This window comes from Massilia putida (genome assembly GCF_001941825.1).
Taxonomy (GTDB): domain Bacteria; phylum Pseudomonadota; class Gammaproteobacteria; order Burkholderiales; family Burkholderiaceae_D; genus Telluria; species Telluria putida.
The window spans coordinates 4064145-4178050 of record NZ_CP019038.1; the positions used below are offsets into that span (position 1 = coordinate 4064145).

The following is a 113906-nucleotide window of genomic DNA, read 5'->3' on the forward strand; positions in this document are numbered from 1 at the left end:
TCTTCGGCAGCATGCCGCCGGAAATCGTGCCGTCCGCGAACATCTCGTCGATCTCGCGTGCCGACAGGTCCGTCACCAGGTTGCCCTGCTTGTCCTGCACGCCGGCGATATTGGTCATCATGATCAGCTTTTCGGCTTTCAGGATTTCCGCGATCTTGCCGGCGACGACGTCGGCATTGATGTTGTAGGCCTGGCCGTCCTGGCCGAACCCGATCGGCGAGATGATCGGGATGAAGGCATCGTCCTGCAGCGCTTTCACGACGGCCGGATTGATCGCCTCGATTTCGCCGACGAAGCCGATGTCGAGGAATTCGCCCGGTTTGTCCTTGTCCGGCATCGACATCTTGCGTGCACGGATCAGGCCGCCGTCCTTGCCGGTCAGGCCCACGGCCTGGCCACCGTAGTGGTTGATCAGCATGACGATGTCCTGCTGGACTTCGCCGCCCAGCACCCACTCCACCACTTCCATGGTTTCTTCGTCGGTGATGCGCATGCCTTGCACGAACGTGCCTTGCTTGCCGATTTTTTTCAGGGCGTTGTCGATCTGCGGACCGCCGCCATGCACCACGACCGGGTTCATGCCGACCAGTTTCAGCAGGATGACGTCGCGCGCAAAACCGTGTTTCAGGCGCTCGTCGGTCATTGCATTGCCGCCGTATTTGATGACGATGGTCTTGCCGTGGAAATTGCGGATGTAGGGGAGTGCTTCGGCCAGGATCTGCGCCTTGATCTGCGGCGAGACCGCAGTCAGGTCATTATTCTGGTCGTCGCCCGTCAGATTGGTCAGCGTTGCGTTCATTGGGGGTCCGGAAAAGAATTTGCGAGATTTTACAGGCATTAGCCTGCCGCAGTGATCATTTTAGAAGCTCCATGTTGTATTTTCCGGCGCCCGCCGTTAAGGTGGATTACATCTGGATACACGACAGTCATCTTTCACATGAGTACCTGTACCCGCTGCGGCGCCGAATTCGGTTGCGCGATGGTCGACGGCACCGACGACGGTGCACCGTGCTGGTGCACGAAGCTGCCGCCCGTGGCTGCGCTGCCGCTCGCGGGCAAAGCGGCCGGGTGTTGGTGCCCGGCTTGCCTGGAACAGCATATCGCGCAACGGACGGCCGGGGCGCCGGATACGCCGCCCGGCACGTAAACAGCCTCAGCGCGCCGTGCGGAAGAACCGCATCATTTCCCGGCTCGCGTTCGGGCCGCGGCCATCCGTATAGCTGCCGCGCGTATCGCCACCCGACCACGCGTGCCCGGACCCATGGATCACCCAGTGTTCGGCATGGATGCTGCCATCCGGCTTGCGGTGCACCGTGCGCGTATAGGCGTGGCCGTCCGGTACGGTGCCGGGCTCCACCACGACGTCTTCGGCCGGATGGCGGCGCCTTCGCTTGATCAACTCGTCGCCATTGGCCGGGTGCACGGTCGTGTCGCGGTCGCCATGGAATACGATGATCGGCAACGATTTGCCGGGCTTGTGGTGCGTGCGGAAATCGCCCTTCATCGCGGCCATGGCCGAGGGCAGGTCGTGGGCGGCCGCGAACGGCAGGCCCGAGTGGACGCCGACGGCCGCGTACACGTCCGGATACAACGTGCCCATGATGGCCGCCATCGCGCCGCCCGCGGACAGGCCCGCGACGAAGATCTGGTCCGGATCGATCACGTAACGCGCCACGATATCCGCGGTGATCCCGGCGATGATCGACGGTTCGCCCTGGCCGCGCTGCTGGTCCGCCGCGCTGAACCAGTTCCAGCAGCGCGATGCATTGGCCTGCTGCGACTGGGCGGGATACGCGACGAGGCAGGCGTGTTCCTCGGCCAGCGCATTCATGCCGGTGCCGAGCGCGAAGTCGTCCGGATTCTGCGTGCAGCCGTGCAGCATCACGAGCAGCGGCGACGGTTGGCCCGAATACGTGCTGGGAATATAGAGCTTGTAGTCGCGGGTGCCCGCGTCGCTCGTATAGCTGGCGTCGATGAAATGGCCGGGCAGGCCGATCGCGGCCGCGCCGCTCGACAGCGGCGGCACATTGAACGGGTTGGCATTCTGGCCCAGGCGGGACAGGTCGGCCAGCATGTCGGAAAAGGCGTCGTAGGTCGGATGGTTCGAGGCCGGGGGCGTCGTGGTTTCCACGCTTTTGACGGCCGCGGTCTGCACGGCGGCGGCGTTTTTGACAGATTCCCGGATGACGGTGCGGGCAACTGCGGGGCCGCGGCGCATCAGGGATCGGGTCGCGGCGCGCATTTGCGCCAGGAACTTGTGATTCAGGGTCATCGGCACTCCTTGTGGGGTGTGTCGGCAATGCACCGGCGCGTGGCTGAGGCATCGAGCGAGAGTTCAGTCTTGATGGCGAAGCTTGCGCGAACCTTACAGATGGGGTACGTGCAACGTGCGCAACGGACGAGTCAAAGTTTACGCGGGTGAGCTTGTCGGTCAAGCGGGATTCGTCCGGATACGTTAATCTGCGTACCATGTGTCCTATATCCCAGACCGCTTTGCGCTTCGAGTCGCGCAACACAATACTTGAACGTACGACAATGTTGCAGCTTGCGCAGGCTGTGGCATGAACGACGCACGTCTTCCGCCGGAACAACAAACACCGGTCCCGTCTCCCTGCATCAACGTGTGCAAGATGTCGTCCGTGACGGGCTTGTGCGAAGGCTGTCTGCGCACCATCGACGAGATCGTCGCCTGGAGCTGCGCCGACGACGACTATAAACGCGCCGTGTGGGCGGAAATCCGCCGGCGCGAAGAACAGATCCCATTCGACTGATGCCGACCCTGCCGCCGGCGATCCACGTCTTCGAGCGCGGCTGGCTGTCGTCCAACAACATCCTCATCACGGGACACGATGGAGTTACACTCGTCGACACGGGCTATGCGACGCATGCCGCACAGACGCTGTCGCTCGTGCGCCACGCATTGCAGGCGCGCCCGCTGGACCGCGTCGTCAACACCCATCTGCACGCCGACCATTGCGGCGGCAACGCGGCCTTGCGCGATGTGTACGCGTGCCGCATCGCAATCCCCAAGGCGGAATGCGCGAAGGTCGACGCCTGGGACGAGGACGCGCTGAGTTTCCGCGCCACGGCCCAGCAATGTCCGCGTTTCACGTATGACGAGACCCTTGAATCCGGCCAGCGGCTGCGCATGGGCGACCTGGACTGGCAGGCACTGGCGGCGCCCGGCCACGATCCGCACGCGCTGCTGCTGTGGTGCGCAGAAGAGGGCATCCTGATCTCCGGCGACGCCCTGTGGCAGAACGGCTTCGGCGTCGTGTTCCCGGAACTGGTCGGCGAGCCCGGTTTTCATGACGTGCGCGCCACCTTGGACTTGATTGCGACGCTGGGCGCCCGCGTCGTCATTCCCGGCCATGGCGGCGCGTTCGACGACGTGCAGGCCGCGCTGGACCGCGCATACTCCCGTCTGGATTATCTGGCGGCCGACCCGGTGCGCAACGCGGAGAATGCCGTCCGCGTGCTAATAAAATTTCTACTGCTGGAACGGCGGCGCATCCCGCTGGCCGAGGTCGCATCGCTGTGCGCGACGGTGCCGCTGCTCGTGCTGGCGCGCGAACGGTTTTTTCACGGCAGCAGCGGAGAAATGGCGGACCGGCTCGTGCGTGCGCTCGTGAAAGCGGGCGCGGCGCGCGTCGACGGCGATACCCTCGTCGATGTCTGAGGAAAAATTAGAGCGCGGAATCTAGTACGGTCGTGCTTTTTTCATCCATAATCGACAGGTCCGATCAACTATCGCGAGAAATCCATGGCGCTGCCTCCCGTCCTGCAAAACCTGTCCCTCCCCGTCATCGCGTCGCCGATGTTCATCGCCAGCGGCCCCGCGCTGGTGGCCGCGCAGTGCAAGGCGGGCATCGTCGGTTCGTTTCCGGCGCTGAACGCGCGCCCGGCCGCGCTGCTCGACACGTGGCTGACGGAGCTTCAGCAGGAGCTGGGAGCGTACCAGGAAGCGCATCCCGATAAACAGGTCGGGCCGATCGCCGTCAACCAGATCGTGCACCAGTCGAACGACCGCCTGGAACACGACGTGGCCGTGTGCGTGAAGCACCAGGTGCCCATCATCATCTCGTCGCTGCGCGCGCCGCCGAAGGACATGCTGGATGCCGTGCACGCGTACGGCGGCATCGTGCTGCACGACGTCGTGTCGATCCGCCACGCCGAAAAAGCGCTGGAAGCGGGCGTGGACGGCCTGATTCTCGTCGCGGCCGGCGCCGGCGGCCATGCGGGCGCGCTGTCTCCGTTCGCGCTGGTGGGCGAAGTGCGTAAATTCTTCGACGGACCCGTAGCGCTGTCGGGTTCCATCGCCACGGGCGACGCCATCCTCGCCGCGCAGGCGATGGGCGCCGATTTCGCCTACATCGGCTCGCGCTGGCTGGCCACGCGCGAATCGAACGTCACGGACGCCTACCGCAATGCGATCGTGGAATCGTCGGCGGCGGACGTCGTCTATACGAACCTGTTCACGGGCGTGCACGGCAACTACCTCAAGAAATCGATCGTGGCGGCGGGGCTCGATCCGGACAACCTGCCCGTGTCGGACAAGAGCAAGATGAGTTTCGGTTCCGGCAGCGCGAAGGCGTGGCGCGATATCTGGGGGGCCGGCCAGGGTGTCGGGTTGATGGATGACGTACCGACCGTGGCGGAGATGGTGGAGCGGTTGACGCAGCAGTACCAAGCGGCGCGCGAGCGCCTGGGCCTGAAGGCCTGACCACACCGTCATCCCCGCGAAGGCGGGGAGTCATGCTGACTTTCCGAAGCCGATAATGACGCGAACTTCGGTACTTCAGCATGGGTTCCCGCTTTCGCGGGAACGACGTTGGGGTTACGCCACCGCCTGCATCACCTTGTCCGCATCCCGGATCACCCACAGCCCCGGCAGATTGCGCCAATACCCGTGCGCATCCATGCCGAAGCCGACGACGAACTGGTTCGGCACCGTCAGGCCGACGATGTCCGCCTGCACCGGTTTTACTTTGCCGAGATCCTTGTCGGCAAACACGGCCAGGATCACTTCGGCCGCGCCCATGTCGAGCAGGCGCTGTTTCACATGAGCCAGCGTTTCGCCTTCGTCGAGGATGTCGTCGACGATGATGATCGTGCGGCCCGTGACGTCCTGGCGCGGGATCACTTTCCACACGACTTCGCCGCCGCGGTCGAGGTCGCCGTAGCGGGTCACGTGGATGTAGTCGAATTCGAGGGGGAACGTCAGCTGGGGCAGCAGGTTGCCGGTGAACACCACCGCACCGCCCATGACGCCCAGCACGAGGGGGAAATCGCTCGTCTCGTCATTGTCGAAACGCTGGTTCAGCACCTCGGCGACGTTGCGTACGGCCGCCTGGACCTGGTCCGCGCTGACGATTTCTTCGGCATTGGCCAGCAGTGCGCGGGCGCGGTTGTAGTGAAAGTCTTGCATGATATTTCAGAGTCGGTTGTAGGATCCGGATAATCCTTGGGTGTGGGATTATCCGCCAGATTGTGTCCGCGCGCGATTCCAGTCAGTTACGGGCGGCGGCCGCGTTCGCTGCACCGGTGCGGAGGGCGTATCATACCGATTTGATAAACCGAACATCGATTTCGAGCCATGCCAGCACCTGACACTACCCACGTGCGCGCCGAGCGCCTTGCCCGGCTGCGCGCCGCGATGGCGCGCCACCACGTCGACGCCTTCATCGTGCCGTCCGCCGATCCGCACCTGTCCGAATACCTGCCCGGCCGTTGGAAAGGCCGCGAGTGGCTGTCCGGCTTCACGGGCTCCGTCGGCACGTTCATCGCCACGAACGACTTCGCCGGCGTCTGGACGGATGGCCGCTATTACACGCAGGCGGAGCAGGAATTGGCCGGCACGGCAATCCAGCTGATGAAGATCCCGTCCGGCGCGAGCCTGCTGCATATCGACTGGCTGGCGGAGAACATGGACGAAGGCCGGACCGTCGCCGTCGACGCGCGCGTGCTGGGCTTGTCCGTCGCGCGTCTGCTCGGTGATGCGCTCGCCGCGCGCGGTGTGAAGCTGCGCACCGACCTCGACCTGCTCGACGAGATCTGGACCGACCGCCCGGGTCTCCCGCCCGAGCCGGTCTACGAACACGTGGCGCCGTACGCCGTGCTCGCTCGCGCCGATAAACTGCACGCGACGCGCAATGCGATGGCGAAGCTGGGCGGCGAACGTCATTTCATCTCGACCCTCGACGACATCGCCTACCTGTTCAACCTGCGCGGCGCGGACGTCAGCTTCAATCCCGTGTTCCTCGCGCACGCGCTCGTGGAATCGACCGGCGCCACGCTGTTCGTCGCCGACGGCAAGATCGATGCAAGCCTGCGCGCGCGCCTCGAGCAGGATGGGGTGCGTGTCGCGCCGTACGACCAGGCGCAGCAAGCGCTGGCCGCGCTGCCGGCCGACAGCAGCCTGCTGATCGACCCGCGCCGCGTCACGGCCGGCATGCGCGCCGCCGTGCCGGCGCACGTGCGCGTCGTCGAAGCCATCAATCCGACGACGTTTGCGAAATCGCGCAAGCTCGAAGCCGAGATGGACCACGTGCGCGACACGATGGAACAGGACGGCGCCGCCCTGTGCGAATTTTTCGCGGAGCTCGAAGCGACGCTGGCGGATGCCGACCGCGCGCCGCTGAACGAGGTCCACATCGACGAACGGATCACGGCGGCACGCGCGCGCCGTCCCGGCTTCATCAGCCCCAGCTTCGGCACCATCGCCGGCTTCAATGCCAACGGCGCGATCATGCATTATCGGGCCGCGCCGGAGCACTGCGCCGTGATCGAAGGCGACGGCCTGCTTCTGATCGACTCCGGCGGCCAGTACCTGGGCGGCACGACGGACATCACGCGCGTCGTCCCCGTCGGCACGCCGTCCAGTGCCCAAAAGCGCGATTTCACGCTGGTGCTGAAAGGGATGATCGCCCTGTCCGTCGCGCGCTTCCCGCGCGGGACGAAAGGCCCGATGCTCGATGCGCTGGCGCGCGCCCCGATCTGGGCCGCCGGCATCGACTACGGCCACGGCACCGGCCACGGCGTCGGCTACTTCCTTAACGTGCACGAGGGCCCGCAAGTGATCTCGCCGTCCGCACCGCCGGAGCCGCATACGGCGCTGGAACCGGGCATGATCACGTCGAACGAGCCGGGCATCTATCGTCCGGGCCAGTGGGGCATCCGCATCGAGAACCTCGTGCTGACGCGCGTCGTGGGCGACGAAGGCTTCGGCGAATTCCTCGGCTTCGAAACGTTGACCCTGTGTCCGATCGACACCCGCTGCATCGACCTGTCGCTGATGCGCGGCGACGAGGTCGCGTGGCTCAACGATTACCACCGCAGCGTGCGCGCGCGCCTGCTGCCGCACGTGAGCGGCGCCGCGCGCGACTGGCTCGAACTGCGTACCAAGGAGATCTGATATGGCGGGAGCACGTTCCACCCGCGCCAGCGCCGCCGTCGAGCGTCTGAAACGGCGCACCGGCGTGACGTCGTACTCGATGGCGCGTACCGGCGATGGCCACTTCTTCCTGTCCGAGAAACCGGGCGCGCCGCCGCTGTGCGCGCCGCTCGAACTGGACGACTTCGTGGCGTTCGTCAACGGCCTCGGTCCGCAAGAGGTCAAACGCATCAGCAAGCACGACGTCGAATTCGAAAAACAGCTCGTCAGGAAAAAACCTTGACGGCTCCCGTATCGAACGACCTGGTCCTGACGCTGCCCGACCTGATCGGCGCGTACTGGTCGCAGGCGGAACTGGCCACGAATGCGCTGATCCTGTTGAACCTGGCGGGCGCGTTGGCGCTGGGTCTGATGGTCGGCTACGAGCGTTCCTACCACGGCCGCGCGGCGGGCATGCGCACGTATGGCCTCGTGTGCATGGCGTCGTGCGCGCTGACCATCGTCGCCGGCTATCCGAGCCACTGGTTCGGCGGGCACGGGTCGTCCGTGGCGCTCGTCGATCCGACGCGCGTGATCCAGGGCGTCGTGACGGGCATCGGCTTCCTCGGCGCCGGCGTGATCATGCGCTCGGGTTTCAACATCAGCGGCCTGACGACGGCGGCGTCGATCTGGTCGTCGTCCGTGATCGGCATCCTCGTCGGCCTCGGTTTCTACATGGCCGCGATGGGGCTCGCGTTCTTCTCCGCGATGATCATGATCTACCTGAACAAGGCGGTCGGGATGCTGCCGTCGCGCCACGCGGTGGCCGTCACGCTGCACTTCAAACCCGGCGTCTATCCGCAGGAAGAGACGTTGCGCCGCGCGGCGCTGGAACGCGGCTACGAAATCGCCGGCGGCTCGCTTACCATCTCCAGCGAGAAGGGCTGCCAGGAATGGCATTTCGTCGCGCTGGAACTGGCCGGCAAGCCGGGCGCGCCGCTGTCGCTGCTCGCCAGCGAACTGTCGACGTTCGAGGGCGTGGACGGCTTCCAGCTTTCGCACGCACGCAACTGACAAGGACAACAGAGGAACACATGACACCCCAGGACGTTCTCGATTTCTGGTTCGGCGCACCGGGCAGCGCGGAGGCGGGTAAGCCGCGCCGCGAATGGTTCGTCAAGAAGGATACATTCGACGATATCATCCGCGACCGCTTCGGCGCGACGATCGATCAGGCGCTGGCCGGCGGCCTGCGCGAGTGGGATGGGCAAGGACCGCAAGGCCTGCTGGCCCGCATCCTCGTGCTCGACCAGTTCACCCGCAACGCCTACCGCAACACGCCGCAGTCGTTCGCCGGCGATGCTCTCGCGCTGGCCGCCGCGCGCACCCTCGTCGACAGCGGCGCCGACCGGGAGCTTCCACCGCTGCAGCGCGCCTTCGCCTACATGCCGTTCGAGCACGCCGAGGACGCGTACATGCAGGAGCGCGCCGTCGAACTGTTCGGCGTGCTGGCGGCCGGACACCCGGGCTTCGACGAGATGCTCGATTACGCGCACCGCCACCGCGGCGTGATCGCGCGCTTCGGCCGCTTCCCACACCGTAACGCCATCCTCGGGCGCGCGTCGACGCCGGAAGAAGAGGAATTCCTGCGCCAGCCGGGTTCCCGTTTCTGATGCCGACCCTGAACATCGTCGGCGCGGGCCATGTGGGGCGCGTCCTCGGCAGGTTGTTCGCGGCGCGCGGCGTATTCACTGTCCAAGATGTGCAAACGCGCGGCATCGACAGCGCGCGCGACGCCGTCGCCTTCATCGGTGCCGGCGCACCCGTCGACGGCGCCGTGCGGCCGGCCGACGTGTGGATGCTGGCCGTGGCGGACGATGCCATCGGACCGGTCGCCGCCGCGCTGGCGCAATCGGCACCGGTGGACGGCGCCGTCGTATTCCACTGCAGCGGCGCGAAGGCGTCGAGCGAACTGGATGCGCTGCGCCGCGCGGGCGCCCTGGTCGCGAGCGTGCATCCGGTGCGCAGCTTCGCCGACCCGGCGGCGGTCGCGGCGGCGTTCGACGGCACGTTCTGCGGCGTGGAGGGCGATGCCGCCGCGCTGGCGGTTCTGCTGCCTGCGTTCGAGGCGATCGGCGCGCGGCCCGTGCAAATCGACCCGGCCGCCAAGACCGTGTATCACGCGGCCGCCGTGTTCGCGTCGAACTACCTGGTCACCGTCATGGACGCGGCGCTGCGCGCCTACCAGGCCGCCGGCATCCCGGCCGACGTGGCGCGCGAACTGGCGCGGCCGCTCGCGACCGAAACGTTATCGAATGTGCTGCGACTGGGGCCGGAAGCGGCGCTGTCCGGGCCGATCGCACGCGGCGACGCGGCGACGGTGGCGCGCCAGCACGCGGCCGTCGCGGCCTGGGATGGCCCGACGGGAACCTTGTACGACGCGCTCGCCACGGCGACGTGGGACCTGGCCCGGCGCAAGTGGACTTTCGATTCCCCGGGTTTTACATCACTGAACATCGGACTTACCTGATCGAGTTCTCATTCGACGGATTGTCGAACCAGAATTTCATGTATAACAATCGAAACGGGCCTTGGGATCAAGGCGTCTACCGTGGACTGGAAGGCATGCAAGGGCAAGCTTTCAGCAACAATTACGGCGTACCGGCTATTCGCGTGCATGGCGCTGGCTCGGCGAATGATGTGCCGGAACCCGCCTCGCTCGCGTTGATCGGTGCCGGTGTGCTGGCGCTGGGTTTGCGCCGCCGCGCTGACAAGTAGATCGGCTTTATTGCGCCATCCGATGTCATGTTGTAAAAAGCCTGTCTGTAGAAACAGATGGGCTTTTTGTTGTGATGGAGAACACGATGGTTTTGACCGCATGGGCGACCTTGGCCGCACTCGGCGTCTATTTCTGGACGGGCGTGATGGCCGGCTGGGCGAGAAACAAATACAAGGTGCCGGCGCCCTCGATGGAGGGGCCGCTGCCGTTCCAGAGCTTTCAACGCGTGCAGGCGAACACGTTGGAACAATTGCCGCTCGTGCTGGCCCCGCTGTGGCTGTGCGGCCACTACCTGGGCGACCGCTGGGCGGCCGCGGGCGGGCTGCTGTGGTGCGCCGGGCGGATCCTGTATGCGTTGGGCTATTACCGCGATCCGAGCAAGCGCGAGCTGGGCTTCATCGTCGGCATGGTGGCGTGCGGCGCGCTCGTGGCCGGCAGTGCGATCGGGCTGTTGTCACAATGAGTTCACAGTGAGCTGTTGCAGTAGAGCAAAATCTCGAAAACCATTCGTCGACAAAGTTCCCATACTGCAATAAGCTGTGTCTGATTTCAATTTATTGAATGGCGGCCCCGATGCCGCCATGCGTGGAGGAAGACAGCATGCTGTTCCTGAAAAGCACCAGTGTCACGAAGGCACCCGGCATTTACGAAGTCGACGTGGCAGCAAAACCGCCCGGCAAGACGTTTGGCGTGTTCATGGCTACCGATCCCGACAATCCGCCGCAGGCCGTGCTGACCGCTCTGGCCGAGCTCGGGTTCGAGAACATCTACCAGCAGACCTATACCCACAAGGACAAGGGCAAGGTGCTCGACCTGCATTTCCAGAAGAACGGCACCGATCTGTTCAACGGCTGGAAATCGGACGAGTGCGCCGCCAACCTGGCCGCGATCGACACCCTGTTCGGCAACGTCGGCATCAAGATCACGCCGCGCGTGATGAGCCTGGCCGAAGCCTACGCCTGATCCGGGTCACCCCTTCACCTCGACGTGATACAACGCCCACGGGCAGGCGGCGAAGCGCTGCGGCAACGGCAGCGCCGCCATCTCCGGTACCCGGTCGGCGTCGTACACGGCCCATAGCGGTCCCAGACCTCCCAGCGGCATCGGATTGCCGTCGACGTGCGTCGCGACGATGAAACGTCGCGCGCGCGCCTGGGCGACCGGCAATTCGACGTTGTAACCGTCCACGGCGCGCAGCACCAGCACCCCCTTGTCGTGCAGCGTGGCGCCGGCGCGCGCCAGCACGTCCGTCAGCAGCGGACCGCGCAGCGTGTGCGGCTTGCGGTCGTATTCCAGCGTCGGACGGATTGTCTGTTGCGGCAGGGTCATTAAGCTGGGGTAATCGAAGGCCCAGGCTGTCGTGAACGTGACCTGGTGCTTGTGCATCATCTGGTCCAGCGCCGGGTCGAGCGGCCCGCGATTGCTGTGCGCGATGGCGCCGGTGACCGTCAGCAGCGCCGGGCCGCGCTCGGCCGGCTGGGCAGCATGCGCGGCGATGGGAAAGGCACCCGCGACCGCCGCGGTACCGAGGAACTGGCGTTTGTTCATGAGAAAATGTCTGGTCGATCAGATTCCGCCATCATAGCAATATTGTCGAATGGACTTGTTTTCCACAGCCATGGATTTGGTAAGCATCCCTATCGAGGATGGCGAGCTGTCCATGCTGGCCCAGCTTCCCATGACGATCAGCAATGCCGAGATCCTCGCGCGTTTGGTGGATGAGACGCCGTGGCGCGCCGACACCGTCGTTGTGTACGGCAAGCGCTATCTGCAGCCCCGCCTGACGGCCTGGTATGGCGAGGCCAGCTATACATATTCCGGCCTGACGCTGCAACCGCTGCCGCTGACCCCGCTGCTGGAAGCGCTGCGCGCGGCGGTCGAGCAGGCGACGGGCCGGCGCTACAACAGCGTGCTGCTGAATTACTACCGCGACGGCGCCGACAGCATGGGCATGCACAGCGACGACGAACCGGAGCTGGGCCCGCAGCCCGCCATCGCCTCGCTCAGCTATGGCGCCACCCGCACCTTCATCCTGCGCCACAAGACGAATAAGCGCACCGTCAAGCTCGACCTGACAGATGGCAGCCTGCTGTTGATGGCCGGCACCCTGCAGGCACACTGGCGGCACGGCATCAACAAGACGGCCAAACTGGTTGGACCACGGCTCAACTTAACTTTTCGTTTCGTGAGCTAAACCTAAGTTATCTGACCTCAATTTTCGTTAAAACATTACTGAATTTAAGGTCATTAAGTTACATTCGATTACAAGTCTTACGAGTTCAGCAAGGACTTCACCATTTTGCGGTGCTATCTTGACCACATCGCGATTCACTGGAATTGCGAACCAGTCAAACAAAGCAAAGGAATCCGCATATGAAAAAGCTTATCGTTGCACTGATCGCAGGTACTGCCGCCATGGGCGCGGCCCAAGCCCAAACCACCCAGACCCAACCGCGCGCCTATGTGGGCGTCGGCATCGCCACGGCGGACCACGAGAATTCGTCGGTCGGTGGTCTGAGCAATTTCAGCAGCGACGGCTACAAGGCCTCGGGCAAGATTTTCGGTGGTTATGAATTCGACCAGAATTGGGGTGCTGAAGCGGGCTACACCGATTTCCGCAATTCCAATTTCAACTACAGTAACAACGGCACGAACGCGAGCGGCCGCACGAAGGGCTCCAGCTACTATATCGCCGGCAAGTACAACATGCCGGTGAACGACCAGTTCGCCGTGTACGGCAAGCTGGGCCTGCAGCACAGCGAGCGCAAGCTGGAAAGTGCCGCCCTGAACCTCAAGAACACCGACACCGGCGCCTATGGCGCCGTCGGCGTGCAGTACAACCTCAACCAGCAGGTTGCGCTGACCGCCGAGTATGAGCGCTACGGCAAGAGCAAGGATTTCGGCGCCAAGGCCGACGTCTGGACCGTGGGTGCACGCTATAGCTTCTAAGCGTCTCCGGTTTCACTTCAAAAAAAGGGCCTGCGGGCCCTTTTTTAATTGCTCGGCAATTCGGGGTCAGAGCCCTTATTTGGGCAATTTTTCAATGACAACGCTTCCCCGATGGGTACCCACGATATCGATATGGACAAGCGGAACGGTACCGGCCAGCTGAACGAGCTTACTGCAAAGATCGTGCACTAAAAAGGGCTCTGACCCCGGATTTTTGCCGGCTGGCCCGCCGGCCACATCCATGGCGGCGGCGCGAGCGGCAGGGCGGGCGGCGTGAAGCCCGCGGCGAGGAACCGGTGCAGCGACGACCACGGCCATTCCGCCGGATGCTGGCAAAAGCCGTGGCGCATCGGATTGCTGTGCACGTAGTCGATCAGGCTCGCATATTCCTCGTCGTCGCCCACGCGATAGTCGCGGTAATGGCGTTCCCAGATGGTGCCGTCGCCCGTGCCGGCATCGCCCTTGGTCCTCGCGCCGCCCGGCAGGCAGGCTTTATGCAAAGCCTTGGAAAAGGCGATCTTGACGGCGCGCCAGCGCGACGCGCAGTCGTGGTCGCCCGGCGGCAGGGTCCAGATCGCGTGCGCGTGGTTCGGCAGCACGACCCAGGCATCGACGTGGAACGGCTTGCGGATGCGCGCCTGGCGCATTGCCTCGCCGAATGCCGAGAAATGGTCCGTGAGTAAGGTGCTGTCCCGATCCAGCAGACGCACCGTGAAGAAAAAAGTCCCGCCCGGGACCCGGTTGTCGCGGTAGTTTGTCATGAACGTAATCTGCCAAGCGGCGCAGCCATGCCGTGTCGATCTGGCGCAAACGCGCACGAGTTGAAGAACCTCAACCACACCGATTCTACCCACGATGCCAGTTTGACGACGATCCATTTCCGTGCATTACGCGGTATGGTCGATGTGGCAAATCTAATGTTTTGACACCGTTTGGCGCCGTTCGTGCGCTGTCCATAATTTTTTTTCAATTCGCCTGAACTTTTCCGCCATGGCCGGTATTAACCGGACGATTTCCGTAGTAGCAACTGCTACCGGTAGCCGTTCGGGTGCCCTGTGCCGTTCATGCCATCCATTGTCCTGATGTCCCAGCACCTGGTCTGTACGGGCCAGGTCGTCGCGCCCGATGCCGTCGCGCTGGCGCGCCTGCTGTTGCTGGCGCCCGTGCTGGAGGAGTGGGTGGTGCGGGGCGGATTGCAGGAGTGGCTGATCCGGCGTGCTGCCCCGCTGCCGGCGGCCCTGTCGGCGGCCGCGTTCGCGCTGCTGCATCTCGGTTCCGGCTGGCGCGCGGCAGGGCTGGTGCTGGCGCCGGGACTGGTGCTGGCGCTGCTCTACCAGCGCAGCCGCGACTGGCGCCTGTGCGCACTGGCGCACTGCGGGATGAATGCACTGGCCCTCGGTGGCTGTGTCCTTTGAACGAATTGGGAGTCCCTATGATCGGGCTGCATCGAAGTCTTCATTCTGTCCTCGCCGTCGCCGCCGTGCTCGCGATCGTCCCGGCCGTCCATGCCGCCGATGCATTGAACGGCAAGAACCTGTACCTGAACGGGCCGACCGGCGGCGGCACCGCCTGCGCGTCGTGCCACGGTCCTTCGCCGGCCAACAACGTCAACGGCATCCTCGCCGCGGCGAATAACCCGAGCGTGATCACCAATGCGTTCGCCGCCAACAAGGGCGGCATGGGCACGCTGTTCAACGGCCGCTTCACGGCCGCGGAGATCGCGGATCTCGCCGCCTTCATCGGCAACCCGACCGTGACCGCCGCGCCGGCGGCCGCGGTCAATCCGGCCTCGCTGAGTTTCGCGGCCACCACCATCGGCCAGTCGGCGTCGCCGCTCGCCACCACCTTGTCCAACACGGGCAACGCGGCGCTGACCGTCGGCACGTTGAGCCTGTCCGGCGCGGCCGCGGGCGATTACGCCATCAACGGCGGCACCTGCGCCAACGGCACATCGCTGGCGGCCGGCGCCAGTTGCACCGTGCAGGTCGGCTTCACGCCGTCCGCCGCCGGCGCGCGCAGTGCCTCGCTCGTCATCGCGCACAATGCGACGGGCGGTTCCAGCACCGTGGCCTTGAGCGGCACCGGCAACGCCGTCGCGCAGCCGACCATCGCGCTGTCGGCCAATGCCATCGACTTCGGTGCATTGGTCGCCGGTACCGCATCGCCCGCGCAGAGCGTCACGGTCAGCAACACGGGCCAGGCGACGCTGACTTTCTCCAGCATCGCCGTCGGCGGCGCCAACGCGAACGTGTTCACGTTGGGCGGCACCTGCGCCACGGCGACGCCGGTGCCGGCGGGCGGCAGCTGCACCGTGACCGTGACCGCGAACTCTTCCGGCAACGGCGCGTTCAGCGGCAATCTCGCCCTGGCGTCGAACGCGTCCAACGGCGCCGTGTCGGTGCCGTTGTCCGGCACCGTCGCCGCGGCCGCGCCGGCCGTCGCGGCCAGCCCGTCGGCCGTGGCGTTCGGCACGCAGGCGATCGGCGCGCAGGCCGCCACGCAGTCGGTCACGCTGGCGAACAAGGGCAATGTGGCGCTCGCGCTGAACGGCATCGCCGTGTCGGGCGCATCCACCGTCGCCATCGCCAACAACACGTGCGGCACGACCCTGGCCGTGGGCGCCAGCTGCACCGTGACCCTGGCCTTCGCGCCGACGACATCCGGCACGGCCACGGCCACGCTTACCGTGACGTCGAACGCGGCACCGCTGCAGGTGACGATCAGCGGCACGGGTACGACGGCGCCGGCGGCCAAGCCGACGTTGTCCGAAGCGGGCCCGGTCGCCTTCGCGGACACGCAAGTCGGCAAGAGTGCCGCGGCGCATACCGTCACGCTGTCGAACGGCGGCACGGCCGCGCTGAAAATCGCCTCGCTCGTGCTGGACGGCGCGCAGGCATCCGACTTCGAGTTGAAAGGGACCTGCGCGGCCAATGCATCGGTCGCCGCATCGGCCAGCTGCACCATCGACATCGGCTTCAAACCGACGGCCGCCGGCCAGCGCGCCGGAACCCTCGTGCTGATGACGGACGCCGGCAACCAGTTCACCGTCGCCCTGAGCGGGACCGGCGTCGCCGTGCCCGTGCCGATGCTGACGGTGAATCCGCAATCGTTCGACTTCGGCGCCGCCGACGTCAACGGCACGGCGCCCACGCACCGCATCACGCTGACCAACACGGGCGCCAATGCGGCAACGGTGACGGCGGCCACGTTCTCCGGTCCGTTCGCGCTGCAGGCCGATGCTTCCGGTTGCGCGGCCGTTCCGTTCACCTTGCAGCCGGGGACGAGCTGCGACCTGGTCGTGCGCTTCACCCCGGTCGGTGCGGGAGACACGTCCGGCAGCCTGGCGCTCGCGGCCGACGGTGGCGGTGCGTGGACCGTCGCGCTGAGCGGCAAGGGCAATGTGCAGACCGTGCAATCGCCGCAGAACGCCGGCGGTGGCGGCTGCTCCTCCATCAAGAACGGCAACGATCCGGTGCTGGCCTTGCTGGTGGTGCTGTCGTTCGGCGTGCTGGGATGGCGTCGCACGGTGAGCAAACTGAGTCGTAAAGAGGTGGACCAATGAGCGCCCGTACGACGCGCGTGCTGCGCATGGCAATGGTGCTGGCCGCGGCGCTGGAGGCATCGACCGCCAGTGCGCTCGACAAAGGCGTGCCGGCGCCGCAGTTCGACTTGCCGGGCAAGGACGGCACGGTGCAGCTGGCGAAGTTCCAGGGCCGGCTCGTGTACGTGGATTTCTGGGCCTCGTGGTGCGGCCCGTGCCGCCAGTCCTTCCCATGGATGAACGAGATGCAGGCGCGCTACGGCGCGCGCGGGCTGCAGGTCGTCGGCGTGAATCTCGACGCGAAAAGCGACGATGCGCGCCGCTTCCTCGCCGAGACGCCGGCACGCTTCACGATCGCGTTCGACCCGGCCGGCGCGACGCCGCGCGCCTACGGCATCAAGGGCATGCCGAGCAGCGTGTTGATCGGCCCGGACGGCAAGGTTCTGTACGAGCACGCGGGTTTTAAAGAGGCCGACCGCGCGGAGCTCGAACAGGTGATCCAGAAGGCGTTGGGAGGTGCGAAATGAGGAACCTGATCCTGCTCGTGCCGGCGCTGCTCGCGCTGGCGGGTTGCGCCACCGTGCAGCCGTGGGAAAAAGGCAAGCTGGCCAAGCCGGAGATGACCTTCGGCGGCGACAAGCTCGAGACCCGTTATGCCGACCATATCTATACGAGCCGCGAAGCCGCATCCGGCGGCGCGGGCGTAGGCGGCGGTGGATGTGGCTGCAACTGAGGGGGAATACATGACGACATCCAAGCAACCTCCCCAGGACCTGGGGGCGTCTCTGCTCGCCGCGGCGCTGCTGCTGCCCGGCGTGCAGGCCATGGCCGACGAGCCGCCGCAGAACGGCAGCATCAGCCTGCGCTATCTCGATTACGCCGACCGCCAGTCCGGCCTGGACCGCATTCACTCGCATTCGCCGTCGATCGCGGTGACGGCGCCGGTCGCAAGCGACTGGTCCATCGAAGGCACGCTGACGGCCGACGACGTGTCGGGCGCCTCGCCGCGCTACCACACGGCGATCTCCGGCGCCTCGCATATGCAGGACGAGAGAAAGGCGGGAGATGTCGCCGTCACGCGCTACTTCCGGCGCGGCACGCTGACGGCCGGCGCCGCGTATTCGACGGAGCACGATTACGTGTCGCGCGCGCTGTCGCTGAACGGCACCTTGTCCAGCGAGGACAACAACACGACGTGGGCGTTCGGGCTCGCGGGCAGCCGCGATCGCATCGATCCGGTCAACCACGTCGTCGTCGATGAGCACAGGCGCACGGTGAGCGTGCTGGCCGGCGTGACGCAGGTGCTGACGCCGAACGACATCGGCCAATTGACGTTCACGCGTACGAACGGCGACGGCTATTTCAGCGATCCGTATAAATTGTTTGACAACCGTCCCCGCTCGCGCCGCCAGAACACGGTGCTGCTGCGCTGGAATCACTACGTCGACAGCACGGGCGGCACGACGCGCCTGAGCTACCGCTACTACAGCGACTCGTACCGCATCCGCGCGCACACGCTGTCCGGAGAATATGTGCAGCCGCTCGGCGGGGGCTGGAGCGTGGTGCCGGAACTGCGCCTGTATTCGCAGAGCGCGGCGTATTTCTATTACGACCCCGTGTACGACGGCACGCTCGGCCCGCCGTTCCCGCCCGGCTTTGCCGCTGCGGGGCCAAGCCGGCTGTCGTCGCCGGACCAGCGCCTGTCCGGCTTCGGCGCCGTCACGGTGGGGCTGAAGGTCGTGCGCGACATCGGCAAGCTGTGGACCGTCGACGTCAAGGTCGAGGGCTACGAACAGCGCGGCAGCTGGCGCCTGTTCCACGGCGGCAGTCCGGGCCTCGCGCCGCTGCGCGCCCGCATGTTCCAGGTCGGATTGACGCGGCGATGGTAGACCAGGTCTTCCGCTTTCCGTTCGACGCGATGGCCAGCCGGTGCGAGATCCGGCTGGCCGCGCCGAACGGACACGTGGCGGAAGAACTGGCGGAGGCGGCCTTCGCCGAGGTGCGGCGCATCGAGCGGACATATTCGCGCTACCGCGCCGACAGCATCGTCAGCCGCATCAACGCCGCGGCGGGACGCTATCGGGTGGAGTGCGACGACGAGACGTCGCAGCTGCTCGCCTACGCCGACCACCTCTACCGCGCCAGCGACGGCCTGTTCGACATCACCTCGGGCGTGCTGCGCCGCGCCTGGGATTTTCGTCATCCGCGCGTGCCGACGCAGGACGAACTGGCGCCGCTGCTGGCGCTGGTCGACTGGCCGGCCGTGCGCCGCGAGGACGGCAGCATCTTCCTGCCGCGCGCCGGCATGGAGATCGACTTCGGCGGCTTCGGCAAGGAATACGCGGCCGACCGCGCCGGTGCGCTGCTGCTGCAAAAAGGCGTGCGGCACGGCTATGTGAACCTCGGCGGCGACATGCGCTTCATCGGGCCGCAGCCGGACGAGCGGCCCTGGGCCATCGGGATCCAGGACCCGCGCAAGCCGGATGGCATCGTCGCCAGCATCAACGTCAGCCAGGGCGCACTGACGACGAGCGGCGATTACGAACGTTTTTTCGACATCGACGGCAAGCGCTATTGCCACATATTGAATCCGCGCACGGGCATGCCGGCGTGTTACTTCCGCTCCGTGAGCGTGCTGGCGCCGTTGGCCGTGCTGGGCGGCAGCGTGTCGACCATCGCGATGCTGAAGGAAGCGGACGGCCTGGCGTTCCTGGCCGCCAGCGGGCTCGCCTACTTCGCCATCGACAATGCGGGACAACAGCACCACCACAGCATTTCAGGAGATTACGCATCATGAAGCACCTCTTTCGATGGACGGCCGCGCTCGTCCTGCTGGCCTGCGCGGCCGGGCAGACGGCGCTGGCGGCCGACGATTTTTTACCGCCCGAACAGGCGTTCAAGCTGAGCGCTCAGTTGCGTTCGGATCTGCGCGCCGTGCACCTGATCTGGACCATCGCGCCCGGCTACCACCTGTACCGCGACCGCCTCGTCTTCACCGCGCCGCAGGTCGGCCAGCCGGCGCTGCCGGACGGCGTGCGCAAGTTCGACAGCAATTTCAACAAGGAGATGGAAACCTATGCCGGCCAGCTGGCGGCCGACCTGCCGCTGAAAACGGATGCGAAGAACCCGTTCGTGCTGCGCGTGGGCTACCAGGGCTGCGCGGATGCAGGGTTGTGCTATCCGCCCGCCGAAGTGGCGTTCACCGTGGACCCGGCGGCGCCGGGCGCATTGAAGCCTGCCGCACCCGATGCCGCGCCGGTACCGCAAGCGGCGCCGGCGCCCGCGCAGGAAGACGACAGCTCGCTGGCCCGCCGCACGCTGCAATCGGGCAGCGCCTGGCGCATCGGCCTCGCGTTCCTCGCGTTCGGCCTGCTGCTGTCGTTCACGCCGTGCGTGCTGCCGATGGTGCCGATCCTGTCGTCCATCATCGTCGGCGAAGGCAACGTCTCGCGCGGCAAAGGATTTACGCTGGCGCTGGCCTACAGCCTGGGTATGGCGCTCGTCTACACGGCGCTCGGCGTCGCGGCGGGCTTGGCGGGCGAGGGCCTCGCCGGCGCGCTGCAAAAGCCGTGGGTGCTGCTGACGTTCGGCGCGCTGCTCGTGGTGCTGGCGCTGTCGATGTTCGACGTCTACCAGTTGCAGCTGCCGAGCAGCCTGCAGAGCCGTTTGAGCACGACCAGCGGCCGCATGAGCGGCGGCCGTTTCGCCGGCGTGTTCGTGATGGGCGCATTGTCCGCGTTGATCGTGGGGCCCTGCGTGGCCGGTCCGCTGGCGGGCGCGCTGTTGTACATCAGCCAGACGCGCAATGTGTGGACGGGCGGCTGGGCGCTGTTCTCGATGGCGACCGGCATGAGCGTGCCGCTGCTGCTGACGGGCGTCTCCGCGGGCAGCCTGCTGCCGCGCGCCGGCGCTTGGATGAACCACGTCAAGCGCGTGTTCGGCCTGCTGCTGCTCGCGGTGGCCATCTGGATGGTGACGCCCGTGTTCCCGGTCACGGTGGCGATGCTGCTGTGGGGCGCGTTCGCCGTGCTGTGCGCCGTGTTCCTGCGCGTGTTCGAACCCATCGCCCCCGGAGCGGGATTGGGCCGCTATGCGGGCAAGACGCTGGGCCTCGTGCTGCTGACGGGCGGTCTGTTCGAACTGGTGGGCGCCGCCAGCGCCGGGCATGACGTGCTGCAGCCGCTGGCGCACCTGCGCGTCACTTCAGTTGCCGCCGCGGCGCAGGACGGCAAGCACGGTAAGGAAATGCGCTTCGAGCGCATCCGCACGCTGGCCGAACTGGATCGCGTGCTCGCGTCGTCCGCCACGCCCGTGATGCTGGATTTTTATGCCGACTGGTGCGTGTCGTGCAAGGAGATGGAGCGTTTTACGTTTTCCGAGCCGAAGGTGGAAGCGCAGATGAAGCAGGTGCGCCTGCTGCAGGTCGACGTCACCGCCAACAACGATGACGACCGCGCGCTGATGAAGAAATTCGGCCTGTTCGGGCCACCCGGCATCATCCTGTTCAAGCAGGGTAAGGAAGTGCCGGAGAGCCGCGTCATCGGCTTCATGGCGCCCGAGCAGTTCGCGCAGCACCTGTCCCGTCACTTCGCCTCCTGACATCATGAAACGACATGCCAAGGTCCTGATCCTGGGTTCCGGCCCCGCAGGCTATTCCGCCGCCGTGTATGCGGCGCGCGCCAATTTGCGTCCCCTGCTCGTGACCGGCGTCGCGCAGGGCGGCCAGTTGATGACCACCACCGACGTCGAGAACTGGCCCGCCGATCCGGACGGCGTGCAGGGACCGGATCTGATGCGCCGCTTCGAGCTGCACGCGCGGCGCTTCGAGACGCAGATCGTCTTCGACCACATCCACACGGCGTACCTGAACGAGCGGCCGTTGCGCCTGTCCGGCGATCTCGGCGACTACACGTGCGATGCGCTGATCATCGCGACCGGCGCGTCCGCGCGCTATCTCGGGCTGCCGTCGGAGCAGGCGTTCCTGGGCTGCGGCGTGTCGGCCTGCGCCACGTGCGACGGCTTCTTTTATCGCGGCAAGGAGGTCGCGGTGATCGGCGGCGGCAACACGGCCGTGGAAGAGGCGCTGTACCTGTCGAACATCGCGTCACGCGTGACGCTGGTGCACCGCCGCGACCAGCTGCGCGCCGAGGCGATCCTGGTCGAACGCCTGCTGGCGCGCGTGGAAGAGGGCAAGGTGGACGTCCTGTGGAACCACACGCTGGACGAAGTGCTGGGCGACGCGGCCGGCGTGCACACGCTGCGCCTGCGCGGCGTGCGCGGCGGCATCCGCGTGCTGCCCGTGCATGGTGTATTCGTGGCGATCGGACATCAGCCCAACACGGCGCTCTTCGCGGGTCAGCTGGAGATGGAAAACGGGTACATCGTGACGCGCGCGGGACGCAACGGCCTGGCGACCGCCACGAGCGTGCCCGGGGTGTTCGCCGCCGGCGACGTGCAGGACCACGTCTACCGGCAGGCGGTCACCAGCGCCGCCAGCGGCTGCATGGCGGCGCTGGATGCCCAGCGCTATCTGGAGGAATAACGCGGGCGCAGCGCCGATCAGCTGGTGAGCGGCTTGTAGCGGATCCGCTTCGGCTTGGCGCCTTCTTCGCCGAGACGCTTCTTCTTGTCGGCTTCGTACTCCTGGTAGTTACCGTTGAAGAAGGTCACCTGCGAGTCGCCTTCGAAGGCGAGGATGTGGGTGGCGATGCGGTCGAGGAACCAGCGGTCGTGCGAGATGACCATCACGCTGCCCGCGAATTCCAGCAGCGCGTCTTCCAGCGCGCGCAGGGTTTCGACGTCCAGGTCGTTCGACGGTTCGTCCAGCAGCAGCACATTGCCGCCCTTGAGCAGCGTCTTGGCCAGGTGCAGGCGGCCACGCTCGCCCCCGGACAGGTTGCCGACGAGTTTCTGTTGGTCGGCGCCCTTGAAGTTGAAGCGGCCGAGATACGCACGGGACGGCATCTCGAAGCGGCCGACGGACAGCATGTCGGCACCGCCGGAAACGTCCTCGAACACGGTCTTGTTCGCGGCGAGGCTGTCGCGCGACTGGTCGACGAGCGAGACCTTCGCGGTCTTGCCGATGACGACTTCGCCGCTATCCGGCTGCTCGGTGCCGGCGATCATGCGGAACAGGGTCGACTTACCGGCGCCGTTCGGGCCGATGATGCCGACGATCGCGCCCGGCGGCACGGTGAACGACAGGTTGTCGATCAGGAGGCGGTCGCCGAAGGCTTTCGAGACGTTCTTGAATTCGATGACTTCATTGCCCAGACGTTCGGCGACGGGGATGAAGATCTCCTGCGTCTCGTTGCGCTTCTGGTATTCGTATTCGGACAGTTCGTTGAAGCGGGCCAGACGCGCCTTCGACTTGGCTTGCCGTGCCTTCGGATTCTGGCGCGCCCACTCGATCTCTTTCGCCAGCGCCTTCTGGCGCGCGGATTCCGTCGCTTCTTCCTGCTTCAGGCGGGCTTCCTTCTGCTCCAGCCAGGACGAGTAATTGCCCTTCCAGGGGATGCCGTGGCCGCGGTCCAGTTCCAGGATCCATTCGGCGGCGTTGTCGAGGAAGTAGCGGTCGTGGGTGATGCCGACGACGGTGCCCGGAAAGCGCAGCAGGAATTGTTCGAGCCACTCGACGGATTCGGCGTCCAGGTGGTTAGTGGGTTCGTCCAGCAGCAGCATGTCCGGCTTACTCAGCAGCAGCTTGCACAGCGCCACGCGGCGCTTCTCGCCACCGGACAGCACGCCGATCTTGGCGTCCCACGGCGGCAGGCGCAGCGCGTCGGCGGCCATTTCCAGCTGCAGGTTCAGGTTGCCGCCGTCGGAGGCGGCGATGATCGATTCCAGGCGCTCCTGCTCCTTGGCCAGCGCGTCGAAATCGGCGTCCGGTTCGGCATAGGCGGCGTACACGGCTTCCAGTTTCGCTTGCGCCTCGAAGGCTTCGCCCAGGCCGCTTTCCACTTCCTGGCGCACGGTTTTTTCCGGATCGAGCTGCGGTTCCTGCGGCAGGTAGCCGATGTTCAGGCCCGGCATCGGACGCGCTTCGCCCTGGATGTCGGTGTCGATGCCGGCCATGATCTTCAGCAGGGTCGATTTGCCGGAGCCGTTCAGGCCCAGCACGCCGATCTTCGCGCCCGGGAAGAACGACAGCGAAATATCCTTCAGGATCTGGCGTTTCGGTGGGACGATCTTGCCCACGCGGTTCATGGTGTAGACGTAGTTGGCCATTAGTAATGTGCTTCTATTCGTAAAATAAGGACGACAGGATACTGTAAAACACCGGGGTCAGACCCCGATTTTAGGAAATTGCCAAAATTCGGGCTCTGACCCCGGCGTTACCGGCGTTAGGCTTGTTTGGCCACCGGCTGCGGCCGGTTCAGCAAGCCTTCCGCCGCGAACAGGGCCAGCGCGAGCCAGATCAGTACGAAGCCGACGAGGCGGTCCGGCGTGAACGCTTCGTGGAACAGCCACACGCCCAGCAGGAATTGCAGCGTGGGCGACATGTATTGCAGCAACCCCACGATCGACAGCGGGATTTTTCTCGCGCCCGCCGCGAACAGCAGCAGCGGGATCGCCGTGATCGGCCCGGCCGCGACGAGCAGTACGCGCGTCGTGGTCGAGTCCGTGTTGATGAACGCGTTCTGGCCGTGCGCGGTGAGCCAGCCGACGTAGGCCGCCGCCAGCGGAAACAAGACCATCGTCTCGAACGACAGCCCTTCCAGCGCGCCGAGCGCGGCCGTCTTGCGCAGCAGGCCGTAGCCGCCGAACGACACGGCCAGCGCCAGCGCGACCCAGGGCACGCTGCTGGCCTGCCACGTCAGCCAGGCCACGCCCAGCGCCGCCACGCCGATCGCCATCCATTGCGCGCGCCGCAGGCGCTCCTTCAGCAGCATCGAGCCGAACATGATGTTGACGAGCGGATTGATGAAATAGCCCAGGCTGGACTCGATGACGTGGCCGTTGTTCACGGCCCAGATGTAGATCAGCCAGTTGATGCTGAGCAGGAAGGCCGAGGCGACGAAGCTGAGGAACACGCGCGGCTTGCGCACCGTATTCAGCCACGCCCATTGCCGGCGCACGGCCAGCACGATCACGAGGAACAGCAGCGACCACAGCATACGGTGCGCGAGGATCTGCAGCGGCGGCACGTCGCCGATGGCGTGGAAATACAGAGGAAACAGGCCCCAGCACAGGAAGGCGAGGGCGGCGGACAGGATGCCGGTGTTCATGGGACTCAGGCGCGGGTGATCGGTCCGACATTATCCCCGAACGGGCACGGCCTTGCTGGCCGTGCCCCGTTTCTGACGTGCGCTCAGACCGCCATCGTTGATGCAGACTTTGAGAAAATAGCATCCTGGAGGAAAGGTACGCTCTTGTCTTTCCTTGTCGATTATTCTATTGTGCAACGCACCAGAACAACAAAACGGTGAAACCTTGACGTCAGAACACAAGAAAAGCAGCCTGGCGGCGCTGACACTGGCCGCGGTCGGTATCGTCTACGGCGACATCGGCACCAGCCCGCTGTACACCCTCAAGACCATCTTCGATCCCGTCCACGGCCTGGTGCTGAACACGCCCAACGTGCTTGGCATCGTCTCCCTGATCTTCTGGGGCCTGACGATCATCGTCTCCCTCAAATACGTCACCCTGATCCTGCGTGCGGACAACCGCGGCGAGGGCGGCATCATGGCCCTGATGGCGCTCGCGCTGAATTCCGTCACGCGCACGTCGCACTGGCATTACGCGCTGATGGTGCTGGGCGTGTTCGGCGCCACGATGTTCTACGGCGACAGCGTGATCACGCCGGCGATCTCCGTGCTCGGCGCGATCGAGGGTCTCGAAGTGGCCACGCCCGGCCTGGAAAAATACGTGGTGCCGCTGACGATCGTCGTCCTCGTCGCGCTGTACAGCGTGCAGCGCCACGGCACGGCCGGCATCGGCCGCTGGTTCGGTCCGATCATGGTGCTGTGGTTCGCCGCGCTGGCCGCCATGGGCATCGTCAACATCGTGCAAGCCCCCGTGATCCTGCACGCGCTGAACCCGCTGCACGCGTTCGAATTCATGCTGCGCGAGCGCATGATCGCGTTCGTCGCACTGGGCGCCGTCGTGCTGGCGTTCACGGGTGCCGAGGCGCTGTACGCGGACATGGGCCACTTCGGCAAGACGCCGATCCGCTTCGCCTGGTTCATCGTCGTATTCCCCGCCCTCGCGCTGAACTATCTCGGTCAGGGCGGCCTGCTGATCACGCGTCCCGACACCATCGAAAACCCGTTCTTCCACCAGCTGGGCAGCTGGAGCGTGCTGCCGCTCGTGCTGTTGTCGACGATGGCGACCGTGATCGCATCGCAGGCTACGATCTCCGGCACGTTCTCGATGACCAAGCAGGCCATCGCACTGGGCCTGTTGCCGCGCATGCGCGTGATGCACACGTCGGAGAGCGAGATCGGCCAGATCTACATCCCGGCCGTGAACTGGCTGCAGCTGATCGTCGTGCTGATCGCGGTGGTGGGCTTCGGTTCGTCGGACAAGCTGGCCGGCGCCTACGGCATCGCGGTGACGGCGACCATGTTCGCGACGACGATCCTGACCTTCTTCGTGGTGCGCTACCGCTGGCACCTGCCCTTGTTGCTTTGCTTCGGCGCCACCGGTTTCTTCATGGTGATCGACCTGGCGCTGTTCTCGGCCAGCACGCTGAAGCTGCTGCACGGCGGTTGGTTCCCGCTGGTGATCGGCACGATCCTGCTGACGATCATGCTGACCTGGAAACGCGGCCGCGAACTCGTGTTCGAAAACCTGGAAAAGCACGCGATCCCGCTCGACGACTTCCTGCAATCGCTGTTCGTGGCGCCGCCCGACCGCGTTCCCGGCACCGCCATCTTCCTGCGCGGCGAGACCGACGGCGTGCCGCACGCGCTGCTGCACAACCTGCTGCACAACAAGGTGCTGCACGAGCGCGTCGTGTTCCTCACGGTGCGCATCCGCGAGGAACCGTATGTGCCGGAAAGCGAGCAGGTCGAGGTCGTCCCGCTGGGCCACAACTGCTACCAGCTGAACGTGACCTACGGCTTCAAGGACGAGGCCAACATCCCGGACATCCTGCGCCTGTGCGCCGCCAAGAACCTCGAGTTCGAGATGATGGAAACGTCGTTCTTCATCGCGCGCCAGACCGTGATCTCGGTGCCGGGCCAGGGCATGGCGCCGTGGCGCGAGCATTTGTACGTCGCGATGCAGCGCAATGCCCGCACGGCCGCCGACTACTACCAGATCCCGTCCAATCGCGTGATCGAGCTGGGCACGCAGGTCGAAATCTGATAGGAACGTCGATAAACCCGCTGCGCGTCGCCCTGGCGCCCCGCGATGCGCCGTTACGGCGGACCGGCTGTACTACTCGTACAGCTGCGCTTCTCGGACGCCAGTGCTGCCGCTCGCGGCGGTTTCTCGAGGTGCCTATTTTACAAAGCCATACAAATCATCCACAGACGCTTGCAGGACCGGTTGGTAAGGTGCGGGTTGCATCCGCTCACCCGATCTGTCCCGCAGGAGTCTCATGAAACTGTCCTTCCCGCTGGCCGCCGCTTTCGCCGCCATCCTCAGCTTGTCCGCATGCGGCGGCGGGGCCGGCGATTCCAGCGGCACACCCGCCGTCGTCAACAACCCCGCCGCGCTGACCAGGACCGATATCGCGATCGGCACCGGTGCCGAAGCCGTGAGCGGCGTGCGCGTCCAAGTCAGTTACACGGGCTGGCTGTACAGCGCCGTCGCCACCGACTTCAAGGGCGCCAAGTTCGACGCGTCGCAGCCCGGCAAGCCGTTCACGTTCGTCGTCGGCGCCACGGGCTCGAGCGAATCCGCCATCCCCGGCTTCAGCCAGGGCGTGCAGGGCATGAAGGTCGGCGGCAAGCGCACGATCCTGATTCCGAGCAGCCTGGCCTACGGCGCGGCGGGCGTGCAGGGCGTCGTCCCGGGCAATACGGGCCTCGTGTTCGAAGTCGAACTGGTGAAGGTCTGCGGCAGCGCGGCGTGCTGATTCACTCCCGCAGCGCAGCAGCGGGGCGGATGCGTACCGCCGCCAGGCCGTGGCGCAGCGTGGACACCAGCGCCACCGCACCGGCCACCAGCACGGCGGCGGCGAGCGTCCAGGCGCCGATCGGTGCACGCTCGGCGAACGCGCCCAGCCAGCGCTGGATCGCCAGCCACGCGAACGGCAGCCCGAGCAGGCCGCCGGCGCCGACCAGCGCGGCGAACTCGCGCGCCACCAGCTGCGCGATGGCCGCGCCGCCGGCACCGTACAGCTTGCGCAGCACGATTTCCTTTTCGCGCCGGCGCACGCTGTAGGCGGCCAGCACATAGATGCCGAAGGCGGCGATCGCCGTCGCGATCGCACTGGCGGCTGCCAGCAGCCTGGCCAGGCGCAGGTCGTCGGCGTAGAAGATGTCGGAGATCAGGCTCGACATGCGGACGACGTCCAGGTCCTCGTTGGGGAAGTAGCGCGGCCACAGGGCCAGGATGGCGCGCCTGACCGTGTCGACGTCACCGCTGCAGCGTACCGTGAACCCGCCCACGCGGTCGTTCAGGAAGAATACGCTCGGCTGCTGGCCGTCGCGCGCCGAACGCTGGCGCAGGTCGGGCGCCACGCCCACGATCTGCTTCGGCTTGTCGCTGCCAGCGGTGTTGGTCAACATCTGCCCGACCGCACTGCGCGGCGAGGGGAAACCGAGCTGGCGCGCCGCCGCGGCATTGATCACCACGCGGTCCTCGTCGCCGAACTTGTCGAGCGCGGGCGAGTACAAGCGTCCGGCCACCGGCTTCACACCATAGACGTCGAAGAATTCGGGACCGACCGCGTACAGGTTGATGTCGGTGGCCGTGCCGCCGGCGCGGCGCAGCGTGACGATGTTGTGGCCGACGCTGAACGGCAGGTGCGAGACCGCCACGCCCGCGACGCCCGGCAGGCGCGCGACCGCGTCGCGGAAGGCGCGCGTGCGCGCATCGCGCATGTTGTTCGCGGCGGGGAACATCAGCAGCGGCGCGGTATCGAAGCCGGGATCGAGCGTGCTGGCGTAGCGCGTCTGCCAGGCCACGGCGAGGGTGGTGGCGGTCAGGCCCATGGCGACGCCGAACTGCAGCGCGGTCAACGCGCGGCGGATCCACAGGCCGCGCGCGGTCTCGCCGGCGCCGCGTCCGGCCAGGGCGGCGGTGGCGCGCACGCGCAACGCCGACCAGGTCGGATAAGCGCCGGCAGCCAGGCCGAGCAACCCGCCCAGCGCCAGCGTCGTCGCCAGCGGGACGGGATCGAACATGCCGTCCAGCCTGCGCTGCACGAGGTCGGCAAAGACCGGCAGCAGCAGCCACGCCAGCAGCAGCCCGAGGACGGTCGCGAGCAGGCAGACCAGCACCGACTCGGCCAGGAACTGGCGCGCCACGGCCTGCGCCGACGCGCCCAGCACCTTGCGTACGGCGATCTCGCGCTGGCGCGCCAGCGTGCGTACGGTGGCCAGGTTGACATAGTTGGTCGCGGCCAGCAGCAACACCAGCACGGCGATGGCGCCCAGCCCGATCACGCCCTGGCGGTTGCCGTGCGGCGCGAGGATGTCGTTCAGGTCGGGCGCGAGGTACACGTCGGCGATCGGCTGCAGGCGGTAGTCGATCAGGTCGCGCCCGCCCAGTGCCGCGACCTGCTGGGCATAGTCGCGCTGCACGAGCGGCGACGCGCGCTGGCCGCGCCGCAACGCGTCCAGCACGGCGCCGGCGTCGGCGCCGGGCAGCAGCTTGAGGTAGACCCGGCCGGGCGAAAAGCCCCAGGCGCCGGCGGCGAAGGCTCGCTGGTCGGCGGGCAGGATCGCGCTGTTCGTGCCAGCCAGCGCTTCGTACGGCATCGTGGTCGCGGCGGGCGGGTCGGCCACGACGGCCGCCACCACATACGTCTGGCGGTCGCCTTGCAGCGTGCGGCCGACCGCGTCGATGCGTCCGAACACCTTCAGGGCGGTGTCTGCCGTCAGTGCCAGCGCCTCCGGCCGCGTGAGGGCGGCGTGCAGGTCGCCCGCCAGGACGCGCGGCGCGAAGATCTTCTCGAAGTCGGGATCGACCAGCGCGACGCCGAAGGCGACGACGCGGTCGCCCACGCGGGCATTGATGCCGCGGTCGAGGAAGGCGCTGGCGAGCACCGGCTGGCCGCTCGCCAGCGCTGCGTCGCGTGCGGGCAGGCTGGCGGTGCTGCCCCAGCCGTTGCCGAGCAGCGCCAGGTTCCATCGTTCCTGCAACTGGACCACGCGCTCGCGCTCGGGCACGTGCTCGTCGTAGGAAAACGAGTGGCGCACATAGCCGAGCAGCAGGAAGCACACGGCGATGCCGATGGCCAGGCCGAGCACCACCACCGTGGAATAGGCCGGCTCCTTGACGAGCAGGCGCCAGCCGATGCGGAAATCGCGCAGGTTCATCGTGCCCTCCTCACGCCGCCAGCAATGCGTCGACGACAATGCGGCCGTCGAGCAGGCGCAAGGTGCGCGAGGCCTGCGCCGCGTGCGCGGGCGAGTGCGTGACCATGACGACGGTCGTCCCCTCGGCGTTGATGGCGCGCAGCAGGCGCATGACCTCGTCGCCGTGCGCCGTGTCGAGGTTGCCGGTCGGTTCGTCCGCGAGCAGCAGCGCGGGGCCGGCGACCAGGGCGCGCGCGATCGCCACGCGCTGCTGCTGGCCGCCCGAGAGCTGCGACGGCCGGTGCCCGGCACGGTGCGCCACGCCCAGCCGGTCGAGCATGTCGCGCACGCGGCGCCGGCGCTCGGCCGCGGGCGTGCCGGTGTATTCGAGCGCGAGTTCGACGTTCTCGAACACGCTCAGCTCCTCGATCAGGTTGAAGCTCTGGAAGATGAAGCCGATCTTCCCGCAGCGTAGCGCGTTCAGCCTGGCCTCGCTCCAGCCGGCCACGTTGCGGCCCTCGAACCAGTACTCGCCGGAGGTCGGCACGTCGAGCAGGCCGAGGACCGACAGCAGCGTCGATTTGCCGCAGCCGGACGGCCCCGTGATGGCCACGTATTCCCCGGCGGCGATCTCGAGCTCGATGCGGTCGAGGGCCGTGGTGCGGACCTCCCCCGCCGTGTGGACCTTGCTGACGCCTGATAGTCTGAGCATGTCTGTTCCTTGTTGGTTGATGTCGATGGTGGAGGCTGCGGGTTACTTCGTCAATTCCAGCCGCTCGGCCTTGCCGAACGCCGTGTAGCCGGACACGATGACGTCCTCGCCGGCGGCCAGGCCGGACAGGACCTCGACCTGGGTGTCGTTGCGGCGCCCGAGCCGCACCGTGCGCCGGCCGGCATGCCGTCCGTCCGGCGTCACGACGAAGACCCAGGCGCCGCCGCCGTCGTTGGCGAAGGTCCCCTGGGGCAGCAGCAGGGCGCGGGCCGGCTCGCCCAGCGTCAGGCGCACGTCCAGGCCCTGGCCCGGGCTGATCACGGGCGGCTGGCCACCCGTGAAGACCAGTTCGACGGTGAAGCGCCCGTCCTTGATCTGCGGGTAGATCGTCGCGACGCGCAGCGGATACGCGCGGCCGTCCTGGACCACCTGGCCCGGCCGTCCGGCAGCGACGCGGCTGAGATAGAACTCGTCGACCTGGGCGGACAGCTTGAAGCGCTGCGGATCGTCGATGCGGCCGATGCGCTGGTCGGGGCGCACCGTTTCTCCCACCAGCAGCCGGAAATCGGTCAGCACGCCGGCGGCCGGGGCGCGCACGGCCAGCGCGTCCACGGTCGCGTTCACGAGCTTCAGGCCCGCCTGCAGACCCGCGATCACGCCTTCGATCTGCTGCAGCACGCGCCGGCGCACCTGTTCCTCGGTGGCGTCGCTACGTCGTTCGTCGTCCAGGAGGCGGCGCTGCTGCGCCAACTTGTCGGCGGAATCCTCCAGCGCGGCCGTCGACAGGAAGCCGCGCGCCGCCAGGCCGGCGTTGCGTGCGTGTTGCTTGCGGGCCTGCTCCAGCGCGAATTCGAGGTCCGCCAGCCGGCGCCGGTGGTCGGTCCGGCTGGCCTCCTGGGCCACGCGCAGGTTGGCGAGGTTCGAGATCTGCTGCGCGTATTCGGTCTGGCGCGCCAGCAGTTCCAGGTTGCGCTGCGGGTTCGACAGGCGGAACAGCAGGTCGCCCTTCGCCACGTGCTGGCCGTCGTGCGCGACCACTTCCTCGACGCGGCCCGATTCGACCGAGTCCAGCACGACGGCGCGCAGCGGCTCGGCGCTGGCGCGCACGACGATCTCGTCGCGGAACACGCCCGGCGCCACGCGGGCGACGCGCACGTCGCGCGCCGCCACTTGCAGACCGTGCGGCAAGGCCTGCCACGCGGCGAAGGCCGCCAGCGCGACGGCGGCCAGCAGCGCGCCGGCGCGCACGGCCAGCCGGCCGCGCCGGACGGGCACGCGCACGTCCATGGCGGCACCGGTGATGAGGTGGGGAGAAGGCGTGGTCATGCCGGCACTGTTGCAAGCGCCGTGCCACGCCGGTTTTGCGCCGTTTTTTCCCGCTTTGGCGCGGGTTTTACGGCGCGACTGTCCGGATCCGGACAGAAGCCGGTGTGCGCTTCCGGACAGGTGACCGCCGGGCAGTACAACGCCGCCATGCACGCTGCTAGAATGGCCCGATGGTTGAACCCGGCACCCGACTCCTGATCCTCGACGACGACCGCGACGTCGCCTGCGCCGCGCAGATGCTGCTGCGTCGCCGCCATGGCGCGGTCGCGACGCTCGACGACCCGGCGTGCCTGGATGCGCTGCTGGCGGACGGCGTGCCGGACGTCGTCCTGCTCGACCTGAATTTCACGCCGGGGCGCATCGACGGCGCCGAGGGACTCGCCGTGCTCGATCGCCTGCGCACCTTGGCGCGGCCGCCGGCCGTGATCGCGCTGACCGCATATGCCGACGTGCCGCTGGCCGTGGAAGCGCTGAAGCGCGGCGCCGTCGACTTCATCACCAAACCCTGGGACAACGCCCGCCTGGCCGCCGCCGTCGATGCCGCGCTGGCGCGGCGCGCGGCCGCGAACGTCCCGGGCGCCTCGGCCCTGATGGGCGAGTCGGCGCCGCTGCGCGACGTGAAGGCCATGATCGCCGGCGTGGCGCCCACCGAGGCCAACGTGATGGTGTTGGGCGAGAACGGCGTCGGTAAGGAACTGGTGGCGCGTGCCATCCACCAGGCGTCGCGCTGCGCGGCGGGCACGTTCCTCGCCGTGGACATGGGCGCGCTGCCCGAGGCGACCTTCGAGAGCGAGTTGTTCGGCCACCGCAAGGGCGCGTTCACCGACGCGAAGAGCGACCGCGCCGGGCGCTTCCAGGCCGCGCGCGGCGGCACGCTGTTCCTCGACGAGATCGGCAACATGCCGTTGTCCGCGCAGTCCAAGCTGCTGACCGCGCTCGAGCGCAGGGAAGTCACGCCGATCGGCGCCGACCGCCCCGAGCCGGTCGACGTGCGCATCGTCAGCGCAACCAATCTCGCGGAAGACCGCCTGTTCGATCCGGCGGTGTTTCGTGCGGACCTGCTGTTCCGCCTGAACACCATCGTGGTTCGCGTGCCGCCGCTGCGCGCGCGGCGCGACGACATTCCCGCGCTGCTGCACCACTACCTGTCGTTGTACGAGGGCCAGTATCAGCGCCCGGTGCGCGAGCTGGCGCCGGCCGCGCTGGAGCGCCTGTGCGCCTGGGAGTGGCCGGGCAACGTGCGCGCGCTGCGCCACGCGTGCGAACGCGCCGTGATCCTCGGCGACGGGGCCGAGTACCGCTACGAGGACTTCGGGCTCGCGCCCGCCGCGCCCGCGCCGTCGCCCGTGCGCGGGGACGCGGCAGGGGATTTCAAGCTCGGCGCGCTCGAACGCGACACCATCGCCGCGGCGCTCGACAAGGCCAGGGGCAACATCAGCCTCGCCGCGCGTATGCTGGGCGTCAGCCGCGCCGCGTTGTATCGCAAGCTGGGCAAGCATGGCATCTGAAGCGCGCCTGAAGGCCGCGGCGCTGCTGGCGGCGGCCGGCCTGGCGGCGCTGGCCTTCGGCGCCGGCCGCGCGGACGATGCGCCGCGCGTCCTCGTGCTGTGCGTTCTGGCCGCCGTGGTGCCGGCGCTGGTCCTGTGGCGCAGCCTGAATGCGCTGGCCGCGCTGTGCCGGGTGCCTGCGGCCGCGCCGCGCGCCGTGCTGAACATCGAGCAGCAAAGCCTCGTCGACAATGCCCTGGCCCTGGAAGCGCGCCTGGAACACGCGCCTGTCGCGCTGTTCGGCATCGACGGCGGCGCCGGCGCCGGGAGCGGCCGCGTGGTGCCGCTGAACGCGAACGCGCGCAAGCTGCTCGCCCCGGGCCGCGCCACCGATGCCGCCGCCCTGTGCGGCCAGCTGGCCGGCCGGCCGCACGGCGACCGCACGCTGCTGCAGTTCGAGACCGAGCGCGGCACCGAGCGCGCGCTGGCGACGGTGTCCATGCTGACGCTGCACGGCCGCCCGCAGCGTCTCGCCGCGCTGATGCCGGTCGAGAGCGAGCTGGAAGCCGAGGCCCTGAACGCCTGGCGCCAGCTGGTGCACGTGCTTACGCACGAGATCATGAATTCGCTGACGCCGGTGGCGTCGCTGTCGCGCACCGCGCGCGACCTGGTCGAGGAAGCGCGTCCCGCGCTGCCGGCCGACGTGGCGGCGGACCTCGGCACGGCGCTCGATGCCATCGGCCGCCGTGCCGACAGCCTGGCCGATTTCGTCGCCAGCTACCGCAGCCTGTCGAACCTGCCGGCGGCGCGGCCCGAACGGGTGCTCCTCACCGCCCTGTTCGCGCGGCTGGATGCACTGGTCGGCCCGGCCTGGCGTGCGCGCGGCGGAGACGTCGAGTTCTCGGTCGAGCCGGCGTCGCTGGAGCTGATGGCCGACCCGGGACAGCTCGAGCAGGCCCTGATCAACCTGCTCAAGAACGCGTTCGAGGCCACGGGCGCGGGCGGCCGCGCGCGCGTCGGTGCCCGGCTGGTGCGCGGCGCGCGCCTGCGCATCGAGGTGGACGACGACGGGCCCGGCGTGCCGGACGCGCTGGCCGCGCACATCTTCACGCCGTTCTTCACGACGCGCAAACAGGGTGGCGGCATCGGCCTGGCGATGGTGCGTCAATTGGTACATGGCAATGGCGGCACGGTCCGCTACGCGCGCCCGGTGAGCCGCGGCGCACGCTTCGTCATCACGTTCTGAACGCGGCGCGTACGCCTGATTTCGCGCAGACCGGCGCGGCGTATCGCCCCTTATCGTTGGCACGCCTGAATCTCATCCGGAGCCTGCCATGTCGAAACGCCGTTGCCTGTTCGCCTTGTTGTTGCCCTTGTTCGCCAGCGCGCATGCGTGGGCCGATCCGCTGTACACCATCGATTTCCTGCCGACCGGCTTCGCGCCGTCGGCGCTCAATGACGCCGGCCAGATCGTCGGCACGTACGGCGGCGCGGCCGCCATCCTGTCCGGCGGCACCGTCACGAGCCTGGGCAATGTTTTGCCGGACAGCTACGGCCGCGCGATCAACAACCACGGCGATGTCGCGGGCACGCAGTACAGTCCGTACAGCGGCAGCGCCTTCGCCTGGTTCGGCGGCACCGTGGTGCCGGTCGGGGCGAACCTGTCGTCCGGCATGTATCCGTATTCGAACGCGACCGGCATCAACGACGCCGGCATGGTCGCCGGCAACGCTCAACCTGTCGCAGGCGAGGCGCAGCGCGGCTTCCTGTACGACAGCGGCGGCATCCACCTGATCGGCACGTTCGGCGGCGACTGGAGCTATGCCGCGGCCATCAACGCGTCCGGCGCGGTGACGGGCACGGCCACACTCGTCCCCACGCAAAACCCGACCGATCCCGACCGCCACGCCTACATCTACCAGGGCGGCACGATGCACGACCTCGGCACGCTGGGCGGCCTGCGCAGCGAAGCCTACGACATCAACGACGCCGGACTCGCGGTGGGCTGGTCGGAGACGAACGTCGACCCGGACAACGCTGCGCTGTCGCGGCCCTTCGTGTACCGCGACGGCCACCTGGTCGACCTCGGCTCGCTGGGCGGGTACTGGGGCTATGCGCGGGCGCTGAACAATGCCGGCGTCATCGTCGGCGCGTCGGACATCGTCACCGACGTCGGCTGGGGCTACCACGCGTTCATCTACAAGGACGGGCACATGGTCGACCTGAACACGCTCGTGACGGGGACGAACGGCTGGGAGATCATCGACGCCACCGACATCAACGACGCCGGCCAGATCCTGGGCCGCGCATGCCGCCTGGGCACGTGCACGGACGTGCGCCTGGATCTCGTGGCGGCCGTGCCGGAGCCGGGCAGCTGGGCGTTGCTGTCCGCCGGGCTGGTGCTGCTGGCCTGGCGTGCGCGCCGCCGCACGAAGCGTGCGCCGGTCCTCGGCCTGCTCCTGGCGTTCGCCGCGCCGGCCGTGCTGGCCGAGCCGCTGTACAGCGCGACCTTCCTTCCCGCTAACTTCACGGCCTACGGCATCGGCAACGACGGCAGCGTCGTCGGCAGCGGCACCAATGCGGACGGCCAGGGCCGCGCCTTCGTCTGGCAGGCCGGCACGACGACCTTCCTGCCGACGCTGGGCGGCCCGTCCGCCTACGCGACCGCCACCAACAACGGCGTCGTGGTCGGCGCCTCGCAGTCCGGCGACGTCACGCGCGGCTTCATCTATCGGAACGGCAGCATCCAGGGCATCGGCACGCTGAACGGCGGCGACAGCGTCGCCTACGGCATCAACGCGAGCGGCCGGGTCGTGGGCGATTCCACGGATGCGTCCGGCAACACCCGCGCGTTCCTGTACAGCGGCGGCACGTTGACGGACCTCGGCACCCTGGGCGGGACGGACGCCCGGGCGCGCGGCATCAACGATGCCGGCATGATCGTCGGCGGCTCCCAGCCGGGCCCGGGCTTTCCGAACGACGGTGCGCACGCCTTCCTGTACCACGACGGCACCATGCAGGACCTCGGCACGCTGGGCGGCGGTTTCAGCTGGGCCGAGGCGATCAACGATGCGGGCCAGATCGCCGGCTACAGCCTGACGAGCGGCAATGCCGCCTGGCATCCGTTCTTGTATAGCGGCGGCGCGATGCACGACCTCGGCTCCTTCGGGGGCGAGTACAGCGAAGCGCACGCCATCAATGCGGCCGGTGTCGTGGTCGGTTACTCGAGCTTCGTCGACTACGGCTTTTCGCACGCTTTCGTGTACGCCGGCGGCAGCCTGATCGACTTGAACACCGTCACGGGCGGCCTCGGCATCCAGGTGCTGACGGACGCCGTCGGCATCAACGACGCCGGCCAGATCGTCACCAACAGCTGCAACGACTTCGGCTATTGCGCGCCGGTGCTGCTCACACCGGTCCCCGAACCGTCGACGGCCCTGCTGCTGCTCGCGGGCGGCCCGGTATTGCTGTGGCGCGGCAGGCGGGCGCGGCGCTGACGCTGGCGACGGCAATATCGGGAAACTGCTATCCTGAGTCTGCGGCCGGGCCGGCCTGGCCGGCACGGCAATCGGCGAACTTTGGGAGACGGCAATGACCACGACGGATACGACGGACGCGCACACCATCGAACACCTCACGCCGCGCCAGCGTATCTTCGCCATCGTCGGCGCCTCGTCGGGCAACCTGGTCGAGTGGTTCGACTTTTATATTTATTCGTTCTGCGCGCTGTATTTCTCGTCGGCCTTTTTTCCAAAGGGGAACCCGACCACGCAGCTGTTGAACACGGCCGGCATCTTCGCGGCCGGTTTTCTCATGCGGCCCATCGGCGGCTGGCTGTTCGGCCGCGTCGCCGACCGCTACGGCCGGCGCAACGCGATGATGATCTCCGTGCTCATGATGTGCGGCGGCTCGCTGATGATCGCGGCGCTGCCGACGTATGCCAGCATCGGCACGGCGGCGCCCACGCTGCTGCTGGTGGCGCGCCTGTTCCAGGGCTTATCGGTAGGTGGCGAATACGGCACCAGCGCCACCTATATGAGCGAAGTGGCCCAGGCGGGCCGCAAGGGCTTCTTTGCCTCGTTCCAGTACGTGACCCTGATCGGCGGCCAACTGGCGGCCCTGCTCGTGCTGGGCATCCTGCAATTATTCCTGACGCACGATGAACTCAAGGCGTGGGGCTGGCGCATCCCGTTCGTCGTCGGCGCGGCCGCCGCCCTCGTGTCGCTGTACCTGCGCCGCTCGCTGCACGAGACGACCACCGCCTCCGAGCGCAAGAGCGAGGCCGCGGGCAGCGTCGCGTCGCTGCTGCGCAACCACCGGCGCGCGTTCGTCACGGTGCTCGGGTTCACCGCCGGCGGCTCGCTGATCTTCTATGCGTTCACGACGTATATGCAGAAATACCTGGTCAACACGGCCGGCATGAGCACGGAGACGGCCAGCCGCATCATGACCGTCTGCCTCCTGATCTACATGCTGCTGCAGCCGGCGTTCGGCGCGCTGTCCGACCGCATCGGCCGGCGCACGTCGATGATCTGGTTCGGGCTGCTTTCCGCCGTGTTCACGACGCCGATCATGATGGCGCTGCGCGGCGTCTCGAGTCCGCTGGCGGCCGGCGCCCTGATCATCTGCGCGCTGGCGATCGTCAGTTTGTACACGTCGATCAGCGGCCTGGTCAAGGCCGAGATGTTCCCTGTGGAGGTGCGCGCGCTGGGTGTGGGGCTGTCGTATGCGGTCGCCAACGCGATCTTCGGCGGCTCGGCGGAGTATGTGGCGCTGTGGTTCAAGCAGGCCGGCCACGAGCCGTATTTCTACTGGTACGTGAGCGTCATGTGCGCGCTGGCCTGCCTCGTCGCGGTCCGCATGCCCGACCCCACGAAGTCCGGCCTGCTCAAATGACGGGCGCGTCGAAAAAGCTGCTGCGCGTTGCATATTGGTGGGGCGCCTAGCCTGGCGATGCTCGCTACGGCGGACCGGCTGTACTGCTCGTACAGCTGCGCTTCTCAGGCTGCGCGCCCCGGCCAATCTGCTGTCGCTCGCGACGGTTGTTCGAGGTGCCCTAACCCCGGGCGGCGGGACGCAGCATGTCGATGTGCAGGATGCCGTCCTCGTCGTACGGCTCCGAGATCGTGCGGAAGCCGAAGCTCGCATAAAACGCTTCCAGGTGCGCCTGCGCGCCGATGCGGATCGCGTGGCCGGGGTGCAGGCGCTGCGCGCACGCGATGCCTTGCGCGACCAGCTCGCGTCCCAGGCCCGTGCCGCGCGTGGACGGGCTCGTGACGACGCGGCCCAGCGACATCTCGTCGTATTTCGCGCCCGGCGCCAGGCAGCGCAGGGTGGCGGCCAGCTCCCGCTTGCCGTCGATGGTCTTCCAGCCGAGCAGGTGATGCGCGCCCGGATCGAGGCCGTCGATGTCCGGGTACAGACACGTCTGCTCGAGCACGAACACTTGCTGGCGCAGCGCCAGCATCTCGTACAGGGCCAAAGCCGTCAGGTCGGCAAAGCCGCTCCACTGCCATTCGATCATTGTCATTTCCTGGTTCAGGCCGCTGTCTCGAATCCTTCGAGCACGTTGACCACATTGATACCGAGTTCGGGCACGACCGAGCCGCCTTCGAACACGAAGACGGTCGGCAGGCCGAGGAAGCCGATGCGTTCGCCGATACGTAAAAAATCGCCGCTGCCCAGGCCGAAGTGCGAACGCGGGTCGCCGCTAAAACCGTCGACGCCGAGCGACACGACGAGCGCCTGCGGAGAGAACCCCGCCATCTTGACGCAGGCCGTCTCCAGCGCAAGAAACCACTGCGCTGCGCCCGTCCCGCGCGGCAGCGGCACGTTCAGGTTGTGGCCGAGGCCCGGGCCGGCGCCCGTCTCGTCGGCATGCCCGGCATAGAACGGGTAGTCGGTGCGCGGGTCGGCGTGGATCGATGCGAACAGCACGTCCTTGCGCTGATAAAAGATGTTCTGCGTACCGTTGCCGTGGTGGTAGTCGATGTCGAGGATGGCCACGCGCTGCAGGCCGTCGTCGAGCAGATGCTGGGCCGCCAGCGCCGCATTGTTCAGGAAGCAGAAGCCGCCGAAATAATCGGCGCCGGCGTGGTGGCCGGGCGGACGCGTGAGCGCGAACGTGCCGCGTTCGCCCAGGCGCAGCGCATGCGCGGCGTTGATCGCGCAATCGGCGCCGGTCTTCGCGGCGATCCACGTGCCCGCCGTCAGCGGCGAGTCGCCGTCGAAGGCGTACAGGCCGAGGCGGCCGATAAAACTGTCCGGTTCGACGTCGCGGCGCATGCCTTGCAGGGGCCACACGGACGGCAGCAGGTCGCGTTCGGCGTTCAGCGGATCGAGCGCGAGCCACTCGTTCCAGGCGCTGCGCAGGAAGTGCAGGTAGCGCGGCGTGTGGGTCCGCTCCAGCGACGTGAGGGGCACGCCGTGCGGGGTGACGATGCGGCCCAGGCCGCGCCGCGCGAACTCGTTCGCCACGACGTCGATGCGTTCGGGTGGTTCCGATGCACAGGCGTGCTGGGTGTGGTGTTCGTTGAAGAATGTGAGCAAAGGAGCCTCGGACCGGGACCTCGATTCAGCACGACCGTCATTTCCGGCACTGCCGGAAATGACTTCCCGGGATTGCCGGAATGACTTCCCGCGCAGGCGGGAATCCATACGGAGTGACCGATGTCGTTCGTTCGCCGTACCGCAGGTTCGACCGGCTTCGGTGATTCCGCATGGATCCCCGCTTTCGCGGGGACGACGCGTTGGGACGACGCGTTAACTGTTACGGCACAGTGTACTACTGTTATACGCCGCCACGAAATCGTCGAACGACCCCGTATCCGTCGCCTCGATCTCCGCCTGCTCGGCCAGCGACGCCTGGGCCATCTCGTCGAACAGCGCCGTCTCGGCCGGCATCAGCGGATCGGCGCGGAAGGCCTGGGCGTGCAGCTCGCTCTGGCGCAGGCCGAACTTCGCGAACGAACCGAGCGTGCGCACTTCCTGCAGCACGCGCGCGGACGGGGTCTTTTCAGGGTCGGCGACCTTGGCCTTCTGCGCGTTCAGGGCATCCATGTGCGCGCCCTTGTAATTGTGCTCGTGGTCCAGCAGTTCGGCGATGGGGCGGATGCGTTCCAGCAGGTCTTCGGCCCAATCCTGGAGCAGCACTTCGTGGTCGTTGCGCGTGAGGGTCAGGCCCGGACGGCGGCCTTCCTTCACGGTGCGCGCGAAGTTGCGCGCATGGATCTGCCCCTCCATCGCATTGATCATGGGGCTTTCCTCGAGCGCGCAGAACAGCAGGAAGGCGTCGAGGAAACGGCCTGTCTCGAGCGCGATGCCGACCGGCTCGAACGGATCGACGTCCAGGCAGCGCACCTCGATGTACTGCACGCCGCGGGCGCACAGCGCCTGCACGGGACGTTCGCCGGTGCGGATCACGCGCTTGGGCCGGATCGTCGAATAGTATTCGTTCTCGATCTGCAGGATGTTGGTCGACAGCTGGACCCACTCGCCATCCTTCTTCGTACCGATCTCCGCGTACGGCGGATACGGGCGCTTGACGGCGTCCATCAGCGACGTCACATAGCTTTCCAGGCTGTTCTCGTGCGGACGCAGGCCGGACTGCGCGTCGTTCTGGTAACCCAGGTCGCTCATGCGCAGGCTCGTCGCGTACGGCAGGTACAGGGTGTCCTCCGACAGCGTCTCGAGATTGTGCTCGCGGCCGCGCAGGAAGCCCGTCGACAGCGTGGGCGACGCGCCGAACAGGTACATCAGGAGCCAGCTGTAGCGGCGGAAGTTGCGGATGGTCGCGATATAGCTTTCGGACTGGAAGTCGCGCAGGGCGTTGCGGCGTTCTTCCGGGATGCCTTCGTGTTCCGCCAGCAGCTTCCACAGCGCTTCCGGCAGCGAATAGTTGTAGTGGATGCCCGCGATGCATTGCATGGCCTTGCCGTAGCGCAGGGCCAGGCCGCGGCGGTAAACGTGCTTGAGCATGCCGATGTTCGACTTGCCGTACCAGGCGATCTCGATGTCTTCCTCGGCCGGCAGCTCGCACGGCATCGACTGGCTCCACAGCAGCTCGTCGCCCAGCTTCGAGTAGGCGTGGCGGTGGATCGCGTCCAGGCGGTGCAAGGCCAGGCCGATGTCGTGCTCGGCCGGCGTGATGAATTCGAGGAGCGCTTCCGCGTAATCCGTCGTGATCTGCGGATGGGTCAAGGCCGAGCCGAGCCGGACCGGATGCGGGGTCCGGGCCAGGCGGCCCTGATCGTCGACGCGCAAAGTCTCGCGCTCGATGCCGCGCAGGCCTTGCAGGAGCAGGCCGCGGTGGGCATCGTCGTCCAGCAGGGCCAGGCGGCGGGTCAGTTGGTTCGACACGAGGATTCCTTTCTTATACTGCCGTGAGACGCAGAGAGTAACCGAAATTGGCCGAGCGCGCCGGGCGTCCCTTAATATGACTTTTTTGTTAAGGCACGCCGCGAAATCTGCCGCGCGTTGCACTGCGGACCGGGCCGCGCAGGCTGCGATGCTCCGCGGCGGCGAACCGGCTGTACGATTCGTACCGCTGCGCTTCGCGAACAGCATTGCTGCCGCTCGCGACGGTTTTTCGAGGCGTCTTCATGCCTTAATGAACCTGGGCCGGCTCCGCCGTATTTTGCGCCGCGATCCAGTGGTCGATGCGCCGTTCCAGCACGTCCAGCGGCAGGGCGCCGTTTGCCAGCACCGCGTCGTGGAAAGCACGCACGTCGAAGCGCGTGCCCAGCGCCGCCTGCGCCCGCGCCAGCAGCGCGACGATGCGCAGCTGGCCGATCTTGTAGGCCAGCGCCTGGCCCGGCCGCGCGATCACGCGGTCCACTTCGACCTCGTTGTCGGCCGCGGGATTGGCCGTATTCGCGTTCAGGTAATCGACGGCCTGCTGGCGCGACCAGCCCAGCGCGTGGATGCCCGTGTCGACGACGAGCCGCGCGGCGCGCAACTGCTCGTCGGCCAGGCGGCCGAACTGCGAGAACGGGTCGCGCATCAGGCCCAGCTCAGGCCCGAGACCCTCCGCGTACAGCGCCCAGCCTTCGCCGAACGCCGGATACCAGCCGTGGCGGCGGAACGCCGGCAGGCCGTCGATGGCGTGGGCGCGCGCGACCTGGAGGTGGTGGCCGGGGACGCCTTCGTGCAGCGCCAGCGTCTCGACTTCCCAAAACGGCCGCGTGTCCAGGCGGCTCGTGTTGATGACGAGGGCTGCCGTGCGCGTCGGCGTACCCGCTTCGTAATACGCGCCGCCCTGCGTGTCGGCCCCGGCCTGCTGCACCGGTTTGACGGTCAGCTCCTCCTGCGGAATCACGCCGAACAGCGTCGGCAACTGAGCCTGGACGCGCGCGATGGTGCGCCGGTAGCGTTCCAGCAGCGCGTCGGCGGTCGTCGGGAACAGGCGCGGATCGCTGCGCGCGAACGCGACGAATTGCGGATAGGTTCCCTTGAAACCCGTGCGCGCGGCCGTCGCTTCCATCTCGGCGCGGATGCGCGCCACTTCCTTCACGCCCAGCGCATGGATCTCGGCCGGCGTCAGCGCCGTCGTCGTCGCATTCTTGACGAGCGTCGCGTACCAGGCCGCGCCGCCGGGCAGGCTCGCCGCCCCGATGGTGGTGCGCGCGGCCGGCAGGTAGTCGGTGCGCACGAAGTCTTCCAGCTTTTGCAGCGCGCCCGCAGCCGTGCGCAGGGCGGCCGCGCCATCGGCGGCGAGCTTCGTGCGCGTCTCTTCGGGAATGGTCGCGGGCAGGCGCTGGAACGGCGCGCCGAGGGCGCCGTCCTGCATGTGCTCGCGCAGCGCGTGCAGCTGCGCGGGCAGACCGGCCATGATGGCTTTCGGCGCCGTCCAGCCGGTACGAATCCCTTCGCGCATCTGCTCGATGATGCCGTCGACGTGGCGCGGCAGCGCGTTCAGGCGCGCGATGTAGTTGCGGTAGTCGTCCTCCGTAAAGAACGGCATCTGCGCGACGAGCTGCGGGAAGCGGATCTGCAGGCCGTCCTGGGCGCTGACCGGTTGCGGGTCGAACGAGATAAACGCGGCGCGCGCAAGAATGCGTTCCTGGTCGCCGGTGAACAGGTCCCAGGACAGGCGGTCCTGGCCGGCCAGCTGCGCGCGGTCGATCTGGCGCGCGAGGTCGAGCATGCGGCGCGCGTGCTCGATGGCGGCCGTTTCTTCCGCGAGCGAGGTGTCGGACAACAGCGCATCGTAGCGGTGGTCGCCGACGCTCGTGGCGAATTCGGGCTGGTGCTTGAGGCGCCATTGCCAGTCGCGCTCGAACAGGGCATGTGCCTGGTCGGTGGCGTCCGCCGCGAGCGCAACCAGGGGGCCCAGCAGGATGAGGGTCGCAAACAGTCGACGCATCGTGTGGCTCCGGGTGGTGGACCCGAAATTCTAACAAAGGGACAATCCGGGCCGCGCCGGGGAGGCCGAAGGGGGGCCGTTAAGCGAACCGCCCGCCGCTCACGCGCTCGATCCCGGCCAGGTCCTGCCAGCTTTGCACGTCGGTGTAGCCGGCCTCCGCTAGCCGCGCGCGCACGGCCGCCGCCTGGTCGTACCCGTGTTCCAGCAACAGCCAGCCGCCCGGCACGAGGTGGCGCGGGCTGCCCTCGATGATGATGCGCAGCGCGGACAGGCCGTCCGCATGGTCGGTCAGCGCGCCCACCGGTTCGAAGCGCAGGTCGCCCTGGGCCAGGTGTTCGTCGCCGGCCGCGATGTACGGCGGGTTGGAGGCGATGACGTCGAAGGTGGCGTCGGCGGCGAGCGCGTCGAACCAGCTGCTTTCCAGGAAGCGCACGCGCGCGCCGTTGGCGGCGGCATTCGCCCGCGCCACGGCCAGCGCGTCGGGGCTCACGTCCAGCGCGGTGACGTCGGCGTCCGGCCGCGTGTGCGCGACGGCGACGGCGATCGCGCCGCTGCCGGTGCCCATGTCGAGCAGGCGCGGCGTGTTATCCGGCAGGCGCTCGAGCGCCAGCTCGACGATCAACTCCGTGTCCGGACGGGGAATCAGCACGGCGGGGCCGACCTGGAAATCGAGGCCGAAGAATTCGCGCTTGCCGACGATGTAGGCGATCGGCTCCCCGCGCAGCCGGCGCGCCACCAGGTCGTCCAGGCGCGCGGCTTCGTCGGGCGTGAGCGGACGGTCGCCCTGCGTGATCAGCTGGACGCGCGTGAGGCCCGTCGCTTCGCACAGCAGGATGCGGTTTTCCAGCGGATCGAGGGGCAGGCTGGCCTGCACCGCCGCGATGCTGGCGCCGGGCGAGGTGGCCATCAACGCGCGCGCCGCACCAGCACCCAGACCAGGGCCAGCGTGAGGACCGTGAACCAGACGGCCGACCACTGCGGCACGTTCAGGCCGAACACGGTTTCCTGCGCCGCTTCGCACAGGCCGTCCGCGCGGAACAGCCCGGGCAGCAGGGTCGCGGTCGGGATCTTGTTGAGCGTCGTCTCCATCGGGTCGATGCCGCACGAGAAGCCCGGATGCGCCAGCACATACAAATGCTTGCCGACATAGCCGAGACCGCCCAGCGCGCACAGCAACGCGAGCCCCGCGCCGACCTTGATCTTGTTCGCGAATGCCCCGATCAGGCTGAAGATGGCGATGCCGAGGTACAAGTAGCGCTGGATGACGCACAGCGGGCAAGGCAGCATGTCCTTCGCGTGCTGCAGATAGAGGGCGGCGCCGATCAGGGCGAGGCTGACGGCGGCGATGGCGAGCAAGAGATTACGGGACGAGGACATGGGCTTCCTGGTTGGTGTGATCGAAACAGACATTTTCACTCTGGCAACTTAGAACCGTCTTAACACCGGGGTCAGAGCCCGATTTTTGGAAATTGCCCAAAACAGCGCTCTGACCCCGGTTTGACGTTTATCAGTCGCCCAGGGCGGCCAGCTGCTCCGCCTGGTGCTCGGCCGACAAGGCGTTCGTCAGCTCGTTCAGGTCGCCGTCCATGATCATGTCCAGTTTATACAGCGTCAGGTTGATGCGGTGATCGGTCAGGCGGCCCTGCGGGAAGTTGTAGGTGCGGATGCGCTCGCTGCGGTCGCCCGAGCCGATCAGGCTTTTGCGCGTGGCCGCTTCCTTGCTCTGCTGCTCGCGCAATTGCACGTCCTTGATGCGCGCGGCCAGCACCTTCATCGCCTGCGCCTTGTTCTTGTGCTGGCTGCGGTCGTCCTGGCATTCGACGACGATGCCGGTCGGCAGGTGCGTCAGGCGGACGGCGGAATCGGTCTTGTTGATGTGCTGGCCGCCGGCGCCCGAGGCGCGGTAGGTGTCGATGCGCAGGTCGGCCGGGTTGATCTGCACGTCTTCGACTTCATCCGCCTCCGGCATCACGGCGACGGTGCAGGCCGACGTGTGGATGCGGCCCTGGGTCTCCGTCGCCGGCACGCGCTGCACGCGGTGGCCGCCCGATTCGAATTTCAGCTTCGAATACGCGCCCTGGCCGACGATGCGCACGATGACTTCGCGGTAGCCGCCCAGGTCGGACGGCGATTCCGACACCATCTCGACCTGCCAACGGTTGCGCTCGGCATAGCGGGTGTACATGCGCAGCAGGTCGCCCGCGAACAGCGCGGATTCGTCGCCACCCGTGCCGGCGCGGATCTCGAGGAAGATGTTGCGCTCGTCGTTCTCGTCCTTGGGCAGCAGCATTTTTTGCAGCTCGATGTCCAGTTCCGCCATGCGCGCCTTGGCCGCGTCGATCTCGTCCTGGGCGAATTCCTTCATGTCCGGATCGGCCAGCATCTCCTGCGCGGCGGCGATGTCGCCCTGCGCGGTCTGGTACTGGCGATAGACGGCCACCAGCGGGCTCAGTTCGGCGTGTTCGCGGTTCAGCTTGCGGAAGCTGTCCATGTTCGCGGTGGCGCCTTCGGACATGAGCAGTTCGTCCAGTTCGACGAGGCGGTTGGCCAGTTGGTCCAGCTTGGCCAGCATGGATGGTTTCATAGTGTTCTTATCGGAATGACAGCAGACAAGCCGCAGGCAGCGGCACGCGGGTGCAACGAAGGACAGCAGGCCGCTAACGGCGGCCGCGGAACAGCTGGGGCAGCAGGCTGGCGAGGCGGGCGCGTTCGTCGCCCTGGGCGCGGTGCAGGGCCTGTTGCGGACCGTGCAGGAATTTTGCGGTGAGCCCCTTCGACAGGGCGTCGAGCACCGTGTCGATGTCTTCGCCCTTCGCGAGCAGCTTGCGCGCCCGTTCCAGTTCGGCCAGGCGCATCGCTTCGCTCGATTCGTGCAGGTCGCGGATCACGGGCACCACGGCGCGGTCGCCGATCCAGTGCATGAACGATTGCACGCGCGTCTCGATGATGGCCTCGGCCTGGGCGACGGCCGCCTGGCGGCTTTCGACGCCCGTGCGGACCACCTCGGCCAGGTCGTCGACCGTGTACAGGAACACGTCGTTCAGGCGGCCGACTTCCGGTTCGATGTCGCGCGGGACGGCCAGGTCGACCATGAACATCGGCCGGTGGCGCCGCGCCTTGATGGCGCGTTCGACGAGGCCCTTGCCGATCAGCGGCAGCGTCGATCCGGTCGACGAGATGACGATGTCGAACTGCGGCAGGCGCTCGGACAGGTCGGCGAGGCCGATCGCGCCGCCGTTGAAGCGCGCGGCCAGCGCTTCTCCGCGCGACAGCGTGCGGTTGGCGATCGTGATCGACTTCGGATTGTGGGCGGCAAAGTGCGTGGCGCACAGCTCGATCATTTCGCCGGCGCCGATGAACAGCACGTTCTGCTCGCTGACGCGGTCGAAAATGCGTTCCGACAGGCGCACGGCGGCGGCGGCCATCGACACGCTGTGCGCGCCGATCTCGGTGGTGGAACGTACTTCCTTCGCGACGGCGAAGCTGCGCTGGAACAGCTGGTGCAGATAGGTCCCGAGGCCGCCCGCCGCGTCGGCGACGCGCACGGCATCCTTCATCTGGCCGAGGATCTGGGCTTCGCCGAGCACCATCGAATCGAGGCCGGACGCGACGCGGAACGCGTGGCGCACGGCGTCGTGCTGTGGCAGCATGTACAGGTGCGGGCGCAGCTCGGAGAAATTCAGCCGGTGGTAATCCGCGAGGAAGCGCGCGGAGGCGTCGAGCGGATCGGGGGCGCCGCTGGCGGCGTACATCTCGGTGCGGTTGCACGTCGAGAGCAGCGCCGCTTCGTCCTCGCCCCGCGTATTAAAACGGGAAAACCACCCGCGCGCGGCCTGCACCGCGTCGCCGAGCTGCTCGGGCGCCAGCGCCAGTTGCTCGCGCAGCGAGACCGGTGCTGTGGTGTGATTGAGGCCGACGGCAAGGAGTTGCATGGGTGATCAAAAATTGGGCAGCGTGCCCATTATACCCCTACCGCGGCAGGGTTTCACGCGCCCAGCTTTTCCAGCCTATAACCGTAACTGTATACCGGCACGAGGCGGAACCCGTTTTCCGGACGCAGGCGCAGCTTGTTGCGCACGCGCGAAACGTGGGTGTCCATCGTGCGCGACGGGACGGCCGTTTCGCGCACCCAGATCGACTCGTGGATGTAGGCGCGCGACAGCGGACGGCCGAGGTTGCGGAAAAACAGCAGCGCCAGGTTGAATTCCTTGTGCGTGACGTCGATCTGCTCGCCGTCCATCATCAGGCGCCCCGGGCGGGTTTCGAAGATGTAGGGGCCGAATTGCAGCTGTTCGGCGCCGTTCTGCGACGGATAAGCCCGGCGCAGCAGCGCTTGCGTGCGTGCCACCAGCTCGCCGCGGCGCAGCGGTTTGACGAGGTAGTCGTCGGCACCGGCCGTGACGCCGGCGACGATGTCGTCTTCGGCAGCGCTGCCGGCAAGGAACATGGTCGGGGTATTCGGCGCCAGTTTTTCCTTGGCACGGCGCAGCAGTTCCGCCGCCGGGACGTCGGTCACTTGCCAGTCGACGATCAGCAGGTCGGTGCTGTCCTTGCGCAGTTGCCCCAGCAACTCTTTGCCACTGTCAAATGCTTGACAGCTGTGCCCAGCTCCGTTCAGAACTTGGCAGATGAGTTCTGCCTGGGTCGTATCGTTGTCCAGTACGGATATTCTCATGATTTTCAGGCTGTCTTAGCTGTGGGACTGTAGGACATCACTGTAGGAACATTCCTACAATGTCACTAAATATATCAGACTTTTAAAACGCAAAGCTACCGATGCCTCAGATAAATTCACATTTTCGTTGGGTAATTACGTCATAGTTGTGTCAAGCCGATGACACACTCGCGGTTACACTGTCCTGACATCCTTTGGTCAGGAGTGGATATGTTCAGGAAAAAAAGCCAGGAAAAGAGCGGGGAGCTGGCCCTGCTGCCGGTCTCCGGCGAGGACCTCGAACGGGTGCGCGAGCGTTGCCGCGGCCTCGTGCGCAAGCGCGCGGCCATCTCCGCCGGCGTGTCCGTGATTCCCCTGCCGGGCGTGGACGTCGTGGCGGACCTGTCCAGCTTTGCCGTGATGGTGGAAGAGATCAACCAAGCGTTCGGACTGTCGCCCGACCAGATCGACCGGCTGCAGCCGCGCATGCGCATCGCCGCCTACCAGGCCGTGGCGGCGCTGGGCGGTACGCTGGTGGGCAAGATTGTGACGAAGGAACTCGTCCTGAAACTGTTGCGGAAGTCGGGCGCCAAGCTGGCGGCCAAGTCGGCGGCGAAGATCGTGCCGCTGGCGGGGCAAGTCGCGTCGGCGGCGATCGGCTTCGCGTTATTCAGGCAGATGGGATACCAGCACGTGGAAGCCTGTTCGCGCGTGGCGCGCGAGGTGTCGGCGGCAACGGCATAGGGTGGACCGGGACGCTTGGTAGGGTGGGCACGCTGTGCCCACGCGAACGTCAGCGAACCGCATACGTTACGCGTGGGCTCGGGAGCCCACCCTACGCGTCCGGCAGGACGACGTTGACGTCGAGAACTTCCAGGTTGCCCTGGCGGTCGAGGGAAATCTTGATGTCCTCGGCGTTGACCTTCGTGTACTTGGAAATCACTTCGATCAGCTCGCGGTGCAGGGCGGGCAGGAAATCCGGGCCGCCGCGGCCGCTGCGTTCGCGGGCGATGATGATCTGCAGCCTTTCCTTGGCCGCCGTCGCGCTTTTCTGATTCTTGGGGAACAGGAATGAGAGCAGAGGCATATCACTTTGCTCCGAACAGACGCTGCAGGAAACCCGGCTTTTCGTAGTTGGTGAAGCGCAGCGGGACTTCTTCGCCCAGGAATCGCGACACGACGTCCTGGTAGGCCTGGGCCACGTCCGTGTCCTTGAAATGGATGGCCGGATTGCCCTGGTTCGACGCGTGCAGCACGGCTTCCGATTCCGGGATGATGCCGAGCAGGGGAATGCGCAGGATTTCCTGCACGTCCTGGAACGACAGCATCTCGTCGTTTTCCACGCGGCGCGGCGAATAGCGGGTGATCAAGAGGTGTTCCTTGACGGGCTCGCCGCCGCTCTGGGCGCGACGCGACTTGGCCTGCAGGATGCCGAGGATGCGGTCGGAGTCGCGCACCGACGACACTTCCGGATTCGTCACGATCAGGGCCTCGTCGGCGAACGTCAGCGCCATCAGGGCGCCGTGCTCGATACCGGCCGGCGAATCGCAGATGATGTATTCGAAGTCCATCTTGACCAGCTCGTTCAGCACCTGCTCGACGCCTTCTTCGGTCAGCGCGTCCTTGTCGCGCGTCTGCGATGCCGGCAGGATGAACAGGTTGTCGCAGTGCTTGTCCTTGATCATGGCCTGGGTCAGGCTCGCTTCGCCGTTGATGACGTTGATCAGGTCGTAGACGACGCGGCGTTCGCAACCCATGATCAGGTCGAGGTTGCGCAGGCCGACGTCGAAGTCGATGACGGCGGTCTTGTGGCCGCGCATCGCGAGGCCAGTCGAGAAGCTTGCGCTCGAAGTGGTCTTGCCCACACCGCCCTTACCGGACGTTACAACGATAATTCTTGCCATGAAAAAATTGTGTCCTTTTCAGTATCTGGTCAGTGCTGGTACATGGCGCGCTTTAGTTGCGGGTCGCCGAACCCAGCGATGATATATCGATTCGGTCGCCGACCAAACGGATTTGTGCCGGCTGGCGTGCCACCTCGGCCGGAAAACCCTCGTCGAACGTGCGGTAAACGCCCGCGATCGACACCAGTTCCGGCTGCAATTGCAGCGCGAAGATGCGCGCGCCCGCATTGCCCGACGCGCCGGCCAGGGCACGGCCGTGCAGCGGCGCGTACACGTGGATGCTGCCGTCGGCGATGAGCTCGGCGCCATTGTTCACGACGGCAGTCACGATCAGGTCGGTGCCGCGCGCGTAGATGCGCTGGCCGGCGCGCACCGGCGTGTCGACGATCATCGCCTGGACCGGCGCGAGGGCGGCCGGCGCGGGGGCGGGTGCCGGGGCGGCCGTGTCGACCGGCGCGGGCGCGGGGGCAGGCGCGGGCATCTCGCGGTCGCGGCCGGCGCTGGTTTGCAAGCCGCTGGTGCCGTCGTCCAGGAACAGGTCGTGGGCACGGATCACGTCGTGCAGCTTGGCCGGCGCGCCGCGCACGGCGACGGCGTTCAGCCGGTACTTCTTGAGCAGCGCGACCAGCGACTCCCAGTCGATGTGCGCAGCTTCCTCGGCGATGCCGGCGACGTCGATGACGGCGAATTCATCCTCGGAGAAATCGGATACACCCCCGGTCATCTGCTTGAGCGCGGCATCGATCGCGATCGGATCGGCCGAGTGCAGGATGGTCGAAATGGCCACGACCGTGGAGATCTTGATTTCGATGGGTAGGGGGCTCGAGCTTTTGGGCATAAATCAATGTGGTTGGCTTAGCCCGTGCATTCTACTGTGAAATTTAGCCCAACGGAAAAGGGTTTTGGCCGAGTTTATACGGGCGGCAACCCCTGTTTCCTGAACAAAAATAATGTCTGATAAAGATGCTCAGCCTTAAGCCAAATCAAGAAATAGACTGTTTTTTCCGTTGCATAAGCTGATAAGATTGATTTTGCTTAAACAAATTTTAAGCGAGGTCACTAATATTGTTGGCTTTCTGCCCAAGCCTTAGCGGAGATTGAGATTCATCAAGCGCACGACATGGTCGACCTGCCGCACACGCCGGCGTCACCCGCATCCGATGTAACCCATGTTTGCGATGTCACCGGCTTACCGCAACCGTTGTGCTTGTTTTTGGATTCTTCCAGGCCTGGTCAGAAAAAGGCCGACAGCAGGGCTGTCCACTCATTGAACCCCGGCCGCTGGGGCCGGGATACCGGAGATTGATATGGAAGATGTCGTAATCGTGGCCGCAGGCCGTACTGCAATCGGCAAGTTCGGTGGCACGCTCTCAAAAATTCCGGCTGCCGAGCTAGGCGCCCAGGTCATCAAGCACTTGCTGACGAAGACGGGCATCGATCCGGCCGCGGTCAGCGAAGTCATCATGGGCCAGGTCCTGACGGCCGGCGTCGGCCAGAACCCGGCGCGCCAGGCGGTCATCAAGAGCGGCCTGCCGGACAAAGTGCCGGCCTTTACCCTGAACATGGTGTGCGGCTCCGGCCTGCGCGCCACCCACCTGGCGGCTCAGGCCATCAAGTGCGGCGACGCGTCCATCGTGATCGCCGGCGGCCAGGAAAACATGAGCGCTTCGCCGCACGTGCTGAACGGTTCGCGCGACGGTTTCCGCATGGGCGATGCCAAGCTGACCGACACGATGATCGTCGACGGCCTGTGGGACGTCTACAACCAGTACCACATGGGCGTGACGGCCGAGAACGTCGCACGCAAGTACGAGATCTCGCGCCAGGAACAGGACGAATTCGCGCTGCAATCGCAGCTGAAGGCGGAAGCCGCGCAAAAGGCCGGCAAGTTCAAGGACGAGATCATCCCGATCGAGATCGCCTCCAAGAAGGGCACCACCGTTTTCGATACCGACGAGTATCCGAAGCACGGCGCCACGCTGGAAGGCCTGTCCAGCCTGCGTCCGGCCTTCAATAAAGAGGGCACCGTCACCGCCGGCAACGCGTCCGGCCTGAACGACGGCGCCGCCGCCGTGATCATGATGTCGGCCTCGAAGGCCAAGGAACTGGGCCTGACCCCGCTGGCCCGCATCAAGGCCTATTCGTCGGCCGGCCTGGACCCGGCCATCATGGGCATGGGCCCGGTCGACGCCGCCCGCCAGGCGCTGGAAAAGGCCGGCTGGACGCACGACGAAGTCGACCTAATGGAAATCAACGAAGCTTTCGCCGCCCAGGCCGTCGCCGTCAACAAGCAGATGGGCTGGGACACGTCGAAGATCAACGTCAACGGCGGCGCGATCGCGCTGGGCCACCCGATCGGTGCCTCGGGCGCGCGCGTGCTGGTGAGCCTGCTGCACGAAATGATCCGCCGCGACGCCAAGAAGGGCCTGGCTGCCCTGTGCATCGGCGGCGGCATGGGCGTTGCCCTGGCGGTCGAGCGCTGATTCATCATCCGCACGGCGCCACCGCTGGGGCGCCGTGCGGGTTTCGTAGTCAACAAAGTGTGTACGCTATCAAGCGAAAAACTAGGAGAAGACAATGGCTAGAGTGGCATTAGTGACCGGCGGCATGGGCGGCCTGGGTGAAGCGATCTGCATCAAGCTGGCGGCGCTCGGCTACAAGGTCGTGACGACGTACTCGCCGGGCAGCAAGAAGGCGGAAGGCTGGCTGGCGTCGATGCGCGAACAGGGCCATGACTTCAAGGCCTATGAGTGCGACGTGTCCGATTACGACTCGGCCCAGGCCTGCGTAGCCAAGGTCGTGCAGGAAGTCGGCCCGGTCGACGTGCTGGTCAACAACGCGGGTATCACGCGCGATATGACCTTCAAGAAGATGGACAAGGTCAATTGGGATGCGGTCATTAAGACCAACCTCGATTCCGTGTTCAATATGACCAAGCCCGTCGCCGACGGCATGGTCGAGCGCGGTTGGGGCCGCATCATCAACATCTCGTCCGTCAACGGCCAGAAGGGCGCGTTCGGCCAGACCAACTACTCGGCGGCCAAGGCCGGCATCCACGGCTTCACGAAGGCCCTGGCGCTGGAAGTGGCGCGCAAGGGCGTCACCGTCAACACCATCTCGCCGGGCTATATCGGCACCAAGATGGTGACCGACATCCCGGCCGAAGTGCTGGAATCGAAGATCCTGCCGCAGATCCCGATGGGCCGCCTGGGCAAGCCGGAAGAAGTCGCCGGCCTGGTCGCGTACCTGTCGTCGGACGAGGCAGCCTTCGTCACCGGCGCCAACATCGCCATCAACGGCGGCCAGCACATGCAGTAAGCCTCACCCTTGCAACCGGGGTCAGAGCCCGATTTTAGGCAATTTCCTAAAACAGGGCTCTGACCCCGGTGTTCGCCTGCGCGCCGGGGCACGGCCAGGTGTCGTATCCTCGTTCCGACGGCCGCCATCGGGCGCGCGTGGGAAGAAGGCGATGATCGATACTGAACAAGTGAAGGCCGTGGTGCGCCTGCCGGCGCCGCAGCGCTATGAATATTTCGTCAAGCGCGTGGCCGCCACGGGCATCGTGTGGGGCCTGTACCGCAACGGCTGGGCGCTGGCCGAAAAGGACGATGGAACGCTCGTGTTCGCCATGTGGCCGGACCGAGAATTCGCGCAGCTGTGCGCCGAATTCGAGTGGGAAGGGTACGAGCCGCACGCCTTTTCCCTGGACGACCTGCTGGGCGAGCTGCTGCCCCAGCTGCAGCAGGACGGCCTCGTGCCCGGCATCTTCCGCACGCCCGGTTCGAAAGGCGTGATGCCCACGCCGGGCCTGCTGCGCGTGGACCTCGAGGACGAATTGCGCAGCCTCGACGCTTGATTGGAGACGACCATCATGAATGCATTGCCGCACGGCGCATTGGCCCTGTCCAGCCTGGAAGAACAGATGCTGCTGCCCGGCGTGAAGGGCTTGCCGTTGACGGCGCCGCTGCGCCAGGGCGCCATCGGCGTGCAGGGCTGGAATGTGCTGCATGGCGATACGAGTTATCCCGTCGCGGTCCTTAAAACGTCCGCGCTGCGCCACAATCTCGACTGGATGCGCGACTTTTGCGAACGCCACGGCGTGCGCATCGCGCCGCACGGCAAGACGACGATGTGCCCGCAGCTGTTCGGCGCCCAGCTGGCGGCTGGCGCCTGGGGCATCACCTTGGCGAACGCGGTGCAGGTGCGGGTGGCGCACCGCTTCGGCGTGCGCCGCGTGCTCGTCGCGAACCAGCTCGTCGCGCGCAGCGACGTGCGCATGGTGCTGCAACTGCTGCACGACGACCCCGGTTTCGAATGCGTCGTGCTGGCGGACTCGCTGGCCGGCGTGGCGCGCCTGTCGGAGGAAGTCGACGCGCACCCGCTCACGCGGCCGTTGTCCGTGCTGGTCGAACTGGGCCTGTCGGGCAAGCGCGCCGGCTGCCGCACGCCGGAGGAAGCGCTGACGGTGGCGCGCGCCATCGAACGGGCGCCGGGCCTCGTGCTCGCCGGCTTCGAAGGCTATGAGGGCTTGCTCGTCTCCGACGACCACGATGCCGACCTGCGCGCCGTCTCAAGCTTCGTCGCGCGCCTGTGCGCGCTCGTGCGCGAGGCCGACGACGAAGGCCTGTTCGGCACGCGCGAGATCCTCGTGACGGCGGGCGGCTCGTCGTACTTCGACCTCGTCGCGCGCGGCTTCCAGGAATTGCACGGCCTGTCGCGGCCTTTGGTCCCCGTGCTGCGCAGCGGCTGCTACCTGACGAGCGACCACGGGATGTACCGGCGCCACATCGCAGCGCTCGACGCGCGCGAAGGTGTAAAACCGGACGAAGGCCTGCGGCCGGCGCTGGAGATCTGGAGCGTCGTGCAGTCGCGTCCCGAACCGGGCCTCGCGATCCTCACGATGGGCAAGCGCGACGCGTCGCACGACGCCGGCCTGCCGCTGCCGCTGTGGCATCACCGTCCGGGCCCCGGCGCCGCGCACACGCTGCCGGACGGCTGCGAGATCGTCAAGATGAACGACCAGCACGCGTACCTGCGCCTGCCGGACGGACCGGTGCGCGACATGCTGGCGGTGGGCGACCTGGTCGGCTGCGGCATCTCGCATCCGTGCACGACGTTCGACCGCTGGCCGCTGCTGCTGGCCGTGGACGACGACTACGCCGTGGAATTCGCACTCAACACTTTCTTCTAGAACGGCCGGGCGGTAGGCTACAATCGGTTGTCGTTTTTTCGCTGACCGATCCGCCATGCCCGTCACCCCGCCGTCGCTGTTCCCGCCCATCCTCCCGAACCGTCATGGCATGCTGGCCGTGGACGACCTGCACACGATTTATTGGGAAGAGGTGGGCAACCCGAACGGCATCCCCGTCGTGTTCCTGCACGGCGGCCCGGGCGCGGGCCTGTCGCCGCAGCACCGCCGCTTCTTCGACCCGGCCACGTACCGCGTGATCCTGTTCGACCAGCGCGGCGCCGGCAAGTCGACGCCGCTGGGCGAATGGCGCAACAACACGACGCAGCTGCTCATCCAAGACATCGAACGCCTGCGCACGATGTTCGGCATCGAGCGCTGGCTCGTGTTCGGCGGCTCGTGGGGGTCGACGCTCGCGCTGGCCTACGGACAGGCGCACCCGGAGCGCTGCCTGGGCTTCGTCCTGCGCGGCATCTTCCTGTGCACGCCGGCCGAGATCGAATTCTTCCTGTACGGCGTGCAGTGGTTCTATCCGGAGCTGTACGACGAATTCGTCGCGCCGATTCCCCTTGAGGAACGCGGCGACCTCTTGAGCGCGTACACGAAGCGCCTGCTGTGCGACGACCCGCAGCAATACTGGCCCGCCGCGCGCGTGTGGAGCCGCTTCGAGGGCCGCCGCGTGTTCCTGCTGCCGCAGGAAGAAGAGCACTCGTCCGACACGCTCGACCTGGGCGTGGGCCGCCTCGAATCGCACTACATGGCGCACGGCGCCTTCCTCGAGCCCGACCAGCTGCTGCGCGACGTCGGCCGCATTTCCCACCTGCCGGCCGTGATCGTGCAGGGCCGCTACGACGTGATCTGCCCGCCGCTGTCCGCGTACCGCCTGCACCAGGCCTGGGCCGGGTCGCGCCTGCGCATGATCCCGGACGCCGGCCATGGCGCGCTCGAGGTGGGTATTGCGCGCGCCCTCGTCGCGGCCACGGAGCAGTTCAAGCGCCACGGCCGTTTCGATTGAAACGACAGTAACGGGGACGGAGGCCGCCGCCTGCTACACTGTCCCCAGCTTCTTACAATAACGACAAGCTACGCAGTATGAATATCCAGACCAACGACATCGGCCATGTCATCCAGTTGTCGATCGCGCCCGTGTTCCTGCTCACGGGCGTCGCGACCAAGCTCGGGGTCCTGATGGGCCGCCTCGCGCGCATCATCGACCGTACCCGCGAGCTCAAGATCGAGCTGCGCAAAGGCCCCGACCCCGATTGCAGCGAAGAGCTCGACGTGCTGTACCAGCGCTGGCAGCTGATCAACTATGCGATCACGGCCGGCACCGGCTGCGGCTTCCTGATCTGCGTGATCATCGCCTGCCTGTTCCTCGGCGATACGACGAACCTGCCGCTGGACCGCTATATCGCAGGCATGTTCGTGGTGGCCATGGTCGCCCTGATTGCCAGTTTCATTTTCCTGCTGCGCGAAGTATCCGTCTCGTTCCGCTACATGCGCATCCACCGTCACGACGATCCGGCCAGGCCGGGCTAGACTTCAAGAATCGAGACCATCATGCACGACTACCAACGTCCTCCCACCCTGCACCGCTACGGCCTGCGCGCCGAGCTGGAACTGGCGCTGTCCTCCGGCCAGTTCAAACTCCAACCCGAGAACGGCTTCCTCACATTGTCGTTCTCCACCGCGTGGAACAGGAACCTGTTCGACGTCCTCGGCCCGGCCGACAGCTGCCTCGTGATCCACAACACCGAGGAATTCGGCGAGCGCCTGCACCGCGCGGTCCAGCGCACCTTGCCCAACTGGGCCGGCATCGACGGCCCCGTCGAATACGGCGTGCGCTCGCGTCTCGGCCAGGCGTTTTCGCGCTCGGCCGGCGACGCCCGCGAGAAGGAGTGGAAGTTCGCGTGGCGCTCGCTGGCGCCGCATACGAGCCTGAACCCCGTCACGGTGCGCATCGGCAGCATCGAGCAGTTCGCCGAACTGCGCACGCCGGAGAGTTATCCGGCCTGACGTTCGCGCCGCATTCGATTAGAACCACGGCTCGACGAAATCCCGGTGTAATGCCGGGATGACCACTCACGCCGTGCCCATGACCGCCCCGCTGCCCACTGCCGCCTATCCGCACCTCCTGTCGCCCCTCGACCTCGGATTCACGACGCTGAAGAACCGCGTGATCATGGGCTCCATGCACACCGGGCTCGAAGACCGCTTCTGGAACTACGGCAAACTGGCCGCGTTCTATCGCGAGCGGGCGCGCGGCGGCGCGGGCCTGATCGTCACGGGCGGCATCTCGCCGAACCGCCAGGGCTGGCTGCTGCCGTTCGGCGGCACGCTGAACTTCCGCGGCGACGTGTTCAACCACCGCCGCGTCACGCGCGCCGTGCACGAAGAGGGTGGCAAGATCCTGCTGCAGATCCTGCACGCGGGCCGCTACGGCTACCAGCCGTTCGTCGTCTCCGCATCGGACATCAAGTCGCCCATCTCGCCGTTCCGCCCGCGCGCGCTGACGGCGCGCGGCATCGAGTCGACCATCGCGGCCTACGTCCGCTGCGCGCGGCTGGCGCAACAGGCCGGCTACGACGGCGTCGAAGTGATGGGCAGCGAGGGTTACCTGATCAACCAGTTCCTCTGTTCGCGCACGAACCGCCGTACCGACGCGTGGGGCGGGCCGATCGAGAACCGCATGCGCCTGCCGGTGGAGATCGTGCGCAGCATCCGCGCGGCCGTCGGCCGCGACTTCATCATCATGGTGCGCCATTCCGTGCTGGACCTCGTCGACGGCGGCAACACGTGGGACGAGATCGTGCAGGTGGCGCAGGCGCTGGAAGGCGCGGGCGCGACGATCCTCAACACCGGCTACGGCTGGCACGAGGCGAGAATTCCCACCATCGTCACGTCGGTGCCGCGCGCCGCGTTCGCCGGCGTCGCGGCGCGGCTGCGCGCTGCGGTCACGATTCCCGTCGTCGCGTCGAACCGCATCAACATGCCGGCCGACGCCGAGCGCCTGCTGGCTGAAAGCAGCGCGGACCTGGTGTCGATGGCGCGCCCGTTCCTGGCCGACCCCGACTGGGTGAACAAGGCGGCGGCGGGACAGGCGGACCGCATCAACACGTGCATCGCCTGCAACCAGGCGTGCCTGGACCACACGTTCGCCAACAAGCGCGCGAGCTGCCTGGTGAACCCGCGCGCCTGCCACGAGACGGAACTCGTGGTCCGGCCGGCGGCGCGCCGCAAGCGCATCGCCGTCGTCGGCGCCGGACCGGCCGGACTGTCCGCCGCGACGGTGGCGGCGGAACGGGGCCACGCCGTCACGCTGTTCGACTCTTGGGACCGCATCGGCGGCCAGTTCAACATCGCCATGCGCATCCCCGGCAAGGAAGAATTCACGGAGACCGTCCGATATTTTGGCCGCCAGCTGGAACTCGCCGGCGTCGAGGTCCGCCTTGGACAACGTGTCACGCGCGAAGAACTCGTCGCGGCCGGCTACGACGACGTGATCGTCGCGACGGGTGTCACCATGCGCCGTCCCCGCATCGAGGGCATCGACCATCCGAAGGTGCTGTCCTACCTGGACGTGCTGCGCGAGGGGGCGTCCGTCGGCGGGCGCGTGGCGATCATCGGCGCCGGCGGCATCGGCTTCGACACGGCCGAATACCTGATCCACGACGCCAACGCGCCGCGCCCGCAGCCGGTCGAGGACTGGGCCGGCGAATGGGGCGTCGATCTCGACGTGGCCGCGCCGGGTGGCCTGGTCAAACCGCACGGCATGGCGCCCGCGCGCAGCATCTGGCTCCTGCAGCGCAAGACGACGCGGCCGGGCGCGGGCCTGGGCAAGACGTCGGGCTGGGTGCACCGCGCGACGCTGGCACGCAACGGCGTCGTGATGCTGGCGGGCGTGCAGTACGACCGCATCGACGACGCGGGCCTGCACATCACGATCGGCGGAGAATCCAAGCTGCTGGAAGTGGACAACGTGGTGATCTGCGCCGGGCAGGAGAGCCTGGCGGAGCTGATGCCGCCGGAGGGTCAGCGAGGCGGGCCGGCGTTCCACAAGATCGGCGGCGCGGCGCTGGCGGCGGAGCTGGATGCGAAGCGGGCGATCCGGGAAGGGGCGGAGCTGGCGGCGCGTTTATAGCACGGACGGCTAGATCCGTCGTTCCCGCGAAGGCGGGAACCCATACTGAGCAACAGGATTCGTGTTGCTGAAGTACCGCGTGTGCGATCGACTGATACGACTTCGGTGCCTCAGCATGGTTCCCCGCTTTCGCGGGGACGACGTGCGAGCACCGCCCTTACTGCCCCGCTCCAGTACTCTTTTTCTTACTCTTCTTGCTGCGATAATCCGACCCCGGCTGCGCCGTCTGATCGCCCTGGCGCGGCATGTTGGCTTCGCTCTGCATGGATCCCGTCGGCGATTCCAGCGAGCCGCCTTTCTGCTGCTGTTCCATGCCGCCGTAGCCCGACTGGCGCGATGCGTTCAGGCGGTCTTCCTCGCCGCGCGCCTGCATGCGCTGGGCGCTCTGGCGGGCGCTCCAGCCCGCCTGCTGGGCGCCGGCGCCGCCGCGCTGGCTGCCCACGTTCAAGTTGTCGGGGCCGCCCTGCAGCGCCCCGCGCGAACGCAGGGCCGCACCCTGCTGTTCGATATTGGCCGACTGGACGTTGGCGCTGCCCGGCGCCACCCAGCCCGGTGCGCGCGGCTGCTGGCTGCCTTCCGCGACCGTGACGGTTTTTTCCTTGGCGATGCCGCGGGCGCGCGTGCTGTCCGGCCCTTTTTGTTTGGTCATTTGATCCTCCTGTGAGCTGCGCATGCTGATGCGCTGACAGGAGGATCATGCGCGCGGGGAACGCGCTATTCCAGAGGAACAGGGAGCGCACCTTTGTAGGACTGGAACTACCGACTTTCTTGTCGTAACGGCGATTTTTGGTAGCTCTGCGGTACGCCCTGCACGACCATGCTATTTCTTGCGCACGACGACGCAGCCGATCGAGTAGCCGGCGCCGAACGAGCAGATGACGCCGTTGGCGCCGCTGGGCAGGTCGTCCTGGTACGCGTGGAACGCGATGATCGAACCGGCCGACGATGTGTTCGCGTACGTGTCGAGGATGACGGGCGCTTCTTCCGGCGTGGCGTCGCGGCCCAGCAGGGTGCGCACGATCAGCTGGTTCATGCTCAGGTTCGCCTGGTGCAGCCAGAAGCGCGAGATGTCTTCGATGCGCAGACCCGCGTGTTCGACCGTGTCGCGGATCATCGCGGCGGCCATCGGGCAGACTTCCTTGAACACCTTGCGGCCCTGCTGGCGGAACAGTTTATCGGGCTGGCCGATGCCGTCCTCGTCGAAGCGGTTCATGAAGCCGAAATTGTTGCGGATATTGTTGGAGAACTTCGTCTTCAGTTTCGAATCGAGGATCTCGAACTGGTGCGCGCTCGTGGCCGTCTCGGCCGCTTCGATGACCATCGCCGTGCATGCGTCGCCGAAGATGAAATGGCTGTCGCGGTCGCGGAAGTTCAGGTGGGCGCTCGTGATCTCCGGATCCAGCACGAGCACGGCGCGCGCCTGGCCCGTCTGGACGGCGGCGGCCGCGGTCTGGATCGCGAACGTGGCGGACGAGCAGGCGACGTTCATGTCGAAGCCATACCCCTCGATGCCGAGCGCGTCCTGCACCTCGACGGCCATGGCCGGATAGGCGCGCTGCATGTTGCTGGCGGCGACGAGCACCATGTCGATGTCGGCCGGCGTGCGGCCCGCGCGGGCGAGCGCCTGGCGGGCGGCGGCGATGCAAATCTCGGCCTGCAGCGACAATTCCTCGTCGGCGCGCTCCTTGATGTGCGGCGTCATGCGGGTCGGGTCGAGGATGCCGGCCTTTTCCATCACATGGCGCGACTTGATGCCCGACGCCTTTTCGATGAAGGCACTGCTGGACGGTTCCAGCGCGGTGATTTCGCCGGCCGCGATTTTCTCGGCGTGCTCGGCGTTGAACAGGTCGACGTAGGCATTGAACGCTGTCACCAGCTCATCGTTGGAGATCGAATTCGGTGGCGTGAACAGGCCGGTGCCGCTGATGACGACAGGTTTCATGATTGACTGGCTTTCATAGACGATAACGGGAGGCAACTCCCAGGATGCAGGCGATTCTACACAATCGTACTGACGGTGGGAACCGAGGGTCGATTCCACAGGAAGCCCGTCAGTACGGGCGTTGTGCGGGATCAGCGCGTCGTCAATGCGATTGCTGGGCGAGCGAGGCGGGCGGCTGGGCGCGCTTCGACAGCTGCACCGGCAAGCCCTGCAGATGATGCAGTGCCTGGGTCAGCTGAAAATCGTCGGCGCTGCCGAATTCGATCGGCTTGCGGGCGCGCTCCGCGGTCAGGATGCGCATCTGCTCTTCGATGTCGTCGTGGTTCGTCGCATCCTCGGGCGCGCGGTTGGTGTCATTTTTGAGGTGGTGCTGCAGGTCGGCTTCGCGCATGCGCAGGGCGTTCAGGCCGTCGCCGTCGGCGTTCTCGTCGACGGGAATGTCGGGCACGATGCCGCGCGCCTGGATCGAGCGGCCGCTGGGCGTGTAGTAGCGCGCCGTCGTCAGTTTGACGGCGGTGTCGCCGGCCAGCGGGCGGATCGTCTGCACGGACCCCTTGCCGAACGTCTGGCTGCCGACGATGGCGGCGCGCTTGTGGTCTTGCAGGGCACCGGCGACGATTTCCGAGGCCGACGCCGAGCCCGTGTTCACCAGCACGACCATCGGCATCGTTTTATACAGGTCCGGCACCTTGTCGAGCGGATCGTTGCCGCGGCTGAGCAGGTAATACTCGGGGCTGCCGTAGAACCGCGCTTTCGAATCTTCCAGCTGGCCGTTCGTCGAGACGATCTCGGCATTCTTGGGCAGGAACGCGGCCGCCACGCCGATCGCGCCCTGCAGCAGGCCGCCCGGATCGTTGCGCAGGTCGAGCACGACGCCCTTCAAATTCGGTTCTTCGCGTGCCAGGGCGGCCAGTTTATTGGCGAGGTCCTCGACGGTCGGCTCCTGGAACTGCGACACGCGCACCCATGCGTAGCCGGGCGCGACGATCTTGCCTTTCACGCTCTTCTGTACGATTTCGTCGCGCGTGATCGTGAACGACAAGGGCGCCGGCGCGTCCTTGCGCAGCACGGTCAGTACGACCTTCGTATGCGGCTCGCCGCGCATGCGCTTGATGGCCTCGTCGAGATCCATCTCCTTCACCGCGGCGCCGTCGATGTGCGTGATCAGATCGCCCGCGTGGATGCCGGCGCGGGCGGCCGGCGCATCCTCGATCGGCGTGACGATGCGGACATAACCTTCTTCGCTCTGGTTGATTTCGATGCCCAGGCCGACGAATTTGCCTTCCGTTCCTTCGCGCAGCTCGCGGTAGGCCTTGCGGTCCAGGTAGGCCGAGTGCGGGTCGAGCGCGCCCACCATGCCGGAAATGGCTTGCGTGAGCAGCTTGCGGTTCTCGACGGGCTCGACGTAGTCGGCCTTGATCGTGTTGTAGGCATGCGCCAGCTGATGCAAGCCCTCGATGGGCATGCCGTCCACCGGCTTGTGGGCCAGGGCGGAGTATTGCATCGTGACGCCGACCCCGAGGATCACGCCGAGCGTGACGAGGGCGACGTTCTTGAAGCTGGAGCGCATGGACGAGGGGACGAATGGAGACTGCGGTCCAGTATAACCTTCGCGGCCCGGGCGTGGTGCCCGGGCGCGCGCGAACCCCGTCAGGCGACGGCGCGGCGGCCGGCCGGCAAGCTGCCGCGGCTGTTGATGATGCGCGAAAACAACGTCAATTGGCCATGGGTCGTGTCGTCCCAGCTGAACCCCTCGGCGTAGCGGCGGGTGGCAGCGTGGTCCGGGTAGTTGCGGCGCAGTTCCGTCAAGGCGTCGGCGATGCCCTTCGCCGTGCGTTCCTTCATCAGCACGCCTGCTTCCGGGGCGGCCACGACTTCCGGCGTGCCCCAGACGTTGGAGGCGACGACCGGCGTGCCGCAAGCCATCGATTCGAGCAGCACGTTGGCCCAGCCTTCGCGGCTGGAGGCCAGGATCATCGCGTCGGCCGCGTTGTAGTAATGCTTGAGCTCGGTCTGGGGGACGGCGCCGAGGAATGTGACGCGGTCGGCCACGCCCAGGCTGGCGGCGAGCGCTTCCAGCTTCTTGCGCTCCGGTCCGATGCCGGCGATCAGCAGTTTTACGTCCGGCAACATCGGCAGCGCGCCGATCGTCAGGTCGTGCGCCTTGCGCGGGTCCAGTACGCCGACGGAGATGACGGTGAAGCCGGTTATGCCCAACCGGGCGCGCGCGGCGGCCCGGTCCATGGGCACGAAACGCTGCAGGTCGACGCCATTGCGCAGCGACACGATACGGTCGCCCGGAATGCCGAGGCCGATCATCTCTTCGCGCAATGCCTGGCACACCGTGATCATGCCGGCGGCGTTGTTTGCCGCCCACATGAGTTGCTTTCTCGGCAGCGCGAACTGCGGAATCAGGTTAATGTCGGTACCGCGGGCCGTGATCACGACGGGCTTGTTGAAATACTTGCCCAGCATCACTGCGGCGACGCCGTCCGGATAAAAGTAGTGCGCATCGATGACGTCGAAGTCATAGCCTTCGTCGATGATACGGCCGATCTCTTTCTTGCAGGCCTGGGCCATCAGCCACGGTGCCGCCGTCATGCCGACCTTCGGAATGACGAGGTAGCGCGGGTGCGTGACGTCGATGTCGTAGCGCGTTTCGGCCGGCGGGACCTTGGAAAAGGCCGCGTAATCGCCGAAGCGCGGATTCTGCGACGGGAACCAGGGCACCGGTGCGACGACCTTCGATTCGACCTGGCCGCTGGCGAGCAGGTAGCGCAAGCGGGTCTCGACAAAGATGCCGTGGCTGGGTTTGACCGTGTTCGGGAAAAGAGAACTGAATGTAAGGAGCTTCATCGACGATGGGCGCAGGGCGGAAGGGGCAGCGTAACACCTATTATGTAATAGATTGCAATTACTTGCCTTATCTAGCGGAACGTGCCGCATTTTAATAGCAAAAAAGCAAACGTGTAGCGTGCTCGTCAGAAATCTGTGATAAATTCGTCTAGTTTTTAACCCGGCGGCAAGTCCACCGGCCCATTCCCTCATGAGGCGAACCGGCATGCAGCGCGGGCGTCCCATGGTCCAACACCTCAATCTGTAGAAGATTATGAAAATTTCAGTTATCGGGACTGGTTACGTCGGACTGGTGTCTGGCGCATGCTTCGCCGACGTCGGCAACACCGTGCTTTGCCTGGACGTCGATACACGCAAGATCACGATGTTGAAGGACGGGATCATCCCGATCCACGAACCCGGCCTGGACAGCCTCGTCCAGCGCAACGCCGCCGCCGGCCGTCTGCTGTTCTCGTCGAACTACGACGACGCCGTCAGCCACGCCGACATCATCTTCCTGGCTGTCGGCACGCCGCCGGATGAAGACGGCAGCGCCGACCTGACCCACATCCTGTCGGCCGCGCGCAGCATCGGCGAGCGCCTGACGAAGCCGGCCGTGATCGTCGACAAGTCGACCGTGCCCGTGGGCACCGCGGAAAAGGTCAAGCGCGCCATCGCGGGCGAACTCGAAAAACGCGGCGTGAACGTCGCGTTCCACGTCGTCAGCAATCCCGAATTCCTGAAAGAAGGCGCCGCGATCGACGACTTCATGAAGCCGGACCGCATCGTGGTCGGCTTCGACGATCTTGACGCAGGCAAGCAGATGCGCCAGCTGTACGCGCCGTTCAGCCGCAACCACGAGAAATTCGTCGAGATGGACATCCGCAGCGCCGAGCTGACGAAATACGCGGCGAACGCGATGCTGGCCACCCGTATCAGCTTCATGAACGAGCTGGCGAACCTGTCCGAACTGCTGGGCGCCGACATCGAAGCCGTGCGCCTGGGCATCGGCATGGACCCGCGCATCGGCCCGGACTTCCTGTACGCCGGCATGGGTTATGGCGGTTCCTGCTTCCCGAAAGACGTCAAGGCGCTGATCAAGACGGCGTCCGACCACAAGCAGCAACTGCATCTGTTGACGGCGACCGAGAAGGTCAACGACGCGCAGAAGAACGTGCTGTTCACGAAGCTGGTGCGTTTCTTCGGTGGCGAGCAAGGCCTGAACGGCAAGACGATCGCGCTGTGGGGCCTGTCGTTCAAGCCGAACACGGACGACATGCGCGAAGCGCCGAGCCGTATCCTGATCAAGTCGCTGTTCGACGCGGGCGCCAACGTGGTGGCCTACGATCCGGTCGCCAGCGAGGAAGCGAAGCGCGTCCTGGTGGCCGAACACGGCGAGGACGTGTGCAACACCCGCCTGCGCATCGTCCCGTCGGCCCGCCAGGCCGTCGAGGGCGCGGACGTGCTCGTGCTGGTCACCGAATGGAAGGAATTCCGCGCGCCGGACCTGCCGTTCCTGGCCGCGAACCTGAAACTGAAGGCCGTGTTCGACGGTCGCAACATCTATGATCCGGAAGCCTTTGGCGCTGCCGGCCTCGTCTATGAAGGCATCGGCCGCCGTTCCGGGAAAGCCGCCCAATGACGGAAGCGAGTAAACAAGGAACGATCCTCGTCACCGGCGCCGCCGGCTTCATCGGCAGCGCGGTGGCGGTGCGCCTGACCGCCATGGGGTATACCGTGGTTGGCTGCGACAATTTCAACGATTACTACGACCCGGCGCTGAAACACCACCGCGTCGAGGCCTTGTTGAAACCGGCCGGCGTGCCGTGCGAGACCGTCGAGCTGAGCGATGGCGAGCAGGTGGCCGCGCTGTTCGACCGCGTCAAACCGGCGCTCGTCGTGCACCTGGCGGCCCAGGCCGGCGTGCGCTATTCGCTGAAAAACCCGGCCGCCTACATCCAGGCGAACCTCGTCGCGTTCGGCCACATGCTGGAAGCCTGCCGCAACCACCAGGTGGAACACCTGCTGTACGCCAGCAGCAGCAGCGTCTACGGCGCCAACGCGAAGACGCCGTTCAGCGAGGACGATGTGACCGACGCGCCGGTGTCGCTGTACGCCGCGACGAAGAAGTCGAACGAGCTGATGGCCCATTCGTACAGCCACCTGTACGGCATTCCGACCACCGGCCTGCGCTTCTTCACGGTGTACGGTCCGTGGGGCCGTCCGGACATGGCGTATTTCAGCTTCGCGCGCAAGATGCTGGCCGGTGAGGCCATCCCCGTGTTCGCCGAAGGCAAGCTGTACCGCGACTTCACGTATATCGACGACATCGTCGAAGGCGTCGTCCGCTTGCTGTTCAAGCCGACGACCCCGGAAGGCAAACCGCCGCACGCCATCTTCAACATCGGTAACCAGACGCCGGTGCAGGTGCTGGATTTCATCCGCACGCTGGAAGACGCGTTCGACGTCAAGGCGCAGCTGGACTTCCAGCCGATGCAGCCGGGCGACGTGCCGGCGACGCACGCCGATACCAGCAAGCTGCAGGACTGGGTCGGCTACAAACCCACGACGTCATTGGAGGCGGGCTTGCGTGAATTTGCGCGGTGGTATAATCGGGCGATACGTGAAAATGTTTCCTATCTGAAATGAAAAAAGTCCTCATCCTCGGCGTCAACGGTTTTATCGGTCACCACCTGTCCAAGCGCATCCTCGAGACGACCGACTGGGAAGTGTATGGCATGGATATGAATTCGGAGCGGATCACCGATCTGCTGTCGAATCCGCGCATGCACTTCTTTGAAGGCGACATCACCATCAACAAGGAGTGGGTCGAATACCACGTCAAGAAGTGCGACGTGATCCTGCCGCTGGTCGCGATCGCGACGCCGTCGACCTACGTGAAAGAGCCGCTGCGCGTCTTCGAACTGGACTTCGAGGCGAACCTGCCGATCGTCCGCTCGGCCGCCAAGTACAAGAAACACCTGATCTTCCCGTCGACGTCGGAAGTCTACGGCATGAGCCCGGACTCGGAATTCGACCCGGAGAATTCGGAACTGGTCTACGGCCCGATCAACAAGCCGCGCTGGATCTACGCCTGCGCCAAGCAGCTGATGGACCGCGTGATCTGGGGCTACGGCATGGAAGGCCTGAACTTCACGCTGTTCCGTCCGTTCAACTGGATCGGCGCCGGCCTGGACTCGATCCACACGCCGAAGGAAGGCAGCTCGCGCGTGCTGACCCAGTTCCTGGGCCATATCGTGCGCGGCGAACCGATCCAGCTGGTCGACGGCGGCCAGCAGAAACGTTCGTTCACCTATGTCGACGACGGCATCGACGCCCTGATGCGCATCATCGAGAACAAGGACGGCAAGGCCACCGGCAAGATCTTCAACGTCGGCAACCCGACCAATAACTACTCGATCCGCGAACTGGCCGGCATGATGCTGGACCTGGCCGCCGAGTATCCGGAATACCGCGACACCGCCAAGCAGGTGAAACTGGTCGAAACGAGCTCGGGCGCCTACTACGGCACCGGCTACCAGGACGTGCAGAACCGCGTGCCGAAGATCGAGAACACGGTCTCGGAACTGGGCTGGAAGCCGCAAGTCTCCATGCGCGACGCGCTCGTCAAGATCTTCGATTCGTACAAGGACAAGCTGGGCGACGCGGAGCAGCTCAATACCTGATCTGCGATCGGCGCTCGTTTGAAAAGGCTGCTTCGGCAGCCTTTTTTTTGCATTACTGCAATAAGTGTCATAAGCTGCCGCAGATGAAGATTGCCATCCTCGGCGGCGGCGTGGCGGGTATCGCCAGCGCGATCGCATTCAAACTAAAAGGATTCGACGTCACCGTCCATGAACGGCGGGATGCCGATTCGAATATCGGCGCGGGCATCGTCGCGTGGCCGAACGCCGCCTTCGTCCTGGACCAATTCGGCATGCTGGGCTGCGCCGCGACGCTGCTGGCCAGGACGATCACGCATCCGCACTTGACGCCCTGGTTGTCGACCGTCGTCGTTCCTCCCGCTTTCCGGGGACGCGGTATCGCATCCGCGCTGTCGCTGCATATCGCCTGTGAGGCGGCCCGCCTCGGGTTCCCGGCGGTTACCTGTTCACCCCACATAACGAAACGCTGTACCAGCGGATCGGCTATCAACCTATCGACGTGGCGGAGCTCAATGGTACGCCGGTCACCGTCATGGCATGTTCGATCAGTTCGTCAATACAAACTCCGGGATCCTGTAAATCCTTGTATCCCCCGACAAACAGCGCGTAAGTATTTGTAAAGTGCCCGGACAGGGTGAGGGCAGGGGCTTATAGTTCTTATCAGTTTCTCTCTCTCTCCACTCTTGAAGTGGTCTTTGCCCACGGTTCCCCAACCGTGGGCTTTTTTATGCCTGGAGCCTTGGATGATCATGACCCGGTTTGCCCGCGCCAGCCTGTGCGCGCTCGTCATCGGCAGCGCCGCCCCTTCGTTCGCCGTGCCCCTGATGGACATGCGCGTCGAGGATTTATTGTTCATGTCCGCCGACGTCAGGAAATCCCTGAACCTGACGCCCAACCAGCAGACGCTGTGGAACCAGATGGAAGGCCGTTCACGGGCTATCCTGCGCGAACGCCAGCGCCGGCGCGAGGCGCTGCAGGAACAAGCCAAAACGCTCGTGGCGCGGCCGAACGTCGAATTGCGCGACCTGAACCGGGCCGTCGAGGCGGAAAGCGCGGCGACGAACACCGAGGACAAGCAGCTGCGCGAAGCGTGGCTGGAAGTGAACGACGCACTCGACGACAAGCAGCGCGCCCAGGTGGCGACCTTCATCGGCGAACAATTGATGCGCGTCGTGCCGGAGGGGCATCCTGGCGGTGAACGTGGCGGCGAGCGGGGCAGCGGCGGCGGACGCCCGGGCGGCATGGGCGGCCACGGCCGCGGCGGCATGGGCGGCGGTCCCGGCGGCGCCTCGATCAACCTCGGCGGCTGAGACATGCATATGATGTATCGTTAAGTAAAAATCTTCACCGATCTGTATTTTGGCTATCCTTCCCCGCTAGAATTGGTTTTATCTAGGCAGCAATGCAGCAGCGCTGCTGCGGAAACCGATCACAACGATAGTCATGAGTAAACTGATCCCGATCGCCTGCCTGGCATTGCTGGGCACGGCGGGACACGCATCGGCCCAGTCCGGCCAGAATCTCTCCCCAGCCACCGACATCCAGCAAGTGAACGTGAACGGCACGCGCGCCGACGATACCGAGACGCGCCGCCTGTCGACGGCAGCGAAAATGGTGTTCGGACGCGAGGAGCTCGACCGCAACGGCGACACCAGCATCAGCGAAGTCCTCAAGCGCCTGCCGGGCGTGACCCTGGGCGGGCCGCCGGGACGCGGCGGCGGCGGCGTGCGCATGCGCGGCCTGGGCAACGGTTATACGCAGATGCTCGTCAACGGCGAGCGCCCGCCGCCGGGCTTTTCGCTGGACGCGCTGGCGCCCGACCAGGTCGAGCGCATCGAGGTCATGCGCGGTCCCGTAGCCGAACATAGTACCCAGGCCATCGCGGGCACGATCAACATCGTCCTGCGCGAGGGTTATCGCCAGAAGGACGTGCAGCTGCGCGTCGCGGACAGCATCGAGCAGGGCCGTCACGGCGTGAACGTGGGCGTGGTCGTGCCGGGCCAGGCGGGCCGCCTGACGTGGAATCTGACGGGCGCCCTCAACCAGGCGCGCCAGCACAACGACGCCGACACGGTCAACCTGAATACCCTGCGCGACGGCACCGTGCAGCGCGAACAGCGCATCCACGACGAAGGCGGCGGCGTCAACGATTCGCTGTTCCTCACGCCGCGTTTCGCGGTCAAGTTTGCGAACGGCGACACGTTGACGTTCCAACCGTTCCTGATCGCGAACCGCAACCGCAGCGGCAGCGACAGTCGGCTCGATCAGACCATCGGCACGATCGCGCCGGAATACGCGCACCAGCGCGCCGATTCGACCTCCCACTCGACCTTCCTGCGCGGCTTCGGCAACTGGCTGCACCGCATGGATGGCGGCGCGCGCCTGGAAGTGAAATTCGGCTTCGCCGGTGGCAGGAGCAGCAGCGACGTGCTGCGCAACACCTACGATGCGCAAGGGCGCCCGTTGATGCGCTACGTCGACAGCGACGCGACGCGCGACGGCAGCCTGAACACGGGCGGCAAGTACACGCGCCCCATGGGCAAGGGCCACCTGTTCGCGGCCGGCTGGGAGATCGAGGGCGGCCACCGCAGCCAGGAGCACGTGGCGGCCGGCGATTCGGCCGCGCTGTTCGACGGCGGCGGGGCATCGCTGGCGGCCGATTCGCGCCGCGTCGCCGCGTTCGTGCAGGACGAGTGGGACGTCACGCCGCAGTTTTCCACCTATCTCGGCCTGCGCTGGGAAGGCATCCGTATCACGAGCGACCAAGCGGCGGCCGGCCGCGGCGACATCAAGAACATGTCGAAGGTCTGGAGCCCCGTGCTGCACGGCGTGTGGCGCATTCCCGAGCACGACAAGGACCAGGTGCGGGCGAGCGTCACGCGCAGCTATAAGGCGCCGGCGCTGAACGACCTGATCGCGGTGCCGACGATTTCCACCTACAACGACGCCACGCGTCCGGACCGCACGGGCAACCCGAACCTGAAGCCGGAACTCGCGACCGGCATCGACGTCGCGTATGAACACTATGTGGGCAAGAGCGGCATCCTGTCCGCCAGCGCGTTCGCGCGCAACATCGACGACCTGCAGCGCCGCACGACGGTGCTGGCGCAGACGGCGAGCGGGCCGCGCTGGGTGTCCACGCCCATCAACGTCGGCCGTGCCCGCACGGAAGGCATCGAACTGGAAGCGAAGTTCCCGCTGACGGACGTGTACGCGGGCGCGCCGAACGTCGACGTGCGCTCGAACTACAGCCGCTACTGGTCGAACGTGGAGGGCATTCCCGGCCCGAACAACCGCCTCGACCAGCAAGCGAAGCAGACGGCCAACGTGGGCGCCGACTGGCGCCTCAAAGGTTTGCCGCTGACGGTGGGCGGCAGCTTGAACTGGACCCCGGCGACGCTCGTGCAGACCACCGTCAACGAGACCGCGTACACGGGCGTCAAGCGCCAGTTCGATGTTTATGGTCTGTACAAGCTGAACGCGAACGCGCAGGTGCGCCTGTCCGCGAACAACCTCGATCCGCGCGTCTACGACAGCGCGCGCAGCGTCGACACGGGCACCCTCGTGCAAAGCGCTGCGACGGCGACGCGCACCTATACCACCCTCGGCATCCGCTACGAAATGAAGATGTAGCGTTGCCACGACGGCCCGGTAGGTCGGCAAACCGGGCCGTGTTACATTCGCCGATGGCCACAAGCCGCATTTGCCGCACCCATAAGGACCTTTCGTGAAACGATACCTTCTCAGCACCCTGACCTTGTCCATGCTGGCCGCCTTCGCACCCGCGGGCGCCGACAACGTCGCGCCGGCCGTCGCACCCTCGGCCAGTTCCGGCATCGACATGCAATACATCGACCCGAACGTACGCGTGCAGGACGATTTCTTCACTTACCTGAACGGCAAGTGGCTCAAGACGACCGAGATCCCCTCGGACCGCGCGAGCTGGGGCACCTTCATAAAGCTGCGCGAAGACACGCAGCCGCAACTCCTCGGCATCATCGAAGCCGACCAGAAGGACCCGCACAAGAAGGCCGGCACCGACGCGCAGAAGATCGCCGACCTGTACACCAGCTTCATGGACGAGAAAAAGCTGGAGACGCTGGGTTACAAGCCGCTGACCGGCGAGCTTGCCCGCATCCGCGCGTTGAAGGACAAGAAGGGCGTGCCGGAGCTGGTCGCGCACTTGTCGAAGATCGGCGTCGCGACCCCGTACGGCATCGGCGTCGCACAGGACGCGAAAGAGTCCACCAAGTACGCCACCTATATCCGCCAGGGCGGCCTGGGCATGCCCGACCGCGATTACTACCTGAAGCTGGATGACGCCAAGATGGCCGCCACCAAGGCCAGGTATCAGACGCACGTCGCGAAGATCCTTCTACTGTCCGGCGACAAGGACGCGGAAGCGAAGGCGCAGGCCATCGTCGCGTTCGAGACCGAGCTGGCCAGGGCGCAGTGGACGAAGGTCGAACTGCGCGACCCGAACAAGAGCTACAACAAGATGGACGTGGCCCAGCTCACGGCACTGACGCCGGGCTACGACTGGAAGGCGGCGCTGGGCGCGGCCGGCGTGGCCAACAAGGTCGACTACGTGATCGTCGGCCAGCCGAGCTACCTGAAAGGCCTCGACCAGATCCTCGCGAATACCGACCTCGAGACCGTCAAGGCCTATTTCCAGTGGCAGCTGCTGCGCGAATACGCGCCTTACCTGTCGAAGGCGTTCGTCGACGAGGACTTCGATTTCTACGGCAAGACGCTGACGGGCGTGGACGTCAACCGTCCGCGCTGGAAGATCGGCGTGTCGGTCGTCGAAGGCGCGCTGGGCGAGGCGCTGGGCCGCGAATACGTGGCCAAGTACTTCCCGCCGGAGCGCAAGGCGCGCATGGAAGAACTGGTCAAGAACGTGCTGGCCGCCTACCGCGAATCGATCGATCACCTCGACTGGATGGGACCCGAGACGAAGCAGGAAGCCCAGGCCAAGCTGGCGAAGTTCACGCCCAAGATCGGCTACCCGAACAAGTGGCGTGATTACTCGCGTTTAAAGATCAAACACGACGACCTGGTCGGCAACGTGGAACGCGCCGCGACCTTCGCGTACAACCGCAACATCGACAAGCTGGGCAAGCCGATCGACCGCGAAGAGTGGGGCATGACGCCGCAGACGGTGAACGCCTATTACAATTCGCGCATGAACGAGATCGTGTTCCCGGCCGCGATCCTGCAGCCGCCGTTCTTCGACGCGAAGGCTGACGACGCCGCGAACTACGGCGCGATCGGCGCCGTGATCGGCCACGAAATCGGCCATGGTTTCGACGACAAGGGCAGCCAGTCCGACGGCGACGGCAACCTGCGCAACTGGTGGACGGCCGAGGACCAGGCACGCTTCAAGGCCAAGACCGACATGCTGGTCAAGCAGTACGACGCGTTCGAACCGATCCCGGGCTACCACGTCAACGGCGCCCTCACGCTGGGCGAGAACATCGGCGACAACTCGGGCCTGGCGATTGCCTACAAGGCCTACAAGATCTCGCTGCACGGCCAGCCGGCGCCCGTCATCGACGGCCTCACCGGCGACCAGCGTTTCTTCATGGGCTTCGGCCAGGTCTGGCGCTCGAAGATGCGCGAGGCCCAGCAGATCGTGCAGGTCAAGACCGATCCGCATTCGCCGGGCCAGTTCCGCGCGAACGGCACGCTGCGCAACCAGGCCGCGTTCTACGAGGCGTTCGGCGTGAAGGAAGGCGACAAGATGTATCTGCCGCCGGAACAGCGCGTCACGATCTGGTAACGATTTGGTAACAAAACCATCGCCATCAGCGATAATTCCGATCGGCGGTACCTCCGCCGATTCCTGCCATCCCACGCCCATAACAACCCACGGGAGATGAAGAGATGAAGAAGCACTACCTGTTGAGCGCCCTGACCCTGGCGCTGTTCGCCAACGCCGGCCATGCGGCGGAAGGCGCCGCCGCCAAGAACACGGCCATCAAGAAGGGCCAGACCCTGGCCGCCGGCATCGCCACCGAATACATCGATCCGGCCGTGCGTCCGCAGGACGATTTTTATGAATACCTGAACGGCAAGTGGATGAAGACGGTCGAGATCCCGGCCGACAAGTCGAGCTGGGGCTCGTTCGCCAAGCTGCGCGACGACACGCTGCCGCAGCTGCGCGGCATCATCGAGAAATCCGCCGCCGGCAATCCGGCCAAGGGCACGGACGCCCAGCGCATCGGCGACTACTACGCCAGCTTCATGGACGAAGCGAAGCTGGAGCAACTGGGCATCACGCCTTTGAGTAGCGAACTGGCGAAGATCGCCGCCCTGAAGGACAAGTCCGAGCTGCCCGCGCTGCTGGCGCATCTGGGCAAGATCGGCGTGAACGTGCCGTACGACTTCGGCATCCACCAGGACAACAAGGATTCGACGAAGTACGTCGCCGACATCTACCAGAGCGGCCTGGGCATGCCCGACCGCGACTATTACCTGAAGGCCGACGACGCCAAGCTGGCCAATGCGAAAGCCAAGTACCTGACGCACGTCGAGAAGACCCTGGCCATGGCCGGCGACAAGAACGCCGCCGCCGATGCAAAAGCCATCGTCGACTTCGAGACGGAGTTGGCCAAGGTACAGTGGACCAAGGTCGAACTGCGCGACCCGATCAAGGCCTACAACAAGGTGGCGCTGGCCGACATGGTCAAGGTCGCGCCGGATTACGACTGGAACCGCTACCTGGAGGCCACCGGCATCGCCGGCAAGACGACGTATGTGATCGTCAGCCAGCCGACTTACCTGAAGGGCTTCGCCGAGATCTCCAACAAGACCTCGCTGGACACCTGGAAGGCCTACCTGACGATGCACCTGGTGGACGCCTATGCGAACTACCTGAACAAGGCCTTCGTCGACGAGCGCTTCGACTTCTACGGCAAGACCCTGTCGGGCGTGAAGGAAATGGAACCGCGCTGGAAGCGTGGCGTGGGCGCGATCGAGCACTCGCAGGGCGAGTCGTTGGGCAAGCTGTACGTCGCCGAATACTTCCCGCCGGAGCGCAAGGCGCGCATGGAAGCGCTGGTCAAGAACCTGCTGGCCGCGTACAAGCAAAGCATCGACAAGCTGGACTGGATGAGCCCCGCGACCAAGAAGGAAGCGCAGGCCAAACTGGCGAAGTTCACGCCCAAGATCGGCTACCCGAACAAGTGGAAGGATTACTCGGCCCTCGTCGTCGTGCGTGACGACCTGGTGGGCAACGTGATGCGTTCGCGCGAAGTCGAGTATAACCGCGAACTGAACAAGCTGGGCAAGCCGATCGACCGCGACGAGTGGGGCATGACGCCGCAGACCATCAACGCGTACTACAACCCGGAGATGAACGAGATCGTGTTCCCGGCCGCGATCCTGCAGCCACCGTTCTTCGACGCGAACGCGGACGACGCGGTCAATTACGGCGGCATCGGCGCCGTGATCGGCCACGAGATCAGCCACGGCTTCGACGACCAGGGCGCCCAGTACGACGGCGACGGCAATCTGCGCGACTGGTGGACGGAAACGGACCACAAGAACTTCAAGGCCAAGACGCAGATGCTGGTCAACCAGTACAACCAGTTCGAGCCGATCAAGGGCTACCACGTGAACGGCGAACTGACGCTGGGCGAGAACATCGCCGACAACTCGGGTCTCGCCATCGCCTACAAGGCCTACAAGATCTCGTTGAAGGGCAAGAAGGCGCCGGTGATTGACGGCCTCTCCGGCGAACAGCGCCTGTATATGGGCTGGGCGCAGGTGTGGCGCACGAAGATGCGCGAGCAGCAGCAGATCGTCCAGGTGAAGACCGACCCGCACTCGCCGGGCCAGTTCCGCGCCAACGGCACGCTGCGCAACCAGCCGGGCTTCTACGATGCCTTCAAGGTCAAGCAGGGCGACAAGATGTACCTGGCGCCGCAGGATCGCGTGATCATCTGGTAAGCGCCACGCTGCAAATAAAAAAGGCCGCGATATTCGCGGCCTTTTTTTGATGCTGGACGATTACTGCGTCACGCTCGAGTAGGAGCAGGACTTCACCTGACCGTGTACCGGGTCGCCGAACGTGGTGTTGTTGCAGGCCACCGGACCGGTCAGCACCTTCGACGTGTAGATCGTGGCGGTGCCGTAGCGGACTTCACGCTTGCCGCTGAACGAGCAGGTACCGCCTTCGCTGGCGCAGGCCGTAAAGGTCGGCGTCGTCGAAGTGGGTGCCGCGGTCGTCGCGGTCGTGTTGGCGTAGCTGCAGCTCTTGGGGACGCCGTGGAGCGGATCGCCGAACACGGCGGTCGTGCACGGGGTCGAAGCCGTGATCGTTTTCGACGTGTAGACACCGTTCGCGCCGAAGCGGACTTCACGGGTGCCGCTGAACGTGCAGGTACCGCCTTCGGTCGCGCAGGCCGTCCAGGACGTCGCCGTCGAAGTCGTCGGCGCGGTGGTCGCTTCGTACGCGCCGATGTCGATCTGGCCGACCACCGGACGTGCTTCGCCGCTGGCGACAGCCTTGTATTGCGCGACCGGCGCCAGCGACACGCCCGTGGCGGACAGGCCCGGAGCGGAACCGGCATCGATCATCAGCGCGCTCGTCGGATGCAGATCATAAGTGGCGCGGTTGACGAAGCTCGGGGACGCCGAACGGTAGTTGTTCTTGTCAATCGTCGTCGACTGGGTGCTGAACGTGCCCACGCCACCGAAGATATTGTTCTGGGCCAGGGCTGCGGTCGGGACCTTGCCGCTGACGAACAGGAACGTACCGCCGCTGCCCATATCGTTCAGGAACGTGTTGTTGACGACGTACAGGTCGCTGCCGATGTTGGTCGCGCCTTCCTCGCCGTAGGCCACCATGGTCGAGTTCGAATTCGAAGCCGGTTGCTGGATGATGTTGCCGATGATGTAGGAGGTACCGGCGTTCGGCAGGTCGATCTCGTACGACGGCATGCCGGCCGCGGTGCTGCCCGTTTCACCCGGGTTCAGGCTCGAGAAGCGGCTGTACACGATCATGTTGGTGTTGGCGCGCGATTTCAGGTTGTGACCGATGTTGGCGTCGTGCGAGAAGCTGTAGCGGAACGTCAGGCTCTTCACGTGGCCGATGTACAGGTTGTGCGACTGGCCGTCGCCGTGACCGTTGTGGCCGAATTCCGTGTATTCGATCAGGATGTCGCTGTTCGTGTTCGCGTTGGCCAGGATGCCGTTCTCGTTATCGTGGATGAACGAGTTACGCAGCGTGAAATTCGTGGCTTCGAGGCGGAAGGCGGCGCCGTTCGCGTCCGGCACTTTCGCGCCATACATTTCGACGTTGTCGACCGTCAGGTTGTTACCGTCGACGACCCAGGTGCCCTTGCCGCCGGCGTTCATGCCGGCCGCGTCGATTTTCGGACGGCCGTTGACGCCGCGGATGGTCAGGTTGTTGCGGTTGATGTAGCAGACGTCGCCGCTGTAGGTGGTGTTACCGGTAATTTCGATGACGTCGCCGTCTTGAGCAGCAGCAATGGCTGCGCACGGTTTGACATAGGTCTTGCCCGGGCCGACCGACAGCGTGGCTGCGGAAGCGGAGGTCACACCTGCGAATGCCAGCAGAACGGCAGCAGTCATACGCGATGCGGAGAAGTGGGTGTTGCGCGATGCGGTTTGACGCAGTTGTTGCATGTCGATGTCCTCGTAAGCGGATTTCCTGTCAGCAGTTAATTCCTGCTGGAAAGTTGCAGAATACGAGGTTTGAGATCGACGGTTTGTAACGAATTGTAACCTAGAATAACGAACAGGCAAACCTGAAAAAAGGTTAATTAATGTTCCTTTTAGCGTTATTTAGTAGAACTAAAGAACATTTACTGGTCAATTTTTCTAGCACTGGCTGCAAGAAAAAACGCTCCGCATACCGACTTTCCCTATGGAATGTAATTTCCGGTGAAAAATTACCGACAGAGCGAGAGTGACAACATGCATATCTGTCTGGTAAGTGCTGGGGGCGCGGGCGTTATCAGAATGACTTCAAAAAAAATTTTCGAAATCAAGCCGATGTTGCGTGCACGCTGCATTTTTTTTGCGGGCAAATTTGTGCCTACAACTAACACGCACACGGAATTTACAGAAAAAGTTCAGGCCTGGAAACTATTTTCCGCGAAAACGTTGTTTTGGCGGTAATTACGGACAGTTAAGTTCAGGCACAGCGAACAAAGGTGCTGTTTGCGCAAAAGAGCAAACTTGCCAGTGCCGCCGTGAGAAGACTGCCGGCGTGGAGATCGAGACGGAGTCGGGCCAACGGCGTGCCGGAGAGTGGGGAGGTGGCGGCAGTGCTGGCAGTCGTTCACGCTGGCGGACTGTCAGCTCGGAAATGCGCTTGAGCAATCGTTTGACCTGCCGGGTTTACATGGTAGTTCCGCTCAACGGTTCAGGTCGACCGTTTGACCGTGGGATGCCGAAAAGATTCCACACGTAACGCAAACAGCGCAAAAAAAACGCGGCACAAGGCCGCGTTTTCAGTAGTGAGCGTGACTGTTACTTGTAGCTGCAAGTCTTGGGCATCTTGTACGCCGGATCACCAAAAACGGCATTCGTGCAGGCCACCGGACCGGTCACGGTCTTCATCGCGTAATTGCCGTTGAGGCCATAACGGACCTGGTGCGTGCCCGAGATCGAGCAGACACCGCCCTCGGACGCGCACGTCCTCCAGGCGCCATCGGTCGGTGCCGGTGCCGGGGCCGTGGCCGTGGGCGCGGTGCCGGCCGAACCCGACGTCGCGACCGTGTTGCTGGAGTAGCTGCAGGACTTGAGCTGGCCTTTTGCCGGATCGCTGAACGAGGAATTCAAGCACACGACGGAACCGGTGAAAGTCTTCGTCACGAAGGACCCGTTTGCGCCGTAGCGGACTTCGCGGGTGCCGCTGAACGTGCAGGTGCTGCCTTCCCCGGCGCAGGGGATCCAGGACGCCGTGCTCGCCACCGGAGCCGACACCGCGGTCGTGGTCGCGCTGGAGTAGCTGCAGGTCTTGGGCACGCCGTGCACCGGATCGCCGAACACGGCCGAGGTGCACGGCGTCGAGCCGCTGATCACTTTCGACGTATACAAACCGTTGGCACCGTAGCGGACTTCACGCGTGCCGCTGAACGAGCAGGTCGCGCCTTCGCCGCCGCAAGCCGTCCAGGTGACGGCCGGTGCGTTCGCCGCATCGCCCGTCGCTTCATAAGCACCGATGTCGAGCTGGCCGATCACCGGGCGCGCTTCGCCGGAAGCGTTGTCTTTATATTGCGCGACCGGCGTCAGCGACACGCCCGAAGCCGACTTGCCCGGATCCGAACCGGCATTGATCACGAGCGCGCTGGCGGTCGGATGCAGGTCCCAGTGGGCACGATCGACGAAGCCCGGCGCAACGCTGCGGTAGTTCGTCTTCAGGATGGCGCTGGCCTGGGTGGTCAGGGTACCGATACCACCGAAGATATTGTTCTGGATCACCGCGGGGGTCGGAACCTTGCCGCTGACGAACAAGAATACGCCATCGTTGAAGTCGTTCAGGAACGTGTTGTTGATGACGTACAGGTCGCTACCGATGTTGACCGCACCTTCCTCACCGTAGGCCACGATGTTCGCGTTCTGGTTCGCTGCCGGCTGTTCGATGATGTTGCCGATAATGTAGGAGGTACCGGCGTTCGGCAGGTCGATCTCGTACGACGGCTGGCCGCTGGCCGTGCTGCCGGTTTGGCCCCACGGCGTGCTCGAGAAGCGGCTATACGCGATCATATTCGTGTTCGCGCGCGATTTCAGGTTGTGGCCGACGTCGGCGTCATGCGAGTAGCTGTAACGGAACGTCAGGCTCTTCACGTGGCCGATGTACAGGTTGTGCGTCTGGCCCGTGCCGTTGCCGTTGTGACCGAATTCCGTGTACTCGATCAGGATGTCGCTGTTCGTGTTGGGATTGGCCAGGATGCCGTTCTCGTTATCGTGGATGAACGAGTTACGCAGCGTGAAATTGGTGCCCTGGAGGCGGAAGGCGGCCCCGTTGGCGTCCATGACCTTGGCGCCATACATTTCGACGTTGTCGACCGTCAGGTTATTGCCGTTGACGACCCAGATACCTTTGTCGGCGGCGTTCTTGCCGGCCGCATCGATTTTCGGACGGCCGTTGACGCCGCGGATGGTCAGGTTGTTGCGATTGATGCTGCAGACGTCGCCGCTGTAGGTGGTATTACCGGCGATTTCGATGACGTCGCCATCCTTGGCGACAGCGATGGCTGCGCACGGTTTGGCATAGGTCTTGCCTGGGCCGACCGACAGCGTGGCTGCGGAAGCGGAGGTCACACCTGCGAAGGCCATCATAACGGTGGCAGCCAGGAGTGAATGGGTACGCAGAGTGTGCATGAAATTCCTCGTAAAGTTTCTGTGTGGGAAGTAATTCCCAGTGGCAAGATGGAGAATACGAGGTTTGTGAACCGTGGCTTGTAACAAGATGTAACAGCAATTGTTCAATTAAAAAGACCTTGAACAAGGTCGTTGCTGCATTGCCCAGGATTATTCATGACAAAAATTCCATCTTGATGACTTCTTGAAAATTTTCTTCAGACCGAAGTCGTTTGTGTTTCCTCAACCCAATTTTTCTTCTCCCTATGAAACTTTGGGTTTTAAAGGCAGCAAATCAACAGTGGGAATTTTGCAAGAGATGGTAGCGTTTATGCATGAGCCCGCTGATTTCACTTTTTTGATGAAAATCAGCGGGAAAAACGCTTACGGATGCGAATTGTTGCGTATACGCGTCAATGATGGGGGCGCTGCGCGATGAGCGGCAGCCGGCTCAACGACTGGCCGCGTCCTGCGCACGGCCTTTGTGGGCAGCACCTTTCACCTCGAGGCCGCTGGACCACGGATCCGCCGCCGGGCCCGCTTTCTGGACCATGTCATTGACAAGCGGCCGTAGCGAGAGGCCGGCACGGTCGATGAACCCGGGTTTTTCCAGGCGATGATTGTCTTTCTGGATGGCGCTGGACTGGGTAGTCAGTGTGCCGGGGCCTGCGAATACATTGTTTTGAATCAGGGCCGGTGTCGACACCTTGCCGCTGATAAACAAGAACGTGCCACTGGTGAAGTCATTCAAGAAGGTGTTATTGATGACATATAAATCCTGGCCGGGATTGATTGCCCCTTCTTCTCCATACGCCACGATGTTTGAATTGTCGTTAATGGCCGGCTGTTCGATCACATTGCCGATGAGGTAGGACGTGCCGGCATTCGGCAAGTCGATTTCGTACGACGGCTTGCCGCTGGCCGTGCTGCCGGGCTTGCCGGGTGGCGTGCTCGAGAAGCGGTTGTACGCAATCATATTGAACATCGCGCGCGACTTCAGGTTGTGCCCGATATTCGCGTCATGCGAATAGTTGTAGCGGAAGGTCAGGCTTTTGGCGTTGCCGATATAAAGGTTGTGCGTCTGGCCCGTACCGCTGCCGTTGTGGCCGAACTCGCTGTGCTCGATCACCACATTGCTGGCGCGATTGACGCCGCTCAGAATGCCATTTTCGTTGTCGTGAATGAACGCGTTACGCAACGTAAAATTCGTGCCTTCCAGGCGCAGCGCCGCGCCGTTCCCGTCCGGTACTTTCGAACCCTTCATCTCGACGTTCTCGACCGTGATGTTGTTGCCGATGACGACCCAGGTCCCCTTGCCGCCGTGGTTGCGTTCGGCGGCGTCGATGGTCGGGCGACCCTGTACGCCGCGGATGGTCAGATTGTTGTGGGCGATGGCGCAGACGTCGCCGCTGTATGTCCAGTCGCCGACAATCTCGATGGTATCGCCATCCTTGGCGGCGGTAATCGCAGCGCAGGGCGAGACATAGGTCTTGCCCGGGCCGACCGACAAGGTGGCGGCACCCGCCGTGCCGGCCATGGCCAGCAGCAGGGATGCGATCGACAGGCCGGCCGGCGGGAAGGCCGGGTTGCGCGTTACGGGGGTGTACAACGGTGACACGTCATTCCTCATTTGATTCGTTACCATAAAAAAAACCGTCCCGCAGGACGGCTTTTCGGCTTACTTCGCTGCCGCGACCATGTAGTCCACGGCGGCTTTCACGTCGGCATCCGGTGCCGTGGAACCGCCCTTGGGCGGCATCATGCCGGACTTGCCCTGGAAACCCTTGATGGCATGCTGGTACAGCGTATTCGTGCCCTGGGCGATGCGGGGTGCCCAGGCCGCCTTGTCGCCGAATTTCGGCGCGCCGGCGATGCCGGCGCCGTGGCACGCCACGCAGGTCGCGTCGAACAAGGCCTTGCCGGCCTGGTTGTTGCCGGCCACGGCCGGCGTCGCGATGGCCCCGGCGACGGGCGGCGTGCCCGGCGTTGCTGCCGGTTGGGCCGGTGCCGGTGTGGCGTTCGCTGCGGGCGCTGCAGGCGCTGCCGCAGCTGCGGCTGGTTGCGCCGGCGCTTCCGGTTCCTTGAACTTGGCGCCCGACTGGTTGGCCATGTAGGCGACCGCGCGTGCGACTTCGATATTGTCGAGATCGGGATTGCCGCCCTTGGCCGGCATGGCGCGGATACCTTGTACGGCGTGCTGGACGAGCGTGTCGTAACCCTGGGCGATGCGGGCGCTCCAGGCGCCGGCGTCACCGGCTTTCGGTGCGCCGGCCGCACCCGTGCCGTGGCAGGCCACGCACACGGCGTTATACACGGCCTGGCCCGATTGCAGAACCTTGGGCGCATTCGCATCCTTGAACGCAAACCCTTCCTCGGCCACCGGGCGCACGCGCGCGGCAATGGCCTGCGCACTCTGGCTTTCGGACCCGGCGCCGCCCAGGGGCTTGTTGGTGGCAAAGATCACCAGCAGAATGATGCCGATGACGATGACCAGGAAAAAACCCGCTACTGCGATGATCAGCTGCTTGGGAGTCCGAATGAAGGAAGTGTGTTCGGTGTGTGCGTCGCTCATGATTTCCTTAATACAAATTAAAAAAACCTGCTTCTGCCCTACGGGATGCTTATCCAAATGCAATGCCGCCGGCCGATTATAGACGCAAAGACTTTTAATGGAAACGCAATTTCCGGCCGTGACGGCCGGTTCCCATAGACGACGGTCGGGAAAGTCTGTATCCTTCGCATCACTTCGACCAGCGCGGCTGTAGCTCAGTGGATAGAGTATTGGCCTCCGAAGCCAAGGGTCGTGGGTTCGATCCCCGCCAGCCGCGCCATGCCTTCCGTCCTTCCCCCGCCATCCCCACCGTTTGTGCGCTGCAACGTCCGCGCATATGGTAGTGTCCGTTGCCTTTCGGATTTGCTGCACTTGTGTCAACATTCGACGCTGTGCCGCGACGCCGTCCGGCACCGATTTCCATTTCATAGAGGACGACGATGAGCGCCAAGGTTTTCGTGATCATAGTGACCTACAACGGATCGAAGTGGGTGACCCCATGCTTTTCGAGCCTGCGCAAGTCGACTGTGCCACTGCATACGATCGTGATCGACAACGGTTCGCAGGACGACACGCTGGCCCGCATCGCGGCCGACTATCCGGAAGTCGAGATCGTCAATACGGGCAAGAACCACGGTTTCGGCAAGGCCAACAACATCGGCATGGAACTGGCCTATCGACGCGGCGCGGACTATGTGTTCCTGCTTAACCAGGACGCCTGGATCGATCCGGACGCCGTCGAAAAGCTCGTCGACGCGCACCAGCGCCATCCGGACTACGGCATCATCAGCCCGATGCACCTGAACGGCGCCAGTGACGGCCTCGACTATGGCTTTTCCAATTACATCGGGCCGAACAAGTGCCGGGGCCTGTATTCGGATATCTACCTCGGCCGTGTGAAAGACGTATACGACGTCGGCTTCGTGAATGCCGCCGCCTGGTCGATGACGCGCGAATGCCTGGAACGGGTGGGCGGCTTCAGCCCGTCGTTCTTCCATTACGGCGAGGACGACAATTACACGCAACGTCTACACTTCCACAAGCTCAAGCTGGGTGTCCTGCCGACGTCGCGCATCTATCACGACCGCGAACAGCGCCCGCCCAGCAAATTCTTCGAGTCGGGAGAAACTTTCCGGCGCGAAGTCATCGCGCGCAGCTCGAACCCGAACGCGAATTTTTCGTTCGGCCGCGAATGGGTGTCCGTGTTCGCCCACCTCGTCTATGCGCTGGCGCGCGTCAACACGCAGGACGTCAAACTGCAGTTGGCCAAGGCCCGCCTGCTGGCGGGTATCGACAAGGCGGCGGTTCGCGCCAACCGCGAGCGCAGCAAGACGGGGCGCGCCGCGTTTCTCGATTTGGACGGCAGCGACGAGCCGATTTACCCTGCAAGCATGCCATTACGACAAGTTACGAGCGTTCAATAACCATGCTTACAACACTCCAGCTCATCTGAATAAGGTAGTGCTTGCCTCTTTCGACCGCACCCACTTATTCTGCTGTTCTCGGAGCGCTTCGTTTCATGCGCACGGTATGTCTTGTTGCTAACTTGTAATCGATAAAATGTTATTATCTCATCAGCACGGCGGTGAGGATTCGTGAAGATCAGGTTGACTACCGCAGCGTGAGCGATGCTCTGCAACTGTTGATGATATAGGCCGCCGCTGTCAGGAAGACAGGGCAACTTGTCGAGCAGGCAGACGTTTCCGTGCTAATCAAAAGTTATCGTAATAGCAAACAAGCGGACGGAATCAATATGAAGCCAGACGAGGTCATCGCAGTAGTTGGATTGGGTTATGTAGGTTTGCCGCTGGCTGTCGAGTTCGGCAAGATCGGCCCGACGATCGGGTTCGATTTGTCGGTGGCAAAGGTCGAAAGCTACAAGAAATTTGTGGATCCCGCCGGGGAGGTGTCGACTGAACAATTGCGTGCAGCGCATCACCTGAGTGTCACCACCGATCCGGCTGCGTTGGCCAAGGCCGATTACATCCTGATCGGCGTCCCGACTCCCGTCGACATCGCCCACGTGCCCGACTTCGCGCCGCTGATCAGCGCCAGCGAAACCGTCGGCAAGCACATGAAGCGCGGCGCGATCGTGATCTTCGAGTCGACCGTCTATCCGGGCGCCACCGAGGAAGTTTGCATCCCCGTCCTGGAAAAATTCTCCGGCATGAAGTGGAAGGACGGCTTCCACGTCGGCTTCTCGCCCGAGCGCATCAACCCGGGCGACAAGGAACATACGCTCACCAACGTGATGAAAGTGGTCTCCGGCGACGACCAGGAAACCCTGGACCGTGTCGCAGCCATGTACGAGACCGTCGTCAAGGCCGGCGTGCACCGCGCGTCCAGCCTCAAGGTCGCGGAAGCGGCCAAGGTCATCGAGAACACCCAGCGCGACCTGAACATCGCCCTGATGAACGAACTGGCGATCATCTTCGACAAGATCGGCATCGACACGCTGGAAGTGCTGAAGGCCGCCGGGACGAAATGGAACTTCCTGCCGTTCCGTCCGGGCCTGGTGGGCGGCCACTGCATCGGCGTCGACCCGTACTACCTGACCCACAAGGCCGAGATGATCGGCTACCACCCGCAAGTGATCCTGGCCGGCCGCCGCATCAATGACGGCATGGCCAAGTTCGTGGCGGAGAAGACCGTCAAGTCGATGATTTCGGCCGGCTTCCACGTCAAGGGCTCGAAGGTCAACGTGGTCGGCCTGACGTTCAAGGAAAATTGCCCCGATCTGCGCAATTCCAAGGTCGCCGATATCGTGTACGAGCTACAGTCTTACGGCGTGGAAGTGCATGTGCACGATCCGGTGGCGGAGGCGGACGAAGCCCAGCACGAGTACGGCATCAAGCTGGAGAGCTGGGAAGACCTGCCCAAGGCCGATGCGCTGATCGTCGCGGTTCCGCACAAGGAAGTGCTGGCGCGCTCGCTGACGGATTTCCAGTCCAAGCTGAACGAAGGCGGCTGTTTCGTCGACGTGAAGGCCCAGTTCGATCCGAACCGGATCCGCGAGGCCGGTTACTGCGTCTGGCGTTTGTAACGTGATGCCGGCGTCCGCGGCCCCGGTCGCGGACGCCATGACTATTCAATGGGTCGTGCCGAGGGCAGGCCGCTTGGTCCCCGAGCCTTGCCGTTTCGCATGCAATGATGACAATGACAGTTCCTGGCTATTCTTGGCCTTATCTTTCCTCGAGTAAAAAGCTTTCGGGAACGTTCGCGCGTATCCCGGTTCAATCGTCGTTTGTGCAAGTCAGCAATAATAGCTACACCGGAGGCAATTGTGCTTAGGATTTCTAATCACTATGTGTCGAAGATCGTATTCGTCCTGCTGTTCGTTGAAGTGTTGGTACTGCTCGGCGCAGTCTACATCGGCGCGGCGGTGCGGTTCATGGAAGTGGGCCAGAACGCCGGCCTGCCCAATATCGGCCATCTCGATCATTTCTTCACGTCCGCCATCGCCTTTACCGCAGCGATCATCTTCAGCATGAGTGCGATGGGGATGTACCAGCTCGACTTCAACGAAGGCCTGCGTCATCCGTTCTTCATGAAGCTGATGCCCTCGTTCCTGATGGGCTTCCTGATCCTGACGCTCGTGTTCTACGTGGCGCCGGACCTGTACTTCGGACGCGGCATCATGGCGCTCGTGTTCGGTATCGCCGCCAGCGGCATCTTCCTGGCGCGCATGGTGTTCTTCAAGTCGTCCGAACTGCGCTTCCTGGAAACCCGCATCCTGTTCCTGGGCAGCGGCCCGCTGGCCAAGGAATGCAGCGACCTGGCCATGCAGAGCGCCAGCTACCACCGCTACAACATCGCCGGCTTCGTGCCGACGCCGACCGAAGAACTGTGCGTGCCGTCGACCAGCCTGCTGAAATCGCGCGAGGGTGAGTCGCTCGTCGCGCTGGCGCGCCAGTACAACGTCGAGGAAATCGTCGTCTCCGTGCAGAACCGCCGCGGCGGCTTCCCCATCAAGGATCTGCTCGAGTGCAAGCTGCAGGGCTTCAAGGTCACGGACGCCGCCACCTTCTTCGAGCGCGAGACTTGCCAGATCCGCGTCGATTCGCTGCAGCCGTCGTGGCTGGTGTTCGGCGGCGGTTTCGACCAGAGCTTCGTGCGCACGTTCATGAAGCGCAGCTTCGACATCATCTGCAGCCTGATCATCATGGTGCTGACGCTGCCGCTGATGCTGCTGGCGGCGCTGGCCGTCAAGGTCGAAGACGGCGGCCCCGTGTTCTATTCGCAGGAGCGGGTCGGCAAGGACGGCGCGACGTTCTTCGTCCACAAATTCCGCAGCATGCGCACGGACGCGGAAAAGGGCGGCAAGCCGCAATGGGCGCAGCAGAACGATCCGCGCATCACGCGCGTCGGCAATTTCATGCGCAAGACGCGTATCGACGAGCTGCCGCAGGTGCTCAACGTGCTCAAGGGCGACATGTCGTTCGTCGGCCCGCGTCCCGAGCGCCAGTATTTCGTCGACCAGCTGATCGAGGTGGTCCCGTATTACAACGTGCGTCACAGCGTCAAGCCGGGCATTACCGGCTGGGCCCAGGTACGCTACGGCTACGGCTCGTCGGCCGAAGACGCGCTGCAGAAACTGCAGTACGACCTGTACTACGTGAAGAACAACAGCCTGTTCCTGGATGTCCTGATCCTGATCGACACGCTGAAGGTCGTCCTGTTCCGCAGCGGACGCTGATGTTCCCGCGGCTGCCGGCAGGACCGGCGGGCGGCCGCGGATGTCCACCGAATCCTGCCCAGTAACGTGATCAATATTGCTGCTTCCAGCTACGCACTGGCCGCCATCGGCTTCCTGGCACTGGGCCTCTCGGTCCTGTCGGGCTGGCGCGGCCGTGCCCAGCGCGGCACGCTGTCCAGCGCCTGCCTGGCGACGGCCGCGTGGGCCGCGGCGTTGGGCATGGATGCGGCACAGGAAATCCTGTGGAACACGGGCACCGCCGCTCTCGAGGTGCTGCGCGACGGCGCCTGGTCGCTGTTCCTCGTGGCGCTGCTCGGTCACTGGGAGCAGGAATCGGAGGGCGCGCCTGCCCGCCTGATCCTCGGGCGCTTCCGCGCGCCACGCCCGTCGTTGCTGGCCGCAGGCTGCGTCTACCTGGCACTGCTGGCCGGCGTCGGCGTCGCCCACTTCGACGGCGACCTGCTGCCCGAACTCGGCCTGCCCCTCCTGATCGGCTACGTGGGCCTGTCCGTGTACGGCATGCTGCTCGTCGAGCAGGTCTACCGCAACAAGACCATCGAGGAACGCTGGGCGATCAAGTTCGCCTGCCTGGGCATCGGCGGCATGTTCGCCTATGACTTCTACATGTACAGCAATGCGCTGCTGTTCCGCAAACTGAGCCCCGATCTGTGGACGGCGCGCGGCTTCGTCAACGCGCTGACCGTGCCGTTGGTAGCGGCGTCGATGACGCGCCGCAAATCGTGGACCACGTCGTTCGCCGTGTCGCGCCGCGTCGTGTTTCATTCGGCCGCGCTGTTCGGTTCCGCGATCTATCTGCTGGCCATGGGGTCGGTCGGCTATTACCTCCGTTATGTCGGCGGCAGCTGGGGCACGGTCATGCAGACCGGCTTCCTGTTCGGCGCCATCTCGCTGCTGGGCGTGATCCTGTTCTCCGGCACGGCGCGCTCCTGGCTGAAGGTCTCGATCAGCAAGCATTTTTATCGCTACAACTACGATTACCGCGAAGAGTGGATGCGTTTTACGCGCACGCTGTCCGAGCGCGGCCCGAACCTGGGCCAGCGCGCGATCCAGGCGCTGGCGACCCTCGTCGAAAGCCCCGGCGGCACGCTGTGGCAGCGCGATGCCGGCGGCCGCTTCACGGCGATGGCGGGCTGGCAGGCGCCCGACACCCACGTGGCGGAGCCGGCCAACGCGCCGTTCTGCCGCTTCCTGGAAAGCACGCAGTGGGTCATCGACGTCGACGAATACGTCGAGCGCCCCGACAAATACGAGGGTCTCGCGCTGCCCGACTGGCTGCTGGACACCCCGCGCCGCTGGCTCGTCGTGCCGCTGATGCTGCAGGAAAAACTGTTCGGCTTCGTCGTGCTGCAGCGCGCGCGCAGTCCGTTGAAGCTGAACTGGGAAATCATCGACCTGCTGGAGATCGCCGGCAGCCAGGCCGCCAGCTATCTCGCGCAGGAAGACGCGGCCAACGCGCTGATGGTGGCGCGCCAGTTCGAGTCGTTCAACCGCATGTCGACGTTCGTCGTGCACGACCTCAAGAACCTCGTCGCCCAGCTCTCGCTGATGAACGCGAACGCCGAAAGGCACAAGGACAATCCGGAATTCCAGCGCGACATGCTGGAGACGCTGAATCACTCCGTGCAGAAGATGAAGCTGCTGCTGCAAAAGCTGTCGCGCAGCGAGAATGCCGAGAAGCCGCAGCCGCTGGCCGTCGACGACGTCGTGCGCCAGGCGCTGGCCCTCAAAAGTGCGTTCGAACCGCATCCGCAGCTGCTCGTCGAGCAGGCCGGCTTGCTGGTGCTGGCCGACCGCGAGCGCCTGGAGCGCGTGCTCGGCCACCTGATCCAGAATGCGATCGAGGCGACGCCGCGCGACGGCCACGTGATGGTCCGCGTCGCGTCCGCGGCGGGACGCGGCGAGGCCGTCGAGGTCGAGATCACGGACACCGGCGAAGGCATGACCGAGGAATTCATCCGCGAGCGCCTGTTCAAGCCGTTCGACTCGACCAAGTCGGCCGGCATGGGCATCGGCGTGTTCGAGAGCCGCGAATACATCACTGAACTGGGCGGGGTGCTGGAAGTGACCAGCCAGCCGACGCTCGGCACAACGTTCAAGGTCGTCCTGCCGCTGCACCGCGTGGCGGCGGCCGTGACGACCGCTTGAAAGAAGACACCATGACCCAACAAAAACCCAAGCTGTTGATCATCGAAGACGATCCGGGCCTGCAGAAGCAGCTGCGCTGGAGCCTGGATGCGTATGACGTCGTGGTGGCCGGCGACCGCGAGGCGGCGCTGGCGCAGATCCGCCGCCACGAGCCGGCCGTGTGCACGATGGACCTGGGCCTGCCGCCCGACCCGGACGGCTCCACCGAGGGCCTGGCCACGTTGCAGCAGATCCTGGCGCTCGCGCCGGACACGCGCGTGATCGTCCTGACGGGCAACCAGGACCATGCGAACGCCGTCAAGGCGATCGGCATGGGCGCCTACGACTTCCACCAGAAGCCCGTCGATCCGGAGGTGCTGAACCTTGTGATCCAGCGCGCCTTCTTCCTGCACAACCTGCAGCAGGAAAACCGCCGCATGCAGCAGTCGCAGGCCGACTCGCCCTTGGCCGGCGTAATCTCGCGCGACCCGGGCATGCTGAAGGTCTGCCGCACCATCGAGAAGGTGGCGCCGACGTCGGCCTCGGTCATGCTGCTGGGCGAATCGGGCACCGGTAAAGAAGTGCTGGCGCGCGCCATCCACGCGCTGTCGCCGCGGGCCAAGGAGCGCTTCATGGCGATCAACTGCGCGGCGATTCCCGAGAACCTGCTCGAGAGCGAGTTGTTCGGCTACGAGAAGGGCGCCTTCACGGGCGCCGCCAAGCAGACCAAGGGTAAAGTCGAACTGGCCCACGGCGGCACGTTCTTCCTCGACGAGGTCGGCGACCTGCCGATGGCGCTGCAGGCCAAGCTGCTGCGCTTTCTGCAGGAGCGCGTGATCGAGCGCATCGGCGGTCACGAGGAGATTCCCGTCGACGTGCGCATCGTCTGCGCGACGCACCAGAAACTGAAAGACTTGTGCGCACAGGGCCGCTTCCGCGAGGACTTGTACTACCGCCTGTCCGAGATCGTCGTGACGATCCCGCCGCTGCGCCAGCGCGAGGGCGACTGTGCGCTGCTGGCCCACCACTTCAAAAACAAGTTCTGCACGCAGGAGTCGCGCGCATCGCTGCACTTCGCGCCGGACGCGCTGGCCGCCATCGAAGCCTATCAATGGCCGGGCAATGTGCGCGAAATGGAAAACTGCATCAAGCGCGCCGTCATCATGGCCGACGCCAACACCATCGTCGCCGACGACCTGGGCCTGCCCGACACGGGCGCCGAGGAAGAGCCGCTGAACCTGCGCCAGGTGCGCGACGAGGCCGAGTACAAGGCCATCGCCCGCGCGCTCGCGCGCTCGGACGGGAACATCGTCAAGGCGTCCGAGATGCTGGGCGTGAGCCGGCCAACCTTGTATGACCTGATGGGACGTCACGGCATCAAGGCCAGCGCGTGACGGTGCGCAGGCTGGTGCGCCGCGCCTTGCTGGCGGCGGTTGCCGTCGCCGTGGTGGCGGTCGGCGCGCTGCCGGCCGTCATCGACCACGTGGGCATCGCGCCGCGCACGCTCGCGCCGTATATCGAAAAGCGCAGCAGTGGCCATAACCCGGTCATCGTCGGCATCGGCCGGCGCGTCGCCGCCACGTTGACGGCGCTCGACCGCCGATCTACCGACCTTCCGCCGCCGCACCTTGCCTTGCACGTGGGCGCGCAGCCGCAGCCCGCCGGACAGGATGCCGGCGGCATCCAGGTCGCCACGCCCGATGCCCTGCGCGCCGCGCTCAACGAGGCGGCGCCGGGCGACGTCATCACGCTGACGCCCGGCACCTATCGCTTCCAGGGCAAAGGCATCGGCATCGTGCGCGCGGGCCGCGCGGACGCGCCCATCGTCGTGCGCGCGGCGCGGCCGGGTACCGTGCACATCGAACTCGAGACGCTCGAGGGTTTCGTCGTCGCCGCGCCGTACTGGCGTTTCGAAAACCTCAACATCGACGGCGCATGCCCCGGCGACGGCGATTGCGAACACGCCTTTCACGTCATCGGCAACGGTCACCACTTCGCGAGCGTCAACAACACGATCCGCGACTTCAACGCGCACATCAAGATCAACGGCGCCGACGGCCGTTTCCCGGACGACGGCCTGATCGAACACACGACGCTGTCCGCCACGCACGTGCGCGCGACCGGCAAGCCGGTGACGCCCGTCGACCTCGTGGCGGCCAGCGGCTGGACCTTGCGCGCCAACGTGATCAGCGACTTCGTCAAGGGCGAAGGCAACCAGGTCAGCTACGGCGCCTTCGCCAAGGGCGGCGGCAGGAACAACGTCTTCGAGCGCAACGTGGTGTGGTGCGAGCAGACGCTGCGCGGCCAGCCGGGACAACGCGTCGGCCTCTCGCTGGGCGGCGGCGGTACGGGGCATGAATTCTGCCGCGACGGCCGTTGCATCACCGAGCAGGAAGGGGGCGTCCTGCGTGCGAACCTGATCGTCGGTTGCTCGGACGCGGGCATCTATCTGAACGGCGCGGCGGCCAGCAAGGTCGTCGACAACACCCTCGTCGACACGACCGGCATCGACGTGCGTTATCCGGCGAGCAGTGCGGTGGTGGACGGGAATCTCGTCGACGGCCCGATTCGCGCCCGCGACGGCGGCATCCTACACCTGGGAGATAACCGCGCGACGCCGCTGTGGCGTGTGTACGCCGGCAGCCATCCCGTGCGCGGCCTGTTCCGCGCACCGGCGACGGGCGACTTTTCCTGGCGCGATGGTCCGCCGTTGCGTGACGAGGCCGACGAAGGCGAGCGACCGGCGGACGCGCCCGACCTGTGCGGCGCACGCCGCGCGACACCGGCCGTGTACGGCGCGTTCGCGCGCTTCATGGATTGCGGGCCGGCTTCCTGAGCGTTACCACGACACGACCCACTCGCGGGTCCATTCCGCCACCTGGTCGCGCCAGGCGCGGCGCGAAAACGTGTGGTCGGCCTCCTCGAGGCGGCGCCATGTGACGCGCGGCGCGGCCAGCAGGCGCTTCCAGGCGGGCGTCGATCCGGCCACGTCGCAGAATTCGCGGCCCGTCAGGTCGGCGCCGCCGATCACGAGGAGCAGGTGACCTTTGAACCCGTGCAGGCCCTGGCGCATGCGCTCGGGCAGCGTGGCCGGCGCATCGTCCGGCGATGCGCGGCCCGCGAATGCGGTGCGCACGAGTTTCAACATCGATGTCAGCGAACCCGCGTAGTCGAATTGTCCGCGCGCCAGCTTGCGCCAGAATTCCGGGTTGCGCAGGCGGTCGCGATAGTGGTGTTTGAGGGTCGTGCGGGCGACGCCGTCGTCCGTGCGCACCCAGGGGTTCAACAGCACGAGGCCGCGCACGCGCGTATCGTTAGGGGCATACATCGCGGCCGCCGACGCGCCGTCGCACAAGCCCCACAGCACGACGTCGCGCATGCCCGGTACGGCGTCGATGAAAGCGTCGAGCGCGGCGCGGATGTCGTCCTGGATCGCTTCGAAATCCCGTTCTTCGCCATCGCTGTCGCCCATGCCGCGCACATCGAAGCGCATGGCGGCGATGCCGTGCGCGGCCAGATGGCGCGCCAGCAGGGCGAACTGGCGATGGCTGCCGATGCGGTATTGCGGACCGCCGACGACGATCAGCACGCCGCGCGTGGCAGGCGCCGCGGGCACGCTGGCGATGCCGACGAGCGCAGCGCTGCCGCAGTCGAACGTGAGGGCGCGTTCTTCATACGGCATGGACTCTCTCCTCCAGAACGGCGGCGGTGGCGTCGAGCAGGGCGGGACAGGTCGACACCGCCGTCGTGGCCCAGAATGGCGATCCCGTCACCGTGTGCACGTGCAGCAGCGCGCCCTGCGCTTCCCACGCCGCCTTCACGCGCGCTGCGGCGGGACCGGGCGTCTGGCCCGGGGCGCCGAGCACGTCGAACCAGTGCGCGCTGGCGGGCGACGCCATGGCGTCGGGCGCGGGCAGGCCGTCGATGGCGCGCGCCAGTTCCGACGTGAGATCATAGCCGGCGATTTCGAGCGTCTCCCCGGCCGCCAGCGCGGCGCGCAAGGCTTTCGTTCCCGTCTGCGCAGCGGCGTCGTCGCCCAGCATCGCGTTCGCCGTGCGCAGGCGCAGGAACTGGGTCAGGTAGGTGGACCCGCCCGCGACCGGTTGCCACAGCAGCAGCGGCGCGAGCGGCATGGCTGCCGTGCGCGCATAGTCGAGGGCGAGCAAGGCGCCCAGACGCAGGCCCCACAGCGTGAGCGGCGCGTCCATGCGCGCGCGCAGCCAGGCGGCGCCCGTGTCGAGGTCGGCTTTCCACAGGTCCCAGCGGGCATCGGCGAAATCGCCGGCGCTGTCGCCGGTGCCGAGCAGGTCGATCTGCAGCACGCCATAGCCATGCGCGGCGAGGCGGCGCGCGCCGAGGGCGGCCATGCGGCGGGTGCGGTTGAGTTCTTCGGCGAACGGCGGCACGTACAACACGGCGCCGCGGCAGTTGCCCGCGGGCCGGTGGAACAGGCAGAAGCGCCGGTCCGCGCCGCTGCCGAGGAAGAACGGTTCCGTGTCCACCCCGGCCCGATCCGATGTCATTCGGCGCGTTTCGCGGCCACGAAGTCGGCCAGGCTGCCCAGGGTTTCGAAGGTGCTGGCGCTGATGTCGTCGTCGTCGATGGCGATGCCGAAGCGCTCTTCGAGGGCGCCGATCAGGCTGACGACGGCCATCGAGTCGAGTTCGGGCAAGCTGCCCAGCAGGGGAGAATCGGCATTCAGGCGCTGGCCGGCATCGCCCAGGCTCAGCACGTCGATCAGGGTCGCTTTGACTTCGTCGAGATACGTCATGATGTTCATTCGGTTCGGTGAGCGCGACGCCGCAACAGGGCGCGCGGTCGATTATACATTCGGGCGCAAAAGGGCCAGCCGGGCCTTCAACGGTACGGCCAGGCGGTGCACTTCGCCCACGAGTTCGTGGCGCGTGGCGCGCAGCAGCACATACCAGACAAGGGCCAGCGGCAGCAGCATCGCGAGCAGCCGCGCCATCGCCGGGATGGAGGCCGGCAGCAGCAGCGCCAGCAGCCACGCGGCGGCGCCGGTACCCGCGGCCACGATGGCGCTGGGCGCCAGGGCGCGGATCATCATCGCGGTCGTGAAGCCGAAATAACGGCTCTGCTGAATCGCGGTGACGGGCGCGCTGGCGATGGTCGCGAAGAACAGCGCCCATGCGAATCCGTTCAGGCTGCCGTCGAACAGCAGCACGCCGAACAGGATGCGGGTCGCCAGGGTGACGACGACCGGGAAGGCGCTCAGGTAGGGACGGCCGATCGCCGTCACCGCCATCGGGATGTAGTTGAAGGCCAGCGTGACGGCGGCCGCCAGCACGAGCGGCAGGATCGCGGGCACGCATTCGAGCCATTTGGCGCCGTACAGCGCGACGACGATGTCCTGGCCCAGCACGGCCGTCAGCGCCAGCGCGGTCCAGCCGACGCCGGTCAGCAGCAAGGTCGAGCGGGCCAGGATCGGCGCCAGCGATTCACCGCGATGCCAGGTCTGCGCCAGATAGGGGACGGCGCCGTAGTTCATCGTCGAACCGGCCACGTAGCTGAAGATCGACACGGTGGAATTCGCGCGGCTCAACAGGCCGACGTGGCGCGCGGACCCCAGCTTGCCCAGCAGGATGTCGGGGATCGAGTTGTTCAGCGTGGTCGCGCAGTTGGTCACGAGCGAGCCGACGCCGAAGTGGGCGACGCTCTTCCAGTGGCGGAAGCCCGGCAGCCACGGCATGCCTTTCGGGCGCAGCGGTATGTAGGCGATGCCGCAGGCGAGGATGTTGATCAGGTTACCGTAGGCCATGGCCATGGCACCGAAGCCCATTTCGCCCAGCGTCAGCGTGCTGGCGCAGAAGCACAAGGTGCCGACGACGTGCACGACGGCCTGTTTCTGGGCCTCGTAGTTACGGGCGAGCAGGGCACCCGTGACGGTGCCGAACGGGATGAACACGAAGCCGATGGCCAGCACGCGCATCACCGGCACGATGCCCGGTTCCTTGAACCACGTGCCGAGCCAGCCGCTGGCCGCGAACAGGGCGGCCGCGATGACCCACGACGTCGTGAACACCACGCCGGTGGCGGAGCGGATCTTGTCGTTGTCGAGATCCGGCTCGCGCTGCAGATAATACGTGACGCCGAAGTCCCGGAACACCTGGGCGAAGTTCACGAAGACAACCGTCATCGAATAGATGCCGATCTCGCTCGGGCTCAGGATCCGGGCCAGCAAAATGCTGACGACGAATTGCAGGATCCTGGTGCCCGATGTCGCGAAGAAGTTGATGACCAGCGAACGACGCAAATCTGCCATGACAGAGCAACCGGGAAGAAAAAACGCGCCGGGATTCAGGCCGGCGCGTTGGAGATGAGATGGATGGCCTGGCGCGACGTCGTCTTGTACTTGTTGTTGATGAAGCGCATGGGCCCGATGAAGTGGAAGAACGCCGTCTCCGCCGTGGCGCAGTCGGGCGTGCCGTATTTCGGGAACGGCAGGGAAGTCGTGGCGAACGCGTTCGCCACCAGGTAGTTCGACGTCACCTGTTCGGTGCCCCAGCGTTTCCAGTCCTCGCCCAGTTTGGCCGTCATGCGGCGCGAGAAATCGAGCAGGTTGTCGCGCATCATCGCCGACGGCGGGAAACCCGTGAAGCCGGAGCAGCCGCGCACGTAGCGGGCGTCGCCCGGCAGGCCGACGTTGGCCATTTCGGCTTCCGACAGCGTCTGGATGTGCGCGCCCGGCTTCACTTTCGGCAGCGCGTGGGCGCGCACCGCGTCCAGCGGGCGGATCGGCGTGTCCGGGATTTCGCCCAGCACGAAGCCGGCGCCGGTCTGGATGGCGTGCAGCACTTCCGGGATCGGCTGGATGGTCAGCGTGTCGGCATCCAGCTGGATCACGTAGCTGTCCAGCGCATAGCCGGAGATCGCGAACAGGCGCTCCCACGTGCCGCCGCGCGGGATGTCCGGGTGGGTGAATTCGTTCGCCTCACGCAGGATCACGTGCGGCAGGTGCTGCTTGAGCACCGCGCGGTCGTTCTCGTCGATCGACGGATCGCACACGACGACGATGCGTGACGGATTCAGGAAATGGGTAAACGACTTGACCGCGACCAGATAGGAATGAACGTCGCGCTGATGCACCATCGACAGCAGCGTGAAGGGCAGTTCGCCGCGCTGGACGGGACGGGTGTCCAGGATCTGGCGCGCGACTTTCTGGTATTGCCATCGGAAATAGTCTCGCCTTGCGCGCTGGACCACCCTCTCGACTAAAGACATTCCTCAGGACTCCCTTTTCTGCTGATCAAATTCAAAGCATCGTTCACAGAAACTGCGCGATGTGTGCGGCGAACTCCTTGCTTTGACGCACAACATTATATGCGGTATCGACGTGCGCACGCGCGTTGTCTCCATGCATTTTTGCTATTTCCGGACTGTCGACATAGCGCAGCACGGCTTGCGTGAAGCCGGCGAAGTCGTCCAGGCCGATCACGGCACCGGTCCGGCCGTCGAGGATCGTTTCTTTCGGACCCAGCGCGGCACTGGCGACGACGGGGATGCCGCAGGCCATGGCCTCGACGACCGCATTGCCGAAGCTTTCGCGCTCGGCCGCGTGCACGAGCAGATCAGCGGCGCGATAGTAGGGCACGAGGTCGTTCTGGCGGCCGGCGAACACGCAGACGTCGTCCAGGCCGAGTGCCGATGCGAGACGCTTCCATTCCACGGCCGGCGGCCCGTCGCCCACGTAGATGAAGCCGATGCGCCTGTCCGGGCGCGCGTTGACCACGTCGCGCACCACCTGCAACAGGCGGTCGACGCGTTTTTCCGGGCGCGCCTGCGAGACGGCCAGGATCCAGAAGCGGTCCTGGTCCAGGCCCAGCTGGGCGCGGGCCGCGGCCCGGTCGCCGGGGTGAAATTTGACCGAATCGACCGAATTGCGCATCAGGATGACCTTGCTGCGCGGTAGCTTCTGGTAATTCAGCAGGAAGTTTTCTTGCGCGACGGAGTTCGCCAGATGGAGGTCGTGCTGTTGCATGCGCAATACGCGCCGCACGAGGAATTTGGCGATCTTTTTGACTGCGCCGTCGCGCTGGCGTGGGTCGAAACTGTCGTTTTCCGTGTTGATCGTGCGTACGCCCAGGCGGCGCAACAGGTCCAGGCAGACGGTATTCGACAGCGCGCTCATGAACACCATCACTTTTACGTTATGGGTGCGCACGAATTGTTCGATCGCGGCGCGGCCGGCCGGCGTCGTGTCGTAACAATCCAACTCGACGGGTTGCAGATTCTTGGGCTGGTAGCTGGGATTGCCGGTCAGCTTGGGAAACGCCATGTACACGTTCGCCCGGTCGCGCAGGTCGGCACTGGCCCGGTCGCGCACGGCGGCGGTGAAATTCCATACGTATCCCGTATCGTCGGGATAACGCATGGTAAACACGACTCCTGGCTTTTCCGCTGATGTCACCCTGTGCTCCGGTTTAGTGCGAAGTTGCAATATTTAGCACAAAATTATAGCTCATCAATTAATTCTGCATGTTGCAGTGCAGCGTAATCGTGCGCATGCACCGTCTTGCCACACGATTGATTTCCGAGCGACAAACACATTATGCTAGGATTGCAATACTTATAACGGCCCAAGTAATGTTAAAAAAAGCTCAGCAAGTGCCGGCGCAACTGGCACCCGGACAGCGTCCGGTCCTGCTCGTGATCGTCGACACCGAGGGTGAGTTCGCCTGGGACCAACCGTTCAACCGCAACGCCATCGGGACGACGTCCATCGCCAGCCAGCCGCTGATGCATGCGCGCGTATTCGACAAGTTCGGCATCGTCCCCACGTATATGGTCGACTGGCCCGTGGCAACGACGCCGAGCGCCGTCGCCACGCTCCGCACGCTGCGGGATGCGGGCCGCTGCGAGATCGGCGCCCACCTGCATCCCTGGGTCTCGCCCCCCTACGAGGAAGCGCTGTCGGATTTCAATTCCTATGGCGGCAACCTGCCGCGCCAGCTCGAATACGAGAAGCTGCGCCTCCTGACGGAAACCATCGCGGACGCGTTCCGCAAGCAGCCGCTCGCGTTCAAGGCGGGACGCTACGGCCTCGGTCCGCACACGGCGGAGTCGATCGCTTCCCTCGGCTACGAAGTCGATGCGAGCGTCGTGCCGTACAGCGCCTTCACGGCCGACGGCGGGCCGGATTTCCGCGCGTTCGACGAACACCCCTACTGGTTCCAGGCGGGGAAGCGCGAGCTGCTCGAACTGCCGGTGACGACGGGGTATTGCGGCTGGCTGCGCCGCTACGGGCCGCGTTTATACGATGTCGCGCAGAAGCCCTGGGCCCGGCGTGCGCGTCTGGGCGGCTTGCTGGCGCGTTCGCGCGCGCTGGAGCGCGTGCGCCTGAGCCCTGAAGTGGCGAGCGGCGCCGAGCTGTGCCGCCTGACCGATGCGCTCCTTGCCGGCGGTTGCCAGGTGTTCTCGCTGACGTACCACAGCCCGTCGATGATTCCGGGCCACACGCCTTATGTGCGCACCGACGCGGACCTGGAGCGCCTGATCGCGACGGTGCACGATTACTGCGCGTGGTTCCGCGACGAGGTCGGTGGCGAGTTCATGAGCCTGTCGCAGGTGCGGCAGGCGCTGGCGGCGCAGCGCTGATCGTTTTGCCGCGGTGTGCCGCCAGCGCGTGCAGGCGGCCCAGCAGCGGCCAGCGGTAGCCGTTCAAGTGGTACATCGTGCGGATGTCGTCGGTCCAGCGGGTGTGCCATTCCATCACCCGTCCATAGAATTCGATGCGTTCGAAACGACCTTCGTCGAACAGGCCGCGCGTCGCTTCCTCGCGCATCAGGAGGGCCGGCGACAGCTGCGGACCCAGCGCTTCATCGTAGGCCGTCTTGAGGATCACGATGCAGCCGCCACCCTCGACGCACAGGTCCATCGCGGCCAGGCGCGGGCCGTCCGGACCATCGAACCAGTAGCGATAGACGCTGGCCGCGCCGCGGCGCGCCAGCGCTTCCAGCATCGCGCGATAAAAGCGGCCCTGGTCGTTGGCCGCGTCGACGGCCGTCCCTTCGCCGGCCTTCCAGCCGCCCGTCTCCAGCTTGCCGTAGTCGGCCACGGCACCGGCCATGAGCTCGGGCGCGCGCACGATTTCCAGGCGCGTGGCGATGCCGTCCTGGCGCAGGCGGTTGCGCTGTTTTTTGAGGTTGTTGCGCAGGTTCTTGCCGCGCGCATTCCAGTAGTCGTCGAAGCTGCCCTGCAGCGCGACGCGCGCCGTCCGGATGTAATCGAAGCTGCGCGCGCCGCTGGGCACAGCTTCGGCGGGACGCGCCATCAGCATCGGATCGCACTGGGTGAGGCCGACCATCAGCGCGGGGCCGGGCAGCGCTTGCAGCAGGCTTGCGAGCAGCCCGTCGACGGGACGCGTGTCAACCTGCAGCCACAGGCCGACGGGGGCCTGGGCCGGCTGGAACGTATTCCAGACGCCCGGCCGGCCGGGCGTCATGATCGTCATCGCGTCCGTGTCGCCATCGTTGTCCTTGCGGACGTGCCAGGCGAGCATTTCGCGGCCCGTGCCGAACACGTCGAGCAGGGCTTGCACGAAATCGGCGGCCAGCAGCGGCGAGGCGGGACCGGCCGCGTGCAGGCGCTGCCAGCGCGCGGCATGCTGCGCGAAGTCGCGTGCGGGTACGACCGTCCAGCTCATGCGGGCACCGCCGCGCAGGTTTCCAGTGCCTGCCGCACTTGCGCGTGCAGCCAGGCGCGCTCGGCGTCGTCCAGCGCCTGGTGGCACGGAAAGGCGATCAGATGCCGCCCCAGGTCCGCGCTGTTGGGGCACACGCTCGCGTCGACGCCCGGCCACAACGCCGCGCCGAAGCGCGTCATCGGTACGCCGGCGCGCTGCAGCGTCTCGAACACGGCCTGCGGGCGGTCGACGAGCAGCGGGAACATCCACGGACAGGCGCCGTCGGGCAGGCGCGGAAACAGCGGACGGCAGCCGGGCGCGCCGTCCAGCGCGCGTTGCAGTTCGACGTAATTGCGCCGGCGCCGCGCGACGATGCGCGCGGGCGACACGCAGCGCAGCACCGCGCGCGAAAACCAGGACGAGCGTTTGTCGGCCCAGCGCGCATCGAATTCAAAACTGCTGTCGGACGACGACGGGGCCAGCGCGGGCGTTGTGGCGCCGCCGTCGCTGCGTGCCTTGCGTGCATTCCACAGCGCGCTTTTCAGCCGCAGCGGCAGCGCGAGCAGCATCCGCAGCACGGGCAGGCGGCCGTAGGCGAAGGCCGCTTCGAGCGCGTTCAGTGCCGCTTTCATTTCGAAGCCGGCGCCGGCGCCGCGCAAGGTCACGTCCAGGCGGTGGCGCCGCGACACCAGACAGCCGCCTTCGTAGATCGGGAAGAATTTCATCGTACTGCCGATCGCATAATCGCCCACGCTGCCGACCGGCACGCCGTCGCGCGCGCCGAAAAAGGCGTGCGCGCAATCCTCGACGAGGCCGGCGCCGTGACGGTCGCACAGCGCGCGCAGGGGCGCCAGGTCGTGCGGGATGCCGAAGAAATGCGTGGCAAGGATCGCTTTGACGCTGCCTTTGGCAAGTTGCGTTTCGATGTCGGCCAGGTCGGGCGCCGTGTCCGGGCGCACGCGGTAAAACGCGACCTCGGCGCCGCACCAATGCGCGGGCGGAATCATCGAGGGGCTGTGGTAGGCAGGCACCAGCACGACGTCGCCCGCACCCACGCCGAGTGCGCGCAACGCCAGGCCGATCGCGATGCGGCCGCTCGTGACGAGACGCGCGTCCGCGCCGTCCAGCAGCGACGGCAGCGCGGCATGGCGTCCGCCCGCAAACGCGGCAAGCGACAGTACGGGTACGGGAGGAATGACGCGGCGGACCGGCAACGGGGTATTTATTGACGACATGCATTAAATATAACATGTGCACCGCGTCGCGCCTGCTGGACGGCCTGTTGTATAAAGCCGCTCGTCGGCCCTCGGCCTGCCAAAATTTCTTGCATGTTGCAATTTCTTTATGATACCGTTAGCGCTGCCTTGAGCTGCCCAGCTCGCCAATGTGCAGGCGTGCGCCCATACGTGCGCTCCGCTGCCGCCTACCCGCGCTGTGTCCTCCACTACCAGATTTATTAAATGTCAAACAAACTTTCCCAAGTAAAAATTGGCATCCCGGAGGATGTCCAGAGCGCGCCCATGCGAAAAGAATTTTCGATTTATCTGGACCTGATACGGTTCATGGCCGCGTTCATGGTCGTGATCTATCACTCGAACACGCGTGCGCTGATCACCGAACTCGTGCCGTTCAGTAATCATGGCCATGCCGCCGTGATCGTCTTTTTTATCTTGTCGGGTTATGTCATTTCGTTCGTCACGTCCACGCGCGAAAACACCCCGATCGCATATTGGTCGAGCCGTCTGTCCCGTTTCTATCTGCTCGTCATTCCTGTCGTGCTGCTGACGCCGGTGCTCGACGTCATTGGCGAGGCGCTGGCACCGCAGTTTTACGACGGCAAAACGACGCATGGCCTGGCTTGGCTCAGAATACTGACCAGCCTGTTCTATGTGAACGAAATCTGGAAAATTTCGATCATGTCTTTTTCCAACGTCCCGTTCTGGTCGCTCTGCTACGAGATGTGGTACTACGTGATGTTTGCGGTGGCAGCCTTCACACAAGGGCGTACGCGGGTCCTGCTGCTGGCCGGCTGCGCGTTGCTGGTCGGTCCCAAAATCCTGTTGCTGGCGCCCATCTGGGTATTGGGCGTGGTCCTGCATCGGTGGAAGGGGCTGTATCGACTGCCCGAAACCGTATCTTGGATGCTGTTTTTCGGGTCGATCATACTGTATGCGCTATTCCAGCATTACCGCTTGACCGAATATGGCTACACCTTGCTGGGGAATCTGATCGGCACGTATTGGGCAAGTGAACTCGCTTTTTCGCGCTATTTTATTTTCGATTATCCGCTGGCGCTGATCATCGCCGCCAATTTCATTGGCTCCCGCAATATCGCGCACCGGTTTGCATGGTTGTTGCTGCCGCTCGAGCGCCCCATCCGCTGGATTGCGGGATTGACTTTCCCACTGTACATCATGCATCAGCCATTGATGCAGTTTTTCTCGGCAATCATTAACGGCAATCCGCATTCCCCCTTGTTTTATCTGGAGGTGATGGCATGCACGCTGGCGACCGTAGCCGTGCTCGGTACCTACTCCGAGCGCAAGCGGCCAGGCTTCAAGCGCTGGATCCAGGGTGTGCTGCAGGGACTCAGGGCGCGATGGCCGGCGGATACCGTCGGCAACCCCATGGCGCAGTAGGAATAGTTGATATAATGTTATGTTGCCGGTGGCATGATACCATCGGATTTTTCATAGAGTCATAAGCCCATGCGCACCAAGGTTTGTATTACGATCGATACGGAGTTCTCCATCGGTGGTGCTTTTGCGGATTCCACGCGGGTCCCGGTGGCGGAACAGAATGTCTGGTGCAACGTCAACGGACGTTCGGAAGGATTGGGCTTCATGCTCGATACCTTCCGCAAATACCAAGTGCAAGCGACCTTTTTCGTCGAAACGGTCCAGCGCTACTACTTCAAGAAGAACGCCGACCCGATGCGGGCGATCGCGCGCCAGATTCACGACGCGGGCCATGAAGTCGAGCTGCACTCCCACCCCTGCTGGTCGCTGTTCGAGCATGACGACTGGCGCGAGCGTGCCCGCACCGCCAAGGCCCCCGACAATTATTTCGGGCGCAGCCTGGACGATTCGATCCGGCTCCTGCAGCAAGGCATCGACACGTTTGCCGACTGGGATTTGCCGCGCCCACGTGCCTTCCGCAGCGGTAATCTGCAGCACGACGAAAATCTGTTCAAGGCGCTCGCTCACGTCGGTATTCCGTACAGCTCGAATGTGGCGGTCTCCGTGTTCGACAGCGGCCATCCGGATTACGCGTTATATAGCGGGACACACGAACGGCTCGGCGTGCTGGAATGCCCGGTGCTGACGTATTCGGACTGGAAAATCGGCGGCCGCCGTCATCTCAAGGCGCTCAGCATTGCCGGCACCAGCTTTGCGGAAACGCGCGTGTTGCTGAACAAGGCGCAGGCGGCCGGCGTGCCGCTGGTGGTCATCCTGACCCATCCGTTCGAATATGTGCAAAAGGACGATCTGGCCTACCGCCACGCGCGCCGCCATGGCGTCACGCAGCAGCGGCTGACGCAGCTGTGCGCTTTCCTGCAGGAGAACAACGATCGCTTCGACGGTTGCGGCATGGTGCGCGCCGCCGACGATCCGGCTTGCCGCGACGAGCGCAATCTGCTGTTGACCACACCGATCTGGCACAGCGCGCCCCGGATGGGAACGCAAGTGGCTTACGACTATTTTGGGCGCTGGGCGCTCGCGCGCACGAGGGCTGCAGCATGAAGAACTGGATCAACCGCCGATTCGGCACGTGGCGAGGCCTCGTACGTTTGCTGCTGGCTTATCTGGAATTGGCCACCGGGCGCCTGCGGCCGTTCATGCTGAAGCATCCGGAAGCCGTGCGCCGCGTCGTGCCCATTTGCCAGGGTAATATTTGCCGCAGCGCCTATGCGCACCATATTGTCGAGGAATGCGGCCTGCCGGTCGCGTCGTTCGGCCTGTCGACGCATACCGGTGGCGCGTCGCCTGCCGAGGCGATCGCGGCCGCGGCACGCCTCAACGTCGACATGACGGCGCATCGCGCCACCGACTGGACCGATTTCAAGGTCCTGCCCGGTGACCTGCTCCTCGTGATGGAAATACGCCAGGCGCACGAACTGCGCCGCCGCCTGGGGCCACGCGACGATGTCCAGATCTGCCTGCTGGGCATGTGGTGCAAGCCGGTCGTCCCGCACCTGCACGATCCGCACACGCTCAGCAGCGGTTATTTCGATACCAATTTCCGCCGTGTCGACCAGGCCGTGCGTCGTCTGGCCGCGGAACTGCCTCACTTGAAACAAACGTCGCGCGCGTCCCGGTACGAACGCGAACAAGCGCTATGACGACAACGACTTTACCCGCCATCGTATTGGGCATCGATACGCCGATCGGCCTCACCGTGGTGCGCGACCTGGGCATGCATGGCGTCCCTGTATATGGCATCGGCCGTACGCCGACGGCGCTGGGCATGCATTCGCGGTTTCTGCGCCGGGGTCTCGTGCGGCCGGCGTCGGCCGACGCGCTGATCGACCAGATCGTTGCCCTCGGCAAGGAACTGGGCGAAGCCTGCCTGTTCGCGATTTCCGAATCGGACATCGTCCTGCTGAACCGTTACCGCGACCGGCTTGGCGGCTTCAAATGCCTGTTTGCCGATGCGCCCCGGCTGGCCAGCGTGCTGGACAAGGCGGAAACCTACCGCGTCGCGGAACAAGTCGGCATTCGCGGCCCGCGCACGGCGACGATCTCGACGTTGCAAGAGGCGGAACGCTTGCGTACGGAACTGCGGTTTCCGGTGGTGCTCAAGTGGGCCAACCCGCATGAAGCCTGGAAACTGCTCACACCGATCGGTGTGACGCCCGAGAAGACGTATTACTGCCAGACCCCCGACGAACTGATGCAATGCCTGCGCCGGTTCGAACCGGCCGGTACGTACCCGCTCATCCAGGAATACGTGGCGGGCAACGGCCTGGGCCAGTTCGTGTTGATGAAAGACGGCCAGGCGCACTATACGTTCCAGCACTACCGGGTCCACGAGTGGCCGCCGGAGGGAGGGTCGTCCAGCCTGTGTGAATCCGTGCCGTCCCACCTGCATCGCGACCTGATGGACAAGTCGATCGCGCTGCTGCGCGCACTCCGCTGGGAAGGCGTCGCGATGGTCGAATACCGCTATGACCCGGCCAGCGGCGACACCGCCCTCATGGAAATCAACGGCCGGTTCTGGGGCAGCCTGCCGTTGGCGTACCACGCCGGCGCGCATTTCCCCTACCTGTATTACCGCCTGTTCGGCCTCGGCCTGCCGGTCGACGCACCGGCCTATCGTGCCGGCGTGCGGTGCCGCTACATGGTTCCGGAAACGAAGCGCCTGGCGCGCGTCCTGTTTGCCGCGCACAAGATTCCCGATCGCTCGCTCGCGTTCAAGCGCGTGCCTGAATTGTTGAGCTACCTGGCCGACTTCGTCCGCCCGCGCAGCCGTTACTTCGTACTGGATCGCAACGATCCGCAACCGTTCCTGCGCGACATGCAGCAAATCCTGGGCAAAGTGTTTTCCCGGCGCCAGGGAAAGCCGGTGGCCAAACCGTTGTTGCAAAAAGAAGGCGCGAAACGCTGAGTGCTCGCCGGACGTCCAATTTTTCCACACTGAGCCATTGACGAACATGAAACGCGAAATCCCCCACGGGTTGTCGGTGTACCTGGACCTCGTCCGCTTCGGCGCGGCGTCCATCGTCGTGCTGTCCCACCTGTGGGTGCTCGCATTCCCCCAGCACCCCTTGCCGTGGCCCGGACATTCGGCCGTCGTCATCTTCTTCGTGTTGTCGGGCTTCGTCATCTCGCATGCGTCGCGTCCCGAGCTGGGACTGCGCGGCTATCTGCATCACCGCACCGCGCGCATCTATCCCGTCGTGCTGGGTGCGGCCGTGCTGTCCGTGCTGCTGTCGTCATTCGGTGTGAATGCCATGCAGTACGCGGGCACGCGCGGCGCCGATGCGCTCGACGTGGGCCTGAACGTGACCTTCCTCGCGCAGACGTGGTGCAACGTCGCGCTGCCGTACAACGGCCCGTTCTGGTCGCTGAACTACGAAGTCTGGTACTACATCCTGTTCGGCATCTGGTGCTATCACCCCAGCCGACTGCTGCTGCTGTGCGCGGTCGTGATCGCGGGCCCCAAGATCCTGCTGATGATGCCGGTCTGGCTGCTCGGCGTTTATCTGCACCGCCACATGACGGTCCTCGACCGCAAGAGGGCGCTGTGGATCTTCGGGCTCACCCTGGTCGCCGGGCTGGCGTTTTTCTGGGTCGATGTCGGCGCCCGCATCCGCGAAGTCATGCGCGGCATCTGGCCCGAAGCGATGGACCTCGCGCGCGGCTCGAACCAGTTCGTCGGCGATTTCCTGCTCGGGCTGATCGTGGCGCTGAACTTCCTCGCGGCCGGTTCGCTCGGCATGGACCTGCTGCTGAAAGGCGAGCGGGTGATCCGCTACCTGTCCAGCTTCACGTTCTCGATGTACGTGTTCCACATGCCGCTGGCGGTCCTGATCTGGAACGGACTGGGCGTGCATGCGGCGTTGCCGTTCTTCGGCCTGCTGCTGCTCGGCGTCGTGGGCATGGGCGAGCTGACGGAGCGGCGCACGAAGTGGTACCGGTCGCTGCTTGCGCCGTTGTTCCTCGGCGCGCGCAAAGCGGTGGGTGCCGCGGGATGAACACGCCGACCGGCAAGCTGTTTTATCTGCGCGGCCCGAACTGGTAAGATGGGCATTTGCCCTGCCGCGCGCAGACCCCTGGCATCGATGAACCACCTGATCCACGATTCCCTGTTCGACAGTGCGGCGCGCACGCCCGCCGCCGAAGCCCTCGCCTACGGCGACAAGCGTTGCAGCTATGCGCAGCTTGCCGCGCAGGTGCGCGCCGTCGCCGCCCTGCTGCTGGACGCCGGTCTGGCGCCCGGCGCGCGCGTGGCCGTATACATGGAAAAACGCATCGAGAACGTGGCCGCGATGTTCGGCGCGGCAGCCGCCGGCTGTGTCTTCGTGCCCGTCAATCCACTGCTCAAGCCCGAGCAGGTCGCGTACATCCTGGCCGACTGCAACGTCCGGCTGCTGGCCACGACGGCCGAGCGCCTCGCGCAGCTGGCGCCCGTGCTCGAACGCTGCCCCGACCTGCGCGCCGTGCTGCTGGCCGACGGCGACGTCGGTATCGATACGGCGAACGTCACGCTGCCGGTGCTGGCCTGGCCGGCGCGCGAAGCCGCAGCGTTCGCGCCGCACCGCCGCATCGACACCGACGTCGCCGCGATCCTGTACACGTCGGGCAGCACGGGCCAGCCGAAAGGCGTCGTGCTGTCGCACCGGAACATGGTCGCGGGTGCGCAGAGCGTCGCCAGCTACCTGGACCTGCGCGCCGACGACCGCTTGCTCGCCGTGCTTCCGCTCAGCTTCGATTACGGCCTGTCGCAACTGACGACGGCCTTCCTGCGCGGCGCCAGCGTCGTGCTGATGAACTACCTGTTCCCGAAAGATATCGTGGCGATGGTGGCGCGCGAGCGCATCACGGGCCTGGCCGCCGTGCCGCCGCTGTGGATTGCGCTGGCGCGCCTCGCGTGGCCGGCCGATTGCACGCTGCGGTTCATCACGAATTCCGGCGGTGCGATGCCGGTGCCGACGGTGCAGGCGTTGCGCGAAGCCTTGCCGGACACGCGGATCTTCCTGATGTACGGCCTGACGGAAGCGTTCCGCTCGACATACCTGCCGCCGGATGAAGTCGCGCGCCGTCCCGATTCGATCGGCCGGGCGATCCCGAACGCCGAGATCCTCGTCGTGCGTCCGGACGGCACCCTGTGCGACGTTGATGAACCGGGAGAACTCGTGCACCGCGGCGCGCTCGTGGCCCTCGGCTACTGGAACGACCCGGCGCGCACGGCGCAGCGGTTCCGTCCCGCGCCCGGCCAGGACCCCGGCCTGCCGGTGCCGGAACTCGCGGTGTGGTCGGGCGATACGGTGCGCCGCGACGCCGATGGCTATCTGTACTTCATCGGCCGCAGCGACGACATGATCAAGGTGTCCGGCTACCGCATCAGCCCCACCGAGATCGAGTCCGTGCTGCACGCCACCGGCCTCGTCGCCGAGGTGGCCGCGTTCGGCATCGACCATCCGCAGCTGGGACAGGCGATCGCCGTGATCGCGGTGCCGGTGGAAGAGGGCGCGATCGATAGCGCCGCGCTGCTGGCCGAATGCAAGCGCCGCCTGCCGGCGTACATGGTGCCGGCCCACATCGACCTGCGCGCCGGTCCGCTGCCGCGCAACCCGAACGGCAAGATCGACCGCAACCTGCTGCGGCAAACCCTGCAACCGAACCAAGCATGACAAATAAACCGCGCCACGCACCGCAGATTTACTTTCCCGTCGTCGACGACGTCCTGCAGGTCGGCGGCATCCCGCTGACCCGGCTCGCGCAGCGCGTGGGCCGCACGCCGTTCTTCGCCTACGATCGCGCGCTGTGCACGCAGCGCGTGCACGACCTGCGCGCCCAGCTGCCGCAAGGCGTGCTGCTGCATTACTCGATCAAGGCCAATCCGATGCCGGCGCTCGTGCAGCACATGGCGGGCCTCGTCGACGGTCTCGACGTCGCGTCCGGCGGCGAATTGAAAACGGCGCTGGATGCCGGCATGGCGCCCGCACGCATCAGCTTCGCGGGGCCGGCCAAGCAGGAGGCCGAGCTGGCGCAGGCGGTGGCCGCCGGGGTGTGCGTAAACGTCGAATCGGAGCGCGAACTGGTCGCGCTGGCGCGCATCGGCGAGGGGCTGGGCATCGCGCCGCGCATCGCGCTGCGCGTGAATCCGGACTTCGAACTGAAATCGTCCGGCATGAGGATGGGCGGCGGCGCCAAGCCGTTCGGCGTCGACGCCGAAGAGGTTCCGTGCCTGCTGCGCGCGGCGGCAGAACTCGCCGTCGACTTCCAGGGCTTCCACATCTTCGCCGGTTCGCAGAGCCTGCGCGCGGATGCGATCATCGACGCGCAGGCCCGCAGCATCGAACTCGCGCTGCGCCTGGCCGATGCGGCCCCGGGCCCGGTCCGCCAGGTGAACATCGGCGGCGGCTTCGGCATCCCGTATTTTCCGGGCGAGGAACGCCTCGACGTGGCACCCATCGCCGCGCGCCTGGCACCCGAACTGGAGAAGTTGACCGCGGCGCTGCCGCAGGCGAGATTGGCGCTGGAGCTGGGCCGCTACCTCGTCGGCGAATGCGGCGTCTACGTGACGCGCGTCGTCGACCGCAAGGTCTCGCGCGGCGAAGTGTTCCTCGTGACGGACGGCGGCATGCACCACCATCTGGCCGCATCGGGCAATCTGGGGCAGGTCATCCGCAAGAATTATCCGGTCGCCGTGGGCAACCGCGTGGCAGCCGTCGACAGCGGCCCGGCCAGCGTGACGGGGCCGTTGTGCACCCCGCTCGACATCCTGGCCGACCGCATGGAACTGGCGCATGCGCAGGCCGGCGACCTGATCGTCGTGTTCCAGTCGGGCGCCTACGGCCCGTCCGCCAGCCCGGGCGCCTTCCTCGGACACCCGACAGCGCTGGAAGTCCTCGTCTAACGCTTGCGCGCCGTCGGTGCCGGCGCCGGCGCCGGTTCCTTCCACGTGCGGGCCTGCCGCTTGCGGCGCGACAGGAAGGGCAGGCGCAGCGGCGGCGTGTTGTCCGGCTGTGGTGCGATGAACAAGACCTTTTCGAGGCAGACCAGGATCGTCAGGACGTAATAGGGCAGGTCGTAATAGGCCATCGCCAGGAAGGCGCCGGCCGTCATGTAGCCGATGATGCTGACCTGGCACATCCGGGCGCACGTCGCCGCCCAGGCATAGTCCGGATTCGTCCCGCATTTGCGCACGATGCGCGTGCCGGTGCGCCAGGCGAAAAAGAACATCAGCAGATACAGGAACAGGCCGATGTAGCCGTGTTCGCCCAGCACCTGGAAATAGATGCTGTGCGCGACGAAGAACACGGTCGGATCCGGCGCATACAGCTGGAACAGCTGCGGCGTGAAGGTGGCGAAGCCGCCGCCGAGCGGGAAGTGGTTGGCGACGTTGATCGCGAACCCCCAGGCGTTGATGCGTCCCATCGCCGACGCGTCTTCGTGGTAATTGTCGATGGAGTGCATGCGGCCCATCCACTGTTCGGGCATGGCCGCGAGCAGGATCGGGATCGCCAGGGCCAGCAGCGCGCCGGTCTTGAGTTTCGAGTTCGATTTCAGCCAGAGGAACAGCACCATGGCCGTGCCGCCCAGCAGCGCGCCGCGCGAATAGGAGCCGATGGCCGAGATGGCGGTGAGCGTCGCCAGGCCGAGCGCGGCGCGCCGGGTCCATTTGGTCGGCGCGAACGAGGACACCGCCACGATCACGGGGACGCTCGTGACCATGGCCAGCGCCAGCGTGTTGTTGTCGCCGATATAGGTGCCCGGCGGGCCGAGCAAGCCGTTGTGACCACCCGTCAGGATGGTCCAGAGTCCGCCCTTGAAACCCCAGAAACCGAGCGACAGCGCGACGGTGAGAATCAACGCCTTGACGTCGTTGACGGTGCGGGTGACCGTGATCGTCAGGACCACGATCAGCATGGTCTTCATCACGGTATTCCACTCGTCCCATGCGCCGGTCTGGTTGAGCGCGAACACGGCCGTCAGCGTGACCCAGAAGATCAAGATCATCAGCTGAATGACGAGCGGCGTGAACGGCAGCTTCTTCTGCTCCTTCGATATCACGGTCGCGAGCAGCGTCACCACCGCGATGATCATGACGAACGGGAATGAGCCGGCGAAGCCGTAGGTGAGCCGGTGCGGATTCATCAGGCTGAACACGGCGTACACCAGCACGCCCACGACGGGGCGCTTGAAGATGAACGGGATGCTGAGCAGCATCGCCACTAAGAGGATAAGGTCACGCATGCGCTTACGCTCCGGCGCTCACCCGCAGGAACGCGTCGAACATCATCAGCGACCACAGTGCCACGCTGTGGTCGGCCGTGCCCGCGTGGTGTTCGGACACCAGCTTTTCCAGGTAGCGGCGGTTGAAGATGCCGGTATCGACGAGGCGCGCGCCCAGCACGGCCTCGCGCACGGCGTCGCGCAGCGGGCCGCGCAGCCAGGCCGCCAGCGGGATCGAAAATCCCTTCTTGGCCCGGTACATGATGTCGTGCGGCAGATGCGGTTCCAGCGACTTTTTCAGGATGTACTTGCCTTCGCCGCCACGCAGTTTCAGGCTCGGGGGCAGCGTGGCCGCGTATTCGCAGAACTCGTGGTCGAGCAGCGGCACGCGCACTTCCAGCGAGTGGGCCATGCTGGCGCGGTCGACCTTCGTCAGGATGTCGCCCGGCAGCCAGGTTTTGAAATCGAGGTACTGGATCAGCGACAGCGGATCGTCGGTCGGCGCCTGCGCGGCATGTTCGCGCATCACGTCGATCGCGCGGTAGCCCTGCAGGTCGCCTTTGAATGTATCCGAGAACAACTGATCGCGCTGGCGGTCCGGCAGGCGCGACACGCCGTGGAAGTAGCCTTCCACCAGATCGCGCGCGATCGCCTCGAACGTCGTCTTGGCGCGGAACACGCGCGGCGCCCAGTCGGCCTTGGGATACAGGCTGCCCAGGGTGCCGAACAGCGGTTTGCGGATCGCTTCCGGCACCTTCGAGCGCACGCTGTGCTCGGCCATCGCGAAGCGGTAGCGGCGGTAGCCGGCGAAGTTCTCGTCGCCGCCGTCGCCCGACAGCGCCACCGTCACGTGGCGACGCGCCAGCTGGCACACGCGGTAGGTCGGGATCGCGGAGCTGTCGGCGAACGGTTCGTCGTACAGGTGCGCGAGCGTGTCGATCAGGCCGTAGTCGTCCTTGTCGACGATCTGCGCGTGGTGGTGCGTGCGGTAGCGCTGGGCCACCTGCATGGCGTATTGGGTCTCGTCGAACTCGGGGTCGTCGAAGCCGATCGAGCACGTGGTGACGCCCTCGCTGACGGTGCCGTCCTTCGCACCCGCCATCATCGCGACGACGGCGCTGGAATCGACGCCGCCGGACAGGAAGGCGCCCAGCGGCACCTCGGATTCCATCTGGCTTTTGACGGCTTCGCGCACGCGGTCGATCAGTTCGGCCTCGACGTCCGCTTGCGGCCGCGCCGGCGCGACGTTGAAGGCGAGATCCCACCAGCGCTTCGGTTGGACCGCCCGGTCGCCGACCTTCAGCAGGATCGAATGGCCGGGGCTGAGTTTATAAGCGTTATGGAAAATCGTGTTCGGCTCCGGCACGTAGCCGTAGGCGAAATAATCCTCGACGGCGCGCGGGTTCAGCTTGCGTGACAGTTCGGGGAAGGTCATGATCGACTTGAGTTCCGAGCCGAACACGAACAGGCCGCTGGGCAGCAGCGAATAAAACATCGGCTTCACGCCGACGTGGTCGCGCGCGAGGAACAGCGTCTGCTTGCGGCGGTCCCACACGCCGAACGCGAACATGCCGCGCAGGCGGCGCACGCAATCCTCGCCCCATGCGATCCAGGCGTTCATGACGACTTCCGTGTCGGACTTGGTGCGGAACACGTGGCCCAGCGCGATCAGCTCGTCGCGCAGGATGCGATAGTTGTAGATCTCGCCGTTGAAGACGAGGGCCACGTCGCGCGCGGCGTTCAGGAACGGTTGCTGGCCGGTGGCCACGTCGATCACGGACAGGCGGCGGTGGCCCATGCCCAGGGCTTTTTCCAGATACAGCTCGCCTTCGTCGGGACCACGGTGGTGCTGGCTCTCGTTCATGCGCCGCAGCGCTTCGCGGTCGATCTCCCGGTTGCCTTGGGTGTCAAAGATTCCGACTATTCCGCACATGATGTTGGCTTTCTTGCTTGTCGATGGGTGAAACGGTAACGCGTCAGTGTGCCTTGTTTTGGCAAAGTCCGTCGTACAGGGCGCCATACGCGGCCACCATGGCGCGCAGGCTGAATCGGTCTTCCACGCGTGCGCGTGCCGCGCGGCCGTGCGCGCCTGCCAGGGTCGCGTCCTGCGCGTAGCGGGCCAGCGCCGTCGTCAGCGCGTCGACGTCGCCGACCGGGACCAGCAAGCCTTGCACGCCTTCGTCCACGACTTCGGGAATGCCGCCGACACGCGAGGCGACGACGGGCAGGCCGCATGCCATCGCTTCCAGCATCGACACGGGCGTGCCTTCGGCCAGCGAGGGCAGGGCGAAGATCGAGAACGTGTGCAGCACGGCGGCGATGTCGGCACGGGCGCCGGGCAGCCAGACGGCGTCGA

101 protein-coding genes and 1 tRNA gene (2 of these 102 cut by a window edge) are annotated in these 113906 nt (G+C 65.5%); 61 read left to right on the top strand and 41 right to left on the bottom strand.

What is annotated here, in order from left to right; translation table 11 throughout:
* Positions 1 to 799: the 5' portion of an acetylglutamate kinase gene (gene argB / locus BVG12_RS20260; protein WP_075793975.1), read on the bottom strand. It extends 131 nt beyond the left edge of the window; only the first 799 of its 930 coding nucleotides appear in the window; it begins with the start codon at positions 797 to 799; its stop codon lies off the left edge, out of view.
* Positions 800 to 937: 138 nt separating this feature from the next.
* Here argB and BVG12_RS20265 point away from each other — a divergent pair, with 138 nt between their 5' ends.
* Positions 938 to 1147 (top strand): cysteine-rich CWC family protein, encoded by a 210-nt coding sequence (locus tag BVG12_RS20265; protein WP_075793976.1) that lies wholly within the window; start codon positions 938 to 940, stop codon positions 1145 to 1147.
* A 6-nt stretch (positions 1148 to 1153) separates the two neighbouring features.
* On the opposite strand, the gene BVG12_RS20270 is transcribed toward BVG12_RS20265, so the two are convergent.
* A complete protein-coding gene (locus BVG12_RS20270) occupies positions 1154 to 2272 on the bottom strand; it encodes an extracellular catalytic domain type 1 short-chain-length polyhydroxyalkanoate depolymerase (RefSeq protein ID WP_075793977.1) in 1119 nt (372 codons plus the stop codon).
* Between the two features lie 289 nt (positions 2273 to 2561).
* On the opposite strand from BVG12_RS20270, the gene BVG12_RS20275 reads away from it, so the two are divergent.
* The 3 genes from BVG12_RS20275 to BVG12_RS20285 all read left to right on the top strand — a co-directional run bounded on the left by BVG12_RS20275 (position 2562) and on the right by BVG12_RS20285 (position 4723).
* Positions 2562 to 2771 (top strand): DUF1289 domain-containing protein, encoded by a 210-nt coding sequence (locus tag BVG12_RS20275; RefSeq protein ID WP_075793978.1) that lies wholly within the window; start codon positions 2562 to 2564, stop codon positions 2769 to 2771.
* The gene (locus BVG12_RS20280; protein ID WP_156895688.1) at positions 2771 to 3679 is read left to right on the top strand and encodes an MBL fold metallo-hydrolase; all 909 of its coding nucleotides are present in this window, start codon (positions 2771 to 2773) and stop codon (positions 3677 to 3679) included. The genes BVG12_RS20275 and BVG12_RS20280 overlap by 1 nt, the downstream gene beginning before the upstream one ends.
* An 84-nt stretch (positions 3680 to 3763) precedes the next feature.
* A complete protein-coding gene (locus BVG12_RS20285; protein ID WP_075793979.1) occupies positions 3764 to 4723 on the top strand; it encodes an NAD(P)H-dependent flavin oxidoreductase in 960 nt (319 codons plus the stop codon).
* Between the two features lie 114 nt (positions 4724 to 4837).
* Here the strand turns inward: BVG12_RS20285 and BVG12_RS20290 are convergent, their stop codons facing one another.
* The gene (locus BVG12_RS20290; RefSeq protein ID WP_075793980.1) at positions 4838 to 5428 is read right to left on the bottom strand and encodes a hypoxanthine-guanine phosphoribosyltransferase; all 591 of its coding nucleotides are present in this window, start codon (positions 5426 to 5428) and stop codon (positions 4838 to 4840) included.
* 168 nt (positions 5429 to 5596) lie between these two features.
* Between BVG12_RS20290 and BVG12_RS20295 the strand changes: the two genes are divergently transcribed.
* The 8 genes from BVG12_RS20295 (at position 5597) to BVG12_RS20330 (ending at position 11114) form a co-directional block, all read left to right on the top strand.
* The gene (locus BVG12_RS20295) at positions 5597 to 7414 is read left to right on the top strand and encodes an aminopeptidase P family protein (protein WP_075793981.1); all 1818 of its coding nucleotides are present in this window, start codon (positions 5597 to 5599) and stop codon (positions 7412 to 7414) included.
* 1 nt (position 7415) lies between these two features.
* Positions 7416 to 7676, top strand: coding sequence for a hypothetical protein (locus BVG12_RS20300; RefSeq protein ID WP_075793982.1), 261 nt, complete (start codon positions 7416 to 7418; stop codon positions 7674 to 7676).
* A complete protein-coding gene (locus BVG12_RS20305; RefSeq protein WP_370662811.1) occupies positions 7673 to 8446 on the top strand; it encodes an MgtC/SapB family protein in 774 nt (257 codons plus the stop codon). The genes BVG12_RS20300 and BVG12_RS20305 overlap by 4 nt, the downstream gene beginning before the upstream one ends.
* Positions 8447 to 8466: 20 nt before the next feature.
* Positions 8467 to 9045, top strand: a complete 579-nt coding sequence (locus tag BVG12_RS20310) for a DUF924 family protein (RefSeq protein WP_075793983.1) — start codon at positions 8467 to 8469, stop codon at positions 9043 to 9045.
* A complete protein-coding gene (locus tag BVG12_RS20315; protein ID WP_075793984.1) occupies positions 9045 to 9902 on the top strand; it encodes a Rossmann-like and DUF2520 domain-containing protein in 858 nt (285 codons plus the stop codon). The genes BVG12_RS20310 and BVG12_RS20315 overlap by 1 nt, the downstream gene beginning before the upstream one ends.
* Before the next feature lie 38 nt (positions 9903 to 9940).
* Positions 9941 to 10150 carry a PEP-CTERM sorting domain-containing protein gene (locus BVG12_RS33565; protein WP_156895689.1) on the top strand — a complete coding sequence of 70 codons (210 nt, stop codon included), beginning with the start codon at positions 9941 to 9943 and terminating at the stop codon, positions 10148 to 10150.
* An 86-nt stretch (positions 10151 to 10236) separates the two neighbouring features.
* Positions 10237 to 10614, top strand: coding sequence for an MAPEG family protein (locus tag BVG12_RS20325; RefSeq protein WP_075793985.1), 378 nt, complete (start codon positions 10237 to 10239; stop codon positions 10612 to 10614).
* A 137-nt stretch (positions 10615 to 10751) separates the two neighbouring features.
* Complete coding sequence (locus BVG12_RS20330) at positions 10752 to 11114, top strand: hypothetical protein (protein ID WP_075796475.1); 363 nt, start codon at positions 10752 to 10754, stop codon at positions 11112 to 11114.
* 6 nt (positions 11115 to 11120) lie between these two features.
* On the opposite strand, the gene BVG12_RS20335 is transcribed toward BVG12_RS20330, so the two are convergent.
* Entirely contained in the window at positions 11121 to 11699 is a 579-nt protein-coding gene (locus tag BVG12_RS20335; protein ID WP_075793986.1) for a putative pterin-binding protein, read from the bottom strand.
* Positions 11700 to 11769: 70 nt separating this feature from the next.
* On the opposite strand from BVG12_RS20335, the gene BVG12_RS20340 reads away from it, so the two are divergent.
* Both BVG12_RS20340 and BVG12_RS20345 read left to right on the top strand, forming a co-directional pair.
* Entirely contained in the window at positions 11770 to 12345 is a 576-nt protein-coding gene (locus BVG12_RS20340) for an alpha-ketoglutarate-dependent dioxygenase AlkB family protein (protein WP_229503667.1), read from the top strand.
* Between the two features lie 179 nt (positions 12346 to 12524).
* Entirely contained in the window at positions 12525 to 13100 is a 576-nt protein-coding gene (locus BVG12_RS20345) for a porin family protein (protein WP_075793988.1), read from the top strand.
* 188 nt (positions 13101 to 13288) lie between these two features.
* Here the strand turns inward: BVG12_RS20345 and BVG12_RS20350 are convergent, their stop codons facing one another.
* Entirely contained in the window at positions 13289 to 13861 is a 573-nt protein-coding gene (locus BVG12_RS20350; protein ID WP_075793989.1) for an REP-associated tyrosine transposase, read from the bottom strand.
* A 303-nt stretch (positions 13862 to 14164) separates the two neighbouring features.
* On the opposite strand from BVG12_RS20350, the gene mrtJ reads away from it, so the two are divergent.
* The 8 genes from mrtJ to trxB are packed head-to-tail and all read left to right on the top strand — an operon-like array spanning position 14165 to position 22183.
* On the top strand, positions 14165 to 14515 hold the full coding sequence (gene mrtJ / locus BVG12_RS20355) for a JDVT-CTERM system glutamic-type intramembrane protease MrtJ (RefSeq protein ID WP_229503668.1): 351 nt from the start codon (positions 14165 to 14167) through the stop codon (positions 14513 to 14515).
* A 17-nt stretch (positions 14516 to 14532) separates the two neighbouring features.
* Positions 14533 to 16662 (top strand): choice-of-anchor D domain-containing protein, encoded by a 2130-nt coding sequence (locus BVG12_RS20360; protein ID WP_075793991.1) that lies wholly within the window; start codon positions 14533 to 14535, stop codon positions 16660 to 16662.
* A complete protein-coding gene (locus tag BVG12_RS20365; protein WP_075793992.1) occupies positions 16659 to 17168 on the top strand; it encodes a TlpA family protein disulfide reductase in 510 nt (169 codons plus the stop codon). The genes BVG12_RS20360 and BVG12_RS20365 overlap by 4 nt, the downstream gene beginning before the upstream one ends.
* Positions 17165 to 17374 carry a DUF4266 domain-containing protein gene (locus BVG12_RS20370; protein ID WP_075793993.1) on the top strand — a complete coding sequence of 70 codons (210 nt, stop codon included), beginning with the start codon at positions 17165 to 17167 and terminating at the stop codon, positions 17372 to 17374. The genes BVG12_RS20365 and BVG12_RS20370 overlap by 4 nt, the downstream gene beginning before the upstream one ends.
* 10 nt (positions 17375 to 17384) lie before the next feature.
* Positions 17385 to 18530: a DUF3570 domain-containing protein gene (locus tag BVG12_RS20375; protein WP_075793994.1), complete on the top strand. Its 1146-nt coding sequence runs from the start codon at positions 17385 to 17387 to the stop codon at positions 18528 to 18530.
* Positions 18524 to 19438, top strand: a complete 915-nt coding sequence (locus BVG12_RS20380; RefSeq protein ID WP_075793995.1) for an FAD:protein FMN transferase — start codon at positions 18524 to 18526, stop codon at positions 19436 to 19438. Before BVG12_RS20375 ends, BVG12_RS20380 begins: the two co-directional genes overlap by 7 nt.
* Entirely contained in the window at positions 19435 to 21240 is a 1806-nt protein-coding gene (dsbD, locus tag BVG12_RS20385) for a protein-disulfide reductase DsbD (protein ID WP_075793996.1), read from the top strand. The genes BVG12_RS20380 and dsbD overlap by 4 nt, the downstream gene beginning before the upstream one ends.
* Positions 21241 to 21244: 4 nt before the next feature.
* Positions 21245 to 22183, top strand: a complete 939-nt coding sequence (gene trxB, locus BVG12_RS20390; RefSeq protein ID WP_075793997.1) for a thioredoxin-disulfide reductase — start codon at positions 21245 to 21247, stop codon at positions 22181 to 22183.
* A 17-nt stretch (positions 22184 to 22200) separates the two neighbouring features.
* On the opposite strand, the gene ettA is transcribed toward trxB, so the two are convergent.
* Both ettA and rarD read right to left on the bottom strand, forming a co-directional pair.
* Entirely contained in the window at positions 22201 to 23868 is a 1668-nt protein-coding gene (ettA, locus tag BVG12_RS20395; protein ID WP_075793998.1) for an energy-dependent translational throttle protein EttA, read from the bottom strand.
* 116 nt (positions 23869 to 23984) lie between these two features.
* Positions 23985 to 24869 (bottom strand): EamA family transporter RarD, encoded by an 885-nt coding sequence (rarD, locus tag BVG12_RS20400; RefSeq protein ID WP_075793999.1) that lies wholly within the window; start codon positions 24867 to 24869, stop codon positions 23985 to 23987.
* 205 nt (positions 24870 to 25074) lie between these two features.
* Between rarD and BVG12_RS20405 the strand changes: the two genes are divergently transcribed.
* Positions 25075 to 26952: a potassium transporter Kup gene (locus tag BVG12_RS20405; RefSeq protein ID WP_075794000.1), complete on the top strand. Its 1878-nt coding sequence runs from the start codon at positions 25075 to 25077 to the stop codon at positions 26950 to 26952.
* Positions 26953 to 27187: 235 nt separating this feature from the next.
* Complete coding sequence (locus BVG12_RS20410) at positions 27188 to 27667, top strand: FKBP-type peptidyl-prolyl cis-trans isomerase (RefSeq protein WP_075794001.1); 480 nt, start codon at positions 27188 to 27190, stop codon at positions 27665 to 27667.
* Position 27668: 1 nt separating this feature from the next.
* Here BVG12_RS20410 and BVG12_RS20415 read toward each other — a convergent pair whose 3' ends face one another.
* The 3 genes from BVG12_RS20415 to BVG12_RS20425 are packed head-to-tail and all read right to left on the bottom strand — an operon-like array spanning position 27669 to position 32094.
* On the bottom strand, positions 27669 to 30077 hold the full coding sequence (locus BVG12_RS20415) for an ABC transporter permease (RefSeq protein ID WP_075794002.1): 2409 nt from the start codon (positions 30075 to 30077) through the stop codon (positions 27669 to 27671).
* 10 nt (positions 30078 to 30087) lie between these two features.
* Positions 30088 to 30768: an ABC transporter ATP-binding protein gene (locus BVG12_RS20420; protein ID WP_075794003.1), complete on the bottom strand. Its 681-nt coding sequence runs from the start codon at positions 30766 to 30768 to the stop codon at positions 30088 to 30090.
* Between the two features lie 42 nt (positions 30769 to 30810).
* The gene (locus BVG12_RS20425) at positions 30811 to 32094 is read right to left on the bottom strand and encodes an efflux RND transporter periplasmic adaptor subunit (RefSeq protein WP_075794004.1); all 1284 of its coding nucleotides are present in this window, start codon (positions 32092 to 32094) and stop codon (positions 30811 to 30813) included.
* Between the two features lie 170 nt (positions 32095 to 32264).
* On the opposite strand from BVG12_RS20425, the gene BVG12_RS20430 reads away from it, so the two are divergent.
* The 4 genes from BVG12_RS20430 (at position 32265) to BVG12_RS20445 (ending at position 38477) form a co-directional block, all read left to right on the top strand.
* The gene (locus tag BVG12_RS20430; protein WP_075794005.1) at positions 32265 to 33602 is read left to right on the top strand and encodes a sigma-54-dependent transcriptional regulator; all 1338 of its coding nucleotides are present in this window, start codon (positions 32265 to 32267) and stop codon (positions 33600 to 33602) included.
* Complete coding sequence (locus tag BVG12_RS20435) at positions 33592 to 34827, top strand: sensor histidine kinase (protein WP_075794006.1); 1236 nt, start codon at positions 33592 to 33594, stop codon at positions 34825 to 34827. Before BVG12_RS20430 ends, BVG12_RS20435 begins: the two co-directional genes overlap by 11 nt.
* An 88-nt stretch (positions 34828 to 34915) precedes the next feature.
* Positions 34916 to 37078, top strand: coding sequence for an HAF repeat/PEP-CTERM domain-containing protein (locus BVG12_RS20440; RefSeq protein ID WP_075794007.1), 2163 nt, complete (start codon positions 34916 to 34918; stop codon positions 37076 to 37078).
* A gap of 94 nt (positions 37079 to 37172) precedes the next feature.
* Complete coding sequence (locus tag BVG12_RS20445; protein WP_075794008.1) at positions 37173 to 38477, top strand: MFS family transporter; 1305 nt, start codon at positions 37173 to 37175, stop codon at positions 38475 to 38477.
* A 160-nt stretch (positions 38478 to 38637) separates the two neighbouring features.
* Here BVG12_RS20445 and BVG12_RS20450 read toward each other — a convergent pair whose 3' ends face one another.
* The 9 genes from BVG12_RS20450 to BVG12_RS20490 form a co-directional block, all read right to left on the bottom strand.
* Positions 38638 to 39105, bottom strand: a complete 468-nt coding sequence (locus tag BVG12_RS20450) for a GNAT family N-acetyltransferase (protein ID WP_075794009.1) — start codon at positions 39103 to 39105, stop codon at positions 38638 to 38640.
* Positions 39106 to 39119: 14 nt separating this feature from the next.
* Positions 39120 to 40130 (bottom strand): histone deacetylase family protein, encoded by a 1011-nt coding sequence (locus BVG12_RS20455; protein ID WP_075794010.1) that lies wholly within the window; start codon positions 40128 to 40130, stop codon positions 39120 to 39122.
* A gap of 213 nt (positions 40131 to 40343) precedes the next feature.
* Positions 40344 to 41939: a glutamate--cysteine ligase gene (gshA, locus tag BVG12_RS20460; protein ID WP_075794011.1), complete on the bottom strand. Its 1596-nt coding sequence runs from the start codon at positions 41937 to 41939 to the stop codon at positions 40344 to 40346.
* 247 nt (positions 41940 to 42186) lie between these two features.
* Entirely contained in the window at positions 42187 to 43944 is a 1758-nt protein-coding gene (locus tag BVG12_RS20465; protein ID WP_075794012.1) for a DUF885 domain-containing protein, read from the bottom strand.
* A gap of 79 nt (positions 43945 to 44023) precedes the next feature.
* On the bottom strand, positions 44024 to 44851 hold the full coding sequence (gene prmC / locus BVG12_RS20470) for a peptide chain release factor N(5)-glutamine methyltransferase (RefSeq protein ID WP_075794013.1): 828 nt from the start codon (positions 44849 to 44851) through the stop codon (positions 44024 to 44026).
* Positions 44851 to 45321, bottom strand: coding sequence for a disulfide bond formation protein B (locus BVG12_RS20475; protein WP_075794014.1), 471 nt, complete (start codon positions 45319 to 45321; stop codon positions 44851 to 44853). The genes prmC and BVG12_RS20475 overlap by 1 nt, the downstream gene beginning before the upstream one ends.
* Positions 45322 to 45451: 130 nt before the next feature.
* Positions 45452 to 46528, bottom strand: coding sequence for a peptide chain release factor 1 (gene prfA / locus BVG12_RS20480; RefSeq protein WP_075794015.1), 1077 nt, complete (start codon positions 46526 to 46528; stop codon positions 45452 to 45454).
* A gap of 73 nt (positions 46529 to 46601) precedes the next feature.
* Complete coding sequence (hemA, locus tag BVG12_RS20485) at positions 46602 to 47876, bottom strand: glutamyl-tRNA reductase (RefSeq protein WP_075794016.1); 1275 nt, start codon at positions 47874 to 47876, stop codon at positions 46602 to 46604.
* Between the two features lie 53 nt (positions 47877 to 47929).
* Positions 47930 to 48619, bottom strand: a complete 690-nt coding sequence (locus tag BVG12_RS20490) for a response regulator transcription factor (protein WP_075794017.1) — start codon at positions 48617 to 48619, stop codon at positions 47930 to 47932.
* Between the two features lie 210 nt (positions 48620 to 48829).
* Between BVG12_RS20490 and BVG12_RS20495 the strand changes: the two genes are divergently transcribed.
* A complete protein-coding gene (locus BVG12_RS20495) occupies positions 48830 to 49342 on the top strand; it encodes a DUF697 domain-containing protein (RefSeq protein WP_075794018.1) in 513 nt (170 codons plus the stop codon).
* Positions 49343 to 49433: 91 nt separating this feature from the next.
* Here the strand turns inward: BVG12_RS20495 and minE are convergent, their stop codons facing one another.
* From minE to minC, 3 genes are read right to left on the bottom strand one after another with little or no spacing between them, the layout of a single operon-like run.
* Positions 49434 to 49685: a cell division topological specificity factor MinE gene (gene minE, locus BVG12_RS20500; protein WP_036231293.1), complete on the bottom strand. Its 252-nt coding sequence runs from the start codon at positions 49683 to 49685 to the stop codon at positions 49434 to 49436.
* A gap of 1 nt (position 49686) precedes the next feature.
* Positions 49687 to 50502 carry a septum site-determining protein MinD gene (minD, locus tag BVG12_RS20505; protein ID WP_075794019.1) on the bottom strand — a complete coding sequence of 272 codons (816 nt, stop codon included), beginning with the start codon at positions 50500 to 50502 and terminating at the stop codon, positions 49687 to 49689.
* Positions 50503 to 50554: 52 nt separating this feature from the next.
* On the bottom strand, positions 50555 to 51340 hold the full coding sequence (gene minC, locus BVG12_RS20510) for a septum site-determining protein MinC (RefSeq protein ID WP_075794020.1): 786 nt from the start codon (positions 51338 to 51340) through the stop codon (positions 50555 to 50557).
* 469 nt (positions 51341 to 51809) lie between these two features.
* On the opposite strand from minC, the gene BVG12_RS20515 reads away from it, so the two are divergent.
* The 8 genes from BVG12_RS20515 (at position 51810) to BVG12_RS20550 (ending at position 59831) form a co-directional block, all read left to right on the top strand.
* Complete coding sequence (locus BVG12_RS20515) at positions 51810 to 52985, top strand: acetyl-CoA C-acetyltransferase (protein ID WP_075794021.1); 1176 nt, start codon at positions 51810 to 51812, stop codon at positions 52983 to 52985.
* A 94-nt stretch (positions 52986 to 53079) separates the two neighbouring features.
* Positions 53080 to 53820: an acetoacetyl-CoA reductase gene (gene phbB, locus BVG12_RS20520; protein WP_075794022.1), complete on the top strand. Its 741-nt coding sequence runs from the start codon at positions 53080 to 53082 to the stop codon at positions 53818 to 53820.
* Between the two features lie 151 nt (positions 53821 to 53971).
* On the top strand, positions 53972 to 54358 hold the full coding sequence (locus BVG12_RS20525; protein ID WP_075794023.1) for a DUF2750 domain-containing protein: 387 nt from the start codon (positions 53972 to 53974) through the stop codon (positions 54356 to 54358).
* Between the two features lie 15 nt (positions 54359 to 54373).
* Positions 54374 to 55693, top strand: coding sequence for an amino acid deaminase (locus tag BVG12_RS20530; protein WP_075796476.1), 1320 nt, complete (start codon positions 54374 to 54376; stop codon positions 55691 to 55693).
* A gap of 55 nt (positions 55694 to 55748) precedes the next feature.
* Positions 55749 to 56705 (top strand): prolyl aminopeptidase, encoded by a 957-nt coding sequence (gene pip / locus BVG12_RS20535; RefSeq protein WP_075794024.1) that lies wholly within the window; start codon positions 55749 to 55751, stop codon positions 56703 to 56705.
* Between the two features lie 77 nt (positions 56706 to 56782).
* A complete protein-coding gene (locus tag BVG12_RS20540; protein ID WP_075794025.1) occupies positions 56783 to 57229 on the top strand; it encodes a DUF2721 domain-containing protein in 447 nt (148 codons plus the stop codon).
* Positions 57230 to 57250: 21 nt separating this feature from the next.
* A complete protein-coding gene (locus BVG12_RS20545; RefSeq protein WP_075794026.1) occupies positions 57251 to 57706 on the top strand; it encodes a hypothetical protein in 456 nt (151 codons plus the stop codon).
* 58 nt (positions 57707 to 57764) lie between these two features.
* On the top strand, positions 57765 to 59831 hold the full coding sequence (locus BVG12_RS20550) for an NADPH-dependent 2,4-dienoyl-CoA reductase (protein ID WP_307189079.1): 2067 nt from the start codon (positions 57765 to 57767) through the stop codon (positions 59829 to 59831).
* A 157-nt stretch (positions 59832 to 59988) separates the two neighbouring features.
* Here the strand turns inward: BVG12_RS20550 and BVG12_RS20555 are convergent, their stop codons facing one another.
* From BVG12_RS20555 to BVG12_RS20570, 4 genes are all read right to left on the bottom strand, one after another.
* Positions 59989 to 60480 (bottom strand): hypothetical protein, encoded by a 492-nt coding sequence (locus BVG12_RS20555; RefSeq protein WP_229503669.1) that lies wholly within the window; start codon positions 60478 to 60480, stop codon positions 59989 to 59991.
* 171 nt (positions 60481 to 60651) lie between these two features.
* Positions 60652 to 61773: a beta-ketoacyl-ACP synthase III gene (locus tag BVG12_RS20560; RefSeq protein WP_075794029.1), complete on the bottom strand. Its 1122-nt coding sequence runs from the start codon at positions 61771 to 61773 to the stop codon at positions 60652 to 60654.
* Positions 61774 to 61915: 142 nt separating this feature from the next.
* Positions 61916 to 63343, bottom strand: coding sequence for a S41 family peptidase (locus tag BVG12_RS20565; RefSeq protein ID WP_075794030.1), 1428 nt, complete (start codon positions 63341 to 63343; stop codon positions 61916 to 61918).
* Positions 63344 to 63423: 80 nt separating this feature from the next.
* Positions 63424 to 64629: a glycosyltransferase family 4 protein gene (locus BVG12_RS20570; RefSeq protein ID WP_075794031.1), complete on the bottom strand. Its 1206-nt coding sequence runs from the start codon at positions 64627 to 64629 to the stop codon at positions 63424 to 63426.
* 253 nt (positions 64630 to 64882) lie between these two features.
* Between BVG12_RS20570 and BVG12_RS20575 the strand changes: the two genes are divergently transcribed.
* The 8 genes from BVG12_RS20575 to BVG12_RS20610 all read left to right on the top strand — a co-directional run bounded on the left by BVG12_RS20575 (position 64883) and on the right by BVG12_RS20610 (position 76226).
* On the top strand, positions 64883 to 66250 hold the full coding sequence (locus BVG12_RS20575; RefSeq protein ID WP_075794032.1) for a UDP-glucose dehydrogenase family protein: 1368 nt from the start codon (positions 64883 to 64885) through the stop codon (positions 66248 to 66250).
* Positions 66247 to 67257: an NAD-dependent epimerase/dehydratase family protein gene (locus tag BVG12_RS20580; RefSeq protein ID WP_075794033.1), complete on the top strand. Its 1011-nt coding sequence runs from the start codon at positions 66247 to 66249 to the stop codon at positions 67255 to 67257. The genes BVG12_RS20575 and BVG12_RS20580 overlap by 4 nt, the downstream gene beginning before the upstream one ends.
* Positions 67254 to 68294, top strand: a complete 1041-nt coding sequence (locus tag BVG12_RS20585; RefSeq protein WP_075794034.1) for a bifunctional UDP-4-keto-pentose/UDP-xylose synthase — start codon at positions 67254 to 67256, stop codon at positions 68292 to 68294. Before BVG12_RS20580 ends, BVG12_RS20585 begins: the two co-directional genes overlap by 4 nt.
* 83 nt (positions 68295 to 68377) lie before the next feature.
* Positions 68378 to 68893, top strand: a complete 516-nt coding sequence (locus BVG12_RS34730; protein ID WP_179966235.1) for a hypothetical protein — start codon at positions 68378 to 68380, stop codon at positions 68891 to 68893.
* A gap of 129 nt (positions 68894 to 69022) precedes the next feature.
* On the top strand, positions 69023 to 69583 hold the full coding sequence (locus tag BVG12_RS20595) for a Spy/CpxP family protein refolding chaperone (protein ID WP_075796477.1): 561 nt from the start codon (positions 69023 to 69025) through the stop codon (positions 69581 to 69583).
* A 133-nt stretch (positions 69584 to 69716) separates the two neighbouring features.
* The gene (locus BVG12_RS20600; RefSeq protein WP_075794036.1) at positions 69717 to 71906 is read left to right on the top strand and encodes a TonB-dependent receptor plug domain-containing protein; all 2190 of its coding nucleotides are present in this window, start codon (positions 69717 to 69719) and stop codon (positions 71904 to 71906) included.
* A gap of 94 nt (positions 71907 to 72000) precedes the next feature.
* The gene (locus BVG12_RS20605; RefSeq protein WP_075794037.1) at positions 72001 to 74055 is read left to right on the top strand and encodes a M13 family metallopeptidase; all 2055 of its coding nucleotides are present in this window, start codon (positions 72001 to 72003) and stop codon (positions 74053 to 74055) included.
* A 104-nt stretch (positions 74056 to 74159) separates the two neighbouring features.
* Complete coding sequence (locus BVG12_RS20610) at positions 74160 to 76226, top strand: M13 family metallopeptidase (RefSeq protein ID WP_075794038.1); 2067 nt, start codon at positions 74160 to 74162, stop codon at positions 76224 to 76226.
* Positions 76227 to 76286: 60 nt separating this feature from the next.
* Here the strand turns inward: BVG12_RS20610 and BVG12_RS35230 are convergent, their stop codons facing one another.
* Positions 76287 to 77927 carry a right-handed parallel beta-helix repeat-containing protein gene (locus tag BVG12_RS35230; RefSeq protein ID WP_075794039.1) on the bottom strand — a complete coding sequence of 547 codons (1641 nt, stop codon included), beginning with the start codon at positions 77925 to 77927 and terminating at the stop codon, positions 76287 to 76289.
* An 849-nt stretch (positions 77928 to 78776) separates the two neighbouring features.
* Positions 78777 to 80633, bottom strand: a complete 1857-nt coding sequence (locus BVG12_RS35235; protein WP_229503670.1) for a right-handed parallel beta-helix repeat-containing protein — start codon at positions 80631 to 80633, stop codon at positions 78777 to 78779.
* Positions 80634 to 80817: 184 nt separating this feature from the next.
* Between BVG12_RS35235 and BVG12_RS34155 the strand changes: the two genes are divergently transcribed.
* Positions 80818 to 81051 (top strand): hypothetical protein, encoded by a 234-nt coding sequence (locus BVG12_RS34155; protein ID WP_156895692.1) that lies wholly within the window; start codon positions 80818 to 80820, stop codon positions 81049 to 81051.
* A gap of 12 nt (positions 81052 to 81063) precedes the next feature.
* On the opposite strand, the gene BVG12_RS20625 is transcribed toward BVG12_RS34155, so the two are convergent.
* Positions 81064 to 82242: a right-handed parallel beta-helix repeat-containing protein gene (locus BVG12_RS20625; RefSeq protein WP_156895693.1), complete on the bottom strand. Its 1179-nt coding sequence runs from the start codon at positions 82240 to 82242 to the stop codon at positions 81064 to 81066.
* Between the two features lie 48 nt (positions 82243 to 82290).
* Complete coding sequence (locus tag BVG12_RS20630; RefSeq protein ID WP_075794042.1) at positions 82291 to 83184, bottom strand: c-type cytochrome; 894 nt, start codon at positions 83182 to 83184, stop codon at positions 82291 to 82293.
* Positions 83185 to 83367: 183 nt separating this feature from the next.
* Here BVG12_RS20630 and BVG12_RS20635 point away from each other — a divergent pair.
* From BVG12_RS20635 to BVG12_RS20665, 7 genes are all read left to right on the top strand, one after another.
* Positions 83368 to 83443: transfer RNA gene (locus tag BVG12_RS20635), tRNA-Arg, on the top strand.
* A 160-nt stretch (positions 83444 to 83603) separates the two neighbouring features.
* Positions 83604 to 84587: a glycosyltransferase family 2 protein gene (locus BVG12_RS20640; protein WP_075794043.1), complete on the top strand. Its 984-nt coding sequence runs from the start codon at positions 83604 to 83606 to the stop codon at positions 84585 to 84587.
* A gap of 329 nt (positions 84588 to 84916) precedes the next feature.
* Positions 84917 to 86206: a nucleotide sugar dehydrogenase gene (locus BVG12_RS20645; protein ID WP_075794044.1), complete on the top strand. Its 1290-nt coding sequence runs from the start codon at positions 84917 to 84919 to the stop codon at positions 86204 to 86206.
* Between the two features lie 264 nt (positions 86207 to 86470).
* Complete coding sequence (locus tag BVG12_RS20650) at positions 86471 to 87859, top strand: TIGR03013 family XrtA/PEP-CTERM system glycosyltransferase (RefSeq protein ID WP_229503671.1); 1389 nt, start codon at positions 86471 to 86473, stop codon at positions 87857 to 87859.
* A 66-nt stretch (positions 87860 to 87925) separates the two neighbouring features.
* Positions 87926 to 90025 carry an XrtA/PEP-CTERM system histidine kinase PrsK gene (prsK, locus tag BVG12_RS20655; RefSeq protein ID WP_075794046.1) on the top strand — a complete coding sequence of 700 codons (2100 nt, stop codon included), beginning with the start codon at positions 87926 to 87928 and terminating at the stop codon, positions 90023 to 90025.
* 11 nt (positions 90026 to 90036) lie between these two features.
* Complete coding sequence (gene prsR, locus BVG12_RS20660; RefSeq protein WP_075794047.1) at positions 90037 to 91398, top strand: PEP-CTERM-box response regulator transcription factor; 1362 nt, start codon at positions 90037 to 90039, stop codon at positions 91396 to 91398.
* Positions 91395 to 92840 carry a right-handed parallel beta-helix repeat-containing protein gene (locus BVG12_RS20665; RefSeq protein WP_229503672.1) on the top strand — a complete coding sequence of 482 codons (1446 nt, stop codon included), beginning with the start codon at positions 91395 to 91397 and terminating at the stop codon, positions 92838 to 92840. The genes prsR and BVG12_RS20665 overlap by 4 nt, the downstream gene beginning before the upstream one ends.
* Positions 92841 to 92843: 3 nt before the next feature.
* On the opposite strand, the gene BVG12_RS20670 is transcribed toward BVG12_RS20665, so the two are convergent.
* From BVG12_RS20670 to BVG12_RS20695, 6 genes are read right to left on the bottom strand one after another with little or no spacing between them, the layout of a single operon-like run.
* Positions 92844 to 93686 carry a hydrolase 1, exosortase A system-associated gene (locus BVG12_RS20670; RefSeq protein ID WP_075794048.1) on the bottom strand — a complete coding sequence of 281 codons (843 nt, stop codon included), beginning with the start codon at positions 93684 to 93686 and terminating at the stop codon, positions 92844 to 92846.
* Positions 93676 to 94527 carry a hydrolase 2, exosortase A system-associated gene (locus BVG12_RS20675; RefSeq protein ID WP_075794049.1) on the bottom strand — a complete coding sequence of 284 codons (852 nt, stop codon included), beginning with the start codon at positions 94525 to 94527 and terminating at the stop codon, positions 93676 to 93678. The genes BVG12_RS20670 and BVG12_RS20675 overlap by 11 nt, the downstream gene beginning before the upstream one ends.
* On the bottom strand, positions 94524 to 94775 hold the full coding sequence (locus tag BVG12_RS20680; protein ID WP_075796479.1) for an acyl carrier protein: 252 nt from the start codon (positions 94773 to 94775) through the stop codon (positions 94524 to 94526). The genes BVG12_RS20675 and BVG12_RS20680 overlap by 4 nt, the downstream gene beginning before the upstream one ends.
* A gap of 51 nt (positions 94776 to 94826) precedes the next feature.
* Positions 94827 to 96287: an oligosaccharide flippase family protein gene (locus BVG12_RS20685; RefSeq protein ID WP_083685256.1), complete on the bottom strand. Its 1461-nt coding sequence runs from the start codon at positions 96285 to 96287 to the stop codon at positions 94827 to 94829.
* 35 nt (positions 96288 to 96322) lie between these two features.
* Positions 96323 to 97246, bottom strand: coding sequence for a hypothetical protein (locus tag BVG12_RS20690; RefSeq protein WP_156895694.1), 924 nt, complete (start codon positions 97244 to 97246; stop codon positions 96323 to 96325).
* Positions 97247 to 97289: 43 nt separating this feature from the next.
* Entirely contained in the window at positions 97290 to 98396 is a 1107-nt protein-coding gene (locus BVG12_RS20695) for a glycosyltransferase family 4 protein (protein ID WP_083685258.1), read from the bottom strand.
* Positions 98397 to 98608: 212 nt separating this feature from the next.
* On the opposite strand from BVG12_RS20695, the gene BVG12_RS20700 reads away from it, so the two are divergent.
* Positions 98609 to 99619, top strand: a complete 1011-nt coding sequence (locus tag BVG12_RS20700) for a polysaccharide deacetylase family protein (protein ID WP_075794053.1) — start codon at positions 98609 to 98611, stop codon at positions 99617 to 99619.
* On the opposite strand, the gene BVG12_RS20705 is transcribed toward BVG12_RS20700, so the two are convergent.
* Together BVG12_RS20705 and BVG12_RS20710 are read right to left on the bottom strand one after the other, a co-directional pair.
* Positions 99573 to 100667, bottom strand: a complete 1095-nt coding sequence (locus BVG12_RS20705; protein WP_075794054.1) for a GNAT family N-acetyltransferase — start codon at positions 100665 to 100667, stop codon at positions 99573 to 99575. The genes BVG12_RS20700 and BVG12_RS20705 overlap by 47 nt on opposite strands.
* The gene (locus BVG12_RS20710) at positions 100664 to 101881 is read right to left on the bottom strand and encodes an aminotransferase class I/II-fold pyridoxal phosphate-dependent enzyme (RefSeq protein ID WP_075794055.1); all 1218 of its coding nucleotides are present in this window, start codon (positions 101879 to 101881) and stop codon (positions 100664 to 100666) included. Before BVG12_RS20710 ends, BVG12_RS20705 begins: the two co-directional genes overlap by 4 nt.
* A 225-nt stretch (positions 101882 to 102106) precedes the next feature.
* Here BVG12_RS20710 and BVG12_RS20715 point away from each other — a divergent pair, with 225 nt between their 5' ends.
* The 7 genes from BVG12_RS20715 (at position 102107) to BVG12_RS20745 (ending at position 110231) form a co-directional block, all read left to right on the top strand.
* On the top strand, positions 102107 to 103285 hold the full coding sequence (locus BVG12_RS20715; protein ID WP_083685260.1) for an acyltransferase family protein: 1179 nt from the start codon (positions 102107 to 102109) through the stop codon (positions 103283 to 103285).
* 69 nt (positions 103286 to 103354) lie between these two features.
* Complete coding sequence (locus tag BVG12_RS20720) at positions 103355 to 104389, top strand: polysaccharide deacetylase family protein (RefSeq protein WP_083685262.1); 1035 nt, start codon at positions 103355 to 103357, stop codon at positions 104387 to 104389.
* Positions 104386 to 104988, top strand: a complete 603-nt coding sequence (locus BVG12_RS20725; protein ID WP_075794058.1) for an arsenate reductase/protein-tyrosine-phosphatase family protein — start codon at positions 104386 to 104388, stop codon at positions 104986 to 104988. The genes BVG12_RS20720 and BVG12_RS20725 overlap by 4 nt, the downstream gene beginning before the upstream one ends.
* Complete coding sequence (locus tag BVG12_RS20730) at positions 104985 to 106253, top strand: carboxylate--amine ligase (protein WP_075794059.1); 1269 nt, start codon at positions 104985 to 104987, stop codon at positions 106251 to 106253. The genes BVG12_RS20725 and BVG12_RS20730 overlap by 4 nt, the downstream gene beginning before the upstream one ends.
* A gap of 46 nt (positions 106254 to 106299) precedes the next feature.
* Complete coding sequence (locus BVG12_RS20735; RefSeq protein ID WP_156895695.1) at positions 106300 to 107343, top strand: acyltransferase family protein; 1044 nt, start codon at positions 106300 to 106302, stop codon at positions 107341 to 107343.
* 87 nt (positions 107344 to 107430) lie between these two features.
* Positions 107431 to 109002, top strand: a complete 1572-nt coding sequence (locus BVG12_RS20740) for an acyl-CoA ligase (AMP-forming), exosortase A system-associated (RefSeq protein ID WP_075794061.1) — start codon at positions 107431 to 107433, stop codon at positions 109000 to 109002.
* Positions 108999 to 110231 (top strand): pyridoxal-dependent decarboxylase, exosortase A system-associated, encoded by a 1233-nt coding sequence (locus BVG12_RS20745; RefSeq protein ID WP_075794062.1) that lies wholly within the window; start codon positions 108999 to 109001, stop codon positions 110229 to 110231. Before BVG12_RS20740 ends, BVG12_RS20745 begins: the two co-directional genes overlap by 4 nt.
* On the opposite strand, the gene BVG12_RS20750 is transcribed toward BVG12_RS20745, so the two are convergent.
* The 3 genes in view from BVG12_RS20750 to BVG12_RS20760 are tightly spaced (at most 43 nt apart) and all read right to left on the bottom strand, a layout consistent with a single transcriptional unit that may run on beyond the window.
* Positions 110228 to 111571 carry a putative O-glycosylation ligase, exosortase A system-associated gene (locus BVG12_RS20750; RefSeq protein WP_075794063.1) on the bottom strand — a complete coding sequence of 448 codons (1344 nt, stop codon included), beginning with the start codon at positions 111569 to 111571 and terminating at the stop codon, positions 110228 to 110230. The genes BVG12_RS20745 and BVG12_RS20750 overlap by 4 nt on opposite strands.
* 4 nt (positions 111572 to 111575) lie before the next feature.
* Complete coding sequence (locus BVG12_RS20755; protein ID WP_075794064.1) at positions 111576 to 113483, bottom strand: XrtA/PEP-CTERM system amidotransferase; 1908 nt, start codon at positions 113481 to 113483, stop codon at positions 111576 to 111578.
* A 43-nt stretch (positions 113484 to 113526) separates the two neighbouring features.
* Positions 113527 to 113906, bottom strand: partial view of a TIGR03088 family PEP-CTERM/XrtA system glycosyltransferase gene (locus BVG12_RS20760; RefSeq protein WP_075794065.1) — the 3' end only. Its footprint extends 787 nt past the window's final position; the window shows 380 of its 1167 coding nt (coding positions 788-1167); the start codon falls outside the window, past its right edge — the gene reads right to left on this strand; its stop codon occupies positions 113527 to 113529.

Bases quoted from the DNA above. Each gene is read 5' to 3' on its own strand.
- mrtJ (WP_229503668.1), top strand. From the start codon at position 14,165: ATGCCATCCATTGTCCTGATGTCCCAGCACCTGGTCTGTACGGGCCAG.
- rarD (WP_075793999.1), bottom strand. From the start codon at position 24,869: ATGAACACCGGCATCCTGTCCGCCGCCCTCGCCTTCCTGTGCTGGGGC.
- minD (WP_075794019.1), bottom strand. From the start codon at position 50,502: ATGGCAAGAATTATCGTTGTAACGTCCGGTAAGGGCGGTGTGGGCAAG.
- BVG12_RS20425 (WP_075794004.1), bottom strand. From the start codon at position 32,094: ATGACCACGCCTTCTCCCCACCTCATCACCGGTGCCGCCATGGACGTG.
- BVG12_RS20335 (WP_075793986.1), bottom strand. From the start codon at position 11,699: ATGAACAAACGCCAGTTCCTCGGTACCGCGGCGGTCGCGGGTGCCTTT.
- BVG12_RS20295 (WP_075793981.1), top strand. From the start codon at position 5,597: ATGCCAGCACCTGACACTACCCACGTGCGCGCCGAGCGCCTTGCCCGG.
- BVG12_RS20300 (WP_075793982.1), top strand. From the start codon at position 7,416: ATGGCGGGAGCACGTTCCACCCGCGCCAGCGCCGCCGTCGAGCGTCTG.
- BVG12_RS20350 (WP_075793989.1), bottom strand. From the start codon at position 13,861: ATGACAAACTACCGCGACAACCGGGTCCCGGGCGGGACTTTTTTCTTC.
- BVG12_RS20705 (WP_075794054.1), bottom strand. From the start codon at position 100,667: ATGAGCTGGACGGTCGTACCCGCACGCGACTTCGCGCAGCATGCCGCG.
- BVG12_RS20575 (WP_075794032.1), top strand. From the start codon at position 64,883: ATGAAAATTTCAGTTATCGGGACTGGTTACGTCGGACTGGTGTCTGGC.
- BVG12_RS20700 (WP_075794053.1), top strand. From the start codon at position 98,609: ATGTTAAAAAAAGCTCAGCAAGTGCCGGCGCAACTGGCACCCGGACAG.
- BVG12_RS20285 (WP_075793979.1), top strand. From the start codon at position 3,764: ATGGCGCTGCCTCCCGTCCTGCAAAACCTGTCCCTCCCCGTCATCGCG.
- BVG12_RS20370 (WP_075793993.1), top strand. From the start codon at position 17,165: ATGAGGAACCTGATCCTGCTCGTGCCGGCGCTGCTCGCGCTGGCGGGT.
- BVG12_RS20410 (WP_075794001.1), top strand. From the start codon at position 27,188: ATGAAACTGTCCTTCCCGCTGGCCGCCGCTTTCGCCGCCATCCTCAGC.
- BVG12_RS20570 (WP_075794031.1), bottom strand. From the start codon at position 64,629: ATGAAGCTCCTTACATTCAGTTCTCTTTTCCCGAACACGGTCAAACCC.
- BVG12_RS20530 (WP_075796476.1), top strand. From the start codon at position 54,374: ATGAATGCATTGCCGCACGGCGCATTGGCCCTGTCCAGCCTGGAAGAA.
- BVG12_RS20710 (WP_075794055.1), bottom strand. From the start codon at position 101,881: ATGTCGTCAATAAATACCCCGTTGCCGGTCCGCCGCGTCATTCCTCCC.
- BVG12_RS20340 (WP_229503667.1), top strand. From the start codon at position 11,770: ATGGATTTGGTAAGCATCCCTATCGAGGATGGCGAGCTGTCCATGCTG.
- BVG12_RS20565 (WP_075794030.1), bottom strand. From the start codon at position 63,343: ATGCGCTCCAGCTTCAAGAACGTCGCCCTCGTCACGCTCGGCGTGATC.
- prmC (WP_075794013.1), bottom strand. From the start codon at position 44,851: ATGGCCACCTCGCCCGGCGCCAGCATCGCGGCGGTGCAGGCCAGCCTG.
- BVG12_RS20280 (WP_156895688.1), top strand. From the start codon at position 2,771: ATGCCGACCCTGCCGCCGGCGATCCACGTCTTCGAGCGCGGCTGGCTG.
- BVG12_RS20730 (WP_075794059.1), top strand. From the start codon at position 104,985: ATGACGACAACGACTTTACCCGCCATCGTATTGGGCATCGATACGCCG.
- BVG12_RS20365 (WP_075793992.1), top strand. From the start codon at position 16,659: ATGAGCGCCCGTACGACGCGCGTGCTGCGCATGGCAATGGTGCTGGCC.
- BVG12_RS20695 (WP_083685258.1), bottom strand. From the start codon at position 98,396: ATGCGTTATCCCGACGATACGGGATACGTATGGAATTTCACCGCCGCC.
- BVG12_RS20545 (WP_075794026.1), top strand. From the start codon at position 57,251: ATGCACGACTACCAACGTCCTCCCACCCTGCACCGCTACGGCCTGCGC.
- BVG12_RS20645 (WP_075794044.1), top strand. From the start codon at position 84,917: ATGAAGCCAGACGAGGTCATCGCAGTAGTTGGATTGGGTTATGTAGGT.
- BVG12_RS35235 (WP_229503670.1), bottom strand. From the start codon at position 80,633: ATGCACACTCTGCGTACCCATTCACTCCTGGCTGCCACCGTTATGATG.
- BVG12_RS20450 (WP_075794009.1), bottom strand. From the start codon at position 39,105: ATGATCGAATGGCAGTGGAGCGGCTTTGCCGACCTGACGGCTTTGGCC.
- BVG12_RS20745 (WP_075794062.1), top strand. From the start codon at position 108,999: ATGACAAATAAACCGCGCCACGCACCGCAGATTTACTTTCCCGTCGTC.
- BVG12_RS20725 (WP_075794058.1), top strand. From the start codon at position 104,386: ATGAAGAACTGGATCAACCGCCGATTCGGCACGTGGCGAGGCCTCGTA.
- BVG12_RS20670 (WP_075794048.1), bottom strand. From the start codon at position 93,686: ATGCCGTATGAAGAACGCGCCCTCACGTTCGACTGCGGCAGCGCTGCG.
- phbB (WP_075794022.1), top strand. From the start codon at position 53,080: ATGGCTAGAGTGGCATTAGTGACCGGCGGCATGGGCGGCCTGGGTGAA.
- BVG12_RS20475 (WP_075794014.1), bottom strand. From the start codon at position 45,321: ATGTCCTCGTCCCGTAATCTCTTGCTCGCCATCGCCGCCGTCAGCCTC.
- BVG12_RS20560 (WP_075794029.1), bottom strand. From the start codon at position 61,773: ATGAAACCTGTCGTCATCAGCGGCACCGGCCTGTTCACGCCACCGAAT.
- minC (WP_075794020.1), bottom strand. From the start codon at position 51,340: ATGCCCAAAAGCTCGAGCCCCCTACCCATCGAAATCAAGATCTCCACG.
- BVG12_RS33565 (WP_156895689.1), top strand. From the start codon at position 9,941: ATGTATAACAATCGAAACGGGCCTTGGGATCAAGGCGTCTACCGTGGA.
- BVG12_RS20540 (WP_075794025.1), top strand. From the start codon at position 56,783: ATGAATATCCAGACCAACGACATCGGCCATGTCATCCAGTTGTCGATC.
- BVG12_RS20330 (WP_075796475.1), top strand. From the start codon at position 10,752: ATGCTGTTCCTGAAAAGCACCAGTGTCACGAAGGCACCCGGCATTTAC.
- BVG12_RS20750 (WP_075794063.1), bottom strand. From the start codon at position 111,571: ATGCGTGACCTTATCCTCTTAGTGGCGATGCTGCTCAGCATCCCGTTC.
- BVG12_RS20740 (WP_075794061.1), top strand. From the start codon at position 107,431: ATGAACCACCTGATCCACGATTCCCTGTTCGACAGTGCGGCGCGCACG.
- prfA (WP_075794015.1), bottom strand. From the start codon at position 46,528: ATGAAACCATCCATGCTGGCCAAGCTGGACCAACTGGCCAACCGCCTC.
- BVG12_RS20685 (WP_083685256.1), bottom strand. From the start codon at position 96,287: ATGGCAGATTTGCGTCGTTCGCTGGTCATCAACTTCTTCGCGACATCG.
- BVG12_RS20345 (WP_075793988.1), top strand. From the start codon at position 12,525: ATGAAAAAGCTTATCGTTGCACTGATCGCAGGTACTGCCGCCATGGGC.
- BVG12_RS20515 (WP_075794021.1), top strand. From the start codon at position 51,810: ATGGAAGATGTCGTAATCGTGGCCGCAGGCCGTACTGCAATCGGCAAG.
- BVG12_RS20675 (WP_075794049.1), bottom strand. From the start codon at position 94,527: ATGACATCGGATCGGGCCGGGGTGGACACGGAACCGTTCTTCCTCGGC.
- BVG12_RS20440 (WP_075794007.1), top strand. From the start codon at position 34,916: ATGTCGAAACGCCGTTGCCTGTTCGCCTTGTTGTTGCCCTTGTTCGCC.
- BVG12_RS20310 (WP_075793983.1), top strand. From the start codon at position 8,467: ATGACACCCCAGGACGTTCTCGATTTCTGGTTCGGCGCACCGGGCAGC.
- BVG12_RS20580 (WP_075794033.1), top strand. From the start codon at position 66,247: ATGACGGAAGCGAGTAAACAAGGAACGATCCTCGTCACCGGCGCCGCC.
- BVG12_RS20555 (WP_229503669.1), bottom strand. From the start codon at position 60,480: ATGACCAAACAAAAAGGGCCGGACAGCACGCGCGCCCGCGGCATCGCC.
- BVG12_RS20690 (WP_156895694.1), bottom strand. From the start codon at position 97,246: ATGTCTTTAGTCGAGAGGGTGGTCCAGCGCGCAAGGCGAGACTATTTC.
- BVG12_RS20420 (WP_075794003.1), bottom strand. From the start codon at position 30,768: ATGCTCAGACTATCAGGCGTCAGCAAGGTCCACACGGCGGGGGAGGTC.
- BVG12_RS20640 (WP_075794043.1), top strand. From the start codon at position 83,604: ATGAGCGCCAAGGTTTTCGTGATCATAGTGACCTACAACGGATCGAAG.
- BVG12_RS20585 (WP_075794034.1), top strand. From the start codon at position 67,254: ATGAAAAAAGTCCTCATCCTCGGCGTCAACGGTTTTATCGGTCACCAC.
- pip (WP_075794024.1), top strand. From the start codon at position 55,749: ATGCCCGTCACCCCGCCGTCGCTGTTCCCGCCCATCCTCCCGAACCGT.
- BVG12_RS20720 (WP_083685262.1), top strand. From the start codon at position 103,355: ATGCGCACCAAGGTTTGTATTACGATCGATACGGAGTTCTCCATCGGT.
- BVG12_RS20755 (WP_075794064.1), bottom strand. From the start codon at position 113,483: ATGTGCGGAATAGTCGGAATCTTTGACACCCAAGGCAACCGGGAGATC.
- ettA (WP_075793998.1), bottom strand. From the start codon at position 23,868: ATGGCCAACTACGTCTACACCATGAACCGCGTGGGCAAGATCGTCCCA.
- BVG12_RS20360 (WP_075793991.1), top strand. From the start codon at position 14,533: ATGATCGGGCTGCATCGAAGTCTTCATTCTGTCCTCGCCGTCGCCGCC.
- BVG12_RS20625 (WP_156895693.1), bottom strand. From the start codon at position 82,242: ATGAGGAATGACGTGTCACCGTTGTACACCCCCGTAACGCGCAACCCG.
- BVG12_RS20595 (WP_075796477.1), top strand. From the start codon at position 69,023: ATGACCCGGTTTGCCCGCGCCAGCCTGTGCGCGCTCGTCATCGGCAGC.
- BVG12_RS20610 (WP_075794038.1), top strand. From the start codon at position 74,160: ATGAAGAAGCACTACCTGTTGAGCGCCCTGACCCTGGCGCTGTTCGCC.
- BVG12_RS20290 (WP_075793980.1), bottom strand. From the start codon at position 5,428: ATGCAAGACTTTCACTACAACCGCGCCCGCGCACTGCTGGCCAATGCC.
- trxB (WP_075793997.1), top strand. From the start codon at position 21,245: ATGAAACGACATGCCAAGGTCCTGATCCTGGGTTCCGGCCCCGCAGGC.
- minE (WP_036231293.1), bottom strand. From the start codon at position 49,685: ATGCCTCTGCTCTCATTCCTGTTCCCCAAGAATCAGAAAAGCGCGACG.
- BVG12_RS20275 (WP_075793978.1), top strand. From the start codon at position 2,562: ATGAACGACGCACGTCTTCCGCCGGAACAACAAACACCGGTCCCGTCT.
- BVG12_RS20375 (WP_075793994.1), top strand. From the start codon at position 17,385: ATGACGACATCCAAGCAACCTCCCCAGGACCTGGGGGCGTCTCTGCTC.
- BVG12_RS20325 (WP_075793985.1), top strand. From the start codon at position 10,237: ATGGTTTTGACCGCATGGGCGACCTTGGCCGCACTCGGCGTCTATTTC.
- BVG12_RS20435 (WP_075794006.1), top strand. From the start codon at position 33,592: ATGGCATCTGAAGCGCGCCTGAAGGCCGCGGCGCTGCTGGCGGCGGCC.
- BVG12_RS20430 (WP_075794005.1), top strand. From the start codon at position 32,265: ATGGTTGAACCCGGCACCCGACTCCTGATCCTCGACGACGACCGCGAC.
- BVG12_RS20525 (WP_075794023.1), top strand. From the start codon at position 53,972: ATGATCGATACTGAACAAGTGAAGGCCGTGGTGCGCCTGCCGGCGCCG.
- BVG12_RS20415 (WP_075794002.1), bottom strand. From the start codon at position 30,077: ATGAACCTGCGCGATTTCCGCATCGGCTGGCGCCTGCTCGTCAAGGAG.
- BVG12_RS20270 (WP_075793977.1), bottom strand. From the start codon at position 2,272: ATGACCCTGAATCACAAGTTCCTGGCGCAAATGCGCGCCGCGACCCGA.
- BVG12_RS34730 (WP_179966235.1), top strand. From the start codon at position 68,378: ATGAAGATTGCCATCCTCGGCGGCGGCGTGGCGGGTATCGCCAGCGCG.
- BVG12_RS20715 (WP_083685260.1), top strand. From the start codon at position 102,107: ATGTCAAACAAACTTTCCCAAGTAAAAATTGGCATCCCGGAGGATGTC.
- BVG12_RS20315 (WP_075793984.1), top strand. From the start codon at position 9,045: ATGCCGACCCTGAACATCGTCGGCGCGGGCCATGTGGGGCGCGTCCTC.
- BVG12_RS20495 (WP_075794018.1), top strand. From the start codon at position 48,830: ATGTTCAGGAAAAAAAGCCAGGAAAAGAGCGGGGAGCTGGCCCTGCTG.
- BVG12_RS20445 (WP_075794008.1), top strand. From the start codon at position 37,173: ATGACCACGACGGATACGACGGACGCGCACACCATCGAACACCTCACG.
- BVG12_RS35230 (WP_075794039.1), bottom strand. From the start codon at position 77,927: ATGCAACAACTGCGTCAAACCGCATCGCGCAACACCCACTTCTCCGCA.
- hemA (WP_075794016.1), bottom strand. From the start codon at position 47,876: ATGCAACTCCTTGCCGTCGGCCTCAATCACACCACAGCACCGGTCTCG.
- dsbD (WP_075793996.1), top strand. From the start codon at position 19,435: ATGAAGCACCTCTTTCGATGGACGGCCGCGCTCGTCCTGCTGGCCTGC.
- BVG12_RS20465 (WP_075794012.1), bottom strand. From the start codon at position 43,944: ATGCGTCGACTGTTTGCGACCCTCATCCTGCTGGGCCCCCTGGTTGCG.
- BVG12_RS20490 (WP_075794017.1), bottom strand. From the start codon at position 48,619: ATGAGAATATCCGTACTGGACAACGATACGACCCAGGCAGAACTCATC.
- BVG12_RS20680 (WP_075796479.1), bottom strand. From the start codon at position 94,775: ATGACGTATCTCGACGAAGTCAAAGCGACCCTGATCGACGTGCTGAGC.
- BVG12_RS20735 (WP_156895695.1), top strand. From the start codon at position 106,300: ATGAAACGCGAAATCCCCCACGGGTTGTCGGTGTACCTGGACCTCGTC.
- BVG12_RS20550 (WP_307189079.1), top strand. From the start codon at position 57,765: ATGACCACTCACGCCGTGCCCATGACCGCCCCGCTGCCCACTGCCGCC.
- BVG12_RS20630 (WP_075794042.1), bottom strand. From the start codon at position 83,184: ATGAGCGACGCACACACCGAACACACTTCCTTCATTCGGACTCCCAAG.
- BVG12_RS20265 (WP_075793976.1), top strand. From the start codon at position 938: ATGAGTACCTGTACCCGCTGCGGCGCCGAATTCGGTTGCGCGATGGTC.
- BVG12_RS20600 (WP_075794036.1), top strand. From the start codon at position 69,717: ATGAGTAAACTGATCCCGATCGCCTGCCTGGCATTGCTGGGCACGGCG.
- prsR (WP_075794047.1), top strand. From the start codon at position 90,037: ATGACCCAACAAAAACCCAAGCTGTTGATCATCGAAGACGATCCGGGC.
- BVG12_RS20380 (WP_075793995.1), top strand. From the start codon at position 18,524: ATGGTAGACCAGGTCTTCCGCTTTCCGTTCGACGCGATGGCCAGCCGG.